This window comes from Agromyces sp. NPDC060279 (assembly GCF_042726785.1).
Lineage (GTDB): Bacteria > Actinomycetota > Actinomycetes > Actinomycetales > Microbacteriaceae > Agromyces.
On the sequence record NZ_JBHXBK010000001.1, the window covers coordinates 942784 to 1024265 of the forward strand.

Here is an 81482-nt window from a genome sequence, read left to right on the forward strand (position 1 = left end):
GCGGACGGCGGTGATCATCGGGCGTCCTCTCTGGCGATCATGGCGAGATACGTCTCCTCGAGGGTCTGGGCGCGAACGACCAGCTCGGTGACGGTCACGTCGGTGCGGGCGAGCAGTTCGCGCACGAAGGGCTCGGCGTCGGCGGCGCTGTGCACCTGCCGGACGCCGTTCTCGCGCCAGCTGATCTCGCTCGCGCCCGGCACGGCGCGGGCGAGCTCGGCGGGGCTGCCGTCGGCGACGATGGCGCCGCGGTCGAGGATCAGGATGCGTCCCGCGATCTTCTCCGCCTCGGCGAGGTCGTGCGTGGTGAGCAGCACCGTCGTGTCGTCGAAGTCGCTGAGCGCGTGGATGAGCTCGTGGAACTCGTGCCGGGCCACGGGGTCGAAGCCCGTGGTCGGCTCGTCGAGGAACAGCAGCTCGGGCCGGCCGATCAGGCCGATCGCGACGTCGAGACGGCGGCGCTGACCGCCCGAGAGGGAGCGGACGAGCGCACCGCGGTGCCCGCCGAGCCCGACGAGGTCGAGGAGTTCGCCGACATCGTGCGGGCGGCGCCCGGTGCTCGCGGCGAAGGGCTCATACAGCGTCGCGAACTGCTCGAGCAGCGGGCCGACCCGCCAGCGCGCGTGGTCGCGCCAGGACTGCAGCACGACCCCGATCCTGGCGCGCCAGGCGTCGCCCGCGGTCTCGGGCGACTCACCGAGCACGCGGACCTGCCCGGCGTCGGGCTGCCGGAAGCCCTCGAGCACCTCGATCGTCGTCGTCTTGCCCGCGCCGTTCGGCCCGAGGAGCGCGACCACCTCGCCGCGATCGAGTCGGAAGTCGATGCCGTCGAGCACGGTGCGCGCGCCGTAGCGCAGGCGCAGCCCGTGCACCTCGACGACGGGAGCGGTGACCATGGGGCATCCTCTCGTCGTTGAATCGCTATCAGATGTAGCACTTATGCTACATCTTTCGCTCGCCGATGCCACCACTGCCCCGAAGCGGCGCCCGCTCGCCACCCCCTTCCGCGACTCCGGCGGCCTCGGAAGACTGGCGGCATGAGCGAGCCAGCACGCCGCCCGCAGGCCCGGGTCGGCATCTCCGGATGGGTGTACCCGGCATGGCGGCGCACGTTCTACCCGAAAGGACTCCGGCAGGTCGACGAGCTCCGCTACGCGGCCGAGCGGATGACCTCGATCGAGATCAACGGCTCGTTCTACGCGCTGCAGCGTCCCGCGAGCTGGCACCGCTGGCGGGACGCGACGCCCGAGGACTTCGTCTTCGCCGTGAAGGGCCCGCGCTTCATCACCCATGTCAAACGGCTCGGCGACGTCGACGCCCCGCTCGCGAACTTCTTCGCCTCCGGCGTGCTCGAACTCGGGTCGAAGCTCGGGCCGCTCCTCTGGCAGCTGCCGCCGACCCTCGCCTACGACGAGGGGCTGCTGACCGCGTTCCTCGAGCGGCTTCCCCGGACGCGTCGGGCCGCAGCGCGGCTCGCCGCCGCGCACGACGAGCGGATGGCGGGACGCCGTGCGTTCACCGTCGAGGAGGATGCCCCGCTCCGGCACGCGATCGAGGTGCGTCATCCGTCCTTCGCCGAGGCCGAGGAGGACTGGGCCGGACTGCTCTCCGGCTTCGGCGTCGCGAGCGTCGTGGCCGACACCGCCGGACGGTACCCCCGCCTCGACCGGACGACGGCCGACTTCGCGTACGCCCGCCTGCACGGCGACGAGCAGCTCTACGTCTCGGGCTACGACGACGCGGCCCTCGACCGCTGGGCGGCGTGGGCCTCGGCCCACCTCACGGCCGGCCGCGACGACTACCTCTACTTCGACAACGACGCGAAGGTGCGCGCCCCGGTCGACGCGATGGCGCTCATCGCCCGGCTGCGCGGGTGAGGCCAGCCTCGGCATCCTGGCGGCACGCGGCGGGCGCTGCAAGACTGCGGACATGACGGATGCCGAGGCAGCCCCCTTCCACCGTGACGAGCCGCACGACCCGCGGGTGCACGAGCGACTGAACTGGCTCCGCGCCGGCGTGCTCGGCGCGAACGACGGCATCATCTCCGTCGCCGCGCTCGTCGTCGGCGTCGCCGCCGCGACGAGCGACAGCGGCCCGATCCTCGTCGCGGGCGTCGCGTCGGTCGTCGCCGGCGCGATCTCGATGGGGCTCGGCGAGTACGTCTCGGTGTCGAGCCAGCGCGACACCGAACACGCGCTCATCGCGAAGGAGCGGTGGGAGCTCGCCGCCATGCCCGAGCAGGAGCTCGCCGAGCTCGCCGGCATCTACCGCGCGAAGGGCCTGAGCGCCGAGACGGCGGACCAGGTGGCCCGGGAGCTCACGGCGCACGATGCGCTCGCCGCGCACCTCGAGGCCGAACTGCACATCGCCGAGGCCGACGTCGTGAACCCCTGGCACGCAGCGGGTGCCTCGGCGCTCTCGTTCCTGGTCGGGGCGGTGCTGCCGATGCTCGCGATCCTGCTACCGCCGCCCGAGTGGCGGATCGCCACGACGTTCGCCGCGGTCGTCGTCGCCCTCGCGATCACCGGCTGGCTGTCGGCTTGGATCGGCGGCTCGCCCCGCGGCCGCGCGGTCCTGCGCGTGGTCGTCGGCGGCGCGCTCGCGCTCGCCGTCACCTGGCTCATCGGCTGGCTCATCGGCGGCGCGGTCTAGTCCTCGCTACGGCCGGCCCGGGTCGTTCGGGGCGATGCTGGGCGTCGCGGTCGTCGGCGGCGGCATGGGCACCGACTCGACGAAGCGCCGCGCGGCGAGCACGGCCACGACGCCGACGGCCGCTCCGACGACGGTCTCGAGCACCCGGTCGCCGAGCAGCCCGATGAGCGGCGCCGGCGACGCCAGGTGCGCCACCGTCAGCGCCATCGGGGTGATGAAGACGAGCGCGGTGCCGTAGTGCCGGCCGACGAGCACCTCCGCGCCGAACTGGCAGATCGCGACGGCCGCCACGAGCAGCCACACCGAGGGTTCGGGCCAGAGCAGCAGCGCGGCGACCGCGACCCCCGCGATCGTGCCGAGCACGCGGTGCACGGCACGCGAGACCGTGTGGGCGGCTCGCGCCGGCGGGATCACCGCGACCGCGCTCACGACCGCCCAGTACGGGTGGCCGGTGCCGAGCGCCAGCGCGATCGCCCCGGCGGCGAGTGCGGCGACGACGTTCTGCGCGACGTTCAACCAGAGCCGCGGATCGGTGTGCCCGCGGCCTCGGATCGGCGTGGTCCGTGGCAGCGGGCGGAACAGCCGCCGCGCGTGCCGGCCGGCGAGCCTGCGCAGCAGCCAGCCCGACATGGCGAGCAGCCAGGCGAACCCGGTCGCCGCCGCCGCGACGCCCCACCGCTGCCACCCGGTGCCGTCGTCGACGGGGAGCGCCGCGCAGACAAGCAGCCCGAAGACCGCGAACAGCGGCGTCGCCGGGGTCACGCCGAGCATGTTGTACGCGACGATGACGGCCGTGACGACGAGCGCGAGCACGGCCGCCTGCACGAGCGGCCCGGCTCCGTTCGCGGCGAGCAGGATGCCGAGCCCGGTCGCCGTGAGCTGCACGACCGCCGCGGTGGTGACCGTGCGGAGCCGGGTGCGGTACGGTTCGCTGCGGCCGAAGATCGCCGTCATGCCGCCGAACGCGGCGTAGGCGGCCCAGTCGATGCGGCCGACCGCCACGAGGATCGCGAGCGGCACCGCGGCGGCGACGGCCGCCCGGAACGCGACCTCGAGGTCGAGCTCCCGGACGGAGCGCCACCAGCCGGCCAACGCGGCGGCCGCGCCGTTCACAGCTTCTCGATGGGGGCGATCTTGATGAGGAGCTTCTTCTGCCCGGCGGTGTCGAAGGCGACGTGCGCGATGCGCTTCGTGCCCTCGCCGGTCACCTGGGTGACCCGCCCCTCGCCGAAGTCGGTGTGGCGGATGCGGTCGCCCGCTTCGAGCGTGAGGTCGCCGTTGTCTCGCACCGTGCCGGTGACCTTGTTCGCCCACTCGGTCTTCGTCGCGGGCGCCCGGGTGACGCTGAAACGGTCGAGGTCGCGCCGCGACTCGAAGCCGCCGCCCCAGCGTTCGGAGCCCCGCCTGGCGTTGAGCGCGCGGGGCTGGGTGCCGCCCCGGCTCGTGGCCATGCCGGGCGACTGCTTCCAGTCGATGAGCTCGTCGGGGATCTCTTGCAGGTACCGGCTCGGCATCGCGACCGCCACCTCGCCGAACTGGGCCCGGCTCATCGCGAGCGAGAGGTAGAGGCGCTTGCGCGCCCGGGTGATGCCGACGTAGAACAGACGCCGCTCCTCGGCGGGGCCGCCGGGCTCGGAGGCGGACATCTGGTGCGGCAGCAGCCCCTCTTCGATGCCGGTGAGGAACACCGCGTGGTACTCGAGGCCCTTCGCGGTGTGCAGGGTCATGAGCGAGACCGTGCCGGACTCGTCGTCGATCTCGTCGGCCGCCGCGACGAGCGAGACCTGGGTGAGGAAGTCGACGAGGGTCGCGCCGGGGTTCTCGCGATCGAAGTCGCGCGTCTGCGCGACGAGCTCGTCGACGTTCTCGGCGCGGGTCTCGTCTTGCGGGTCGCGGCTGTTGCGCAGCGCGTCGAGGAGCCCGGAGCGCTGCACGAGGTGGACGAGCACATCGGACACCTTCGCGGCGCCCTCGTTGGTGCCCGCGTCGAGGCCGGCCTGCGAGGGGACGAGCATCGCCGCGGCCTCGTCGAGCACGTCGGCGAGCGCGGTGATCGCCCCGGTGACCTTCGGCCCGAGGCCGAGCGAGCCCGCGTGCCGCATGGCCTGCCGGAAGCTCAGTTCGTTCTGCTCGGCGTAGTTCGCGATCGCGGTCTCGGTCGCCGGCCCGATGCCCCGCTTCGGCGTGTTCAGGATGCGTCGCAGCGCGAGCTCGTCGAGGGGGTTCGCCACTGCGATGAGGTACGCCATGGCGTCCTTGATCTCGGCGCGCTCGTAGAACTTGGTGCCGCCGACGACGCGGTACGGCAGGGCCGAGCGCACGAAGATCTCTTCCAGCGCTCGGGTCTGCGCGTTGGTGCGGTAGAACACCGCGATGTCGCGGTAGGCGACGCCGTCGCGGTGCAGCGCCTCGATCTCGTCGGCGATGAACTGCGCCTCGTCGTGCGCGGTGTACCCCGTGTAGCCGACGATCTTGTCGCCGTCGCCGTCGGCCGTCCAGAGCTTCTTGTCTTTGCGGTCGAAGTTGTTCGAGATGACGGCGTTCGCGGCGGAGAGGATGTTCTGCGTGGAGCGGTAGTTCTGCTCGAGGAGCACGACCTCCGCCCCCGGGAAGTCGCGCTCGAACTCGGCGATGTTGCGGATGTCGGCCCCGCGGAAGGCGTAGATCGACTGGTCGGAGTCGCCGACGACCGTGAGGGACGCCCCGGGGATGCGTCCGGTGCGGTCGGTGAGCCCGCGCACGAGCACGCCGTGCTGATCGAGCTCGGCGACGATCTCGGGCTCGACGGGACGGGTGAGCTCGTGGATCAGGGCGTACTGCGCGTGGTTGGTGTCTTGGTACTCGTCGACGAGGATGTGCCGGAAGCGCCGCTGGTAGAGCGCGGCGACCTTCGGGAACGCCCGGAACAGGTACACCGTCTCGGCGATCAGGTCGTCGAAGTCGAGGGCGCTTGCCTCGCGGAGCCGGCGGGTGTACTGGCGGAAGATCTCGAGGAACGTGAGCTCCTGCGGATCGTTCGTGTTGACGTTGCGCGCGTACGTCTCGACGTCGGCGAGCTCGTTCTTGAGCTTGGAGATCTTGCCCTGCGCGCCCGCCGGGGTGAAGCCCATGGTGTCGGCGTTCAGCTCTTTGATGATGCGCTTCAGGATGGTGCGCTGGTCGGCCGAGTCGTAGATGGTGAAGGTCGAGCTGAGCCCGAGCGACTCGGCCTCGCGCCGGAGGATGCGCACGCAGGCGGAGTGGAAGGTGGAGATCCACATGCCCTGCGCGCTGTCGCCGAGCAACGCCTGCACGCGCTCGCGCATCTCGGCGGCCGCCTTGTTCGTGAACGTGATCGCGAGGATCTGGCTCGGCCAGGCCTCGCGCGTCTCGATGAGGTGGGCGATGCGGTGCGTGAGCACCCGGGTCTTGCCGGATCCCGCGCCGGCCACGATGAGCAGCGCCGGGCCACGGTACTCGACCGCGGCCTTCTGCTGGGGGTTGAGTCCGTCGGTGAGGCGGCTGCCGGCGCCGTCGCGCACGGGAGCGTCGGCCTCGCGCCAGCCGGCCGGGTCGTCGGGGTCGAGGATCAGCGTCATGTCCCTCCAAGTCTAGGCGGGACCGCCGACACCCGACCCCGCGGGCTCAGGCCGGCGGCTGCGGCGCCGGCGGTTGCTGCGCCGGCGGCTGCTGCCCAGGTGCGGGCGGCGGGGGCGGCGGCTGCTGCCCCGGGACGGGCGGCGGGGGCGGCGTCGGCTGCCCGTACCCCGGCGGCGGAGGCGGCGGGGTCGCCGGCTGCCCGTACCCGGGAGGAGCCGGCGGCGCGGGGTACCCGGGCTGCGCGCCCGGCTGGGCGTACCCCGGCTGGCCGTATCCCGGCTGGCCGTATCCCGGCTGCACCTGCGGCTGGCCGTAGCCCGGCTGGCCGTAGCCGGGCTGCGCGCCCGGCTGCCCGTACCCCGGCTGCACCGGCGGCTGCCCGTAGGCGGGCTGCGCCGGGCGAGGTTCCTTCGGCTCGAACGCGCGCAGGATCAGCGGAATGACCGCGGCGACGACCGCGATGAGCGAGGTGGCGCCCGCGGTGCGCCACCACCAATCGGGCCAGTCGGGCTCGGGGAACGCCGAGGGGATCGACAGCACGAACGCCGTCGCCCACACGAAGATCAGGGTGACGATGCCGGAGATGCGGGTCGCCGGCTTCTTCGCCCGCGCGACGAAGTACAGCCCGTAGAGCTGGGTGAGCAGCAGCGCGAGCCGCAAGAGGATGACGACGGCGAGGAAGCGGCCGATCTGCGCGGCCCAGACGCCCGGGTCGGCGGTGTCGGCCGGCTGCAGCCAGCCGTTCCACACCTTCATCAGGCCGATGGCGACGAGCACCACGTTGACGATGGTCGACGCCGCGAGGTACCAGCGGTTCGGCCCGTCGGAGATCGTGGTGTCGAGCAGCACGGTGCCGGCGAACACCGCGACGAGCAGCATCGTGAGCCACGCCCGACCCGCGACATTGGCCTGGTCGCCGACGATGATGAAGAAGCCGCCGAGCAGGGCCGCAGCCACCAGCATGCCGATGGACAGCCAGAGCGCGACCCTCGCGGTGCGCGAGCGCTGCACCGGTGCGGGGCCTGGAGTTGGGACGGAACCCTGAGCGGGATCGGAACCCGGAGTGGTGCTGGACATCGTTCCTCCTGTCGACGCCGGCCTGTCTGGGATCCCCAGCCTAGCGATACGCGAAGCGCGGGCCGAGGCATCCGCCCGGCCTGTGGACAGTCCCCGCGCTGTGGAGCCCGCGCCTTCAGCCGCGCTCGCCGCGCGCCTCGATGCCGAGGTCGGGCTGGTCGACGAAGATCCCGTCGACCCCGGTGCCGATGACGGCGCGGAACTCCCCCAGCCAGTCGCCCCAGTGCGCGCGCGAGGCGCCGCGGCGGAACGGCGGGGCGAGGAAGCGGTTCTCAGGCCGGAGCGTCCAGGTATAGACGGCGAGGCCCGCGCTGTGCGCGGCGTCCACGAGCTCCGCCCCGTGCAGCGGCCCGCGGCGCTTCGCCGTGCCGACGAGGCGCGACTTCGAGACGCTCACGCCGTCGAAGCGGCCGGCGAGGCGCATCAACCCGGCCTCGGTCACGACCTCGTCGTAGCTCGTCGCGGCCGCGCCGTCGCGGAGCACGAGGTCCCAGGGCGCGCCCGACTCCTCGATGAGGAACACCCGGGCCCCGCGCACGCCGCGATCGCCCAGGCGGTCGAGGATCGTCGGCTCGAAGGACTCGAGGATGAGCCGCCCGTCACCTCTGCCCCATCCGGCCGCCTCGAGCTCGGCGGCGAACAGCTCGTCGAGCGGCAGCCCGAGGCCGGCGAAGTGGCTCGCGTGCTTGAACTCCGCCACGATGCGGAGGAGGCGATCGTCCGCCGCGGCGGCATCCTCCACCAGCTCCAAGAGGTCCCGAAGCCGCAGCAGCGGGAAGCGGCCGTCGAAGCTCGCGCTGGTCTGGCGCAGCGCGCCGAGGCGCTCGGTCGCGCGCAGGGTCGCGAGCTCGGCCCAGGTGAAGTCCTCGGTGAACCACCCCGTGAGGGGGACGCCGTCGACCTCGCGCGTCGTGCGGCGCCCGGCGAACTCGGGCCGGCTCGCGACATCAGTCGTGCCGGAGATCTCGTTCTCGTGGCGCAGTACCAGCACGCCGTCGCGCGTCGCGACGAGATCCGGCTCGACGGCCTCCGCGCCGAGCGCGAAGGCGAGCTCGTAGGCCGCTCGGGTGTGCTCGGGCCGGTAGCCGGAGGCGCCGCGGTGTCCGATGACGAGCGGATGGCCCGCGGTGTCTGCCAGCATGCGCATAGCGTAGCGACGGCATGGCACCAGAGGATGATCTCCGGCCCATTCTCGGCGTCGTCACGGCTGGGCACGGTAGATTCGTAGGAATCCGGTATGCAGCCGCGCCCGGATTCCCCTCCACCCGACGAACGCCGAAAGCAGAGGAACCGTTCATGGCACTCGACAATCCCGCCTTCTCGCGGAACCCCGCATTCTCCCAGCAGGGGGCGGTGGCCGCAGCGCAGGACGTGTCGGCCCAGCAGCTGCAGGAGATGTACGACCGCCCGACCACGCTGCCCGACACCGAGGTCATGACGGTCGAGAACACCATCTCGAAGACCGTCGCCTCGTTCGGTGTGCTGCTCGTCGGCGCCGCCGCGGGCTTCGCCCTCACGCCGACCATGCCCTGGGTGTTCTGGGTCGGCGCCATCGTCGGCTTCGTGCTCGCGATGGTCAACATCTTCAAGCGCGAGCCCTCGCCCGCGCTGATCCTCGCCTACGCCGCCGCGCAGGGCCTCTTCGTCGGCGGCATCTCACTGATCTACGAGACCGAGTACTCGGGCATCATCGCGCAGGCCGTGCTCGGCACCCTCGCCGTCTTCGGCGTCACGCTGGCGCTCTTCGCGAGTGGCAAGGTGCGCGCCTCGAAGAAGGCCACCAAGGTCTTCCTCATCGCGATGGTCGGCTACCTGGTCTTCTCGCTCGTCAACATGATCCTCATCTGGACCGGCGTGAGCACCGACCCCTGGGGCCTCCGCGGCGTCGAGATCGCCGGCATCCCGCTCGGCCTCGTCATCGGCGTGCTCGTCATCCTGATGGCCGCGTACTCGCTCGTGCTCGACTTCGACGCGATCCAGCAGGGCGTGCGCAACCGCGCCCCGAAGAAGTACGGCTGGTCCGGCGCCTTCGGCATCATGGTCACCGTCATCTGGCTCTACCTCGAGATCCTGCGCTTCATCGCGATCGCACGAGACTGACTCGAGCCGCAGCTCGACTGCACGAACGGGTCGCCCTCGGGCGGCCCGTTCGTCGTTTCCCCGGCCCGCAGGTTAGCCCGCCCGCCGCTCAGCCCGCCCGCAGTTCAGCCCCGCGCGCTCGCCTTCGCGAGCAGCACGGCGCGCTCCCTGGCGTTCTGGGCGCGCTCGGCGGCGAGCTCGAACTCGGCCCGCGCCTCCTCCTCGCGGCCGAGCCGCGCGAGCAGCTCGCCGCGCACGCTCGGCAGCAGGTGCGAGAGCGCCAGCCGCGGATCCCCGGCGAGCGCGTCCACGAGTTCGAGGGCGGCCGCCGGCCCATCCGCCATCGACACGGCGACGGCGCGGTTCAAGGCGACCACTGGCGATCCGGACAGCTTCGCGAGCGCGTCGTACGCGGCGACGATCGCCGCCCAGTCGGTGTCCTCGACCGAGGCGGCCCGGTCGTGCTCGAGCGCGATCGCCGCCTGCAGCGCATACGGCCCGCGTCCGCGCCCGATCGTCTCGGCGCGCTCGAGCGCCACGCGGCCGCGGGCGACCGCCCCGCGGTCCCAGCGGGAGCGGTCCTGATCGGCGAGCAGGACCGCGTTGCCCTCGGCATCCGTCCGCGCGGGGAAGCGCGCCGCCGTGAGCTCCATGAGCGCGACGAGGGCCTGCGCCTCGGGCTCGCGGGGCAGCAGCGCCGCGACGATGCGCGCGAGCCGCAGGGCCTCGCGGCTGAGCTCGGGGCGCATCCAGTCCTCGCCGCCGCTCGCGGCGTGCCCCTCGGTGAAGATGAGGTAGAGCACGCCGAGCACCGCGTCGAGGCGGGCCGGCAGCTCCGCCCTGGGCGGCACCTCGAAGGCGACGCCGGCCGCGGCGAGCGTCTTCTTCGCACGCACGACGCGCTGCTGCACGGTGGTGACGGGCACGAGGAACATGCGCGCGACCTCCTCGCTCGTGAGGCCGCCGACGACGCGGAGGGTGAGGGCGACACGCGCCTCGCGGCTCAGCACCGGATGGCAGGCGACGAAGACGAGGCGCAGCACGTCGTCGTCGATCCGGTCGGGGTCGTACGGCGGCGCGTCCGCCTCGGCCGCGCGCTCGGCCTCGAGATCGTGCGCGATCGCGGCGACCCGCTCCTCGTAGCGCTCCCGGCGGCGCCAGCCGTCGATGGCGCGGCGCTTCGCGACCGCGGTGAGCCACGCACCGGGGGTGCGCGGTACCCCCTCGGCGGGCCATTGCTCGAGCGCCTCGGCGAGCGCCTCCTGGGCCAGGTCTTCCGCCTGTGCGAAGTCGCCGACGAAGCGCGTGAGCGCGCCGACGATGCGCGGCGACTCGATGCGCCAGACCGCCGCGACGCGCTCGGCGACCACGGCCGGGTCGGCCGCCGGACCACGCGCGGATGCCTCGCCGGGCGCGCCGGAACGCCGCACCGACTCCTCGTCGATGCGGCGCTCCTCGGTCTCGTCGCTCACGCGGCCGCCCGGCTCAGGCCTGCGCGGCCCGCTGGGCCTGCTCCTCGCGCCAGCCCTCCTCCTTCTGCACCCACTCGTTGTCAGCGGGGAAGTCGGAGGCGTCGGTGACCCGACGCACCTCGAGGAATGCGCCCGGCCCGAGCGGCGCCCGGCTCGCCCACTCGGCGGCCTCGGCCTTCGAGCCCACCTCGATGATCCAGAAGCCGTTGAAGAGCTCCTTGATCTCGCCGTAGGGGCCGTCGGTGACGAGCGGGGTCTCGCCGCTGAAGTCGACGACGAAGCCCTCGCTCGCGTCGGACAGGCCTTCGCCCGCGAGCAGCACGCCGGCCTTCATCATCGACTCGTTGTAGCGCCCCATCGCGGCGATGACCTCGGTGAAGTCCATCTCCTCGTAGGCGGCGACGCCGCGCTCGTCCGCACGCATGATCAGCATGTACTTGGTCATGATTCCGTCTCCTGTTCGGATCGATCGGGGCCGGTTCCGACCCTCTCACTCATGGCGTCGAACGGGAACCGCGCAGATCGACACGAGTGCGAAAAACTCTCCGAGCATCTTCTCGCGGCTCAGCCGAGCGCGTCGACGGCGGTGCGGATGGCGTCGGCGGAGGCGACGAGGCGCGCCTCCTCCTCCGCCGACATCGGCGTCTCGGCGACGACCCGGGCGCCGTGCGCCCCGACCACCGAGGGCAGGGAGAGCGCCACGCCCCGGATGCCGCGCACCCCGTCGAGCACGGTCGACACGGGCAGCACGGCGTGCTCGTCGCGGAGCACGGCTTCGACGATGCGCGCCCCACTGAGCCCGATCGCGAGGTTCGTCGCCCCCTTGCCGCGGATGACCGTGTACGCCGCGTCGCGCACCTCGTGGGCGACGCGGTCGAGCTCCTCGCGCGTGAACGGCTCGCCGCCGCGCCACTCCAGGATCGGCACGGGCCCGATGCGCGCGTTCGACCAGAGCGGGAACTCGGTGTCCCCGTGCTCGCCCACGATGTCGGCGTGCACGCTCGCGGTGCCGACGCCCGCGCGCTCGGCGAGCCGCCAGCGGAGCCTGGAGGTGTCGAGCACCGTGCCGGAGCCGAAGACGCGTTCGGCCGGCAGCCCGGTGCCCCGCTGCGCGACGACCGTCATCACGTCCGCCGGGTTCGTCACGATCACGAACACCGCGTGCGGTGCCCGCTCGAGGAGCGTCGGCATGAGCCGTTCGAGGATGCCGGCGTTCGTCGCGGCGAGCTCCATGCGCGACTGGCCCGGCTGCTGCTTCGCGCCCGCGGTGACGACGACCACGTCGCTGCCCTCGGCGACGGCGGGGTCGGCCCCGCCCGAGACCGCCGAGCCGGTGAACTGCGTGCCGTGCGCGAGGTCGAGCACCTCGGCCTCGACCTTCTCGGCGGCGATGTCGTAGAGCGCCACCTCGGCGGCGCTCTCCCGGATGAGCGCGGCGTACGCGAGGCTCACCCCGACGCTGCCGGCGCCGACGACGGTCAGTTTCGTGCGCGCATTCGCCATGCGGACCATCCTGCCCGGACTGGCCGCGCGCGGCCAGTGCCTGCGCTGCAGCTGCGCCGCCTCCCCGCGACCGCCGGGGACGACGGAGGGCGCGGTCGGCAGACCGCGCCCTCCGGATGCCGGATGCTCCGGCTCACTCCCACTCGATGGTGCCCGGCGGCTTCGACGTGACGTCGAGCACGACACGGTTCACCTCGCGCACCTCGTTGGTGATGCGGTTCGAGATCTTCGCGAGCACGTCGTAGGGCAGCCGCGTCCAGTCGGCCGTCATGGCGTCCTCGCTCGAGACCGGGCGGAGCACGATGGGGTGCCCGTAGGTGCGGCCGTCGCCCTGGACGCCGACCGAGCGCACATCGGCGAGCAGCACGACGGGGCACTGCCAGATCTCCTGGTCGAGGCCGGCACGGCTCAGCTCCTCGCGCGCGATGGCATCGGCCTCGCGGAGCAGATCGAGACGATCACGGGTGACCTCGCCCACGATGCGGATGCCGAGGCCGGGCCCCGGAAAGGGCTGCCGGCCGACGATCGCCTCGGGCAGGCCGAGCTCGCGGCCGATGGCGCGCACCTCGTCCTTGAAGAGGGTGCGCAGCGGCTCGACGAGCTCGAACTGCAGGTCCTCGGGCAGGCCGCCGACGTTGTGGTGGCTCTTGATGTTCGCCGTGCCCGCGCCGCCGCCCGACTCGACGACGTCGGGGTAGAGCGTGCCCTGCACGAGGAACTTGATGGGCGTGCCGTCGGCCGCCGCCTCGGCGAGCAGGTCGCGTTCCGCGGCCTCGAAGGCGCGGATGAACTCGCGCCCGATGATCTTGCGCTTTTCCTCCGGGTCGGTGACCCCGGCGAGGGCGTCGAGGAAGACGTCGGCCGCGTCGACCGTGACGAGGCGCACCCCGGTCGCGGCGACGTAGTCCTGCTGCACCTGCTCGCGCTCGCCCTTGCGGAGCAGACCGTGGTCGACGAAGACCGCGGTGAGCTGCTCGCCCACGGCGCGCTGCACGAGCGCGGTCGACACGGCCGAGTCGACCCCGCCGGAGAGGGCGGAGATGACCCGGGCGTCGCCGACCTGCTCGCGGATGCGCGCGACCTGCTCGGCGATGACGTTGCCCGAGTTCCAGTCGGCCGGGATGCCGGCGGCGCGGTGCAGGAAGTTCTCGATGATGCCCTGACCGAACGGCGTGTGCTTCACCTCGGGGTGCCACTGCACGCCGTACAGCTTGCGCTCGTCGTTCGCGAACGCGGCGACGGGCGTCGACTCGGTGGAGGCGAGCACCTCGAAGCCCTCGGGGGCACGGGCGACCGAGTCGCCGTGGCTCATCCACACGGTCTGCCCGGCGGGCTGGTCCACGAGCAGGGCGTTGCCCTCGGCATCCACGACGTTCGCGTGCGTGGCGCCGTACTCGCGCTGACCGGTCTGCGCGACCTCGCCGCCGAAGTGCTGCGCCATGACCTGGAAGCCGTAGCAGATGCCGAGGGTCGGCACGCCGAGCTCGAGCACCTCGGGGTCGAGCTGCGGGGCGCCCTGCTCGTACACCGAGCTCGGGCCGCCCGAGAGCACGATGCCGATCGGGTTCTTGGCACGCACCTCCTCGGCGGTGACCGTGTGCGGCACGATCTCGGAGTAGACGGATGCCTCGCGCACCCGACGCGCGATGAGCTGCGCGTACTGGGCGCCGAAGTCGACGACGAGGACGGGACGCTGTTCGGTCTCGCTCACTGGGCGGCCTCCACGGGCTGGTTGTCGGAATCTGCGGCCTCGGCCTCGCGGCGGTCGAGGTAGCTGCGGACCTCGCGGCCGATCCTGGCCTCGAGGAAGAAGGAGAGGAACGGCACGATGCCGCCGAGCGCGATGAGGATGAAGCGCGTGAACGGCCAGCGCATGAGGCTCCACAGCCGGAAGTCGCTGAACAGGTACACGACGTAGAACCAGCCGTGCGCGATCAGGATGCCGGTGGAGAGGTTCACCCCGATGCCGGTCGACTCGAGACCGCTCGCCGTCTCGAGCACGGGCTCGAAGCTGAGCACGCCGTTCGGACCGAAGGCGTACAGCTCGAAGTGCCACACGTACTTCAGCAGCATCTCGGCGCAGAGCAGCAGCAGCATCACGCCCGTGATGACCGACGCCACCTGGTAGAACTTCAGCGCCCCGCGGATGCGCGGCAGGTCGGCGAGTTTGGGCTCGAGGGGCATGCCACCAGTCTACGCGGACTGGCTGAGCGCCTCCGCCTCGTCGCGCTCGCGCTCCACGGCGTCGCGGACGAGCCGGTACCAGAGGTAGATCGCGAAGCCCGCGAAGACCACCCATTCGACCGCGTAGAAGACGTTCAGCCAGTTCAGCTCGACCGACTGCTCGGGCGGCGGGGAGTGGATCGCCTCGAGTCCGGGAGCGGCATCCTTCGCCGTGACGTAGCCGAAATACGCCGGCCGGTCGTCGAAATCGGCCCACAGGTTCACGAGCTGCGCCACGGCGACCGTCTTCATCTCGAAGGGGTCGGCGTCGTCGGCGGGCGCGATCGGCGCCTCGCTCGGCAGGAAGCGGCCGACGACGGTGGTGTCCTCCGCGCCGAGGCCGCGCTCGAACTCGGCGAGCGCGCGCTCGGCCGCCTCGCGGTCGGGCGCCCAGCCGAGCGCGACGGGCAGGCCCCCCGGTGCTCCGTCGGTGACCTCGAGGTGGGCGACGACCCAGGTGCCCGCGACGCCGTCGTTCAGGCGGCCGTCGACGAGCACGGTGTCGCCGGGCACGAAGCGGCCGGTGACCTCGACCATCTGCCCGGTCGCGCGCTGCTCGGTGGGCGCGTCGGGGGAAGCCAGCCCGGCGAAGGGCAGCACCTCTTCCGTCGGCCGCACCTCGACCGTCGCCTGCTCGACGGCCCGCTCGACCTGCCACTGCCCGAGCAGGGCGAAGGCGGCGGCGATACCGAGGGCGAGGGCGAGGGCGAGCAGCCACCGCGGGCGCACCATCATGCGCAGCACGGCGCGGCGTGAGTCAGCGGACACGATCACCGAGCCTACCCGGCCGCGGCTGGGGAAGCGGTGGGTGCCCGCCCGGCGCCGACGAGCTCGCCGGCGCCGCGGCGGGCCCGTTCAGTCGACCCGGACGATGTCGGGCGCTTCCAGCCGCACCCGGTCGGCCGAGGCGTCGTCGGGCTGCTCCTGCGAGGCGCGCTCGGCCTCGACCCGCTGCAGGTAGCGCTCGACCTCGAGGGTCTCGCGCGCCTCGTCCCAGCCGAGGACGCCGCCCATGAGCTTCGCCGCGACGGGCGCGGCCGAGACGCCCCGGTCCCACGCCTCGATCGAGATGCGGGTGCGCCGGGCGAGCACGTCGTCGAGGTGCAGGGCGCCCTCGTGCGAGGCGGCGTACACAACCTCGGCGGCGAGGTAGTCGTCGGCTCCCGGCAGCGGCTCGCCGAGCGCGGGGTCGTTGCGGATGAGGTCGAGCAGGTCGTCGGTCATCGTGCCGTAGCGGTTCAGCAGGTGCTCGATGCGCACCTTGTGCACGCCGAAGGCGCGGGCGATCTTGCCGCGCTTGTTCCACGCGGCCTGGTACCCCTCGGCGCCGAGCAGCGCGATGTCCTGCGTCGCCGACGGCGGGATCTTGCCGTCGAGCGCGTCGACGGCCGCGTCGATCGCGTCCTTCGCCATGACCCGGTAGGTGGTCCACTTGCCGCCCGCGATGACGACGAGCCCGGGCACGGTGTGCGCGACGAGGTGCTCGCGGGAGAGTTTCGAGGTCTGGTCGCTCTCGCCCGCGAGGAGCGGGCGGAGGCCCGCGTACACGCCCTCGACGTCCTCCCGGGTGAGCGGCACCCCGAGCACGGCGTTCACGTGCTCGAGCAGGTAGTCGATGTCGGCCGCGGTGGCCGCGGGGTGCGCCTTGTCGAGGTTCCAGTCGGTGTCGGTCGTGCCGATCAGCCAGTGCCGGCCCCACGGGATGACGAAGAGCACGCTCTTCTCGGTGCGGAAGATCATGCCCATCGCGGACTGGATGCGGTCGCGCGGCACGACGAGGTGGATGCCCTTCGAGGCGCGCACCTTGAAGGTGCCGCGCTCCCCCACCATGCGCTGGGTGTCGTCGGTCCACACGCCGGTCGCGTTCACGACCTGCTTCGCGCGGATCTCGAAGTGCTCGTCGGTCTCGAGGTCGTGCGCCTTCACGCCCACGACCCGTTCGCCGACCTTCAGGAAGCCCTCGACGTTGACGCGGCTCGCGACGTGGGCGCCGTAGAAGCTGGCCGTGCGGGCGAGCGAGGCCACGTAGCGCGCGTCGTCGACCTGCGCGTCGTAGTAGGTCAGGCCGCCCACGAGGGCGTCCTTCGAGAGCGAGGGGATGGCCCGCATGACCTGGCGCTTCGACAGGTGCCGGTGGTGCGGGACGCCCGGCGGCCGGCCGCCCGTGTAGCTGAAGATGTCGTAGAGCATCATGCCGGCACCGATGTAGATGCGCTCGAACACCCGCTTCTTCAGCGGGTAGAGGAAGCGCACCGGCTTCACGAGGTGCGGGGCGATGCGCTGCAGCAGGAGGCCCCGCTCGATGAGCGCCTCGCGGACGAGCCGGAAGTCGAGCTGCTCGAGGTAGCGGATGCCGCCGTGCACGAGCTTCGAGGAGCGGCTCGAGGTGCCGCTCGCCCAGTCGCGCGCTTCGAGGAGCCCCGTCGAGAGCCCGCGGGTGACCGCGTCGAGCGCGGAGCCGGTGCCGACGATGCCACCGCCGACGACGAGGACGTCGAGCTCCTTCTCTTTCAGCCGCGCGATCGCCGCCGCGCGCTCCTCCGGGCCGAGCTTGTCCGACCGTGCCACCGACTTGAGCTTCGCCATCGTCGCCTCCCCAGACGTCGTATACCGCGCTGCTTCCACGCTACCCGAGATCGCGCGGCCCGCGGCCGGGAACTCGAATGCGCTCAGCAGCCGTTCAGCCGGCGACGCCGAGGGGGACGGTGCTCAGGCGCCCTGGTACGGCGCGACCACGATCTCGACCCGCTGGAACTCCTTCAGGTCGGAGTAGCCGGTCGTCGCCATCGACTTGCGCAGCGAACCGACGAGGTTCGCGGTGCCCTCGGCGATCGGCGCCGGGCCGTAGAGGATCTCCTCGAGCGGGGCCACCTGGCCGACCTGCACGCGCTTGCCGCGGGGCAGCTTCGGGTGGTGCGCCTCGGCGCCCCAGTGCCAGCCGCCGCCCGGCGCATCGGTCGCCCGCGCGAGCGCGGCGCCCAGCATGACCGCGTCGGCGCCGCACGCGATGGCCTTCACGATGTCGCCGGCGGCCCCGACGCCGCCGTCGGCGATGACGTGCACGTAGCGGCCGCCCGACTCGTCGAGGTAGTCGCGGCGCGCGCCCGCGACATCCGCCACCGCGGTCGCCATGGGCGCGTGGATGCCGAGCGAGGCGCGCGTCGTGGAGGCGGCGCCGCCGCCGAAGCCGACGAGCACGCCCGCCGCGCCCGTGCGCATGAGGTGCAGGGCCGCGGTGTAGGTGGCCGCACCGCCGACGATGACGGGCACGTCGAGTTCGTAGATGAACTTCTTCAGGTTGAGCGGCTCGACGTTCTTCGAGACGTGCTCGGCCGAGACGGTCGTGCCGCGGATGACGAACAGGTCGACGCCGGCCTCGACGACGGTCGAGTGCAGCTCGGCCGTGCGCTGTGGGGACAGCGCGCCGGCGACGGTGACGCCGGCGGCGCGGATCTCGGCGAGGCGTTCGCGCACGAGCGCCGGCTGGATCGGCGCGGCGTACAGCTCCTGCATGCGCGCGGTGGCCTTGTCGGCCGGGAGGCTGCGGATCTCGGCGAGCACGGGCTCGGGGTTCTCGTAGCGGGTCCACAGGCCCTCGAGGTCGAGCACGCCGAGACCGCCGAGCTTGCCCATCATGATGGCCGTCTTCGGCGAGACCACGGAGTCCATCGGCGCCGCGAGGAACGGCAGCTCGAACTGGTACGCGTCGATCGACCAGGAGACGGAGACGTCCTCCGGGTCGCGCGTGCGCCGGCTCGGCACGATGGCGATGTCGTCGAACGCGTAGACACGGCGGCCCCGCTTGGAACGGCCGATCTCGATCTCCTGGCTCACCGTCCCAGCCTACCCGGGCGGCTCAGCGGGCGCGCGCCACGCGGCGCTCGTCCCAGACCGGGGCATCCGTCTCGACGACCTCGCCGTCCTCGCGGAACACGAGGAAGCGGTCGAAGCCGCGCGCGAACCAGCGGTCGTGGGTCACGGCGAGCACCGTGCCGTCGAAGCGCGACAGCGCGTCCTCGAGCGCCTCCGCCGAGACGAGGTCGAGGTTGTCGGTCGGCTCGTCGAGCAGCAGCATCGTCGCCCCGGACAGTTCGAGCAGGAGGATCTGCAGGCGGGCCTGCTGCCCGCCGGACAGGTGCTCGAAGCGCTGCTGCGCCTCCCGGGCGAGGCCGTAGCGGTCGAGCGCCGAGCTCGCCTGCTCGCGAGGCAGGCCCGGCCGCTCCGCGTCGCCGCGGAACAGGATCTCCAACAACGTACGCCCGGTGAACTCCGGGTGCTCGTGGTTCTGCGCGAACCAGCCGGGCACGACCCGGGCCCCGAGCACGGCGCGACCCGAGTGCGGCACCCGGGCGAGGCCCGCCGTCGCCTCCGTCGTGTGGCCCTGCATGGGGTCGGGGTCGCTGCCGCCGCCGGCGAGCAGGCGCAGGAAGTGCGACTTGCCCGAGCCGTTCGAGCCGAGTACGGCGACCCGGTCGCCGTACCAGACCTCGAGGTCGAACGGCCGCATCAGCCCGGTGAGCTCGAGCCCCTCGCAGACGAGCGCGCGCTTGCCGGTGCGCGCGCCGCGCAGCCGCATGTCGACCTCGCGGGCCGGCGGCCGCTCCTCCGGCGGGCCGGCCTCCTCGAACTTGCGGAGCCGGGTGACCGCCGCCTGATACCGCGAGGCCATGCCGTCGTTGTACGTCGCCTTCACCTTGAGCGTCGCCACGAGCTGCTTCAGCGCGGCGTGCTGCTCGTCCCAGCGCCGGCGCAGCTCGTCGAGCCGGGCGAAGCGGGCCTCACGGGCCTCGTGGTAGCCCTCGAAGCCGCCGCCGTGCACCCAGGCGGTGTTGCCGCCGCCGCCGAGCTCGATGGTCACGATGCGGTCGGCGGCCCGGGCGAGCAGCTCGCGGTCGTGCGAGACGAGGAAGACGGTCTTCGGCGTCTCCCGCAGGCGGTCCTCGAGCCAGCGCTTGCCCGGCACGTCGAGCGAGTTGTCCGGCTCGTCGAGCAGCAGCACCTGCTCGGGCCCGCGCAGCAGCGCTTCGAGCGCGAGCCGCTTCTGCTCGCCCCCGGACAGCGTCGCGAGCTCGCGCCAGCGGGCCCGCTCGAAGGGCACGCCGAGCGCGGCGCCGGTGCAGTGGTCCCAGACGACCTCCTGCTCGTAGCCACCGGCCTCCGCGTACTCGGCGAGCGCGGCGGCGTAGCGCATCTGCGCGGCGGTGTCCTCGTGCTCGATGAGGGCGTTCTCGGCGGCCTCGAGCTCGAGCGCGGCCACGCGGATCCGCTCGGGCGCGACCGAGACGAGGAGCCCGGCGACGGTCTCGGCGGCGCCCTCCGCGGTGCGGCCGGTGCCGATGAACTGGTCCATGACGCCGAGGCCGCCCTCGACCCGCACGCTGCCCTCGTCGGCGGCGAGCTCGCCGCGGACGATCCGCAGCAGCGTGGACTTGCCTGCCCCGTTCGCGCCGATGAGCGCCGTCGTGCGGCCCTCGGTGACGCGGAAGGCGAGGTCGGCGAGCAGCGGCCGCCCGTCGGGCAGCGAGTAGGAGACGCCGTTGACGTCGATGAATCCCATGTCGAGACATCCGTTCGCATGCGGCCGCGCCGGACGCTCCGGGGCCGCGCCGCCTCGTGGGCAGCCGATCAGACTAGCGAGCGGGGACGCGATCGGCAAAACGGGGCCCGGGCAGAAAGGATGCCGAGGCCCGCCGTCTGCGGCAAGCTGGAGGCATGCACCGGATCGCCGCTCAGCCCCTCGACGTCCTCCGCACCCGGACGAGCGCGAAGTGGCGGCTCTACCCCGCCGACGTCCTGCCGCTGCCGGTCGCCGAGATGGACTACCCGCTCGCCGAACCGGTCGCGGCGGCGCTGCACGCGGCGGTCGACCGCTCGGACACCGGCTACGCGGCCGGCAGCGGCCCGATCGCCGAGGCCTTCGCGCCGTTCGCCCTCGAGCGCTTCGGCTGGGAGGTCGACCCGGGCCGCGTGACGAGCACGGGCGATGTCGCGATGGGGCTCGTCGAGGTGCTGCGCCAGGTCACGAGCCCCGGGGACGGCGTCGTCGTGACCCCGCCGATCTACCCGCCGTTCTTCGACATCGTGACGGAGGCGTCTGCCACGGTCGTCGAGGTGCCCATGACGGGCGGCATCGACGCCGGCTGGGCGCTCGACCTCGACGGCATCGACCGCGCCTTCGCCGCCGGAGCGAAGGCCATGCTGCTCTGCAACCCGCACAACCCGATCGGCCTCGTGCCGAGCCGCGACGAGCTCGCCGCCCTCGCCGAGATCGCCGCCCGGCACGGCGCCACGATCGTGTCCGACGAGGTGCACGGGCCGCTCTCGCAGCCGGACTCGGTCTACACGCCCTTCCTCACCGTCTCGGATGCCGCCCGAGAGTTCGGCGTGACGGTCACGGCGGGCACGAAGGCGTTCAACCTCGCCGGGCTCAAGGCGGCGATGATCGTGACGGCCTCCGAGCGCGGCGACGCCGTGCGGCGGCGCATGCCGTACGAGGTCGAGTGGCGGATGAGCCAGTTCGGCTCCATCGCGAGCATCGCCGCGTTCCGCGAGGGCGGCTTCTGGCTCGACGGCGTGCTCGCGAGCCTCGACGACAACCGCCGGCTCCTGGCCGAACTGCTCACCGACGAGCTGCCGGGCGTGCGGTACCGGATGCCGCAGGCGAGCTACCTCGCCTGGCTCGACGTCCGCGCGCTCGGCTGGGGCGACGACCCCGCCGCGTACGCGCTCGAGCACGCCAAGGTCGCCCTCGGCGTCGGGCCGCAGTTCGGTGCGACCGCGGGCCGCGGGCACGTGCGGCTGAACTTCGCGTGCACGCCCGAAGTGCTCGCCGAGGCGATCACCCGGCTGGCGGACGCGCGCGAGCGCTGACGGACGGGCCCGTGCAGCTGGCGTCGGCGTTCTGCCGCGGCACGCTTCGCGGCGCTGGCGCGCCGCGAGCGCTCCTGCTGCCGCCGTGCTGAGGGAAGCGCGTCGCGGCTTCGCCGCGCCGCGCTGACCCTCAGCGCGTGTAGTTCGGCGCCTCGACGACGATCTGCACGTCGTGCGGGTGCGACTCCTTGAGCCCGGCCGGCGTGATGCGCACGAAGCGGCCCTTGGTCTTCAGCTCCTCGATCGTGCGCGCGCCGACGTAGAACATCGACTGGCGCAGGCCGCCGATGAGCTGATACGCCACGGCGGACAGCGGGCCGCGGTAGGGCACCTGCCCCTCGATGCCCTCGGGGATCAGCTTGTCGTCGCTCGGCACGTCGGCCTGGAAGTAGCGGTCCTTCGAGTAGGAGGTCTTCTTGCCGCGGGTCTGCAGCGCGCCGAGCGAGCCCATGCCGCGGTAGGTCTTGAACTGCTTGCCGTTCTGGAAGACGAGCTCGCCGGGGCTCTCGGCGGTGCCGGCCAGCAGCGAGCCGAGCATGACGGTGTCGGCGCCGGCGACGAGCGCCTTCGCGATGTCGCCCGAGTACTGCAGGCCGCCGTCGGCGATGAGCGGCACGCCGGCCGGCATGGTCGCCTTCGAGGCCTCGTAGACAGCGGTGATCTGCGGCACGCCGACACCGGCGACGACGCGGGTGGTGCAGATGGAGCCCGGCCCCACGCCGACCTTCACGGCGTCGGCGCCGGCCTCGACGAGCGCCTTCGCGCCCTCGTAGGTCGCGACGTTGCCGCCGATGACATCGATGCCGGCGAAGCTCGGGTCGGCCTTCAGCCGGCGGATGATGTCGAGCACGCCGGCGGACTCGCCGTTGGCGGTGTCGACGACGAGCACGTCGACCCCGGCGTCGCGGAGGGCCTCGGCGCGCTCCCAGGCGTCGCCGAAGAAGCCCATGGCCGCGCCGACGCGCAGACGCCCCTCGGCGTCCTTCGTGGCGTTCGGGTACTGCTCGCTCTTGTCGAAGTCCTTGACGGTGATGAGGCCGGTGAGCCGGCCCTCGTCGTCGATGAGCGGCAGCTTCTCGATCTTGTGCTCGGCGAAGATGGCGAGCGCCTCGTCGGGGTTCATGCCGACGTGGCCGGTGATGAGCGGCATCCGCGTCATCACCTCGGAGACCTTCGTGCTCGGCTTCTCGAAGTCGGAGACGAAGCGCATGTCGCGGTTGGTGACGATGCCGACGAGCTTGCCCGCCTCGTCGACGACCGGCAGGCCGCTCACCCGGTAGGTGCCGCAGAGCGCGTCGACGTCGGCGACCGAGGCGTCGGGCGTCGTCGTCACGGGGTTCGTGACCATGCCGGATTCGCTGCGCTTCACCCGGTCGACCATCTCGGCCTGGTCCTGGATGGAGAGGTTGCGATGCAGGATGCCGATGCCGCCCTGGCGCGCCATCGCGATCGCCATGCGGCTCTCGGTGACGGTGTCCATCGCGGCGGAGAGCAGGGGCGTGGCCACGCTGATCCGTCGGGTGAGCCGCGAGGTCGTGTCGGCCTCGCTCGGGATGACGTCGGTGTGCCCGGGCAGGAGCAGCACGTCGTCGTAGGTGAGTCCCGTGAGTCCGAACGGATCGTTCCTGTCCATGTCTGCCCTTCGCTGCCGCCGCTGGTGTCGCCGCCTGGATCGATGCCGTCCGCGCGGGATGCGCGCGAGGCGGTGCATCAATGTTAAGCGACGGCGGGGCCGCCGAATTCCCACCGGCGCTGCGTATTCGGGCCGCGCCCCGCACGAACGTTGCGCCGGACCCGCCGCTCGGATAACAATCGAGGGCCGTTTGTGTCACGGGCGAAACACCTGGGACATAATCGGCACGTACCGTCGACGACGTCGTCGATGGGAAAGGACCGGTCCCGGAGGTCCACAACGACCTCCGGAACCCCTTGGAGGTGCAGTGGAATCCACGCGAACAGTCCGACGGCATTCCCCAGGGAGATGGCTCGTACTCCTCGCAGTCCTATTGTCCGCACTCACTCTGTCCGGCATCGCAGCGTCCCCTGCGATGGCGGAGGATGGGAGTACGGGCACCGGCTCCGAAGAATACGAGTACTTCTTCCTCGGGAATGTGAAGTACGAGGACGAACCGCTTGAAGGTGTCGAGATCACGGTCGAGGGCGGTGGCTTCAAAGCCAGCGCCGAGACGGATGCCGACGGCAAATGGCGCATCGGCGTGCCCGAGAAGGCCAGCTACAAGGTGACCCTCGACGAGGACACCCTGCCGAAGGGCGTCATCGTCGCGGAGGACGAGGAGAACCCGCGCCAGGCGGAGTTCGGGCTCACCAACACGAAGTCGGTGAACTTCTTCCTCGGCGAGGGCACCAGGCAGACGGCCTCGTTCTTCGACCAGCTGCTGAACCGGCTGGCGAACGGCGTGAACTTCGGTCTGCTGCTCGCCCTCGCGGCGATCGGGCTCTCGCTCATCTACGGCACGACGGGGCTCAGCAACTTCGCGCACTCCGAGATGATCACCTTCGGCGCGCTCATGCTGCTGACCTTCTCGAGCGACCTCGGCTTCCCCGTCTGGATCGCGATCATCATCGCGCTGCTGCTGAGCCTCGGCCTCGGCTGGTCCCTCGACGGGGTGATCTGGAAACCGCTGCGAAAACGAGGGGTCGGCGTCATCCAGCTGATGATCGTGAGCATCGGCCTCTCGCTCGCGATGCGGTACACCTACCAGTTCTTCTACGGCGGAGCGACCAGGCAGCTGCCGGGCGCCTCCCCCGCCGACCTCCAGCTCGGGCCGATCTCGCTCTCGTGGATCGACCTCGTCAGCATGGGCGTCAGCATCGTCGTGCTGCTCGGCGTCGCGTTCCTGCTGATGCGCACGCGGATCGGCAAGGCGACTCGCGCGGTCGCCGACAACGCGAGCCTCGCCGCCACGAGCGGCATCGACGTCGACCGGGTGATCCGGATCGTCTGGGTGCTGGGCGCCGGGCTCGCGGGCCTGAGCGGCATCCTCTGGGCCTACTACCGCCCGGGCGTCAGCTGGGACATGGGCTTCCAGATCCTGCTACTCGTGTTCGCAGCGGTCACCCTGGGCGGGCTCGGCACGGCGTTCGGCGCCCTGATCGGCTCGCTCATCGTGGGCATCTTCGTCGAGCTCTCGACGCTCTGGCTGCCCTCCGACATGAAGTTCGTCAGCGCGCTCGTCGTGCTGATTCTGGTGCTCCTCTTCCGGCCGCAGGGCATCCTCGGCCGACGAGAGCGGATCGGGTAGGAGGCCGACGATGATCGATTGGGGAAGCATCTTCTCGAACGCGGCGGTCGAGCTCATCAGCCCGACCACGGCCGCCTACGCCCTCGCGGCGCTCGGCCTCGCGGTGCACTTCGGCTACACGGGCCTGCTGAACTTCGGCCAGGCCGGCTTCATGGCCATCGGCGCCTACGGCTACGCCATCTCGGTGCTCACCTTCGGGTTCCCGGTTTGGGGCGCCGTGCTCGTCGGCATCGGGGCGTCCATCGTGTTCGCCCTCATCCTCGGCATCCCGACCCTGCGGCTCCGGGCCGACTACCTCGCGATCGTCACGATCGCGGCGGCCGAGATCGTCCGCCTCCTGTTCACGACGAACACCTTCGTCGCGGTGACGGGCTCGGCGAACGGCCTCAGCGAGTACAAGGGCGGCTTCCGGGCGCTGAACCCGCTGAGCTTCGAGGGCAAGGCCGGGTTCGGCCCCTGGATGTTCAGCGCGAACGACTGGTGGAACATCATCGTGGGCTGGAGCGTCGTGATCCTCGCGGTGCTCTTCACCTGGCTCCTCATGCGCAGCCCGTGGGGCCGCGTCATCAAGGGCATCCGGGAGGACGAGGACGCCGTGCGCGCCCTCGGCAAGAACGTCTACTCCTACAAGATGCAGAGTCTCATCATCGGCGGCGTCTTCGGCACCCTCGCCGGCATGATCTTCATCATGCCGCGCGCGGTGATCCCCTCCGCCTACGCGACCTCGCTCACCTTCTTCATCTGGGCGATCCTGCTCCTCGGCGGAGCCGCGACGATCCTGGGCCCCGTGCTCGGCTCGATCGTGTTCTGGGTGCTGCTGTCCTTCTTCTCGGGCTTCGTCGCCCGCGCGGTCGAGGCCGGCTGGTTCCCGATCTCCGAGGTGCAGGCGGGGCAGCTCCGGTTCATCCTCGTCGGCGTCGCGATCATGCTCCTCGTGATCTTCAGACCGCAGGGGCTGCTCGGAAACAAGAAGGAGATGTCCTTTGTCAAGTGAGAGCACTCCCACGTCCCGGCCGGTGAAGTCGACCGGCCTCCACCTCGGCGACGCCGAGCCCGGCTGCCGCAAGGTCGACCCGATCCTCGTCGCCGACGGCGTGACGCGCACCTTCGGCGGCCTCACGGCGGTCGACGTCGCCCACGTCGAGATCCCGCGCGGCGCGATCACGGCCCTCATCGGCCCGAACGGCGCCGGCAAGACCACGTTCTTCAACCTGCTGACGGGCTTCGACAAGCCCGACTCGGGCACGTGGCAGTTCGATGGCCGTTCCCTCGCGCACGTGCCCGCCTACCGGGTGGCGCGCATGGGGCTCATCCGCACCTTCCAGCTGACGAAGTCGCTCGGCCTGCTGAGCGTGCTCGACAACATGAAGCTGGGCGCCAAGGACCAGACGGGCGAGCAGCTGTTCCGCTCGCTGCTGCCGTTCCTCTGGCGCAAGCAGGAGCAGGAGATCGAGGCGAAGGCCGTCGATCTGCTGGCCCGGTTCAAGCTCGACGCGAAGCAGCACGACTACGCGGCGAGCCTCTCCGGCGGGCAGCGCAAGCTCCTCGAGATGGCGCGGGCGCTCATGAGCGACCCGACGCTCGTCATGCTCGACGAGCCGATGGCCGGCGTCAACCCGGCCCTCACCCAGTCCCTCCTCGACCACATCCTCGACCTGAAGACGCAGGGCATGACCGTGCTCTTCGTCGAGCACGACATGCACATGGTCCGGCACATCGCCGACTGGGTCGTCGTGATGGCGGAGGGACGCATCGTGGCGGAGGGCGACCCGCACTCCGTCATGCAGGATCAGGCCGTGATCGACGCCTACCTCGGCGCCCACCACGACACGGACCTCGGCGCGGCGCACACGTCGAACGTCGAAGCAGTGAAGGAGCTCATCGATGACGAACAGTGAACCGGCCGGCGCCACGGCCGTGACCGAGGCCCCCGGCGACGTCGTCGTCGAGGTCGCCGAGGTCACCGCGGGCTACCTGCCCGGCGTGAACATCCTGAACGGCTGCTCGCTCGTCGCGAGGCAGGGCGAGCTCATCGGCATCATCGGTCCGAACGGCGCCGGCAAGTCCACGCTGCTGAAGTCCATCTTCGGCCTCGTGAAGGTGCGCAAGGGCGCCGTGCTGCTGAACGGCGAGGACATCACGAACCTGAAGGCGAACAAGCTCGTCGCCAAGGGCGTCGGCTTCGTGCCGCAGACGAACAACGTGTTCCCCTCGCTCACCATCCAGGAGAACCTGGAGATGGGCCTGTACCAGAAGCCCAAGGGGCTGAAGGAGCGGCTCGAGTTCGTGACCGCGATCTTCCCGGAGATCGGCAAGCGGCTCGGGCAGCGCGCCGGCTCCCTCTCCGGCGGCGAGCGGCAGATGGTCGCGATGAGTCGCGCCCTCATGATGGGGCCGCACGTGCTGCTCCTCGACGAGCCGAGCGCGGGCCTGTCCCCCGTGAAGCAGGACGAGGCGTTCCTGCGGGTCAAGGAGATCAACCGGGCCGGCGTCACGACCATCATGGTGGAGCAGAACGCCCGGCGCTGCCTGCAGATCTGCGACCGCGGCTACGTGCTCGACCAGGGCCGCGACGCCTACGAGGGCACCGGCCGCGAGCTGCTGAACGATCCGAAGGTGATCGGGCTCTACCTCGGCACCCTCGGTCAGGACGACTGAGCGGCCGCCTCAGCGCCGCTGAAAGGGCGGGTGGATGCCTCGGCATCCACCCGCCCTTTGGCGTTCCCCCGGCATGACGAAGGCCCGGGCACGACGAAGGCCCGGGCACGACGAAGGCCCCGGCGAGCGGAACGCTCGCCGGGGCCTTCCACCGCGACTAGTTGATGCGGGTCGAGGTGTTGTCGTCCTGGTACTCGTAGATGCCGATCGTGGCACCCGTCGGGTCACCGTTCTCGTCGAAGGTGATGGGGCCTGAGAGACCGTCGTAATCGATCTGCTCGCCCTTCTCGAGCAGGGCGGCGCCCTGCGCGAAGTCGGTCACCTTCTCGCCGTCGCCGGCGGACCCGGAGATCTGACGGAGGTACTCGGCGATCTTCGTGCCGCTCGTGTCGTTCGCGGCGTAGGCCGCGAGCGCGAACAGCACGATGTTGTCGTACGACTCCGCCGCGTAGGTGAAGTCGGTCAGCGACGGGTCGACCTCGAGGAGACGGTCGGTGAAGTCGCCGAGCGTCCCCAGGTCGAGACCCGGGGTGGTCGCCTTGGCGCCCTTGATCAGCCCGGGGGCGAACACGTCGCTGTAGTCGAGCCGGTTTCCGTCGGTCAGGTAGATCTTGTCGCCCGGGAAGCCGCCGCCGACGAGCTCCGGGATGATGATCTTCGCCTGGTCGAAGGAGATGATCGCGATCGCGTCGGGCGACTGCGCCGTCACGTCGGAGATCTGCGTGGTGAAGTTGGTGTCGCCCGTGTTGTACGAGGACTCCGCGACGACCTCACCGCCCGCGCTCTCGAACGCCTTCTTCGTCGTGTCGGCGAAGCCGGTGCCGTAGGCGTCGTTCTGGAAGATGATGCCGAGGGTGCTGTTGCCGTCCTCGGCGATCAGGTTGCCCAGCACCTCGCCCTGCAGCAGGTCGGAGGGCGCCGTGCGCCAGTAGAGGTCGTTGTCGTCGATCGTCGACAGGTCGAGACCCGTGTTCGACGGCGACATGAGCACCACGCCGGCGCTCGTGACCTGCTCGTAGATGTTGCGCGTCTGCGCCGACGCGGCCGCACCCGAGATGGCCGAGACGCCCTGCGAGAGTAGGTCGGTGACCGAGCCCGTGGCGACGTCGATCGAGGTGTCGCCCTCGTCGCGGAGGATGAGCTCGAGCTGGATGCCGAGGTCGGCCTTGTTGATGTCGTCGACCGCGAGCTTCGCTGCCGCGATCTGGGGCGGGCCGAGGACGGCGAGGCTGCCCGACTGGGGCGCGAGCTGACCGACCTTCAGGGTGAGATCGCGCGGGCCCGACTCGATGGGCAGGGCGTCGCCGGTGTCTGCGGGTTCGTCGGTCGGGGCGGTCGTGCTACCGCCGCCGCTCGTGCAGGCGGAGAGAAGGAGGGCGGCGGCGCCGGCGAGGGCGACCCCCGTCCAGATTCCGCGTGCACCGCGCTTGGCCGTAGCCTTCGCGAATACGCTCATGGTGCTCCTTGGGACTAAGGATTCGGACAGAACGATGCGTCAGATGACGCCGTGGTTTTGACAGTATTGCCCGGCCAACGCGGAAACAAGGGATGCCGGTCACAACCGCGTAACACCGCGTTCATCGTGACCGTCGCGCCCTCGGGACCGGTTTCGGCGCAGCATCCGTGCGCCGCGACGCCCATCGACGCTCGGATCAGACGGGCTCGGCGACGACCTTGCGGGTGGCGCGGGCGTTGCGCACGAGGTCGATCGTCAGCACGATGAGGGCGACCCAGACGAGGGCGAAGCCGATCCAGCGCTCGATCGGCATCGGCTCGCGCAGGATGAGCACGCCGACGAGGAACTGGATGAACGGGGCGAAGTACTGGATGAAGCCGAGGTGGATGAGCGGCAGTCGGCGCGAGGCCGCGGCGAACAGCAGCAGCGGCACGGCGGTCACGGCGCCCGCGCAGGCGAGGAGCACCGTGTGCCACGCGCTCACCGTGCCCATGGTGAGTGCGCCGCTCGCGGCGACCCACCAGAGCAGGCCCGCAGCCACCGGGGCGAGCCAGAGGGTCTCAAGGGTGAGCCCGGACACCGCGTCGACGCGATGCCCGACGCGCTTCTTGATGAGGCCGTAGAAGCCGAAGGAGAAGGCGAGCACCAGCGCGATCCACGGGAACTGCCCGTGCCCGACGGCGAGCACGACGACCGCGACGATGCTGATGCCGACCGCGACCCACTGCATGGTGCTGAGCCGTTCGCGCAGCACGAGCACGCCGAGGAAGACCGTCACGATCGGGTTGATGAAGTAGCCGAGCGCGGCCTCGACGACCTGGCCCGACACCGCGGCGTAGACGTAGGTGAGCCAGTTCACGAAGATGAGCACCCCGGCGGCGCCCATGGTGAAGAGCACCCGGCGGTCGCGCAGCAGCGCCCAGAACGGCCGCCAGCCCCGGGTCACCGCGAGCAGCAGCGCGCAGAAGACGAGGGAGAGCAGGATGCGCCAGGCGACGATCTCGACGGGCCCGCTCGGGGCGAGCGCGATGAAGTAGACGGGCAGGAAGCCCCAGAGCACGTAGGCGGACACGGCGTAGCCGAGCCCGGAACGGCTGAGCGGCGAGGGCCCGCCCGACGGGCGGGCGGCGGATGCGGCGCCGGCCGTCTCGGCTGGGCGGTCGGCGGGGCTGTTCACCGGCTCAGCCTACGCCCGGCCGGCGACGTTCGAGGTTGCCGCGAGCCCCGGGAACGCGGAACGGCCCGGATGCACGAGGCATCCGGGCCGTTGCGAACGATGCTGAAGGTCAGCGGACGACGACCGCGAGGACGTCGCGGGCCGAGAGCACGAGGAACTCGTCGGCGCCGAACTTGACCTCGGTGCCGCCGTACTTCGAGTAGAGCACGCGGTCGCCGACGGCGACGTCGAGCGGCACGCGGTTGCCGTTGTCGTCGATGCGGCCGGGGCCGACGGCGACGACCTCGCCCTCCTGCGGCTTCTCCTTGGCGGTGTCGGGGATGACGAGGCCCGACGCAGTGGTCTGCTCAGCCTCGACCTGCTTGATGACGATGCGATCCTCGAGCGGCTTGATGGAAACCGACACGGTTGACCCCTTTTCTAGATGACGACTTGTCTTGGAAGACTGGGTTAGCAGCCTCGGAACGAGAGTGCTAACTGAAGTCTAGGGTGCATCTGGCACTCGTGCAACGTGAGTGCCAGCGTCGGGTTGGGGGCGCGAGTCGCACGACGATCCGCCGCCTCCGGCGCGTCCGCCCGGCGCGCCGCCCGAATCGTCGTGCAGCTCGCTCCTGGAGCGGGTGTGGGGGGAACCGCGGGTGCTAGCGTGGCCGGGTGGATCGCGCCGAACTCGTGGAACTGCTGTCGCCGGAGGGGCTCCGCCTCCTCGATTCGATCGGTGAGTGGGACGCGAAGGCCGACGTCGTGAAGACCGTCGCGGCACTGCGCAAGCAGGGCCACGCCCCCGCCCTCGTGGCGGCCGTGCTGAGTCAGGCCCGGCTGCGCGCGAAGGGGCGGGCGAAGTTCGGCGAGTTCGCCTCGCGCATGCTCTTCACCGAGCCCGGCCTCGAACAGGCGACGCGGCTGAACGTGGCGGCGCTGCACGCCGGCCGCTTCGCCCGCGCGGGCATCTCGCACGTCGCCGACCTCGGCTGCGGCATCGGCGGCGACGCCCTCGCCCTCGCCGCGATCGACCTCGAGGTCACCGCGGCGGACGCCGACGAGGTGACCGCCGCGATCGCCGCGTACAACCTGACCCCGTTCCCGCAGGCCACCGTGCTGCACGCGCGCGCCGAGGAGGTCGCCCTCGGCGGCATCGGTGGCGCGTGGCTCGACCCGGCGCGCCGGGTCACCTCGGGCGGCAGCACGCGACGGCTGGCGGATGCCTCCGACTACTCCCCGCCCCTCGACTTCGCCTTCGGGCTCGCCGACCGGCTCCCCGTGGGCGTGAAGCTCGGGCCCGGCACCGACCGCGGGGTGATCCCGGCGGGCGCCGAGGCGCAGTGGGTCTCGGTCGACGGCGACGTCGTGGAGCTCGCCGTCTGGCTCGGCGCGCTCGCCCGGCCGGGCGTCGGCCGTGCGGCCCTCGTCATCCGGGGCGGCACCGCGCACGAGCTCACCGCCGCGGCCGACAGCCCCGACGAGCCCGTCGGCGAGCTCGGCGGCTACGTCTACGAGCCGGACGGCAGCGTCATCCGGGCCCGGCTGATCGGCGACCTCGCCCGCTCGCTGGACGCGCGGATGCTCTCCGACGGCATCGCCTACCTGAGCGGCGACCGCCTGGTCGAGACGCCGTTCGCCCGCGCGTTCCGGGTGCTGGAACGGCTGCCCGCCGAGGAGCGGCAGCTGCGCCGCGAGCTCGCAAGCCGCGGCGTCGGCACGCTCGAGATCAAGAAGCGCGGGGTCGACGTGGACCCGGCGGCGCTGCGCACCCGGCTGAAGCTCTCGGGTGCGGCCTCGGCGACGATCATCCTGACGCGCGAGGCCGGTCGGCACGTCGCGCTGCTCGTCGAACGCGCCGACTGAGCCGGGCCGCCGGGCCTCAGCGCGGGAGCGCGCCGAAGACGATCGCGTAGTAGCCGATCCACACGGCCGAGAACACGAGCCCGCCGAGGCCGGTGCCGATGCCCGCGAAGGCGAGCGTGCGACCGTGCTCCTCGCGGCGGAGGCCGAGCACGCCGAAGACGATCGCGGCGAGCGAGACGGGCAGCATCCAGCCCACGAAGAGCGAGGCGATGCCGCCGATCGTGCCGGTGATCACCGAGATCCAGCTGTAGACCCGCCGCTGCGCGTCGTCATCGTCGGCGACGTCGACGTGCTCGACCGGTTCGGGCAGGGGCGGCCGATGCACGAGCAGCAGCTGCCCAGTCGAGAGCGAGCGCAGCTGCCCGGTGTCGACGGGCACCTCGTACTCGCGCTGCTCGATCGCGGTCGGCGGCTCGTCGAGCCGGCGCGGCTCCGCCGCCGGTGCGCCAGCCGCGCCTTCGTCGTCGGGGCGGCGCCGGCGCCCGGTCGCGCCGCCGAGGGCCTCGCGCACGGCGGGCTCGCCGCGGAAGGTCGGCTCGGCCGGCTCGTAGGGCGCGAGCGGCCGCGTGGGGTCGAAGCGCTCGGGGGTCCCGTCGTCCGACGGGTCCCCCGAACGATCGTTCGATTCGGACAGGGCGATTCCGATCAGTACGGGTAGCTACTGGTCGACGCGGCGAGCACGATGAAGAAGATCACGATGCCGATGACCCAGAGCAGGCCGATCGCGATGCCCACGAAGCCGGTGATGAGGCCGGTGAGCCAGAAGCCCTTGGCCGCCGGCTCCTTCTTGCGGCCGAGGAAGCCGAGCACGATGGCCGCGATCGAGAAGAGCGCGCCGAAGCCGTAGAACAGGCTGCCCAGCAGGCCGAGGATGCCGCCGATCATCGAGATGATGCTGAGCGTGGGCGTGGGCGCCGCCGGGGCCGGGGCGTACGCGGCGTAGCCGGGCTGCTGGCCGTAGGGCTGCTGCCCGTAGCCGGGCTGCTGCCCGTAGCCGGGCTGCTGCGCGTACTGCTGCTGGCCGTAGGGCTGCTGCTGGCCGTAGGGCTGCTGGCCGTAGGGCTGCTGCGGCTGGCCGTACGCCGGCGGAGCCGGGGCGGCGGCGGGCGGCTGCGGGGCGCCGTACGCCGGAGCCTCGGGCGCCGGGGCCTCGGGCGCACCGTACGACGGCGGCGTCGGAGCCGCCGGGGGCTCGGGCGCGGCGGGCGTCGCAGGCGGCTCGGGCGAGGCCGGCGGCTCGGGCGCCGAGGGCACCTCGGGGGTGCCGGCGGCGCTCGGCTCGGGCTCGGCCGGGGTCTGCGGGGTGTTCTGGTCGCTCATGTGCGTGCCTCTCGTGTCGCGCGCGGAGCGCGGGACGGCTGGGGTCGGGATCTGCGGCGGCTCAGCCGCTGACGCTGACGTTGGACATCGTGGCGGCGGCCGCCACCACGACGATGACGACGATGATGGCGATGACCGAGAGCGCGACGCCGACGTAGCCGATGATGGTGCCGGCGAGCGCCGCGCCGCGGCCCTCCTCGCCTCGCTGCTTGATCTGGCTGAGCGAGATGTGGCCGCAGATGATGCCGACGATGAAGCCGAACCCGGTGAGCAGACCCGCGAGCGAGGCGACCAGCGACACGACCGCGAGGGTGTTCGTCTTGGCCGGCGCCGGGATGCGCGACTCCTGGTCGACGTAGTTGGGAACGATCGGGTCCTCGGGTGGCGTCGCCGAGGTCGCCATGCCGAAGTCGGCCGACGCCGGCGTGAACGCCGGGTCGGAGTTCTGCCTGGGATCGCTCATCGCTGGCCCTCCTCGTGCTCGGCTGCCCGGTCGCGCCGCTTCAGGCGCAGTTCCCCCCGAGGCATCCGGCCTCTGCGCCAAGCCTAGCGCGGGCCATTCCCCGGCGCGAGGGCGCCAGCGCGCCGCCCGGTCAGGCCTGGATCTCGGTGACCGGCAGCGTCGAGTCGGCGCCGAAGCCGAGCGTCGACGGCTCGTGCCCGCCCATGATGAGCTGCGCGCCGAGCGCCGCGATCATCGCGCCGTTGTCGGTGCAGAGCGAGAGCGGCGGGATGCGCAGCTCGATGCCGGCCGCCGCGGCGCGCTCGGCGGCCAGCTCGCGCAGCCGGGCGTTCGCGATGACGCCGCCGCCGAGCAGCAGGCGCGGGACGCCGAGCTCGCGGCACGCGTCGACGGCCTTCGCGGTCAGCACGTCGACGACGGCCTCGCGGAAGCTCGCCGCGACATCGGCGACCGGCACGGGCTCGCCGGCGGCCTCGCGCTGCTCGACCCAGCGGGCGACCGCGGTCTTGAGGCCCGAGAAGCTGAAGTCGTAGCGGTGGCGCTCGAGGTCCTTCGGCTTCGTCAGGCCGCGGGGGAAGCGGATGGCGGCGGGGTCCCCGCCGACCGCGGCGCGATCGATCTCGGGGCCGCCCGGGTAGGGCAGGCCGAGCAGCCGGGCCACCTTGTCGAAGGCCTCGCCGGCCGCGTCGTCGATGGTCTCGCCGAGCAGCTCCACGTCGGAGACGAGGTCGCGCACGAGCAGCAGCGAGGTGTGCCCGCCCGAGACGAGCAGCGCGATCGTGGGCGTCTCGAGCGGGGCCGCCGTGTCGAGCAGATCGGCGCCGACATGCCCGACGAGGTGGTTCACCGCGTAGATCGGCACGCCCAGCGAGACGGCGAGCGCCTTCGCGGCGCCCACGCCGACCATGAGCGCGCCGGCGAGCCCCGGCCCGCTCGTGACCGCGACCGCGTCGAGCTCGTCGAGGGAGACGGATGCCTCGGCGAGCGCCTGCCGGATCGTCGGCTCGAGCGCTTCGAGGTGCGCCCGCGCGGCGACCTCGGGCACGACGCCGCCGTACCTGGCGTGCTCGTCCATCGAGGAGGCGATCGTGTTCGCGAGCAGCTCGGTGCCGCGGACGATGCCGACGCCGGTCTCGTCGCAGCTCGTCTCGATGCCGAGCACGAGCGGGGCGCTGCGGTTCACGACTGGGCCTCCTCGATCGGGTCGGCGGGCCGGGAATCGGCCGGGCGGGTGACGGGCTCGGGCACCTCGAGGCGCATCAGCACCGCGTCGACGCCGTTCCGGTAGTAGCGGGGCCGCACGCCGAGCTCCGTGAAGCCGAGCGAGGTGTAGAGGCCGCGGGCCACGGGGTTGTCGGCGCGGACCTCGAGGAAAACCTGCACCGCGTCGCGGCGACGCGCCTCGGCGATGAGCGCCTGCATGAGCACGCGGCCCAGGCCGGTGCCCCGATGCGCGGGCTCGACGGCGATCGTCTGGATGTCGCCCTGCCCGCTCCCCCGCGGTGCGAGCAGCCCCGCGTAGCCGTACACGGCGTCGGGCGCGGCATCCGCCTCGGCCTCCCCGTCGACGGCGACCAGGTAGAAGCCGTGCTCGCTCGCGAGCTCGCGGCGCATCGCGTCCTCGGGCCAGGCGTCCTCGGTGAAGGTGTCGCGCTCGAGGCGCATGATCGCGCCGAGATCGCTCGGGCGGGCGCGGCGGAGCAGCACGCTCACGGGGTCACCCGCTTGCCGGCCGACGGCGTGACGTCGGGCTCGCGCAGGTAGATCGCCGTGTCGTCGGCGAGGGGCAGGCGGCGGGCCGCGAAGGCCAGCTCGGCGAGCATGCCGATGCCGCCGGCCGGCACCTCGGCCGCGTCGATCCGCACGCCGTCGAAGGCGGGCACCTCGTCGCGCGGCACGAGCACGGGGCCGGCGGTGCGCACCGGCAGGCCGTCGGCGTCGAGCCCGAGGTACTCGGAGACGGCGAGTTCGCGGCGGCGCGCGTCGGTCACGACCTGCAGGGCGGATGCCCCGCCCGCGCCGAGGTGCGCCCAGGCGACGGCGTCGTGGCTCGGCACGGGAACCAGCGGGCGGCCGATGCCGATCGCGAAGGCGCGTGCGGCGGCGATGCCGACCCGGAGGCCCGTGTACGGGCCGGGCCCCATGCCGACCGCGACGCCGGAGAGCTGCGCGGGGGCGACGCCCGCGGCCGCGAGCGTCTCGGCGATGAGCTCGCCGATGACCTCGGCGTGCCGCATCGCATCGGCGGTGCCGCGCTGGTCGAGCACGCCGCCGTCGCGATCGACCACGGCGACGCTCGTGCCGGCCGAGGTGTCGATGGCGAGGAGCATGCCTCCAGCCTATTCGCCCCGTCCCTCGCGCAACTCAGGAGCGGCCCGATCGGCATCCGCGGAATCCGGGCCCGGGTGCGCCAACTCCTCGCGCGTATCCGCCGGATGTTCCTGAATTCGTTCGAGGAGGGGGCCGCGCAGGGTGAGCGTGCGGGGCTCGTCGGCCTCGAGGTCGAGCTCGGCCGACGGCTCGGCGTCGGCGCCGGTGCGCCGTTCGATGACGACCTCGAGCCAGGCCGGGTGCGACTCGTCGACGAGGCCGGCGGCCCACTCCGCCACGACGACGGAGCCGTCGAAGTCGAGGTCGAGGTCGTCGAGCTCGAGTGCGTCGCTCAGCCGGTACGCGTCGACGTGCACGAGCGGCGCGCCGCCGACGAGGCTCGGGTGGGTGCGGGCGAGCACGAAGGTCGGGCTCTGCACGGGACCGCGGATGCCGAGGCCCTCGCCGATCCCCCGGGTGAGCGTCGTCTTGCCGGCCCCGAGCGGGCCGGTGAGCAGCACGAGGTCGCCCGCGCGCAGCACGGCGCCGAGCCGGCGGCCGAAGGCCTCCATCTGCTCGGTGTCGGCGATCTCGAGCCGCATCACGCGCCGCCGAGGTAGCCGCGCGGGACGCGCGGGCCGATCCGGGTGACGATCTCGTAGCCGATCGTGTCGGCGGCGACGCCCCAGTCGTCGGCCGAGGGGGCACCGGTCGCCGGGTCGCCGAAGAGCACGACCTCGTCGCCGACCTCGACCGCGTCGTCGCCGACGTCGACGAGGAACTGGTCCATCGCGATCCGGCCCACGACGGGGCGGCGGGCGCCCGCCAGCAGCACCTCGCCGCGGCCGGAGGCCTGCCGGGGGATGCCGTCGGCGTAGCCGAGCGGGACGAGCGCGAGCGTGGTCGGGCGTTCCGCGCGCCAGGTGTGCCCGTAGGAGACCCCGTCGCCCGCGGCGATTCGCCGCACCGCGGCGACCCGGCCGCGGAGGGTCATCACCGGCACGAGGCCCAGCTCGGCCGAGCTCGTGCCGTCGGCGAAGGGCGGGATGCCGTAGCAGGCGATGCCGAGCCGGACGAGGTCGTAGCGGGCCTCCGGGCGGGTGAGCGCCCCGGCGGTCGAGGCGATGTGCCGGAGCTCGGGCCGCAGGCCCGCCTCGCCGGCCACGGCGAGCGCGCGCTCGAAGGCGGCGAGCTGGGCGGCGTCGGCCTCGGCGGAGGTGTTCGCGAGGTGGCTGAAGACGCCGCGGATGCGGACGAGGCCCGCCCGTTCGAGCGCGGCGGCCGCGGCGACGGCGCCGGCCCACTCGTCGGGCTGCACGCCGTTGCGGCTGAGGCCCGTGTCGATCTTCAGGTGCACCGCCGCGGGGCGGCCGGCCGCGCGCGCGGCGTCCGCGGCCCGGTGCAGCTGCGCCTCGGCGGAGAGCCCGAGGTCGATGCCGGCCGTGATCGCGGGGCCGAAATCGGCGCCCGGGTCGTGCAGCCAGGCGAGGATGGGCGCGTCGATGCCGGCGGCGCGCAGCTCGAAGGCCTCGCCGAGGTCGGCGGTGCCCAGCCAGGCGGCTCCGCCGGCGAGCGCTGCGCGGGCGACGGGCACCGCGCCGTGGCCGTAGGCGTCGGCCTTCACGACCGCCATCACCGCCGTGCCGCCGAGCCGCTCGGCGAGCGTGCGCACGTTCGCGGTCACGGCGTCGAGGTCGATGAGCGCCTCGCGGAAGGGTCGCTCCGTCATCCGCCCGCTCCCCCGCTCCGTTCGAGCACCACGAAGGCGCTCGCGATGCCCGCGTCGTGGCTCATCGAGAGGTGCAGCGTGTCGATGCCGAGGGCGTCGAGGTGCGCGGCGAGCCCGCCGGTGACCTCGAAGCCCGGGTTGCCGTCGGCATCCTGCACGACCCGCATCTCCTGCCAGCGCAGGACCGCGTGCCCGCCGAGGGCCTTGATGAGCGCCTCCTTCGCCGCGAAGCGCGCGGCGAGCGAGCGCGGCGAGCGGCCACGTTCGCTCTCGGCGAACAGGCGTTCGACGAGGGCCGGGGTGCGACGGATCGACCGCTCGAAGCGGTCGAGATCGACCACGTCGATGCCGATGCCCGCGATCATTCGCGTGCTCCGTCGCTCACACAGCCCCCGTCGTTCATGCGCTCCCGGTCACTCCACCGTCACGGACTTCGCGAGGTTCCGCGGCTGGTCCACGTCGAGGCCCTTGGCCTGCGCGAGCTCCATCGCGAACACCTGCAGCGGCACGACCGCGAGCAGCGGCTCGAAGAGCGGCGCGGCGAGCGGGATGCGGATGACCTCGTCGGCGAAGGGCAGCACGGCCGCGTCGCCGGCCTCGGCGATCGCGATGACGCGGGCGCCGCGAGCGCGGATCTCCTGGATGTTCGAGACGACCTTCGGGTGCAGGCTGTTCGGGTGGCGCGGGCTCGGCACCACGACGAACACCGGCTGACCGGGCTCGATCAGGGCGATCGGCCCGTGCTTCAGCTCGCCGGCGGCGAAGCCCTCGGCGTGGATGTACGCGAGCTCCTTGAGCTTCAGCGCGCCCTCGAGGGCGATCGGGTAGCCGACGTGGCGGCCGAGGAAGAGCACCGAGCGCGTGTCGGCCATCCAGTGCGCGAGCTGCGCGACCTTCTCGGACTCCTCGAGCACCGAGGCGAGCTTCTCGGGCACCGCCTGCAGCTCGTGCAGCTGCACGGCGAGCTCGCCGGCGGTCAGGGTGCCGCGCACGCGCGCGAGGTGCAGGCCGAAGAGGTACAGCGCGGTGATCTGCGCGACGAACGCCTTCGTCGACGCCACGGCGACCTCGGGCCCCGCGTGCGTGTAGACGACCGCGTCGGACTCGCGCGGGATGGTCGCGCCCTGGGTGTTGCAGACCGAGACCGTCTTCGCACCCATCTCGCGGGCGTACTTCACGGCCATCAGCGTGTCCATCGTCTCGCCGGACTGGCTGATCGAGAGGACGAGGGTGTCCTGCTCGATGACCGGCTCGCGGTAGCGGAACTCGTGGCTCAGCTCGACCTCGACGGGCACCCGCGCCCACTGCTCGATCGCGTACTTCGCGACAAGGCCCGCGTAGGAGGCCGTGCCGCAGGCGACGATCGTGATGCGGCGGACGGCCCGCAGCTCCTCGTCGCCGAGCGCCTCGAGCTCGGGGATGACGACCTGCTCGTCGGCGATACGGCCGCGCACGGTGTTCGCGACGGCGTCGGGCTGCTCGGCCACCTCCTTGCGCATGAACGAGGACCAGCCGCCCTTCTCGGCGGCGGACGCGTCCCAGGCGACCTCGAAGGGTTCGACCTCGACCGGTGCACCCTCGAAGTCGGTGACGCGCACCTCGTCGGCGGTGAGCTCGACGATCTGGTCCTGGCCGATCGCGACGGCGCGCTTCGTGAACTCCACGAAGGCGGCGACGTCGGAGCCGAGGAAGTTCTCGCCCTCGCCGAGACCCAGCACGAGCGGCGAGTTGCGGCGCGCGCCGACGACGAGCCCAGGCTCGTCGCGGTGCACGGCGAGGAGCGTGAACGCGCCCTCGAGCCGCTGCACGGTCGCGCGGAACGCGGCGCGCAGGTCGCCGGTGCGGCGCACCTCGCGGCCGAGCAGCACCGCCGCGACCTCGGTGTCGGTCTCGGAGGCGAAGCTGAAGCCCTCGTCGAGCAGTTCCTGCTTCAGCTCGGAGAAGTTCTCGATGATGCCGTTGTGGATGAGCGCGAGCCGGCCCTCGTCGGCGAGGTGCGGGTGCGCGTTCGCGTCGGTGGGGCCGCCGTGCGTGGCCCAGCGGGTGTGCCCGATGCCGGTGCCGCCCGCTTCGAGGGGCTGCTGCTCCAGGGCGTCGGCGAGGACCTTCAGCTTGCCGGCGCGCTTCGCCGTGGCGAGCTCGCCCTCGGCGCCGATGATGGCCACCCCGGCCGAGTCGTAGCCACGGTATTCCAGGCGGCGCAGGCCACCCATGAGGACGTCGACGCTCGAACGGGCGCCCACGTATCCGACGATTCCACACATGCGCACGATCCTAGCGGCGAGATCCTGGACGAGCGCCGCACGGTCGGGCGCCGACCGCGCCCCTCACTAGACTGTGCGGGTGCCGGACCAGCATCACGCCGCGTCGAACGCCCCGCAGCTGTCGCCGTTCATCGAGCTCGACCGCTCCGACTGGGCTGCGCTCGCGCCGTCGATGCCCTCACCGCTCCAGGAGACCGAGCTCGTGCAACTGCGCGGGCTCGGCGAGCCGCTCGACCCCCGCGAGGTCGCCGAGGTGTACCTGCCGCTGTCGCGACTGCTGAACCTCTACGTCGGCGGCACGAAGGCGCTGCACAAGGTGACGAGCGAGTTCCTCCGCGAGCAGTTCGCCCCGACTCCGTTCGTCATCGGCGTGGCCGGCTCGGTCGCGGTCGGCAAGTCGACGATCGCGCGTCTGCTCCGCGAGCTCCTCGCCCGCTGGGAGCACACGCCCCGGGTCGAGCTCGTGACCACCGACGGCTTCCTCTTCCCGAACGCGGAGCTCGAACGGCGCGGGCTGATGGCGCGGAAGGGCTTCCCGGAGTCGTACGACCGGCGCGCCCTGCTGCGCTTCGTGAGCGAGGTGAAGGCCGGCGCCGCCGAAGTGCGCGCCCCGTTCTACTCGCACCTCGCCTACGACATCGTGCCCGACGCGCAGATCACCGTGCGGCGGCCCGACGTGCTCATCGTCGAGGGTTTGAACGTGCTGCAGCCGCCCGGGCCCGGCCATCGCCTCGCCGTGAGCGACCTCTTCGACTTCACGATCTACGTCGACGCGCGCACGAGCGACATCGCCCGCTGGTACGAGGAGCGCTTCCTCAAGCTGCAACGGGGCGCCTTCGCGAACCCGCGATCGTACTTCCACCGCTACGCCGCCCTCTCCGAGGAGGAGGCACGTCAGCGCGCCCGGGAGATCTGGCACGCGATCAACGAGCCGAACCTGCTGCAGAACGTGCGCCCGACCCGCTCCCGGGCCTCGCTCGTGCTGCGCAAGAGCGCCGACCACACCGTGTCGAGCGTCCTGCTGCGCAAGCTCTGAGCGCGGCCCGCACGTCGGAACGCCGAATCGCCCGCCCACTCGGGGAACGGGCGATTCGCGATGCCGGCTCCGGATGCCTCGTCGGCACCCGCACGGTGCGGATCAGCGCGCGAGCTCGACGCTCACGACCTCGGCGAGCGCGGCCGCGTGCCGGTCGGCCTCGGCCTGCTCGGCCGCCTCGACCATGACGCGCACCATGGGCTCGGTGCCGCTCGGGCGCAGCAGCACGCGACCGGAGTCGCCGAGCTCGGCCTCGGCGGCGGCGACCGCCGCGGCGATGCCGGCGCTGTCGTGCAGCGCGTGGTGGTCGACGTCGCGGACGTTCACGAGCACCTGCGGGTACACGCGCATCACCGAGGCGAGCTCCGCGAGCGACTTGCCCGTGCGCGCGACCTCGGCCGCGAGGTGCAGGCCGGTGAGCACGCCGTCGCCGGTGGTCGCGAACTCACTCATGATCACGTGCCCCGACTGCTCGCCGCCGAGGGCGTAGCCGCCGGCCGTGAGCTCCTCGAGGACGTAGCGGTCGCCGACCTTGGTCTCGACGATGCGGATGCCGTGCTCGGCCATCGCGCGCTTCAGGCCCAGGTTCGACATGACGGTCACGACGAGGGTGTCGTCGACGAGCTTGCCGCGCTCCTTCATCGACACCGCGAGGATCGCCATGATGCGGTCGCCGTCGACGATGTTGCCCTCGGCGTCGACGGCGAGGCAGCGGTCGGCGTCGCCGTCGTGCGCGATGCCGAGGTCGGCGCCGTGCTCGACGACGGCGGCCTGCAGGGGCCCGAGGTGCGTCGAGCCGACGCCGTCGTTGATGTTGATGCCGTCGGGGTCGGCGCCGATGACGATCACCTCGGCGCCCGCGTCGCGGAACGTCTCCGGGGAGACGCCGGCGGCGGCGCCGTGGGCGCAGTCGAGCACGACCTTGAGCCCGTCGAGGCGGTGCGGCAGCGTGCCGAGCAGGTGCACGACGTAGCGGTCCTCAGCGTCGGCGAAACGGCGGATGCGGCCGACGCCGTCACCGACGGGGGCGAGCTTCTGCTTGCCGAGATAGCCCTCGATGCGGTCCTCGACCTCGTCGGGGAGCTTCGTGCCGCCGAACGAGAAGAACTTGATGCCGTTGTCGGGGGCCGGGTTGTGCGACGCGGAGATCATCACGCCGAAGTCGGCGTCGATCGAGTCGATAAGGAACGCGGTCGCCGGGGTCGGGATCACGCCCGCGTCGAGGACGTCGACCCCGCTCGAGGCGAGGCCCGCCGCGACGGCGGCGGTGAGGAATTCACCCGAGACGCGAGGGTCGCGTGCGACGACGGCAACGGGACGTCGCCCGGCCGCGCGGTTCTCCTCCGCGTGGCGTCCCTGGGTGAGGACGGCAGCAGCCGCCTGAGCGAGGCCCAGGGCCAGGTCAGCCGTGAGTTCACGGTTGGCCAGGCCCCGGACCCCGTCGGTTCCGAATAGCCGAGGCATGCGGAAAGTCCGGCGAAGCGATTAACGCTTCGAGAACTGCGGAGCCTTGCGCGCCTTCTTGAGACCGGCCTTCTTGCGCTCGATGACGCGGGCGTCGCGCGTGAGGAAGCCGGCCTTCTTCAGGGTCGGGCGGTTGTTCTCGCGGTCGATCTCGTTGAGCGCGCGAGCGATCGCGAGACGCAGCGCGCCGGCCTGGCCCGAGGGGCCGCCGCCGGTGATGCGGGCGATCACGTCGTACGAGCCGTTGAGCTCGAGCACGGTGAAGGGGTCGGTGATGAGCTGCTGGTGGAGCTTGTTCGGGAAGTAGTCCGCGAACTCGCGGCCGTTCACCTTGATGCCGCCGGCACCCGGGACGACGCGCACGCGCGCGATGGCCTGCTTGCGGCGACCGACGGCCGCGCCCGAGACGTTCAGCACGGGGCGGGCGGCGGCGGGGGCCTCAGCCGCGGCGCTCTCGGTCGTGTAGCTCTCGGGAGCCTGGTCGATCTGGTCTGCGATCTTCGCCATGGTGGTAATGAGTCCTTTTCGAGAAGTCGAGGGGGCGCTTACTGCGCGACCTGGGTGAGGGTGTACGGCTTCGGCTGCTGAGCCGCGTGCGGGTGCTCCGGGCCGGCGTAGACCTTCAGCTTCTTGAGCTGGGCCCGACCGAGCGAGTTCTTCGGGAGCATGCCGCGGATCGCCTTCTCGACGGCGCGGACGGGGTTCTTCTCGAGGAGTTCGGCGTACCCGACGGCCTTGAGGCCGCCCGGGTAGCCCGAGTGGCGGTAGGCCTTCTTCTGCTCGAGCTTCTGGCCGGTGAGGGCCACCTTCTCGGCGTTGATGATGATGACGAAGTCGCCGGTGTCGACGTGGTTGGCGAAGATCGCCTTGTGCTTGCCGCGGAGCAGGGCGGCGGAGTGGCTGGCGAGGCGGCCGAGCACGATGTCGGCGGCGTCGATGACGAGCCAGTCGCGCTGGATCTCGCTCTGCTTCGGGGTGTACGTACGCGTCACGGGAGTGCTGCTTTCTGTATCGAGTGAGAGGTTCGTGAATCCCGCTCCGGTGGGGTGTTCGTGCGCGATGCGCGTGAACGCCCCGGTGGAGGGCTCAGCTTCGGATACCCGGGGTCGACCCGAAGGCCAGCGCCGTGGCACCAAAGGGAGAGTTTAGCCGACGACCCCGTCGACCCGCAATTCGCGGCGGGCCCGGGTCTGCTCGGCTCGCGCCGCGAGCTCCTCGTCGGGCGGGTAGCCGACCTCGGTGAGCACGAGCCCCTTCGCCGGCATCACCTTGAACGCGCTCGTGCGCTCGGCCGCGGCGAGGAGCGCCGCGGGATCCGCCGCATCGAGCCGCCCCTCCCCCACGGCCGCGCTCGAGCCGACCAGCGCGCGCACCATCGAGTGGCAGAACGCATCGGCCTGCAGCCGCGCCACGAGCACGCCGTCCGCGTCGCGCGCCCAGCCGAAGGCCTGCAGCGTGCGGATCGTCGTCGCCTCGGGCCGGGGCTTGCAGAAGGCGGCGAAGTCGTGCAGCCCCACGAGCGAGCGCGCCGAGGCATCCATCGCCGCCGCGTCGAGCGTGCGCGGCAGCCAGACCGTGCGGTTGCGCGCGAGCGGGTCCTTCAGCGCGGCGCCGTCGGCGATGCGGTACTCGTAGCGGCGCCACACCGCGGAGAAGCGCGCGTCGAACCCCGCCGGCGCGATGGCCGCGGAGCGCACCACGACGTCCGCCTCGGCCGCGCCCAGGATGCCGGTGAGCCGGCGCAGCAGCACGGCGGCCGGATCCGGGGCATCCGCGGAGTCGGCGTCGCCGCGGCGCGGCTTCGTGACCGCAGCGAGGGCCTCGGGCTCGACGTCGAAGTGGGCGACCTGCCCGAGGGCGTGCACGCCGGCGTCGGTGCGGCCGGCCACGGTCAGCCGCGGCGCGGTGCCGGTGCGGCGGAAGAGGGTGCCGAGAGCCTGCTCGACGACGCCCTGCACGGTGCGCAGTCCCGGCTGCGTGCTCCAGCCGGCGAAGCCGCCGCCGTCGTAGGCGATGCCGAGGCGCAGCCGCACGAGCTCCGTCCGATCCCGCGTGCTCGCCATGTCCTCCAGCTTAGGGCGACCACGCATCCTGCCCCGCCGACGGGCGAGCAGCCGCGCGAGCCGCCTCAGACGACGACGGGCCCCGATGCGCGATGCATCGGGGCCCGTCGAACGGGGTGCTGAGGTTACTTGGCCTCGGCCTCAGCGGTCTCCGCCTGCTCCTCGGCCGGAGCCTCGGTCTCGGCGGTCTCCTCGGCGGGAGCCTCGGTCTCGGCGGCGGCCTCCTCGGCCGGCTCCTCGACCGGGGCGGCCGGGGCCGTCTCGGCGGCGGGCTTCGCCGCGCGCTGCTTCTTCACGACCGGCTCGAGCACGAGCTCGATGACCGCCATGGGCGCGTTGTCGCCCTTGCGGTTGCCGATCTTCGTGATGCGGGTGTAGCCGCCCTCACGGTCGGCGACCTGCGGCGCGATGACCGCGAACAGCTCGTGGACGACCGACTTGTCGCCGATGACGGCGAGCACGCGACGACGGGCGTGCAGGTCGCCCCGCTTCGCGAAGGTGATCAGGCGCTCGGCGAGCGGACGCAGGCGCTTGGCCTTGGTCTCGGTCGTCGTGATCGACTTGTGCGTGAACAGCGCGGCGGCGAGGTTCGCGAGCAGCAGCCGCTCGTGCGCGGGGCCGCCTCCGAGGCGGGGGCCCTTGGTGGGCTTCGGCATGATTCGTTGTCTCCAGTACTTGGGGGGTTAGGGCGGCGCTACCGCTTAGTTCTCGTCGTCGAAGCCCGTGTAGAAGTGGGCGCCGTCGAAGCCGGGAACCGAGTCCTTGAGGGCCAGCCCCATCTCCGTGAGCTTGTCCTTGACCTCGTCGACCGACTTCTGGCCGAAGTTGCGGATGTTCATGAGCTGCGACTCCGACAGGGCGACGAGCTCGGACACCGTGTTGATGCCCTCGCGCTTCAGGCAGTTGTAGCTGCGCACCGAGAGGTCGAGGTCCTCGATCGGGATCGAGAGCTCGCTCGAGAGCACGGCATCGACCGGCGCGGGGCCGATCTCGATGCCCTCGGCCGCGGTGTTCAGCTCGCGGGCGAGACCGAACAGCTCGACCAGCGTGCGGCCGGCCGAGGCGATCGCGTCGCGCGGCGAGATGGCCGGCTTCGACTCGACGTCGACCACGAGGCGGTCGAAGTCGGTGCGCTCGCCGGCACGGGTGGCCTCGACGCGGTAGGTGACCTTCAGCACCGGCGAGTAGATCGAGTCGATCGGGATCTGGCCCGCCTCGCTGTACTCGTTGCGGTTCTGCTGGGCCGACACGTAGCCGCGGCCGCGCTCGATGGTGAGCTCGAGCTCGAACTTCGCCGAGTCGTTCAGGGTCGCGATGACGAGCTCGGGGTTGTGCACCTCGACACCGGCCGGGGCCGAGATGTCGGCGGCGGTGACCTCACCGGCGCCCTGCTTGCGCAGGTAGGCGGTGATGGGCTCGTCGTGCTCGCTGGAGACGACCAGGTTCTTGATGTTGAGGATGATCTCGGTGACATCCTCCTTGACGCCGGGCACGGTCGAGAACTCGTGCAGCACGCCGTCGATGCGGATGCTCGTGACGGCCGCCCCCGGGATCGAGGAGAGGAGGGTGCGACGGAGCGAGTTGCCCAGGGTGTAACCGAAGCCCGGCTCGAGGGGCTCGATCACGAACCGCGAACGGAACTCCGAGATGTTCTCTTCGGTGAGCGTCGGGCGCTGTGCGATCAGCACTGTGGATTCCTTTCGGCAGGGTGTCCGCTATATGACACCGAGCAGTTCTTGAAGGATCTTGAGTTGTGAGAGAACGGCCCGCACCCCGGGCGACGCCACGGGGGCGCCGCCCGGGGGCGGGGACGGAGGGTCAGACGCGACGGCGCTTCGGCGGGCGGCAGCCGTTGTGCGCCTGGGGCGTCACGTCGTTGATGCTGCCGACCTCGAGGCCCGCGGCCTGGAGCGAGCGGATGGCGGTCTCACGACCCGAGCCCGGGCCCTTGACGAAGACGTCGACCTTCTTCATGCCGTGCTCCTGCGCCTGGCGGGCGGCCGACTCGGCGGCCAGCTGCGCGGCGAACGGGGTCGACTTGCGCGAGCCCTTGAAGCCGACGCCACCGGAGGAGGCCCAGCTGATCACGGCACCGTTGGTGTCGGTGATCGAGACGATCGTGTTGTTGAACGTCGACTTGATGTGGGCCTGGCCCACGGCGATGTTCTTCTTTTCCTTCTTGCGCGGCTTGCGAGTAGCCGCCTTGGGTGCTGCCATGTTCGAAATCTCCTAGATCTGGCGACAAGCGGTTACTTGCGGCCGGCCTTCTTCTTGCCGGCGACGGTGCGCTTCGGGCCCTTGCGGGTACGAGCGTTGGTCTTGGTGCGCTGGCCGCGGACCGGAAGGCCGCGACGGTGGCGGAGGCCCTCGTACGAGCCGATCTCGACCTTGCGGCGGATGTCGGCGGCGACCTCGCGGCGAAGGTCACCCTCCACCTTGTAGTTGCCCTCGATGTAGTCGCGCAGCGCGACGAGCTGGTCGTCGCTGAGGTCCTTGACGCGGATGTTGCCGTCGATGCCGGTGTCCGCGAGCGTCTGCAGCGCACGGGTGCGGCCGACGCCGTAGATGTAGGTCAGTGCGATCTCCACGCGCTTCTCGCGCGGGATGTCGACTCCTGCCAGACGTGCCATGGTGGCTTCTCCTGTGAGTGAGTGGAGGTGTGAAGCAGTGCCGGTGCCCGGGCCTCCTCCCGAGGTGTCCCCCGCTCCCGAGTCATCGGGCGGCGGGTTCTGGCACTGCCGTGTTCAGTTGTCGCGGATCCGTGCGCGGCACGGACCGCCGCAGGTCAGCCCTGGCGCTGCTTGTGGCGCGGGTTCGACTTGCAGATGACCATGACGCGGCCGTGGCGGCGGATCACCTTGCAGTGATCGCAGATCGGCTTGACGCTGGGGTTCACCTTCATGAGGGATGTTTCCTTCGATTCGCTGTCCTCGTACCCGCGGGATGCCGCGGGCCGTTACTTTCCGACAGTCTTTACTTGTAGCGGTAGACGATGCGCCCGCGGGTCAGGTCGTAGGGGCTCAGCTCCACGATCACGCGGTCCTCCGGGAGGATGCGGATGTAGTGCTGCCGCATCTTGCCGGAGATGTGGGCCAGGACCTTGTGGCCGTTGGTCAGCTCGACGCGGAACATTGCGTTCGGGAGCGCCTCGATGACCGAGCCCTCGATCTCGATGACACCGTCTTTCTTGGCCATAGCCTCACTATCGCTTGGGGTAAAGGTGGTCGGTCGTGCGATGGTTCCGCGCCTCTGACGCCCTGTCGGCGCATGCCGCAGCGCAGGTGCAGAACACCAAGGATCTACTGTAGACCACTCGCGGGCGAATCGCCAACCGAGCCCCGCACCGCCTCGGCGGCGGCGCTGGCCGCCTGCTTGGCCTCGGCCGCCCCCTCGGCGGCCAGCGCCGCCTCGGCGATGACCCGGGCATCCTCCGGGCGGTAGCGCGCGAGCGAGGCGCGCACGTCGGCGAGCGCCGACGGCGACATCGACAGGCTGGTGGCGCCGAGGCCGACGAGGACGACGGCGAGCAGGGGGTCGGCGGCGGCCTCGCCGCAGATCCCGACGGGCGTCCCCGTGCGCGCTCCCGCGGTGCCGACCTCCGCGATGAGGCGGAGCACGGCCGGATGCCACGGGCTCTGCAGCTCGGCGACGGTGCCCAGCAGCCGGTCGGCCGCCATCGTGTACTGGGTGAGGTCGTTCGTGCCGATCGAGGCGAAGGCGCAGGCCTCCAGCACCCGCTCGGCCAGCAGCGCCGCGGCGGGCACTTCGACCATGACGCCCGCGGTACGGAGGCCGAGCTCTGCGGCCAGGGCGGTGAAGTACCGGGTCTCCTCGACCGTCGCGATCATCGGCGCCATGACCCAGAGCTCGGCGTCGGTCGCGGCGTCGGCGGCGGCGAGCGCCATGAGCTGCTCCCGCAGCACGGGCTCGGAGCGGCGCAGGGCGCGGATGCCGCGGAGCCCGAGCGCGGGATTCTCCTCCTCGGCGTGGTTCAGGAACGCGAGGGGCTTGTCGGCCCCCGCGTCGAGCACCCGCACGACGACCTTCTTGCCGGCGAACGCGTGGAGCAGCTTCGTGTACTGCTCCTGCTGCTCGGCGACGCTCGGCGCCCGGTCGGCGTCCAGGAAGAGGAACTCGGTGCGGAAGAGGCCGACGCCCTCCGCGCCCAGCCGGAGCGCCTCGGCCGCACCCCCGACCGAGCCGAGGTTCGCGAGGAGCGGCACGGGGGTGCCGTCGGCGAGCGCCCCCGGCGTGATCGGGGCCTCCGCGGCGAGCCGGCGGGCCGCGATGCGTTCGTGCGCCTCGGCGAGCTGCGCCTCGCTCGGGGCCACCACGACGACGTCGTGCTCGGCGTCGACGAGCACCTGCTCGCCGTCGACGAGCGCTGCGGCGTCGGCGGCGCCCACGATCGCGACGATGGACTGCTCCCGCGCGAGGATCGCGGTGTGCGAGGTCGGGCCGCCGTCGACGGTGACGAGCGCGAGCACCTGCTCGAGGTCGAGCACCGCGGTATCGGCCGGCGCGAGGTCGCGCGCGACGAGGACGAAGGGATGCCCCGGGTCGGGCACGCCGGGCGCCGGCACGTCGAGCAGGTGCGCGACCACGCGCTGCGAGACGTCGTCGAGGTCGGCCGCCCGCTCGCCGAGATACCCACCCATGCCGGCGAGCAGTTCGCGGAAGGCGGCGAACGCCTCGTACACGGCGCGCTCCGCGGTCTTGTCCTCGGCCAGCCGCTTCACGACGTCGGCGATGAGGCTCGGGTCTCCGGCCATCATGGCCTGCGCCTCGAGGACGTCCTTCGCGGCGCCGCCGGCCCGCGCGCCGCGGCGCTGCAGTTCCTCGGCGACGGCGGCGAGGGAGGCGCGCGCCCGCTCCTCTTCCTGGGAGGCGTCGAGCCCGCTCGCTCGGTCCTCCGGCTCTGGGAGCGACTCGGCCATGCGCACGACGGGCCCGACCGCGACCCCCTGCCCGATGCCGATGCCCTGGATCTCGCGCATGCGGTCCTCCCCCGTCGGTGGCGTCCCTTGCTCCTCGTTCACCATAGCCCGCGGGTGCGCACCGAGGTGGTGCTCGTGCGGCTGGGGTGCCCTGGAAGTGGCGCTATGTCGAAGAAATGTTCGACACTCGAGCTCCGGCTTGGGACGATGGATTCATGCCCGATTCCCAGATCCCGACCCCGGCACTCGCGCTGCTCGGTGCCGCGAGTGCCGCGGTCGTGGCGGCCTGGGGCGGGGCGCTCATGCGACCGTCATCGGTGCCCGAGCGTGACGTGCGGGCGATGAGCGACGATGGCTTGGTGCGGGTGATCGAGGCGGTCGCAGCCCTGTCCCGGGTCGCGGGATCGCTGCAGACCAGGCTCGCCGCCGAACTCGACGATCGCTGCAGCGGCATCACCGGTGACGATCTCGCGAAGACGCGTGGGTGCACCACGCCCGAGCGGTTGATCGCCCAGCTCACCACTGGTCGGTACGTCGACGCGGCACGGTTCGTCGCGGTCGGCCGTGCCACGGCGTCCCGCTCCTCCTTCACCGCCGAGCCGTTGCCGCCGAAACGGCCCGCGCTCGCACGCGCGCTGCACGACGGCGTCCTGGGCATCGACGCGGCCGAGGTCATCCGACGCTTCCTCGACCGCGTCGAGCTGCGGGCCGACCCCGAGGAGCTCGCCGCGTCCGAGGCGTTCCTCGTCGAGCGTGCCCCGGTCGTCGGGGTCGACGGGCTGGGGCTGCTCGTGAAACGCCTCGAAGCACGGCTCGATCCTGATGGCGTCAAGCCCCGCGAAGACGAACTCCGTGCCAGGCGCGGGCTGCGCATCTGGCAAGACCGGGCCGGCATGGTCAACGTGCGCGGCGCGTTCGACCCGGTCAACGGCGCCGTCGTGACCGCCGCGATCGACGCGCTCGTCGGCACCGAACTCCACCGCGCCCGCGACGCCCGGGCCCGCGACGCCCGGGCTCCACGGCCAAGCGAGACGGAGGACGATCAGGCGACCGCGGAGACCCGCACGATCGCCCAACTGAACGCCGACGCGCTCACTGATCTCGCCCGCCACACCCTCGGCTGTGCCGAGGTCCCCACGCTCCGCTCCGTCACGGTCGTGGTCCGTGCCGACGCCGAAGCCCTCGCCGCCGGGCAAGGTGCGGCGTCCATCGACGGCATCGAGCAGCCCGTCTCATTGGAGACCGTGCGAGAACTCATCACCACGGCAGGTGTCTCGCCCATGCTCGTCGGACGGGGCGAGCACCCGCTGCGACTCGGCCACTCGGCGCGGCTCTTCACCCCCGCGCAGAAAGTCGCCCTCGCCGAACGCGACGGCGGCTGCGCCTGGCCCGGATGCCACCGCCCACCGAGCCACACCGAAGCGCACCACATCAGATGGTGGGGCCGTGACACCGGGGCGACCGACCTCGACAACGGCATCCTGCTCTGCAGCCACCACCACCACCGCGTCCACGACGACGGCTGGACCATCCGCATCCACGACGGACACAGCTGGTTCACCCCACCCGCCCACCTCGACCCCGAACAGCGACCAAGACCGGGCAATCGCGCCATGCCGCCTACGCTCAACCGCTATCGGTCGATGCGCGCATCAGCGGTCGCGTGAGGATGGGGCGGAACGGGAAGGTGCGGCGGCCGGGCTCAGGGGATGGGAACCGGCGTCACGCCGAAGGGCGCGAGCCCCGCGGCCCCACCGTCCTCAGCCGTGAGCACCCAGATGCCGTCGGCGTGCACCGCGACGGAGTGCTCGACGTGCGCGGCGTCCGAACCGTCGGCGGTCGTCACGGTCCAGCCGTCGTCGCGCACGAACGTCTCGATCGAGCCCGCGACGATCATCGGCTCGATGGCGACGACGAGGCCGGGCTTGACCGCCGGCCCGCGGCGGTCGACACGGTAGTTGAACACCGGTGGCTCCTCGTGCATGCGCCGGCCGATGCCGTGCCCGACGTAGTCGAGCAGGATGCCGTACTGCCGGCCCGTGCCGCCCGGGGCATCCGCCTCCGCGAGCACCGCGTCCTCGATCGCGCCGCCGACCTCGTTCAAGTGGCGCGCGCTCGCGAGCGTCGCGATGCCCGTCCACAGGCCCAGCTCGGCGACCCGCACGAGCTCGCGGCGGGCCGCGACGACGTCCGGCCGCTCGGGATCGTCGAGCACGAGCGAGAAGGCGGCGTCGCCGTTCCAGCCGTCGACCTCGGCGCCGCCGTCGACGGAGACCAGGTCACCGGGCCGGAACGGCCGATCGCCCGGGATGCCGTGCACCACGTCGTCGTCGACCGAGACGCAGAGCGTATGCCGGTAGCCGGGCTCGAGCTGGAAGTTCGAGCGGCCGCCGCGGTTGAGGATGAGCCGCTCGGCGGCGGCGTCGAGCTCGAGCGGCGTCGCCCCGACGGCGATCAGCGCGCGTGCTTCGGCGAGGGCCGCCGCCGTCACCTCGCCGGCCGCGCGCATTGCGCGGAGCTCGGCCGGCGACTTCAGGATCGAGCGGCGGAACACGGGATCAGGCGAGGGCGCCCGGGTGCACCGGCGCGAGGCCGCGCGCCGCGAGCGACTCGAAGATGCGCGTGGTGACCTCGTCGAGCGAGCCGACGCCGTCGATGCGCACGACGATGCCGCGGGCGCGGTAGACGTCGAGGATCGGCGCGGTCTCGCGCTCGTAGATGGCGAGACGGTTCGCGATGACCTCTTCGGTGTCGTCGGTGCGACCCTGCTCGACGGCGCGCTGGCGCAGCCGGGCGATCGACTCCTCACGCGGCACCTCGAGCTCGATGACGGCGTCGAGCGACTCGCCGCGGGGCTCGAGGAAGGCGTCCAGGTCGGCGACCTGACCGCGGTTGCGCGGATATCCGTCGAGGAGGAACCCCTCGGCCGCATCGGGCTGGGCGAGCCGGTCGGCGACGAGCGCGCTCGTCAGCTCGTCGGGCGCCAGGTCGCCGGCCTCGATGATCGACTGCACCTGCTTGCCGAGCTCGGTGCCGCCCTTCACGTTCGCCCGGAAGATGTCGCCGGTCGCGATCTGCGGCACGTCGAACGCCTCCGCGACGAGCACGCCCTGGGTCCCCTTGCCGGAGCCCTGCGGGCCGACGATGAGGAAGCGGGCGGAGCGGGCGGAGTCGGCGCTGGTCATCGGAGGAGTCCTTCGTAGTGTCGCTGCTGGAGTTGCGCGTCGATCTGCTTGACGGTCTCGAGACCGACGCCGACGATGATCAGGATCGATGCACCGCCGAACGGGAAGTTCTGGTTGGCCCCGACCAGCGCGAAGGCGATGAGCGGGATGAGGGCGATGAGGCCCAGGTAGAGCGAGCCCGGGAACGTGATGCGGGTGAGCACGTAGTCGAGGTACTCGGCCGTCGGACGGCCCGCGCGGATGCCGGGGATGAAGCCGCCGTACTTCTTCATGTTCTCGGAGACCTCGTCCGGGTTGAACGTGATCGCGACGTAGAAGTAGGTGAAGCCCACGATGAGCAGGAAGTACAGCAGCATGTAGAGCGGGTGGTCGCCCTTGGTCAGGTAGTTCGTGATCCACGCGACCCAGGGCTGGATCTCCTCGCCCGCCTTCGGCTGGTTGAACTGCGCGATGAGCGCCGGGAGGTAGAGCAGCGAGGAGGCGAAAATGACGGGCACGACGCCGGCCATGTTCACCTTGATCGGGATGTACGTGTTGTTGCCGCCGTAGGTGCGCCGGCCGACCATGCGCTTCGCGTACTGCACGGGCACGCGGCGCTGCGACTGCTCGACGAAGACGACCGCGACGACGACCACGAGGCCGATCGCGAGGACGATCGCGAAGACGTCCCAGCCGCGCGAGATGCCGATGGCCCAGAGCGAGCCGGGGAAGGTCGAGGCGATCGAGGTGAAGATGAGCAGCGACATGCCGTTGCCGATGCCGCGCTCGGTGATGAGCTCGCCCATCCACATGATGAGGCCGGTACCGGCGGTCATCGTGATGACCATCAGGAGGATCGCGTACCAGGCGTCGTTCGTGATGAGCTGCGAGCAGGAGGGGTCGGCCGAGCCGCTGAACAGCGCGCCCGAGCGGGCGACCGTGATCAGGGTGGTCGACTGCAGCACGCCGAGGGCGATCGTGAGGTACCGGGTGTACTGGGTCAGCTTGCCCTGGCCCGCCTGGCCCTCCTTGTAGAGGGTCTCGAAGTGCGGGATGACGACGCGCAGGAGCTGCACGATGATCGACGCGGTGATGTAGGGCATGATGCCGAGCGCGAAGATCGACAGCTGCAGCAGCGCACCGCCGGAGAAGAGGTTCACGAGCTCGTAGAGGCCCGAGGCGCCCTGGTTCGCCGCGAGGCAGGCCTGGACGTTCGAGAAGTCCACGAACGGCGCGGGGATGAACGAGCCCAGACGGAACAGGGCGATGATGCCCAGGGTGAAGCCGATCTTCCGGCGCAGGTCCGGCGTGCGGAAGATCCGCCCGATCGCGTTGAACACTCGTCCTCCTGTTGCTCCGTCGTGGAGCGTCATACACTGCAGCCGGGCGCGGCGCCCGGATGCGATTCGAGCCTGTCAGGACCCCCGTGAATCATACGCGAGGTCCCGACAGGCTCGAACTTCGATGGTGGATCGGTTACTTGACCGAGCCGCCCGCCGCGACGATCTTCTGCTCGGCCGAGCCGGAGACCTTGTCGACGGAGACGTTCAGCTTCACCTGCAGGTCGCCGTTGCCGAGCACCTTGACGCGCTCGTTCTTGCGGACCACGCCCTTGGCCACGAGGTCGGCGACGGTGACGTCGCCGCCCTTCGGGTAGAGCGCCGCGAGCTTGTCCAGGTTCACAGCCTGGTACTCGACGCGGAACGGGTTCTTGAAGCCGCGGAGCTTCGGCGCACGCATGTGGTACGGAAGCTGGCCGCCCTCGAAGCCGGGGCGCACCGTGTTGCGGGCCTTCGTGCCCTTGGTGCCGCGACCGGCGGTCTTGCCCTTCGAACCCTCACCGCGACCGACGCGGGTCTTGTCCTTCTTGGCGCCGGGAGCCGGACGAAGGTGGTGCACCTTCAGAACCTGCTCGCGAGCCTCGACGACCTCGGCCTTCGGGGCCGCCTTCTTGGCCGGAGCCTTCTTGGCGGGCGCTTTCTCGGCCGGAGCCTTCTCGGCGGCGTCGGCCTTCGCAGCGGCGGCCTTCTTGGCCGGAGCCTTGGCGGCCGGCGCCTTCTCGGCGGCGGCCTTGGCCGGCGCCTTCTTCGCGGGAGCCTTCTTCGGGGTCTCCTCGGCGACGTTCTTCTCGTCAGCCATTAGTCAATCTCCTCAACCTTCACGAGGTGGGCGACCGTCTTGACGTAGCCGCGGTTCTGCGGCGTGTCCTCACGGACGACGGAGTCGCCGATGCGCTTCAGTCCGAGGCTGCGGAGCGTGTCGCGCTGGTACTGCTTCTCGCTCACCTTGGACTTGATCTGGGTCACCTTGAGCTGCTTGGCCATCAGGCACCTGCCTTCGCTGCTGCGGCGGCCTCGGCCGCCTGGGCCTCGGCACGCAGCAGACGGGCGGGCGCGACCTCGTCGTAGTCGAGACCACGACGGGCGGCGACGGCGCGCGGCTCCTCGAGCTGCTTCAGCGACTCGACGGTGGCGTGCACGATGTTGATGGTGTTCGACGAGCCGAGCGACTTCGACAGCACGTCGTGGATGCCGGCGCACTCGAGCACGGCGCGGACCGGACCACCGGCGATGACACCGGTACCGGGCGCGGCCGGACGCAGGAGGACGACACCGGCGGCCGCCTCACCCTGCACGGGGTGGGGGATGGTGCTGCCGACGCGCGGGACGCGGAAGAAGTTCTTCTTCGCCTCCTCGACGCCCTTCGAGATGGCCGTCGGGACCTCGCGCGCCTTGCCGTAGCCGACGCCGACGAGCCCGTTGCCGTCGCCCACGACGACGAGCGCCGTGAAGCTGAAGCGACGGCCGCCCTTGACGACCTTCGACACGCGGTTGATGGTGACGACGCGCTCGAGGAACTGGCTCTTCTCGGCGTCGCGGCCACCGCGGTCGCGACCGCCCTGGCCGCGGTCGCGGCCGCCACGGCGGCCGTCGCGCTCGCGGCGCTCGGGCTGCTGCTCGGTACCGGCAGCGGTCTCGACGGGTGCCTCAGCGGCCACCTCGGTCTCCTTCACAGTGTTCTCACTCACAGGTTCAGCCCTGCCTCTCGCGCTCCATCGGCGATCGCCGCGACACGACCGGCGTACTTGTTGCCGCCGCGGTCGAAGACGACCTCGGCGATACCGGCCTGCTTGGCGCGCTCGGCGACGAGCTCGCCGACCTTCTTGGCCTTGGCGGTCTTGTCACCGTCGAACGCGCGGAGGTCGGCCTCCATGGTCGACGCGGAGGCCACGGTGCGGCCCTGGGCGTCGTCGACGACCTGCACGAACACGTGGCGGGCCGAACGGGTCACGACGAGGCGCGGACGCAGCTCGGTGCCGACGATCTTCTTGCGAAGGCGGGTGTGGCGGCGCGAGCGCGCAGCCGACTTGCTCTTCACGGCCATGGTTACTTACCAGCCTTTCCGGCCTTGCGACGCACGACCTCGCCGGCGTAGCGGATGCCCTTGCCCTTGTACGGCTCGGGCTTCTTGATCTTGCGGATGTTGGCGGCGGTCTCGCCGACGGCCTGCTTCGAGATCCCCGACACGGTGAGCTTGGTGTTGCCCTCGACCGCGAAGGTGATGCCGGCCGGCGCCTCGACGACGACCGGGTGCGAGAAGCCGAGCGCGAACTCGACCGCGCTGCCCTTCTGCGCCACGCGGTAGCCGGTCCCGACGATCTCGAGACCCTTCGAGTAGCCCTCGGTCACGCCGACGATGTCGTTGGCGATGAGCGTGCGGGTGAGGCCGTGGAGCGAACGCGACTCGCGCTCGTCGTCCGGGCGGGTGACGATGACCTGGTTGCCATCGACCTTGGCCTCGATGGGGCTCGCGACGGTGAGCGAGAGCTCGCCCTTCGGGCCCTTGACGGTGACGGCGGAGCCGTCGATCTTCACCTCGACACCGGCGGGGATGTCGATGGGGAGTCGTCCGATTCGTGACATGGACTTACCACACGTAGGCGAGGACTTCCCCACCCACGCCCTTCTTCTCGGCCTGGCGGTCGGTGAGCAGACCGCTGGAAGTGGACAGGATCGCGACGCCCAGGCCACCGAGGACCTTGGGGAGCTCGGTCGACTTCGCGTACACGCGGAGACCGGGCTTGGAGACGCGCTTGATGCCGGCGATCGAGCGCTCGCGGTTCGGGCCGAACTTGAGGTTCAGCGTGAGGGTCTTGCCGACGCGTGCGTCGGTGACCTCGAAGTCCGCGATGTAGCCCTCGTTCTTGAGGATCTCGGCGATGTGGCCCTTCAGCTTGGAGTGGGGCATCGACACCGCGTCGTGGTGGGCGGAGTTGGCGTTCCGCAGACGGGTCAGCATGTCAGCGACCGGGTCGGTCATCGTCATGGCGATGTGTTCCTTACGTTCACCAGGTTTCAGGACCCGGTACACGGGGACTGACCTGTGGTGGTGCGGTTCGCGGTTGCGAACCGTCGAATGCCTGTGCCGGCGCCGCTCCCCTCGACTGGCTCGGGGAGCGGTGCCGGCTCATGCACAAACTCGTAGAGTCTACTACGCGTTCTCGACCTGCTTGAACGGGAAGCCGAGCGCCTTGAGCAGCGCGCGCCCCTCGTCGTCGCTCTTGGCGGTGGTCACCACGGTGATGTCCATGCCGCGAACGCGGTCGATCTTGTCCTGGTCGATCTCGTGGAACACGCTCTGCTCCGTGAGACCGAAGGTGTAATTGCCGTTGCCGTCGAACTGACGGTCGCTCAGGCCGCGGAAGTCGCGGATGCGCGGGAGCGCGAGCGACAGCAGGCGGTCGAGGAACTCCCACATGCGGTCGCCGCGCAGCGTGACGTGCGCGCCGATCTGCTGGCCCTCGCGCAGCTTGAACTGCGCGATGGACTTGCGGGCCTTCGTGACCTGCGGCTTCTGACCGGTGATCTTCGTGAGGTCGGCGATGGCGCCGTCGATGACCTTGCCATCGCGCGCGGCCTCGCCGACACCCATGTTGACGACGATCTTGACGAGACCCGGGACCTGGTGCACGTTCGTGAAGCCGAACTGCTCCTGGAGGCCCTTCGAGATCTCCTCGCGGTACTTCTGCTTCAGGCGGGGCTGGATTTTGCCAGCCGCCACGGCAGTCTCAGTCATCAGAGGTCCTTACCTGACTTCTTGGCGTAACGAACGCGCACGGTCTTGGTGACCCCGTCCTTCGTCACGGTTTCGTTGCGGAAGCCGACGCGGGTCGGCTTCTTGGTCTCGGGGTCGACGATCGCGACGTTCGAGACGTGGATCGGGGCCTCGTGGGTCTCGATGCCGCCGGTCTTCGAGCCGCGCTGGGTCTGACCGACCCGCACGTGCTTCGTGACGTAGTTGACGCCCTCGACGACGACGCGGTTCTGGTCGACCAGCACCTCGATGACCTTGCCCTGCTTGCCGCGGTCTCCGCCGCGGGCCTGGCTGCGGCCGGAGATGACCTGGACCAGGTCGCCCTTCTTGATGTTCGCCATGGTTAGAGCACCTCCGGAGCCAGCGAGATGATCTTCATGAACTTCTTGTCGCGCAGCTCGCGGCCCACCGGGCCGAAGATGCGAGTACCGCGCGGCTCGCCGTCGTTCTTGAGGATCACCGCAGCGTTCTCGTCGAACTTGATGTAGGAGCCGTCGGGACGACGGGTCTCCTTGCGGGTGCGGACGACGACGGCCTTGACCACGTCGCCCTTCTTCACGTTGCCGCCGGGGATCGCGTCCTTGACCGTCGCGACGATGATGTCGCCGAGGCCGGCGTAGCGGCGGCTGGAGCCGCCGAGCACACGGATGGTGAGGAGTTCCTTCGCACCCGTGTTGTCGGCCACCTTGAGCCGGGATTCCTGCTGAATCACTTCAGTCTCCTTCTCGGAAGCAAGCCCAGGGGCTTACTTGGCCTTCTCGACGATCTCGACGAGGCGCCAGCGCTTGGTGGCGCTGAGCGGCCGGGTCTCGGAGATGACGACCAGGTCGCCGATGCCGGCGGTGTTCTGCTCGTCGTGCGCCTTGACCTTCGAGGTGCGGCGCATGACCTTGCCGTACAGCGGGTGCTTCACGCGGTCCTCGACCTCGACGACGATGGTCTTGTCCATCTTGTCGCTGACGACGTAGCCGCGGCGCACCTTGCGGTACGGGCGCTGCTCGGCCGACACGGCGGCCTCGGACTGGGCGACCTCGGCCGTGGCGGCCTTCTTGGTCTCAGCCATGATCAGGCCTCCTTCGTCTCGGCGTCGGCCGCGACATCGGTGGATGCCTCGGCCTTGGCCTTCTTGGTCTTCTTCTCGGCCTTGGCGGGGACCTCGACCGGAGCGGGGGTGGCCCGGATGCCGAGCTCGCGCTCGCGGATCACCGTGTAGATGCGGGCGATGTCGCGCTTGACCGCGCGCAGGCGGCCGTGGCTCTCGAGCTGGCCGGTGGCCGACTGGAAGCGCAGGTTGAACAGCTCTTCCTTGGCCTTCTTCAGCTCGTCGACGAGACGCTCGTCTTCGAAGGTGTCGAGCTCGACGGTCTCGAGCCCCTTGGTTCCGACGGACATTACGCGTCGCCCTCCTCGCGCTTGATGATGCGTGCCTTGAGGGGCAGCTTGTGGATGGCACGGGTCATGGCCTCGCGCGCGAGCTCCTCGGAGACGCCCGAGACCTCGAACAGGACGCGACCCGGCTTGACGTTGGCGACCCACCACTCGGGCGAACCCTTACCGGAACCCATGCGGGTTTCGGCCGGCTTCTTCGTGAGCGGACGGTCCGGGTAGATGTTGATCCACACCTTGCCGCCACGCTTGATGTGACGCGTCATGGCGATACGAGCGGACTCGATCTGACGGTTGGTCACATAGGCGGGGGTGATGGCCTGGATGCCGTACTCACCGAAGCTGACCTTGGTGCCGCCCGTGGCGGCGCCGTCGCGCTTGGGGTGGTGCTGCTTGCGGTACTTGACTCGACGGGGAATCAACATGGTTACGCCTCAACTCCTGCTGCCGCCGGCTCCGCAGCCTTGGGGGCGCGGTCGCGGCGGGGACGGTCGCGGTCGCCGCGCGACGGCTTCTGGGCCGCCTGCTCGCGCGCGAGCTCCTTGTTCGTGATGTCGCCCTTGTAGATCCAGACCTTCACGCCGATGCGGCCGAAGGTGGTCTTGGCCTCGTAGAAGCCGTAGTCGATGTTCGCGCGCAGCGTGTGCAGCGGCACACGACCCTCGCGGTAGAACTCCGAGCGGCTCATCTCGGCGCCGCCGAGACGGCCGGAGACCTGGATCCGGACGCCCTTGGCGCCGGCGCGCTGCGCGCCCTGCAGGCCCTTGCGCATCGCGCGGCGGAATGCCACACGAGCGGAGAGCTGCTCGGCGATGCCCTGCGCGACGAGCTGGGCGTCGGCCTCGGGGTTCTTCACCTCGAGGATGTTGAGCTGGATCTGCTTGCCGGTGAGCTTCTCGAGGTCGGCGCGGATACGCTCGGCCTCGGCGCCGCGGCGGCCGATGACGATACCCGGACGGGCCGTGTGGATGTCCACGCGGACGCGGTCGCGGGTGCGCTCGATCTCGATGCGCGAGACACCCGCGCGGTCGAGCGAGGTGGTCAGCATCTGACGGATGCGGACGTCCTCGGCGAGGTAGTCGGCGTAGCGCTGACCGGGCTTGTTCGAGTCGGAGAACCACCGCGACACGTGGTCGGTGGTGATGCCCAGACGGAAGCCGTACGGGTTGACCTTCTGACCCATTACTTCGTACCCTCCTCGGGCGTGGCGAGCACGACGGTGATGTGGCTCGTTCGCTTGTTGATGCGGAAGGCACGGCCCTGCGCACGCGGCTGGAAACGCTTGAGGGTGGTGCCCTCGTCGACGAATGCGCGCGCGACGTACAGGTCCTGCTCGTCCAGGTAGGTGTTCGTGGCATCGGCCTTGACGCGAGCGTTCGCGATGGCCGAGGCGACGAGCTTGTACACCGGCTCGCTCGCGCTCTGGGGCGCGAACTTCAGGATGGCCAGGGCCTCCTGTGCCTGCTTGCCGCGGATCAGGTTGACGACGCGGCGAGCCTTCATGGGGGTGACGCGGATGTGTCGCACGCGGGCGATCGACTCCACCATTTCTTCCTCCTTCACACCACCGCGACTAGCGGCGGCGGCCCTTCTTGTCGTCCTTCACGTGTCCACGGAAGGTGCGGGTGGGCGCGAACTCGCCGAGCTTGTGACCCACCATGGTCTCGGTGACGAACACCGGGATGTGCTTGCGGCCGTCGTGCACGGCGATCGTGTGCCCGAGCATGGCCGGGATGATCATCGAGCGGCGCGACCACGTCTTGATGACGTTCTTGCTGCCGGCTTCGTTCTGGACGACGACCTTGCGAAGCAGGTGCTCGTCGACGAAGGGGCCCTTCTTAAGACTGCGAGGCATCTTCTCTTACTCCTACTTGCGCTTCTTGCCGACGGTGCGACGACGGACGATGAGCTTGTCGCTTTCCTTGTTGGGGCGACGAGTGCGTCCCTCGGGCTGACCCCACGGGCTGACCGGGTGGCGACCACCGGAGGTCTTGCCCTCACCACCACCGTGCGGGTGGTCGATCGGGTTCATGGCAACACCACGGACGGTCGGGCGGACGCCCTTCCAGCGCTTGCGGCCGGCCTTGCCCCAGTTGATGTTTGACTGCTCGGCGTTGCCGACCTCGCCGATGGTCGCGCGGCAGCGCGCATCGACGTTGCGGATCTCGCCCGAGGGCAGACGCAGCTGGGCGTAGGGGCCGTCCTTCGCGACGAGACGCACCGAGGCGCCCGCCGAACGGGCCATCTTCGCGCCGCCGCCGGGACGGAGCTCGATCGCGTGGACGACGGTACCCGTGGGGATGTTGCGCAGCGGCAGGTTGTTGCCGGGCTTGATGTCAGCCGCGGGGCCCGACTCGATCAGGTCGCCCTGACGGAGCTTCGCCGGCGCCAGGATGTAGCGCTTAGTGCCGTCCGCGAAGTGCAGCAGCGCGATGCGCGCCGTGCGGTTCGGGTCGTACTCGATGTGCGCGACCTTGGCGGGCACGCCGTCCTTGTCGTTGCGACGGAAGTCGATGACGCGGTACTGGCGCTTGTGGCCACCGCCGATGTGGCGGGTGGTGATGCGACCCTGGTTGTTGCGGCCACCGGTCTTGGAGAGCGGGCGCAGCAGCGACTTCTCGGGCGTCGAACGGGTGATCTCGGCGAAGTCCGAGACCGAAGAACCGCGACGACCCGGGGTCGTGGGCTTGTACTTACGAATAGCCATTGTTTTCTACGCTCCTCAGCCGACAGCCGTGAAGATGTCGATGGAACCGGACTTGAGGGTGACGATCGCGCGCTTGGTGTCCTTGCGCTTGCCGATCCCGAACCGGGTGCGACGGGTCTTGCCCTGACGGTTCAGGGTGTTGATCGACGCGACCTGCACGTTGAAGATCTTCTCGATGGCGAGCTTGATCTCGGTCTTGTTCGAGCGGGGGTCCACGATGAACGTGTACTTGCCCTCGTCGATCAGGCCGTAGCTCTTCTCCGAGACGACCGGCGCGATGATGATGTCGCGCGGGTTCTTGTTGAAAGCGGCGGAGCTCATGCGGAGACCTCTTCCTTCTTGGCCTGCTTCGCGGCGATGAACGCCTCGAGCGCGGCCGTGCTGAAGACGATGTCGTCGGAGACGAGCACGTCGTACGCGTTCAGCTGGTCGGCGGCGATCACGTGCACGGCCGGGATGTTGCGGACGGCGCGCTCCGAGAGCTCCTCGCCACGGGCGAGGACGACGAGGAAGTGCTTCGCCGGGGCGATCTTGCCGAGCAGCGCCACGGCGTCCTTCGTCTTGGCCACGTCGCCGGCCGCGAAGCCCTCGACCGCGTGGATGCGGCCGCCGCGGGCGCGGTCGGAGAGCGAGCCGAGCAGGGCGGCCGCGATCATCTTCTTGGGGGTGCGCTGCGAGTAGTCGCGCGGGGTCGGGCCGTGCACGACGCCACCGCCGGTGTGCTCCGGGGCGCGGACCGAGCCCTGGCGCGAACGGCCGGTGCCCTTCTGCTTGAACGGCTTGCGACCCGAACCCGACACCTCGCCGCGGTTCTTGGTCTTGTGCGTGCCCTGACGGGCGGCGGCGCGCTGCGCGACGACGACCTGGTGGATGAGCGGCACGTTGGTCTGCACGTCGAAGAGCTCGGCGGGGAGCTCGACCGTGCCGGTCTTCTTGCCGGTGACGTCGAGGACGTCGATGGTGTTGGCGGTAGCCATGGACTACGCCCCCTTCACAGCGTTACGGACGAACACGAGACGGCCGCGCGCACCGGGGACGGCGCCCTTGACGAGCAGCAGGCCCTTCTCGGCGTCGACGGCGTGCACGCGGAGGTTGAGCACGGTCACGCGCTCGCCACCCATGCGACCGGCCATGCGCATGCCCTTGAAGACACGGCTCGGGGTCGACGAAGCACCGATCGAACCGGGCTTGCGGTGGTTGCGGTGGGCACCGTGCGAAGCGGAGACGCCCTTGAAGTTGTGGCGCTTCATGACACCGGCGAAGCCCTTGCCCTTCGAGGTGCCGACGACGTCGACCAGCTGGCCGGCCTCGAAGGTGCCCTCGACGGTGAGCTCCTGGCCCGCCGCGTACGACGCGGCGTCCGCGGTGCGGATCTCCGTGACGTGACGGCGGGGGGTGACGCCGGCGGCCTGGAAGTGGCCCTGCAGCGGCTGGGTGACCTTGCGCGGGTCGATCTGACCGGCCGCGATCTGCACGGCGGTGTAGCCGTCCTTCTCGGGGGTGCGGATCTGGGTGACCACGTTCGGGTCGATCTGGATGACGGTCACCGGGACGACCTTGTTGTTCTCGTCCCAGACCTGGGTCATGCCGAGCTTGGTGCCGAGCAGACCCTTCACGTTCTTGGTAGCGGTGGACATTTCGAACCTCAGAGCTTGATCTCGATGTTGACGTCGGCCGGGAGGTCGAGACGCATGAGCGAGTCGACGGCCTTGGGCGTCGGGTCGACGATGTCGATCACACGCTTGTGGGTGCGCATCTCGAAGTGCTCGCGGCTGTCCTTGTACTTGTGGGGCGAACGGATGACGCACACCACGTTCTTCTCGGTCGGAAGCGGCACGGGGCCGACGACCGTGGCGCCCGCGCGGGTCACCGTGTCGACGATCTTGCGCGCCGAGGTGTCGATGACCTCGTGGTCATACGACTTCAGTCGAATGCGGATCTTCTGTCCCGCCATGTCGAACTCTCTCTCTGTCAAGGCGTCGTACCCCTTCCGAGGGCATTGGACGCCGCGTGGTTCTTGTCACCACTGTTCTGCTGTCAACGGCCTGATCATCGAGCCTGTCGAAGGCACCCCGCGCGCTGCGAACAGCTGCGATGGCCTCGACACGCTCGACCTCGAGCCACCTCCGCCCGCCCGGACTCGCGCCCGGCCGGAGACACAGGTCGCCCCGGGTCTCGATGATGGAGGTTGTCGTGTCCTGCTGCCTGCGGCCTAGCCTGACGCCGGAGGTCCTCACGGACCCGGGGGCTATGCACTGCCTGGCAGTGATTCGAACGGCACGCAGGGGCGAGCCGTTCGAAATGTTGAACTCAACGAGTTTGCCATATCCGGCGGGTCCGTGCAACCCGGGCGTGTCGCGCCCGGCCGACTCCCAGGAGCCTCCCGGCTGCGCCGGCTCCTCCCCCGGAATCCCGGGCCTCGACGGGGCATGATGGAGGGGAACGACCGACGACGCAGGGAGGCCCCCGATGACCGATCCGACCGTGCAGCCGAGCACGCAGGAAGGGCCGGGCAGCGTCTCGGCGACGCGCCGCTCCTCGCGCCGCTACCTCGGCCGGAACGCGCGCGGCGCGACCGTCGAGATCGGGGCTCCCGAGCTCGAGGGCGCGCACTTCACCCCCGGCGAGCTGCTGAAGCTCGCGCTCGCGGGCTGCGTCGGCCTCTCCGCCGATCGCGTCGCCGCCCGGCGGCTCGGTGACGACTTCGCCCTCACGGTGTGGGCCCACGGCCAGTCGGCGGAGGCATCCAACCGCTACGAGGCGATCGCCGAGGAGCTCGTGCTCGACCTCTCGGCCCTCGAGGAGGCGGAGCGCACCAAGCTCATCGACATCATGGCCCGGGCGATCGAGAAGGCCTGCACCGTCGGGCGCAGCGTCGAGGGCGCGATCGATGTGAGCACCGAGATCGACGGCACCCGAGTCGGCTGAGCGCCCCGCTGCTGAGACGCCGCGGCTCACCGCTGCGGCGCCTCGCAGGCCCGGCCCCGCTCCTCGGCCGCGATCCCGGGCATCGCCACGCCGGCGCCGACGACGACCGCCACCGCGGTGGCGATGCCGCCGAGCACGAGCGTGGGCCGGGCGAGCACCCGCCCGCGCGCCCGCCGGAAGGGATCCTCGATCCAGCGCTTCGACGCCGCCGAGACGGCGAGGGCGAGCACGACGAGCAGCACCATCAGCCACGGCGGGCTCGGCACGCCCGTGAGGTAGGGCGCGAACATGAAGATCGGCCAGTGCCACAGGTACAGGGAGTACGAGACGTCGCCCGTCCACTGCACCGGGCGCCACGCCGCGAGCCGAGCCGGCGACCAGGCCGGCTCCGGCATCCCCGCCCAGATGACGGCGACCGTGCCGAGCACGGGCGCGAGCACCACGACGCCGGGGAACAGCTCCGGCTCGCGGAACACGGCGATCGGCACGAGGATCGCCGCGAGCCCGGCCCACGAGAGCGCGGCCCGCAGGTGCGGGGATGAGCGCCGCGGGACCACCTCGGCGGCCCGGCGACGGGACAGCCAGAGCGCGAGCAGCGCGCCGGCGCCGAACTCCCACGCCCGGGCGAAAGTGCCGAAGTAGGCGAGGTTCGCGTCGGCCGCCGTGAGCAGGATTGAGTGCACGAAGGAGGCGGCCGTCACCGCGCCGAGGAGCACGACCGTCAGCGTGCGACCGGAGCGCCCCAGCTTCATCGCGACCGCGAAGGCGAGGATGACGAGGAGCGGCCAGACGAGGTAGAACTGCTCCTCGACCGAGAGCGACCAGAAGTGCTGCACCGGCGTCGACTCCAGCTCGGCGCGGCGCGGGATCTGCGAGTCGATCGCGAGCTGCCAGTTCTCGAAGTAGAGGGCGCTCGCCACGATGTGCCGGAACCAGCGCCGCCACTCCTCCATCGGCACGACGGCGATTGTGAGCGCCGAGACGGCGACGAGCACGGCGACCGCCGCCGGCAGGATGCGCCGGGCGCGGCGCACGTAGAAGCGCGTGAGCGAGACGCGCCCCTCGACCTCGGCCTCCCGCACGAGCATGCCGGTGATGAGGAAGCCCGACACGACGAAGAACACGTCGACCCCCATGTAGCCGGCAGGGGCGACCGCGGGCCAGCCGTGATGGAGCACCACGACGCCCACCGCGAGGGCGCGGAGCGCCTGGACCTCCGGGCGGATCGCGGATCTCGTGAATGGCGGTACGGGGGAAGCCATCCCTTCCACGGTACGTCGAGCCGCCGGATTCTGGAAGGGTGCGGGCTAGCCGTTCTGCGCGCACTCCACGGAACGCGCTCGGTACCACTCGCCATCGATCAGCACCGTCAGCGATGCGCCGTCGAGCTCGGCGCAGTCAGCGGGGAACCCGATGGGGTCGAGTTGCACGACTGCGGGCAACGGAACGCCGTCGACCGCGACGAGGTCCGCCCACTCCTCCGCGATGACCATCGATGTCGAGACGCCGTCGACGCAGGCCGGCAACTCCTCGCCGACCACGCGGGTGGCCACCTCGACCGTAAGCTCCTGCGCCGCCCGCTCCGCCTCTGCGCATGCCGCCGGCGCCGGCGCCGGTTCCGGCTCTGGTGCGCCGAGCGAACACGCCGCCAGGGGCACCGCGCTGCACGCCAGCACCAGCGTTGCGAGGACGCGAGTGGAGCCGCCGCGTGGCAGTGCGCAGCTCATCCGACGGATGCGCCGGCGTTCCATGCCCGGACTCCGCTCAGCTGCGTGCAGTAGTAGGTGGCGGCGCCCGACGGCGGAACGGACCGTCCTTTGACGATGCCAGTGACGATGACGCCTCCCGCACCGTCGGCGTAGTAGCACGGCCCACCCGAGTCACCCCCGGTCCATCCAGCGCGGTCCCCGACCCCGTCGAGATTGCTGTCGTGATACATGCGCAACTGGTGGCTCGCCGTCACGCCGCCGACGGTGAACGTGAGGTGGGAACCGGTCACGAAGTAGCGACAGGTCTGGGCCGTCGTCCTGCCTGAGACGCAGACCTGCAGTCCGGCGGGACGGCCACCCCAGTATGCGCCGCTAATCGGCAGGCGGTCATTGCTCGCGAGAACTCCACTGAAGACGCTCATGCCGTACTTCTTGCCATGGATGATCTTCCAGTCACCATAAGCCGCCGCGTTCCCCGGGTAGGCAGTGGTGTAGGTGGTTCCGACCACGTTCCCGTCGTTCACGAACGTCGAGCCCAAGCAGTGCCCGGCCGTGAGCAGTTTTCGGCTCCCGTTCACATTGATAGGGACGCCGGCAGAGCAGACGTACGACGAACCGCCATGGTCGTAGCCCAGTTCTGCCCCCATCCAGTACGACTCCGAGTCTGCTCGGCGTGTGGAGTCCTGGCTGCCTCCTTCCGGGGTTAGACGCAGCGAGACGAAGCTCCCCTCCGGCATCGCGGCGAGGGCTGCCAGAAGTGACGCACGAAGCCCCGCCTCAGTCGGCCAGACCTCAGGGTCGTAGCCGATCTCGAGGCCGCCCGTCGTGAGGTCTGGTCCAACGCTGACCAGGCCTCGCGCCACGGTGAAGTCGGCCATGATCTGCGACGAGATGCTCAGGAGATCTGAGAGCGGCGCCACGGATTCCGCGACCGACAACGACTGCGCGGGGTAAGCACGAAGCACACCGTCGACGGATGCGAGCAAGCTCTCTGGCGCCCCGGGTGCGAGGAAGATCACGGCTCCGTCGTACTCCGAGCAAAAGGCGACACCGGTCGCGGCCTCCGGGCTCGAATCGACGAGAGCTTGTAGGGCGTCCGCTGCCTCGAGGAGTTCCCTACTTGGTTCACCGAACCAACGCTGTTGGCCGTTCTCGTCGCGCTGGATGCACTCTGCATTCTCAGCAGAGTCCATTGACGGCCCGACTTCCGCGACTGCGGAGCTCGAGCCGATCGCCGACCCCTCGGTGAGGACCCACGAGGCAGCCAATGCCCCGATGGCTCCGATGACGATCCGTGTGCGCATGGCACCCTCCAGGTTCAGCCCCGGATCGTGCAGCCGACCCTAGCAGGAACGGAACGGCCCGTCGAGACTCACGGGCTGCCGGATTCGGGGAGGGGCCGAGGTCGCATCGTCGCACCCCGCAGGCCGAATCGGACCGGGTCCTCGATCCACCGCTTGGATGCCGCGGCGAGCACGAGCGAGCAGGCGACGAGGAGGACCATCAGCCAGGGCGGGCTCGGCATGCCCGTCGCGTGCGGGACGAACATGAACAGTGGCCAGTGCCACAGGTAGAGCGAATAGGAGTGATCGCCGAGCCGCTGCACCGGCCGCACCCGCGCGATCGCCGAGGGCGCCCAGAGTGTAGCGGGCATGCCCACCCAGATCACGGCCGCCGTGCCGAGCACGGCAGCAGCACGATGAGCCCGGGGAACGACTCCGGTTCCCGGAAGGTCAGGATCGGGCCGATGATCGCCGCGAGGCCGAGCCACGACACTGCGGTGCGCAGGGCCGGCGCAGCCCGCACTGCGTGCGGCGCGAGCACCGCCAGGATCCCGCCCACGCCGAACTCCCAGACACGGGCGAACGTCGAGAAGTAGGCGAGGTTGTGGTCGTGCGTCCACAGCCACACGGAGTGCACGAGCGAGTCCGCCGTCACGAGCCCCAGCACGTGGCCGGGGCCATCTGCTCCCCTCGGCCCCACCGGCGTCCGAGCCTCAGGCTCAGCAGTAGGAGCCGCGGCCAGCCGAGGTAGAACTGCTCCTCGACCGAGAGGGACCAGAAGTGCTGCACCGGCTTGGAGTCGAGCTCGGCGTGCACCGGGTCCTGCGAGTGGAAGAACAGCAGCCAGTTCTCGACGTAGAGCGCGCTCGCGACGAGTTCGCGCATCGACTCCGGCCAGTCGCGCTGCGGTACGAGCAGCACCGTCATGACCGACACGGCGGCGAGCACGAGCGCGGCGGCGGGCATGATGCGGCGGATTCGCCGCAGCGAGAACCCGGCCAGGGAGATCCGGCCGGTGCTCCGGTGCTCGCGCAGGAGCAACCAGGTGATGAGGAAGCCGGAAAGCACGAAGAACACGTCGACGCCCATGTACCCGGCCGGGGCGATCGCGGGCCAGCCGTGATGGAGTACGACGGCGCCGACCGCGAGCGCGCGGAGCGCCTGCACCTCCGGGCGGACGGCCCGCCGCATCCCGCCGGTGCCTGATCCCTCGCCCGTTGGTATCCGAGCGTAGGCGACCGGGTCGATCGAAGCCTCAACAACGCCTGAGTAGCCGGGTCTATTGACATCCAGTGCAACGCTGCGGCGGGACGACGAAAGGGGCCGGGCTCGAAAGCCCGACCCCTCTCAGGTCGCAGTCGCGAAGGTCCTTACTTGAGGATCTTCGTGACGGTGCCGGCGCCAACGGTGCGGCCACCCTCACGGATGGCGAAGCCGAGGCCCTCCTCCATGGCGATCGGCTGGATGAGCTCGACCGTCATGTCGGTGGTGTCGCCGGGCATGACCATCTCGGTGCCCTCGGGCAGCGTGATGACGCCGGTGACGTCGGTGGTGCGGAAGTAGAACTGCGGACGGTAGTTCGCGTAGAACGGGTTGTGACGGCCGCCCTCGTCCTTCGAGAGGATGTAGGCAGTGCCCTCGAAGTTGGTGTGGGGGGTGACCGAGCCCGGCGCCACGACGACCTGGCCGCGCTCGACGTCCTCGCGCTTGGTGCCGCGGAGCAGGAGACCGCAGTTCTCGCCGGCCCAGGCCTCGTCGAGCTGCTTGTGGAACATCTCGATGCCCGTGACGGTGGTCTTCTGCGTCGGGCGGATGCCGACGATCTCGACCTCGGAGTTGATCTTCAGCGTGCCACGCTCGGCGCGGCCCGTGACGACCGTGCCACGACCGGTGATCGTGAAGACGTCCTCGACCGGCATGAGGAACGGCTTGTCCTTGTCGCGCACCGGGTCGGGGATCGACTCGTCGACGGCCTCCATGAGGTCGAGGACCGACTGGACCCACTTCTCGTCGCCCTCGAGCGCCTTCAGGCCCGAGACGCGGACGACCGGAGCGTCGTCGCCGGGGAAGCCCTGCGACGAAAGCAGCTCGCGGACCTCGAGCTCGACGAGCTCCAGGATCTCCTCGTCGTCGACCATGTCGCTCTTGTTGAGCGCCACGAGCAGGTACGGCACGCCGACCTGCTTCGCGAGCAGCACGTGCTCGCGGGTCTGAGCCATCGGGCCGTCGGTCGCCGCGACCACGAGGATCGCGCCGTCCATCTGAGCGGCACCGGTGATCATGTTCTTGATGTAGTCAGCGTGACCCGGGGCGTCGACGTGCGCGTAGTGGCGCTTCGGCGTCTCGTACTCGACGTGCGAGATGTTGATCGTGATGCCGCGCTGGCGCTCCTCGGGAGCCGAGTCGATCGACGCGAAGTCGCGCTGCACGTTGGTGGCCGACGGGTACTTGTCGGCGAGCACCTTCGAGATCGCGGCGGTGAGCGTCGTCTTGCCGTGGTCGACGTGACCGATCGTGCCGATGTTGACGTGCGGCTTGGTCCGCTCGAACTTGGCCTTCGCCACTGTGGTCCTCCTCAGGACATCGTGCAACTTCAACGGGCGCCGGATTGCGCTCGGTGGGTTGCGGGGTTGTGTTGATATGTTACGCGACCCGGGTGGGTCGTGCGGGCAGGGTGCCGAACTCCGCGGAGGAGTTACTCGCCCTTGTTCTTCTGGACGATCTCGTCGGCAACCGCCTTCGGGACCTCCGCATAGCTCTCGAACTCCATCGAGTACACGGCGCGGCCCGAGGTCTTCGACCGCAGGTCACCGATGTATCCGAACATCTCCGAGAGCGGGACGTGCGCACGCACGACCTTCACACCGGCGGCGTCCTCCATGGACTGGATCTGGCCGCGGCGCGAGTTCAGGTCGCCGATGACGTCGCCCATGTACTCCTCGGGAGTACGGACCTCGACGCTCATCAGCGGTTCGAGCAGCACGGGGTTCGCCTTCTTCGCGGCTTCCTTGAAGCCCATCGAACCGGCGATCTTGAACGCCATCTCCGAGGAGTCGACGTCGTGGGCCGCGCCGTCCACGAGGGTGGCCTTCACGCCCACCATCGGGAAGCCGGCGAGGATGCCGTACTGCATCGCGTCTTGGAAGCCGGCGTCGACCGAGGGGATGTACTCGCGCGGGACGCGACCACCGGTGACGGCGTTCACGAACTCGTACGTCTTGTCACCCTCGACCTCGAGCGGCTCCAGCTTGAACTGGATCTTCGCGAACTGGCCCGAGCCACCCGTCTGCTTCTTGTGGGTGTAGTCGTGGCGCTCCACCTCGCGGCGGATCGTCTCGCGGTAGGCCACCTGCGGCTTGCCGACGTTCGCCTCGACCTTGAACTCGCGCTTCATGCGGTCCACGAGGATGTCGAGGTGCAGCTCGCCCATGCCCTTGATGACGGTCTGACCCGTCTCGGGGTTGAGCTCGGTGCGGAAGGTCGGGTCCTCCTCGGCCAGCTTCTGGATGGCCGTGCCGAGCTTCTCCTGGTCGGCCTTGGTCTTCGGCTCAATGGCGACCTCGATGACCGGCTCCGGGAACGTCATCGACTCGAGGACGACCTGGTTGTCCGGGTCGCACAGGGTGTCGCCGGTGGTGGTGTCCTTCAGACCGATGACCGCGTAGATGTTGCCCGCGGTCAGCGAGTCGACCGGGTTCTCCTTGTTGGCGTGCATCTGGAAGATCTTGCCGATGCGCTCCTTCTTGCCCTTGGTCGAGTTCACGACCTGGGCACCCGAGTCGAGGTGACCCGAGTAGACGCGCACGTAGGTGAGGCGGCCGAAGAACGGGTGCACGGCGACCTTGAACGCGAGGGCCGCGAACGGGTCCTTCGCGTCGGGGTGGCGCTCGATGACCTCGTCCTCGTTGCGCGGGTTGCGCCCCTCGATGGCGGGGACGTCGAGCGGCGACGGCAGGTAGTCGATGACCGCGTCGAGCATCGGCTGCACGCCGCGGTTCTTGAACGCCGAGCCGCAGAGCACGGGGTAGATCTCCGAGTTGACGACCATCTTGCGGATGGCGCCCTTGATCTCGGCGACCGTGAGCTCCTCGCCGCCGAAGAACTTCTCGAGCAGCGCGTCGTCGCTCTCGGCGACGGTCTCGAGCAGGACCTGACGGTACTCGTCGGCCTTGTCCTTCAGGTCGGCCGGGATCTCCTGGACCTCGTACTTGGCGCCCATGGTCACGTCGCCCTTGGCGTCGCCGGGCCACACGAGGGCGCGCATCTCGATCAGGTCGACGACGCCGATGAAGTCGTTCTCGGCGCCGATCGGCAGCTGCAGCACGAGCGGCTTGGCACCCAGGCGGCTGACGATGGTGTCGACGGTGAAGTAGAAGTCCGCACCGAGCTTGTCCATCTTGTTGACGAAGCAGATGCGCGGGACGTTGTACTTGTCAGCCTGACGCCACACCGTCTCGGACTGGGGCTCGACGCCCTCCTTGCCGTCGAAGACGGCGACGGCGCCGTCGAGCACGCGGAGCGAGCGCTCGACCTCGACCGTGAAGTCGACGTGGCCGGGGGTGTCGATGATGTTGATCTGGTTCTTGTTCCAGAAGCAGGTGACCGCGGCGGACGTGATGGTGATGCCGCGCTCCTTCTCCTGCTCCATCCAGTCGGTCGTCGAGGCGCCGTCGTGGGTCTCGCCGAGCTTGTGGTTCACGCCCGTGTAGAACAGGATGCGCTCGGTGGTGGTGGTCTTGCCGGCATCGATGTGCGCCATGATGCCGATGTTGCGGACCTTGCTCAGGTCGGTGAGCACGTCTTGTGCCACGGGGGTTCCTCCGGATGGGTGGTGCGGAACGGAAGGTCTGGGGCGGGCGGATGCCTGGTCTGGAGCCCGTCGACAGGCTCAGGGGACCAGCCGGGCATCCGCCCGGCCTACTACCAGCGGTAGTGGGCGAAGGCGCGGTTCGACTCGGCCATCTTGTGGGTGTCCTCGCGGCGCTTGACCGCGGCACCCAGGCCGTTCGAGGCGTCGAGGATCTCGTTGGTGAGACGCTCGGTCATGGTCTTCTCACGACGGGCCTTGGCGTAGCTCGTGAGCCAGCGCAGGGCGAGCGTGTTGGCGCGGTGGGGCTTCACCTCGACGGGGACCTGGTAGGTCGAGCCGCCGACGCGGCGCGACCGCACCTCGAGGGTCGGGCGCACGTTGTCCAGCGCCTTCTTCAGGGTGGCGACCGCGTCCTGACCGGACTTGTTGGCGACGTTCTCGAGCGCCTCGTAGACGATGCGCTGCGCGAGGTCCTTCTTGCCGTCGATCAGGATCTTGTTGACGAGCTGGCTGACGACCGGCGAGCCGTACACCGGGTCGGCGACGACGGGGCGCTTCGGAGCGGGACCCTTGCGAGGCATTACTTCTTCTCCATCTTCGCGCCGTAGCGGCTACGAGCCTGCTTGCGGTTCTTCACGGCCTGCGTGTCGAGCGCGCCGCGGATGATCTTGTAGCGCACGCCGGGGAGGTCCTTCACACGGCCGCCGCGCACGAGCACCATCGAGTGCTCCTGCAGGTTGTGGCCCTCGCCGGGGATGTAGGCGGTGACCTCGGTGCCGTTCGAGAGCTTCACACGGGCGACCTTGCGGAGCGCCGAGTTCGGCTTCTTGGGGGTGGTGGTGTACACACGCGTGCACACGCCGCGCTGCTGGGGGTTGGCCTTCAGGGCGGGAGCCTTGGTCTTGGTGACCTTCGGCGAGCGACCCTTGCGGACCAACTGCTGAATGGTTGGCACTGCTTCTCCTAATTGCTGCTGCACGGTGACAGCGGTGATGGATTTCACATCAGACCCGCCGACGCCGCAGAACTGCGTCGTCTTTCGTGGTGGGTATGCCGTGGGGGTGAACCGCGGATGTCCGCAGGCACCCGAACGTGCACGCGCGAGCGCGCACACCCGATCAATCGTAATGCGGCGTCACGTCGCGGTCAAATGAGGTGCGGCCGGCAGCGCCCGCGTTCGCGCAGGGCGCACGCTCAGGAGCCCGGCCATCCCGGCGCGTCGAGCTCGCGCTCGAGGTCGGCGAGGAGCTCCGCGACCTGCGGCTCCACGAGTCGTTCGACGGCGTTGCCGATGCGGCGTCGGTGCTGGGCGAGCTCCACGCAGATGCGCCGGCCGAGCTGCTTCGCGAAGTCGTCGGCGAGGCGCACCTCCTCGCGGAGCGCCTCCTTCTCCTCAGGGGTGAACGGGCGCGGGGCCGGCTCCGCCGCGGCGGCGGCCGTGTCCGCTTCGAGCCCCGCGAGGGTGAAGAGGAAGGGCTGGTCGGCCACCGGCTCCGGATCGAGCTCGAGGCCCAGGTACTCGGGGTCGAGGCCCTCGCCCGCCCGGTACGGGCGGCGCGCCTTGCGCTCCTCGGCGAGCCGGATCTCGCGGTGCAGCAGCGGGAGGTTCCGCGCCGTGTAGTCGTCGACCGCGTCGTCGATGACCGCCTTCATGCGCATCGAGAACGCGTGCTGCACGGGGTGGGGCACATCCACGTCGAGCCCCGCCGCGGCCAGGATGGGCGAGCCGAAGCACTTCTGGCAGAGCCGCACGCGGGCGCGGTGCGTGCCGGGTCGCCACCGCGGCAGCCATTGCAGCCAGCGGTCGACCTCGGAGCTCACCCGAGCCTCGATCGAACCCTGCACGGGCTTCACGATAGCGCCGCTGCCGCCCGGCCGGGCCGATTCGACGGTCGTTTGGCGCGCCGCAACCGCCCGACCCGGTTACTCCGCGTCGCCCTCCCAGGGCCAGCGCGGCCGCTCCATGCCGCCGCGTCGGCCTCGGGCGACGAGCACCGCGACCGCCGCCGTCAGCGCCGCACACAGCGGGATGAGCAGCCCGAACCAGCCGAGGCCGAGCACGACGGCGAAGCGCAGCCCCTCCCCCGGGTCGCCGGTCGAGGAGACGATGCGGCCGATCGCGGCGACGAGCACGAACGTGAGCCAGGAGCCGAGCGCCGCGAGCACGACGGTCGCGGCCATCCGCTCCGGCCGGCGGAGCCGCAGGCCCAGCACGAGGAGCACGGTCAGCACCGCGGCGCCGACCGCGACCGGGGCCACGAGCACGCCGACGTCACGGTCGCCGACGACCTCGAGGTCGGCGAGCAGGCTCACGAAGCCGAAGCCGCACACCACCAGGGCGAGGTCGAGCGCCGCCGCGAATCCGGCGACCACCCAGGCGTCCCGTGTGCGCTGCTCCATGCCTTCGAGGCTACGCGTCCGCCGGGTCCGCCGCGCCGGGGTTGCGCCGCGGCGAGGCATCCGCTCCGCTCAGCCCTGCTCCCAGCCGGGAAAGCCCGCGCAGCCGTAGGCGAGGCGGATGAAGCCGTCGGTCTTGTCGGTGAGGATCGCGTAGGACTTCGCCGCGTCGCCGCGTTCGACGGCCTCGCGCATCTGCTCGAGGTTGCGCAGCGCCGTGGGGATCCACTCGCGGAGCGCCCCCTCGGGCAGCGCCGCCGGGTCTTCGGCGAGGATGCCGCGCACGACGCCGATGGTGCGCAGCAGCTCGGGCTGGTCCTGCGCCCGGTAGGCGGCGGACATGCTGATCGCGACGAGCTCGGTGACGGGCTGGCGCAGGCGCTCGCAGCGCTCGGCGAGGGCGTCGGCCATCAGTTGCCGCCCGCCGGTCGGTCGAGCTCGAACTTCTCGAGCGGCGTGCGCACGCCGTCGCGAAAGGCGCCGAGCCCCGCCTCGAAGTCGACCGCGGAGCCGACGAAGAGCACCGTCTCGTCCGGGGCGACGTAGATCTTGCCGCCGCCGCGCACGGCGTGCACGAGGCAGACGCCGAGGCCGTCGGGCAGCTCGACGACGTTGAGCTCGGCATCGGGGGCGAGCTTGGCGAAGAGCGCGCGGCCCACGGCGACGAGGCGGTCCGCGCCCGAGGCATCCGCCCCCTCGGCGCCCGCCGTCTGCAGGTGCCGGCGCACCTCGGGCTGGCCGGCGAGCTGCGCGATCACCGCGAGATGCTCGTACAGGCCGGCGCGCTGGAGCCGGGCCGGGTCGGGCGAGCCGCCGAGCGCGAGCAGCGGCACGAAGCCGTAGCACTCCTCGAAGCCGGGCACGCCGTCACGGTCGCGCGCGGCCGGATAGGGCTGCCACTCCCAGGCGACGTCGCGCTGCGCCGGGTCCTCGATCAGAGCGACGAGTTCGTCGAAGCTCGCGCCCTCGAGGAGGTCGATCGCGCCCCAGCGGGACTTGACGACGAGGTACAGGCCGTTCACGTGCACGACGAGGTCGCCGAGGGCGGTGGTGAACAGCACCGTGCTTCCCTCGGGCAGCCCGAAGACGCCCTCGAGCATCTCGGCCGCGCGCGCCGGGTCGACGAAGCGGAAGTAGCCGTCGCCGACGAAGCCGGCGCCCTGAGTGCGCCACAGCTCGGCGACCTCGGCCGGCACGCGGCCCGCGTAGGCGGCGATCGTCTCGTCGGAGATGGGGGCGACCGGGTCGAAGCTCCGGAACCTCGTCATGCGTGCCTTCCTCTGGTCGGCGCGCACCGGTGCGGCGCGCGGGATGCCTCGGGGCGCCTGCCGCGGCGAGAACGCCCGCGGCCGGTCACCTCCGGAAGTCTACCGAGGCATGGCCCGCGGGCCATGGGGAGGGCTCCCCATCGCCGAGGATCGGCACCAGCTCCACCGCGCCCGCCCTGCCCGCCCACCCGCCCGCCTGCCTGCTTGGCTGCCCAGAGGGGGTCACATTCCGACGGGCGGATGGCGGTCGCACGAAGCCCGTGCCGCAGAACGACCCCCTCGGCCGATCAGCCGGCGGCGTCGGGACGGGGAGAAGGGGCGGCGCGCACGTCGCGTCTCAGTCGACCTCGAGCACCGCGGCGAACGGCTGCAGGAGGATCTCTCGCTCCTCGACGGAGAGGCGCTCGCCGAACGCCGCCGCGTGGGCGGCGAACAGCGTGTCCGCGACCGCCGCCGCGAGCGCACCGTCGCCGAACGCCATCAGCGCCGCGGAGCGCGGCTGAAGGCTGTCGCGGACCCGTGTGTCGAGTGCGCTGAACTCGGACGCCGACAGCTTCGCGGCCTTCCGGGCGGCGATCCGACGGGCCGGACCGAGGGCGCGGCCGGCCGATCGCACCTCATCGAACTGCGCCGGGGAGAGCTCCACCACACGTGCGAGGAACGTGTCGAGGGACGCCAGGCCAGGACTCGTCACCGTGTGAGCCTAACGTTCCTTCCGCAGAGCGGTCCTACCCCTCGGAACGTTCGACCCGGTAGCCTCGTGCTTCGACCTGGTCGACGAATGTGCCGAGATCCGGGGCAGCTCGAAGCAGTGCGCCCAGCTCGCCCTCGTTCACAGCCATTCGGAACGTCGCACTCGCAAAGGGATGGGTCACTGGAGCGCTGCCCGGCACGGGCGGCGGCGCGGAGATGCTCACGAGGATCCCCGCCCCCTCCCGGAGTTCGAGCGCGAGCTGATCGCCGTCGTACACGAGATACCCGCGGCGGACGTCCTCCTGGTCGATCACTTGCCCCCTCCCGCTCCGGAGAGCTGGTCACCTCGCGGCGTCAGGGTGCGCTGGCACCACGACGCCGAGCTCGGTGAACGGGGTGAGCAGGATCTCGTACTGCTCGGGCGTGAGCTGCGCGGCCTGCTGGACCGCGCGACCGGCGATCACGATCGCGCTCTTCGCGTCGGCGTGCAGTCCGGCGCGCGCCGCGTTCAGCTCCTCGGCGCGGGGCAGCAGCAGCTCTCGGACGGTGTGCTCGAGTTCGGAGTTCACCGCCGCCGACGGCTTCGCCGCCCGGCTCGCCTCCTTGCCGCCCGCGCGCCGGAGCCGCACCGCACCGTCGAAGGCGCTCGCCAGCTGCTCCGCCGGGAGGGCGCCGGCCTGCGCGAGGAAGCGCTCGGTCGAGGTGTTCAGCATGCGATCGCCTTCGGGTGTCTCGAACCGCGGTTCACTGGGCCGGCGCGTCGATCGGCGACATCCGCCGGATCTTCTCGAAGTTCGGCGTGTGGTACTCCTGGCGCACGGCGCCCGTCGCCTTGTCGACGAAGATCGCGAGGTTGTCGTACCGCGCATAGGGCTCGAGACCGTCGACGAGGAACTCCTTCGCCCCCCAGACGGGCAGGTAGTCGTGCTCGTCCTCGAACCACTCCGGCGCGATGTAGAGCTCTCCCGAGAGCGCGGGCGGGTGCTCGGCGAAGTACTGCTCGAGCAGCCGACGTGCGTCCTGAATGGTCACCATGCTCCCAGTCTCACGCCTTCTCGGAGCCGACGCCAGCCGGCCCGGCCGCGCTCGGCCCATTCGCATCCGCGGCGGGCGGTGGGGTCTTCAGCTCCAGGGAGAACTGCACCGCCCCCGCCCCGAGCCGGTGGTTCTGCACCTGCAGCGCGTGGATCTCCCCCTGCAGCTTCGCCGCCTCGCCCGGAGTGATCGCGGGATCCTGCAGCCGGACGATCCGCTCGGCGATCAGCTCGTCGTTGCGAACCTGCCACCGGGCGTTCGCGACGACCTCGCGGTCGATCATCACCTGCGGACGGTCGGCGGGGCTCGCCGCGTCCTTCCACTCGAGCAGGAGCTGGTACTCCGGCTGGGACCACGGCTTCGACGTCTTGATCACCTCGGCGGTCGGCACCAGATCGTCGACGCGGAACACGGAGAGGTCCTTCCAGGGCGCCTCGGAGGTGCGGTTGAAGTGCATGGTGTCGAGATAGCCGGAGGCGTCGATCTGATTGATCTGGCCGTCGTAGAGCTTGATGCCGTCGGGCTCCTTCACGATCGTGAAGATGTGTCCGCCGCCGGTCTTCCAGTATCCGTTCACGAAGCCGCGACCGCCGACCGGCCAGGACGCGGTCAGCGACTCGAGCGCCTCCATCGGCGTCGAGCCGAGTGCGCCGATCTGCTGGAAGTCCCGTTGCGAGCCGTCGGCCTGCACCCAGTCGGCGGCAATGCTCATCGGGAAGCGGCCCTCGTACGTCGCGGTGACGTTGCCGCTCGCCGGGTCGATGTTGGCTCCCTGCACGGTCGGGCTCGCGATCACGTCGTAGCCGCGGAAGCGCAGCTCGAGCGCGTTCACGACGTAATGGCAGTTGTTCAGGAAGCGCCCCTGGTCGACCGTGTAGCCGAGCCCGTTCACGATATGCACGGCCTGGACACGGGCCTCTGGGCCGGCCAGGTGCGGGAACGCGTCGTCGAGCACCTGGTGGTGGATCGTGTCCGGCACCGTAGGTTCAGGCGTCGACGCGGCGGCGTCGCCGTCCGGGCCTTCGGGCCCACTGGAGTCAGCCGGAGCCGCGGCGTCGTCGGCGGTGCCGTCCGCGCAGGACGGCTCCGGCGCTGCCGCATGCTCGTTGGCGTCGGCGGGCTCGTGCGCGTCGGAAGCCGCCGACTCGCTCGTGCCGCGGCCGGGATCGGTCGCCGTCGGCTCGCCCCGACTCGGCCCGTCCGCGGCGCTCGTGCGGGTGCCGTCGGTGCTTCCCGCCGCTCCGGTACGCGCGGGCGCCGAGGTCGAGCTCGATGCGGAGGAGGTCGACGCCGCGTGGCTCGTGACGGACGGGCTCGCCGCCGTCGCGGCGCTGCTCGGTGCCCCGGTGTGCGGACGAGCGGCGGTGAGCGTCGCCTGCGAGGCTGACGCGCCGGTGTCGACGTGGTGGGCGCCGAGCTCGACGTTCAGCTTGATGTGCGCGTGCAGGGCGGGGTCGATGTCGATCATCGCGTCGGCGACGTCCTGACGGAGGTCGTCGATCCGGTGCTGCCACTGGCTGCCGAGTGAGCTGTTGATGCCGAGGTCGCCCGCTCCGTCGAAGCGGTCGGCGCGGCCACCGGCGACCTGGTCGGGCCCGTGCAGCACCGCGGGGTTGCTGTGCGGGACGCCCGCGGCCTTCAGGGCCGTGATCGCAGCGTTCTGCTCGCTCTTCGCAACACGGTTGTACTGCTCGTAGAAGTCGACGTTGTGCCGCCACTCGGCGATCGTGAGGGCGTTGAGGCCCTGCTGCTGCATGCCGACCTGGCGCTGGTACTCGTCCCAGTCGTGCTTCGCGTCCTGCCGGTTGAAGGCGTCGACCTCGATCGGGTCCTTCAGCGAGTAGGAGCCGTCCTCGTTGCGCACGATGGGCGAGTCCGGCTGCGCGGCGAGCGCGTCGAGCTGCTCGCGGATCTCCGGGGTGAGCTCGGGGATGTCGTAGCCGTTGTAGGTCGTGCCCGGGCCCGCCGAGCCGTCCGAGGGATGGCTCGGATCGACGCGGTCGACGGGCGGGGTCCACTTCGGCCAGCGGCGGCCGTCGCGGTCCGCATCGGTGCCGTCGGTGCTCGAGCCGTCCCCGTCGGTGCCGTCGGGCGCGCTGCCGTCGGGCGCCTGGTGCGTCGTGGGCGAGGCCTCGGCGGGCGAGCTCGTTCCCGGCTCCGGCGCGTTCGGCGCGGTCGGCGCGGTCGCGTTCGGGTTCGCGGCATCCGGCGTCGTCGGGGCCTGGGGCGCGTTCGCGTCGGGCTTCGCGTCAGTCGGCTTCGTGCCGTCCGGGTTCACCACGTCCTCGGGGCGCACCGAGGCATCCCAGTTCGTCGCGTTCGGCTCGTGCGGCGGCCACGGCGAGCGCGTGCCGTTCTGCGCGTCGAGCGACCAGACCGTGTCGCCGTCGAAGTAGGCGTTGAACCAGTGCCCGGCGTCCCCCGCGCGGTCGATGCCGACGACGCAGTGCGAGCCCGGGCCCATCGCCCGCAGCGTCGACTCGATCTGCTCCGGCGTCACGGTGGTCTGCGGGTTGCCCGTGCGGGCCTCCATGTCCGGCGTGCTGAGGGTGCCGGTGGATGCCTCGGCGCTGTCCTTGCCGTTCAGGAAGTCGTTCAGGTTCGCCGAGGTGTTGCCGCAGTTCGTGGCGTAGCCGTTGGCCGGGTCCGAGGGGTCGAAGTTCGGGTTGATCTCGTTCAGCGCCTGGTCGATCTCGTCGATCGAGCGCTCGGAGCTGTTGTTCGACGGGGCCTGGTCCGGCTGCTGGCCGTCCGGCTGCGAGCCGTCGCCGGCCTGGCCGGTGCCGTCGCCCGCCTGGCCGGTGCCGTCCACGCCGTCCGCTGCCGGGGCGTCCGGCTGCGAGCCGTCGACGTCCGTGCTGGCGTCGGGAGCGCCGTGTCCGTTCGAGCCGTCGGCGCTCGGGGCGTCGGGCTTGCCGCCGTTGCCGTTCGGGGAGAAGAGCGAGGGCTTCGAGAAGAGCGAGGGCTTGCCGAGCAGGGTCGCTGCGCCGGCCGCCGCCGCAGCGCCACCGGCGGCCGCGGCCTCTTCGGGGGCGATCCCGTCGGCGTCGCCGTCGATGCCGCCCTCGCCATCGGCGGGTGCGCGGTCGGCGTCGGGCTGCGTGCCGTCCGCGTCGGGCTGGGTGCCGTCGGGCTGGCCGCCGTCCGTGCCGTCGGCGTGCGCCGGAGCGTTGCTGTCGACGGAGCCGGCGTCACCGGGCTTCGCCGTCGCGGCGGAGCCGGCCGCCGCAGCACCAGGCGCGCCGTTGCCCTGGCCGTCACCGGACGAGCCGTCGGTCGCGGGAGCGTCCGCCGCGGGAGCGTCCGCCGCGGGAGCGTCAGCGGTGCCGGGAGTACCGGCGTCCGCCGTGCCGGGCGTGCCCGCATCAGCGGTGCCGGGCGTGCTCGCGTCCGCCGTGCCCGGTGTCGTGGCATCGACACTGCCGGGCGTGCCGGCGTCGACCGTGCTCGGCGTGCCCGCATCCGCGTGACCCGGCGTGCCCGCATCCGCGTGACCCGGCGTGCCCGCATCCGCGTGACCCGGCGTGCCCGCATCCGCGTGACCCGGCGTGCCCGCATCCGCGTGACC

General features: G+C 71.1%; 94 protein-coding genes (1 of these 94 running past the window's edge). 12 read left to right on the top strand and 82 right to left on the bottom strand.

The features are described 5' to 3' along the window. Both ACFWE1_RS04405 and ACFWE1_RS04410 read right to left on the bottom strand, forming a co-directional pair. Positions 1-18: the 5' portion of an ABC transporter permease gene (locus tag ACFWE1_RS04405; RefSeq protein WP_376932303.1), read on the bottom strand. It extends 822 nt beyond the left edge of the window; 18 of the gene's 840 nt are visible here — the first part of the coding sequence; it begins with the start codon at positions 16-18; the stop codon falls past the left edge of the window. After that, complete coding sequence (locus tag ACFWE1_RS04410; protein ID WP_376932304.1) at positions 15-896, bottom strand: ABC transporter ATP-binding protein; 882 nt, start codon at positions 894-896, stop codon at positions 15-17. Before ACFWE1_RS04410 ends, ACFWE1_RS04405 begins: the two co-directional genes overlap by 4 nt. Positions 897-1037: 141 nt before the next feature. Between ACFWE1_RS04410 and ACFWE1_RS04415 the strand changes: the two genes are divergently transcribed. After that, a complete protein-coding gene (locus ACFWE1_RS04415) occupies positions 1038-1877 on the top strand; it encodes a DUF72 domain-containing protein (protein ID WP_376932305.1) in 840 nt (279 codons plus the stop codon). Between the two features lie 52 nt (positions 1878-1929). Then, positions 1930-2652 carry a VIT family protein gene (locus ACFWE1_RS04420; protein ID WP_376932306.1) on the top strand — a complete coding sequence of 241 codons (723 nt, stop codon included), beginning with the start codon at positions 1930-1932 and terminating at the stop codon, positions 2650-2652. 6 nt (positions 2653-2658) lie between these two features. Here the strand turns inward: ACFWE1_RS04420 and ACFWE1_RS04425 are convergent, their stop codons facing one another. From ACFWE1_RS04425 to ACFWE1_RS04440, 4 genes are all read right to left on the bottom strand, one after another. After that, the gene (locus ACFWE1_RS04425; RefSeq protein WP_376932307.1) at positions 2659-3765 is read right to left on the bottom strand and encodes an FUSC family protein; all 1107 of its coding nucleotides are present in this window, start codon (positions 3763-3765) and stop codon (positions 2659-2661) included. Beyond that, positions 3762-6230 carry an ATP-dependent helicase gene (locus ACFWE1_RS04430; RefSeq protein WP_376932308.1) on the bottom strand — a complete coding sequence of 823 codons (2469 nt, stop codon included), beginning with the start codon at positions 6228-6230 and terminating at the stop codon, positions 3762-3764. The genes ACFWE1_RS04425 and ACFWE1_RS04430 overlap by 4 nt, the downstream gene beginning before the upstream one ends. A gap of 46 nt (positions 6231-6276) precedes the next feature. Beyond that, positions 6277-7308 carry a hypothetical protein gene (locus tag ACFWE1_RS04435; protein WP_376932309.1) on the bottom strand — a complete coding sequence of 344 codons (1032 nt, stop codon included), beginning with the start codon at positions 7306-7308 and terminating at the stop codon, positions 6277-6279. A 115-nt stretch (positions 7309-7423) separates the two neighbouring features. Further along, complete coding sequence (locus tag ACFWE1_RS04440; protein WP_376932310.1) at positions 7424-8449, bottom strand: glycerophosphodiester phosphodiesterase family protein; 1026 nt, start codon at positions 8447-8449, stop codon at positions 7424-7426. 155 nt (positions 8450-8604) lie between these two features. Between ACFWE1_RS04440 and ACFWE1_RS04445 the strand changes: the two genes are divergently transcribed. Continuing rightward, the gene (locus ACFWE1_RS04445) at positions 8605-9408 is read left to right on the top strand and encodes a Bax inhibitor-1/YccA family protein (protein WP_376932311.1); all 804 of its coding nucleotides are present in this window, start codon (positions 8605-8607) and stop codon (positions 9406-9408) included. A 104-nt stretch (positions 9409-9512) separates the two neighbouring features. On the opposite strand, the gene ACFWE1_RS04450 is transcribed toward ACFWE1_RS04445, so the two are convergent. The 9 genes from ACFWE1_RS04450 to ACFWE1_RS04490 form a co-directional block, all read right to left on the bottom strand. Further along, positions 9513-10757: an RNA polymerase sigma factor gene (locus tag ACFWE1_RS04450; RefSeq protein WP_376933062.1), complete on the bottom strand. Its 1245-nt coding sequence runs from the start codon at positions 10755-10757 to the stop codon at positions 9513-9515. Positions 10758-10872: 115 nt separating this feature from the next. Beyond that, complete coding sequence (locus ACFWE1_RS04455) at positions 10873-11304, bottom strand: YciI family protein (protein ID WP_229781496.1); 432 nt, start codon at positions 11302-11304, stop codon at positions 10873-10875. Between the two features lie 119 nt (positions 11305-11423). Continuing rightward, a complete protein-coding gene (locus ACFWE1_RS04460) occupies positions 11424-12362 on the bottom strand; it encodes an L-lactate dehydrogenase (RefSeq protein WP_376932312.1) in 939 nt (312 codons plus the stop codon). 133 nt (positions 12363-12495) lie between these two features. Beyond that, positions 12496-14073 carry a glutamine-hydrolyzing GMP synthase gene (guaA, locus tag ACFWE1_RS04465; protein WP_376932313.1) on the bottom strand — a complete coding sequence of 526 codons (1578 nt, stop codon included), beginning with the start codon at positions 14071-14073 and terminating at the stop codon, positions 12496-12498. Continuing rightward, positions 14070-14546, bottom strand: a complete 477-nt coding sequence (locus ACFWE1_RS04470; protein WP_376932314.1) for a DUF3817 domain-containing protein — start codon at positions 14544-14546, stop codon at positions 14070-14072. Before ACFWE1_RS04470 ends, guaA begins: the two co-directional genes overlap by 4 nt. 9 nt (positions 14547-14555) lie before the next feature. Then, positions 14556-15353 carry an SURF1 family protein gene (locus ACFWE1_RS04475; protein ID WP_376932315.1) on the bottom strand — a complete coding sequence of 266 codons (798 nt, stop codon included), beginning with the start codon at positions 15351-15353 and terminating at the stop codon, positions 14556-14558. A gap of 87 nt (positions 15354-15440) precedes the next feature. Beyond that, complete coding sequence (locus ACFWE1_RS04480) at positions 15441-17171, bottom strand: glycerol-3-phosphate dehydrogenase/oxidase (protein ID WP_376932316.1); 1731 nt, start codon at positions 17169-17171, stop codon at positions 15441-15443. Between the two features lie 123 nt (positions 17172-17294). Next, on the bottom strand, positions 17295-18419 hold the full coding sequence (locus ACFWE1_RS04485) for a GuaB3 family IMP dehydrogenase-related protein (protein ID WP_376932317.1): 1125 nt from the start codon (positions 18417-18419) through the stop codon (positions 17295-17297). 22 nt (positions 18420-18441) lie between these two features. After that, positions 18442-20142 carry an ABC-F family ATP-binding cassette domain-containing protein gene (locus ACFWE1_RS04490; protein ID WP_376932318.1) on the bottom strand — a complete coding sequence of 567 codons (1701 nt, stop codon included), beginning with the start codon at positions 20140-20142 and terminating at the stop codon, positions 18442-18444. Between the two features lie 155 nt (positions 20143-20297). Here ACFWE1_RS04490 and ACFWE1_RS04495 point away from each other — a divergent pair, with 155 nt between their 5' ends. Continuing rightward, a complete protein-coding gene (locus ACFWE1_RS04495; RefSeq protein ID WP_376932319.1) occupies positions 20298-21455 on the top strand; it encodes a MalY/PatB family protein in 1158 nt (385 codons plus the stop codon). A gap of 130 nt (positions 21456-21585) precedes the next feature. On the opposite strand, the gene guaB is transcribed toward ACFWE1_RS04495, so the two are convergent. After that, on the bottom strand, positions 21586-23088 hold the full coding sequence (gene guaB / locus ACFWE1_RS04500; protein ID WP_376932320.1) for an IMP dehydrogenase: 1503 nt from the start codon (positions 23086-23088) through the stop codon (positions 21586-21588). Positions 23089-23503: 415 nt separating this feature from the next. Between guaB and ACFWE1_RS04505 the strand changes: the two genes are divergently transcribed. From ACFWE1_RS04505 to ACFWE1_RS04520, 4 genes are read left to right on the top strand one after another with little or no spacing between them, the layout of a single operon-like run. Beyond that, positions 23504-24718 (top strand): branched-chain amino acid ABC transporter permease, encoded by a 1215-nt coding sequence (locus ACFWE1_RS04505; RefSeq protein ID WP_376932321.1) that lies wholly within the window; start codon positions 23504-23506, stop codon positions 24716-24718. 13 nt (positions 24719-24731) lie between these two features. After that, positions 24732-25712, top strand: coding sequence for a branched-chain amino acid ABC transporter permease (locus ACFWE1_RS04510; protein WP_376933063.1), 981 nt, complete (start codon positions 24732-24734; stop codon positions 25710-25712). Further along, the gene (locus ACFWE1_RS04515) at positions 25702-26616 is read left to right on the top strand and encodes an ABC transporter ATP-binding protein (protein WP_376932322.1); all 915 of its coding nucleotides are present in this window, start codon (positions 25702-25704) and stop codon (positions 26614-26616) included. The genes ACFWE1_RS04510 and ACFWE1_RS04515 overlap by 11 nt, the downstream gene beginning before the upstream one ends. Then, positions 26603-27376, top strand: a complete 774-nt coding sequence (locus ACFWE1_RS04520) for an ABC transporter ATP-binding protein (RefSeq protein WP_376932323.1) — start codon at positions 26603-26605, stop codon at positions 27374-27376. Before ACFWE1_RS04515 ends, ACFWE1_RS04520 begins: the two co-directional genes overlap by 14 nt. 157 nt (positions 27377-27533) lie before the next feature. Here the strand turns inward: ACFWE1_RS04520 and ACFWE1_RS04525 are convergent, their stop codons facing one another. From ACFWE1_RS04525 to groES, 3 genes are all read right to left on the bottom strand, one after another. Then, complete coding sequence (locus ACFWE1_RS04525) at positions 27534-28832, bottom strand: ABC transporter substrate-binding protein (protein ID WP_376932324.1); 1299 nt, start codon at positions 28830-28832, stop codon at positions 27534-27536. A gap of 196 nt (positions 28833-29028) precedes the next feature. Beyond that, positions 29029-30009: an EamA family transporter RarD gene (rarD, locus tag ACFWE1_RS04530; RefSeq protein ID WP_376932325.1), complete on the bottom strand. Its 981-nt coding sequence runs from the start codon at positions 30007-30009 to the stop codon at positions 29029-29031. 109 nt (positions 30010-30118) lie between these two features. Continuing rightward, entirely contained in the window at positions 30119-30415 is a 297-nt protein-coding gene (groES, locus tag ACFWE1_RS04535) for a co-chaperone GroES (RefSeq protein ID WP_017203655.1), read from the bottom strand. 248 nt (positions 30416-30663) lie between these two features. Between groES and ACFWE1_RS04540 the strand changes: the two genes are divergently transcribed. After that, positions 30664-31854: an SAM-dependent methyltransferase gene (locus ACFWE1_RS04540; RefSeq protein ID WP_376932326.1), complete on the top strand. Its 1191-nt coding sequence runs from the start codon at positions 30664-30666 to the stop codon at positions 31852-31854. A 16-nt stretch (positions 31855-31870) separates the two neighbouring features. On the opposite strand, the gene ACFWE1_RS04545 is transcribed toward ACFWE1_RS04540, so the two are convergent. The 10 genes from ACFWE1_RS04545 to glmS all read right to left on the bottom strand — a co-directional run bounded on the left by ACFWE1_RS04545 (position 31871) and on the right by glmS (position 39940). Further along, positions 31871-32365: a hypothetical protein gene (locus tag ACFWE1_RS04545; RefSeq protein WP_376932327.1), complete on the bottom strand. Its 495-nt coding sequence runs from the start codon at positions 32363-32365 to the stop codon at positions 31871-31873. 134 nt (positions 32366-32499) lie between these two features. Then, positions 32500-33174, bottom strand: a complete 675-nt coding sequence (locus ACFWE1_RS04550) for a hypothetical protein (protein WP_376932328.1) — start codon at positions 33172-33174, stop codon at positions 32500-32502. Positions 33175-33235: 61 nt separating this feature from the next. Continuing rightward, complete coding sequence (locus tag ACFWE1_RS04555) at positions 33236-33637, bottom strand: DUF4190 domain-containing protein (RefSeq protein ID WP_376932329.1); 402 nt, start codon at positions 33635-33637, stop codon at positions 33236-33238. A 130-nt stretch (positions 33638-33767) separates the two neighbouring features. Further along, the gene (gene tsaD / locus ACFWE1_RS04560; protein ID WP_376932330.1) at positions 33768-34820 is read right to left on the bottom strand and encodes a tRNA (adenosine(37)-N6)-threonylcarbamoyltransferase complex transferase subunit TsaD; all 1053 of its coding nucleotides are present in this window, start codon (positions 34818-34820) and stop codon (positions 33768-33770) included. After that, a complete protein-coding gene (gene rimI / locus ACFWE1_RS04565) occupies positions 34817-35350 on the bottom strand; it encodes a ribosomal protein S18-alanine N-acetyltransferase (RefSeq protein ID WP_376932331.1) in 534 nt (177 codons plus the stop codon). The genes tsaD and rimI overlap by 4 nt, the downstream gene beginning before the upstream one ends. Beyond that, positions 35347-35967 (bottom strand): tRNA (adenosine(37)-N6)-threonylcarbamoyltransferase complex dimerization subunit type 1 TsaB, encoded by a 621-nt coding sequence (gene tsaB / locus ACFWE1_RS04570; protein ID WP_376932332.1) that lies wholly within the window; start codon positions 35965-35967, stop codon positions 35347-35349. The genes rimI and tsaB overlap by 4 nt, the downstream gene beginning before the upstream one ends. 9 nt (positions 35968-35976) lie before the next feature. Further along, the gene (gene tsaE / locus ACFWE1_RS04575) at positions 35977-36549 is read right to left on the bottom strand and encodes a tRNA (adenosine(37)-N6)-threonylcarbamoyltransferase complex ATPase subunit type 1 TsaE (RefSeq protein WP_376932333.1); all 573 of its coding nucleotides are present in this window, start codon (positions 36547-36549) and stop codon (positions 35977-35979) included. Continuing rightward, a complete protein-coding gene (gene alr, locus ACFWE1_RS04580) occupies positions 36549-37676 on the bottom strand; it encodes an alanine racemase (RefSeq protein WP_376932334.1) in 1128 nt (375 codons plus the stop codon). Before alr ends, tsaE begins: the two co-directional genes overlap by 1 nt. Beyond that, positions 37673-38041: a holo-ACP synthase gene (locus ACFWE1_RS04585; RefSeq protein ID WP_376932335.1), complete on the bottom strand. Its 369-nt coding sequence runs from the start codon at positions 38039-38041 to the stop codon at positions 37673-37675. Before ACFWE1_RS04585 ends, alr begins: the two co-directional genes overlap by 4 nt. 48 nt (positions 38042-38089) lie before the next feature. Continuing rightward, positions 38090-39940, bottom strand: coding sequence for a glutamine--fructose-6-phosphate transaminase (isomerizing) (glmS, locus tag ACFWE1_RS04590; RefSeq protein ID WP_376932336.1), 1851 nt, complete (start codon positions 39938-39940; stop codon positions 38090-38092). Positions 39941-40019: 79 nt separating this feature from the next. Here glmS and coaA point away from each other — a divergent pair, with 79 nt between their 5' ends. After that, a complete protein-coding gene (coaA, locus tag ACFWE1_RS04595; RefSeq protein ID WP_376932337.1) occupies positions 40020-40976 on the top strand; it encodes a type I pantothenate kinase in 957 nt (318 codons plus the stop codon). A gap of 102 nt (positions 40977-41078) precedes the next feature. Here coaA and glmM read toward each other — a convergent pair whose 3' ends face one another. From glmM to ptsP, 11 genes are all read right to left on the bottom strand, one after another. Beyond that, a complete protein-coding gene (glmM, locus tag ACFWE1_RS04600) occupies positions 41079-42440 on the bottom strand; it encodes a phosphoglucosamine mutase (protein WP_376932338.1) in 1362 nt (453 codons plus the stop codon). 21 nt (positions 42441-42461) lie between these two features. Beyond that, complete coding sequence (gene rpsI, locus ACFWE1_RS04605) at positions 42462-42947, bottom strand: 30S ribosomal protein S9 (RefSeq protein ID WP_189083736.1); 486 nt, start codon at positions 42945-42947, stop codon at positions 42462-42464. A 38-nt stretch (positions 42948-42985) separates the two neighbouring features. Then, positions 42986-43432, bottom strand: coding sequence for a 50S ribosomal protein L13 (gene rplM / locus ACFWE1_RS04610; protein WP_189083735.1), 447 nt, complete (start codon positions 43430-43432; stop codon positions 42986-42988). A 153-nt stretch (positions 43433-43585) separates the two neighbouring features. Beyond that, positions 43586-44503, bottom strand: coding sequence for a tRNA pseudouridine synthase A (locus ACFWE1_RS04615; RefSeq protein ID WP_376932339.1), 918 nt, complete (start codon positions 44501-44503; stop codon positions 43586-43588). A 125-nt stretch (positions 44504-44628) separates the two neighbouring features. Then, positions 44629-45159, bottom strand: a complete 531-nt coding sequence (gene rplQ, locus ACFWE1_RS04620; RefSeq protein WP_376932340.1) for a 50S ribosomal protein L17 — start codon at positions 45157-45159, stop codon at positions 44629-44631. 45 nt (positions 45160-45204) lie between these two features. Beyond that, entirely contained in the window at positions 45205-46191 is a 987-nt protein-coding gene (locus tag ACFWE1_RS04625; RefSeq protein WP_189083732.1) for a DNA-directed RNA polymerase subunit alpha, read from the bottom strand. A 130-nt stretch (positions 46192-46321) separates the two neighbouring features. Continuing rightward, entirely contained in the window at positions 46322-46720 is a 399-nt protein-coding gene (gene rpsK, locus ACFWE1_RS04630; RefSeq protein ID WP_022889749.1) for a 30S ribosomal protein S11, read from the bottom strand. 32 nt (positions 46721-46752) lie between these two features. Continuing rightward, positions 46753-47133 (bottom strand): 30S ribosomal protein S13, encoded by a 381-nt coding sequence (gene rpsM, locus ACFWE1_RS04635; protein ID WP_243567479.1) that lies wholly within the window; start codon positions 47131-47133, stop codon positions 46753-46755. 155 nt (positions 47134-47288) lie between these two features. Continuing rightward, positions 47289-47405 (bottom strand): 50S ribosomal protein L36, encoded by a 117-nt coding sequence (rpmJ, locus tag ACFWE1_RS04640; protein ID WP_005050492.1) that lies wholly within the window; start codon positions 47403-47405, stop codon positions 47289-47291. 71 nt (positions 47406-47476) lie between these two features. Further along, positions 47477-47698 carry a translation initiation factor IF-1 gene (gene infA / locus ACFWE1_RS04645; RefSeq protein WP_011186713.1) on the bottom strand — a complete coding sequence of 74 codons (222 nt, stop codon included), beginning with the start codon at positions 47696-47698 and terminating at the stop codon, positions 47477-47479. 104 nt (positions 47699-47802) lie between these two features. Further along, positions 47803-49500: a phosphoenolpyruvate--protein phosphotransferase gene (gene ptsP / locus ACFWE1_RS04650; RefSeq protein ID WP_376932341.1), complete on the bottom strand. Its 1698-nt coding sequence runs from the start codon at positions 49498-49500 to the stop codon at positions 47803-47805. Positions 49501-49655: 155 nt separating this feature from the next. Between ptsP and ACFWE1_RS04655 the strand changes: the two genes are divergently transcribed. Continuing rightward, entirely contained in the window at positions 49656-51107 is a 1452-nt protein-coding gene (locus ACFWE1_RS04655; protein WP_376932342.1) for a DUF222 domain-containing protein, read from the top strand. Positions 51108-51142: 35 nt separating this feature from the next. Here ACFWE1_RS04655 and map read toward each other — a convergent pair whose 3' ends face one another. The 23 genes from map to rpsJ all read right to left on the bottom strand — a co-directional run bounded on the left by map (position 51143) and on the right by rpsJ (position 63745). Then, positions 51143-51994: a type I methionyl aminopeptidase gene (map, locus tag ACFWE1_RS04660; RefSeq protein ID WP_376932343.1), complete on the bottom strand. Its 852-nt coding sequence runs from the start codon at positions 51992-51994 to the stop codon at positions 51143-51145. A gap of 4 nt (positions 51995-51998) precedes the next feature. After that, positions 51999-52625 (bottom strand): adenylate kinase, encoded by a 627-nt coding sequence (locus ACFWE1_RS04665; RefSeq protein ID WP_376932344.1) that lies wholly within the window; start codon positions 52623-52625, stop codon positions 51999-52001. Then, entirely contained in the window at positions 52622-53944 is a 1323-nt protein-coding gene (secY, locus tag ACFWE1_RS04670; protein WP_243567476.1) for a preprotein translocase subunit SecY, read from the bottom strand. Before secY ends, ACFWE1_RS04665 begins: the two co-directional genes overlap by 4 nt. A gap of 136 nt (positions 53945-54080) precedes the next feature. Further along, entirely contained in the window at positions 54081-54743 is a 663-nt protein-coding gene (rplO, locus tag ACFWE1_RS04675; RefSeq protein WP_376932345.1) for a 50S ribosomal protein L15, read from the bottom strand. Then, complete coding sequence (gene rpmD, locus ACFWE1_RS04680; protein WP_067948559.1) at positions 54743-54928, bottom strand: 50S ribosomal protein L30; 186 nt, start codon at positions 54926-54928, stop codon at positions 54743-54745. Before rpmD ends, rplO begins: the two co-directional genes overlap by 1 nt. Next, positions 54928-55632: a 30S ribosomal protein S5 gene (gene rpsE / locus ACFWE1_RS04685; RefSeq protein ID WP_376932346.1), complete on the bottom strand. Its 705-nt coding sequence runs from the start codon at positions 55630-55632 to the stop codon at positions 54928-54930. Before rpsE ends, rpmD begins: the two co-directional genes overlap by 1 nt. Continuing rightward, positions 55629-55988 carry a 50S ribosomal protein L18 gene (gene rplR, locus ACFWE1_RS04690; RefSeq protein WP_243567474.1) on the bottom strand — a complete coding sequence of 120 codons (360 nt, stop codon included), beginning with the start codon at positions 55986-55988 and terminating at the stop codon, positions 55629-55631. The genes rpsE and rplR overlap by 4 nt, the downstream gene beginning before the upstream one ends. Before the next feature lie 2 nt (positions 55989-55990). Beyond that, positions 55991-56527, bottom strand: coding sequence for a 50S ribosomal protein L6 (gene rplF, locus ACFWE1_RS04695; protein WP_376932347.1), 537 nt, complete (start codon positions 56525-56527; stop codon positions 55991-55993). A 4-nt stretch (positions 56528-56531) separates the two neighbouring features. After that, entirely contained in the window at positions 56532-56930 is a 399-nt protein-coding gene (rpsH, locus tag ACFWE1_RS04700; protein WP_189083723.1) for a 30S ribosomal protein S8, read from the bottom strand. Positions 56931-57095: 165 nt separating this feature from the next. Beyond that, entirely contained in the window at positions 57096-57680 is a 585-nt protein-coding gene (gene rplE, locus ACFWE1_RS04705; protein WP_376932348.1) for a 50S ribosomal protein L5, read from the bottom strand. After that, on the bottom strand, positions 57680-58039 hold the full coding sequence (gene rplX, locus ACFWE1_RS04710; RefSeq protein ID WP_189083721.1) for a 50S ribosomal protein L24: 360 nt from the start codon (positions 58037-58039) through the stop codon (positions 57680-57682). Before rplX ends, rplE begins: the two co-directional genes overlap by 1 nt. A 2-nt stretch (positions 58040-58041) precedes the next feature. After that, on the bottom strand, positions 58042-58410 hold the full coding sequence (gene rplN, locus ACFWE1_RS04715) for a 50S ribosomal protein L14 (protein ID WP_243567470.1): 369 nt from the start codon (positions 58408-58410) through the stop codon (positions 58042-58044). Positions 58411-58443: 33 nt separating this feature from the next. Then, entirely contained in the window at positions 58444-58761 is a 318-nt protein-coding gene (gene rpsQ / locus ACFWE1_RS04720) for a 30S ribosomal protein S17 (RefSeq protein WP_376932349.1), read from the bottom strand. 2 nt (positions 58762-58763) lie between these two features. Further along, positions 58764-59090: a 50S ribosomal protein L29 gene (rpmC, locus tag ACFWE1_RS04725; protein WP_376932350.1), complete on the bottom strand. Its 327-nt coding sequence runs from the start codon at positions 59088-59090 to the stop codon at positions 58764-58766. Next, a complete protein-coding gene (gene rplP / locus ACFWE1_RS04730) occupies positions 59090-59509 on the bottom strand; it encodes a 50S ribosomal protein L16 (RefSeq protein WP_189083717.1) in 420 nt (139 codons plus the stop codon). Before rplP ends, rpmC begins: the two co-directional genes overlap by 1 nt. Positions 59510-59511: 2 nt before the next feature. Continuing rightward, complete coding sequence (gene rpsC / locus ACFWE1_RS04735; RefSeq protein ID WP_189083716.1) at positions 59512-60267, bottom strand: 30S ribosomal protein S3; 756 nt, start codon at positions 60265-60267, stop codon at positions 59512-59514. Next, entirely contained in the window at positions 60267-60632 is a 366-nt protein-coding gene (gene rplV, locus ACFWE1_RS04740; protein WP_189083715.1) for a 50S ribosomal protein L22, read from the bottom strand. The genes rpsC and rplV overlap by 1 nt, the downstream gene beginning before the upstream one ends. Before the next feature lie 25 nt (positions 60633-60657). After that, positions 60658-60939, bottom strand: coding sequence for a 30S ribosomal protein S19 (gene rpsS, locus ACFWE1_RS04745; RefSeq protein WP_022889728.1), 282 nt, complete (start codon positions 60937-60939; stop codon positions 60658-60660). A gap of 12 nt (positions 60940-60951) precedes the next feature. Then, entirely contained in the window at positions 60952-61791 is an 840-nt protein-coding gene (gene rplB / locus ACFWE1_RS04750; protein ID WP_251201556.1) for a 50S ribosomal protein L2, read from the bottom strand. 15 nt (positions 61792-61806) lie between these two features. Continuing rightward, the gene (rplW, locus tag ACFWE1_RS04755) at positions 61807-62112 is read right to left on the bottom strand and encodes a 50S ribosomal protein L23 (RefSeq protein WP_189083713.1); all 306 of its coding nucleotides are present in this window, start codon (positions 62110-62112) and stop codon (positions 61807-61809) included. Beyond that, positions 62109-62768 (bottom strand): 50S ribosomal protein L4, encoded by a 660-nt coding sequence (rplD, locus tag ACFWE1_RS04760; RefSeq protein ID WP_376932351.1) that lies wholly within the window; start codon positions 62766-62768, stop codon positions 62109-62111. The genes rplW and rplD overlap by 4 nt, the downstream gene beginning before the upstream one ends. A gap of 3 nt (positions 62769-62771) precedes the next feature. Then, positions 62772-63428, bottom strand: a complete 657-nt coding sequence (gene rplC / locus ACFWE1_RS04765; RefSeq protein WP_376932352.1) for a 50S ribosomal protein L3 — start codon at positions 63426-63428, stop codon at positions 62772-62774. An 8-nt stretch (positions 63429-63436) separates the two neighbouring features. Further along, positions 63437-63745: a 30S ribosomal protein S10 gene (gene rpsJ / locus ACFWE1_RS04770; protein WP_087135818.1), complete on the bottom strand. Its 309-nt coding sequence runs from the start codon at positions 63743-63745 to the stop codon at positions 63437-63439. A gap of 515 nt (positions 63746-64260) precedes the next feature. Here rpsJ and ACFWE1_RS04775 point away from each other — a divergent pair. After that, positions 64261-64719 carry an OsmC family protein gene (locus tag ACFWE1_RS04775; RefSeq protein WP_376932353.1) on the top strand — a complete coding sequence of 153 codons (459 nt, stop codon included), beginning with the start codon at positions 64261-64263 and terminating at the stop codon, positions 64717-64719. 26 nt (positions 64720-64745) lie between these two features. Here ACFWE1_RS04775 and ACFWE1_RS04780 read toward each other — a convergent pair whose 3' ends face one another. The 19 genes from ACFWE1_RS04780 to ACFWE1_RS04870 form a co-directional block, all read right to left on the bottom strand. Continuing rightward, the gene (locus tag ACFWE1_RS04780; RefSeq protein WP_376932354.1) at positions 64746-65981 is read right to left on the bottom strand and encodes an acyltransferase family protein; all 1236 of its coding nucleotides are present in this window, start codon (positions 65979-65981) and stop codon (positions 64746-64748) included. A 45-nt stretch (positions 65982-66026) separates the two neighbouring features. Next, positions 66027-66470: a hypothetical protein gene (locus tag ACFWE1_RS04785; protein ID WP_376932355.1), complete on the bottom strand. Its 444-nt coding sequence runs from the start codon at positions 66468-66470 to the stop codon at positions 66027-66029. After that, positions 66443-67732, bottom strand: a complete 1290-nt coding sequence (locus ACFWE1_RS04790; RefSeq protein WP_376932356.1) for a hypothetical protein — start codon at positions 67730-67732, stop codon at positions 66443-66445. Before ACFWE1_RS04790 ends, ACFWE1_RS04785 begins: the two co-directional genes overlap by 28 nt. 68 nt (positions 67733-67800) lie before the next feature. After that, a complete protein-coding gene (locus ACFWE1_RS04795) occupies positions 67801-68115 on the bottom strand; it encodes an acyltransferase family protein (RefSeq protein WP_376932357.1) in 315 nt (104 codons plus the stop codon). Beyond that, positions 68094-68378 (bottom strand): hypothetical protein, encoded by a 285-nt coding sequence (locus tag ACFWE1_RS04800; protein WP_376932358.1) that lies wholly within the window; start codon positions 68376-68378, stop codon positions 68094-68096. The genes ACFWE1_RS04795 and ACFWE1_RS04800 overlap by 22 nt, the downstream gene beginning before the upstream one ends. Continuing rightward, positions 68363-68902: an acyltransferase family protein gene (locus ACFWE1_RS04805; RefSeq protein WP_376932359.1), complete on the bottom strand. Its 540-nt coding sequence runs from the start codon at positions 68900-68902 to the stop codon at positions 68363-68365. The genes ACFWE1_RS04800 and ACFWE1_RS04805 overlap by 16 nt, the downstream gene beginning before the upstream one ends. Before the next feature lie 179 nt (positions 68903-69081). Further along, complete coding sequence (gene tuf, locus ACFWE1_RS04810) at positions 69082-70275, bottom strand: elongation factor Tu (RefSeq protein ID WP_376932360.1); 1194 nt, start codon at positions 70273-70275, stop codon at positions 69082-69084. 131 nt (positions 70276-70406) lie between these two features. Continuing rightward, positions 70407-72521, bottom strand: coding sequence for an elongation factor G (gene fusA / locus ACFWE1_RS04815; RefSeq protein WP_376932361.1), 2115 nt, complete (start codon positions 72519-72521; stop codon positions 70407-70409). A 110-nt stretch (positions 72522-72631) separates the two neighbouring features. Continuing rightward, entirely contained in the window at positions 72632-73102 is a 471-nt protein-coding gene (rpsG, locus tag ACFWE1_RS04820) for a 30S ribosomal protein S7 (protein ID WP_092668506.1), read from the bottom strand. Beyond that, a complete protein-coding gene (gene rpsL / locus ACFWE1_RS04825) occupies positions 73102-73476 on the bottom strand; it encodes a 30S ribosomal protein S12 (RefSeq protein WP_022889720.1) in 375 nt (124 codons plus the stop codon). The genes rpsG and rpsL overlap by 1 nt, the downstream gene beginning before the upstream one ends. Before the next feature lie 239 nt (positions 73477-73715). Next, on the bottom strand, positions 73716-74366 hold the full coding sequence (locus ACFWE1_RS04830) for a spermidine/putrescine ABC transporter substrate-binding protein (protein ID WP_376932362.1): 651 nt from the start codon (positions 74364-74366) through the stop codon (positions 73716-73718). 78 nt (positions 74367-74444) lie between these two features. Beyond that, on the bottom strand, positions 74445-74921 hold the full coding sequence (locus tag ACFWE1_RS04835; RefSeq protein WP_376932363.1) for a DUF6121 family protein: 477 nt from the start codon (positions 74919-74921) through the stop codon (positions 74445-74447). 69 nt (positions 74922-74990) lie between these two features. After that, positions 74991-75329, bottom strand: a complete 339-nt coding sequence (locus ACFWE1_RS04840; RefSeq protein ID WP_376932364.1) for a hypothetical protein — start codon at positions 75327-75329, stop codon at positions 74991-74993. Beyond that, a complete protein-coding gene (locus tag ACFWE1_RS04845; RefSeq protein WP_376932365.1) occupies positions 75329-76186 on the bottom strand; it encodes a T6SS immunity protein Tdi1 domain-containing protein in 858 nt (285 codons plus the stop codon). The genes ACFWE1_RS04840 and ACFWE1_RS04845 overlap by 1 nt, the downstream gene beginning before the upstream one ends. 337 nt (positions 76187-76523) lie before the next feature. Continuing rightward, the gene (locus ACFWE1_RS04850) at positions 76524-76880 is read right to left on the bottom strand and encodes a hypothetical protein (protein ID WP_376932366.1); all 357 of its coding nucleotides are present in this window, start codon (positions 76878-76880) and stop codon (positions 76524-76526) included. A 34-nt stretch (positions 76881-76914) separates the two neighbouring features. Further along, positions 76915-77193 (bottom strand): hypothetical protein, encoded by a 279-nt coding sequence (locus tag ACFWE1_RS04855; RefSeq protein WP_376932367.1) that lies wholly within the window; start codon positions 77191-77193, stop codon positions 76915-76917. A 27-nt stretch (positions 77194-77220) separates the two neighbouring features. Beyond that, positions 77221-77592, bottom strand: coding sequence for a hypothetical protein (locus tag ACFWE1_RS04860; protein ID WP_376932368.1), 372 nt, complete (start codon positions 77590-77592; stop codon positions 77221-77223). Positions 77593-77623: 31 nt separating this feature from the next. Further along, the gene (locus tag ACFWE1_RS04865) at positions 77624-77914 is read right to left on the bottom strand and encodes a hypothetical protein (RefSeq protein WP_376932369.1); all 291 of its coding nucleotides are present in this window, start codon (positions 77912-77914) and stop codon (positions 77624-77626) included. A 10-nt stretch (positions 77915-77924) separates the two neighbouring features. Next, positions 77925-81482: polymorphic toxin type 15 domain-containing protein (locus tag ACFWE1_RS04870; RefSeq protein WP_376932370.1), on the bottom strand; the 3558-nt coding region annotated here is incomplete at its 5' end.

Bases quoted from the DNA above. Each gene is read 5' to 3' on its own strand.
- ACFWE1_RS04410 (WP_376932304.1), bottom strand. From the start codon at position 896: ATGGTCACCGCTCCCGTCGTCGAGGTGCACGGGCTGCGCCTGCGCTAC.
- ACFWE1_RS04415 (WP_376932305.1), top strand. From the start codon at position 1,038: ATGAGCGAGCCAGCACGCCGCCCGCAGGCCCGGGTCGGCATCTCCGGA.
- ACFWE1_RS04420 (WP_376932306.1), top strand. From the start codon at position 1,930: ATGACGGATGCCGAGGCAGCCCCCTTCCACCGTGACGAGCCGCACGAC.
- ACFWE1_RS04430 (WP_376932308.1), bottom strand. From the start codon at position 6,230: ATGACGCTGATCCTCGACCCCGACGACCCGGCCGGCTGGCGCGAGGCC.
- ACFWE1_RS04435 (WP_376932309.1), bottom strand. From the start codon at position 7,308: ATGTCCAGCACCACTCCGGGTTCCGATCCCGCTCAGGGTTCCGTCCCA.
- ACFWE1_RS04440 (WP_376932310.1), bottom strand. From the start codon at position 8,449: ATGCTGGCAGACACCGCGGGCCATCCGCTCGTCATCGGACACCGCGGC.
- ACFWE1_RS04445 (WP_376932311.1), top strand. From the start codon at position 8,605: ATGGCACTCGACAATCCCGCCTTCTCGCGGAACCCCGCATTCTCCCAG.
- ACFWE1_RS04455 (WP_229781496.1), bottom strand. From the start codon at position 11,304: ATGACCAAGTACATGCTGATCATGCGTGCGGACGAGCGCGGCGTCGCC.
- ACFWE1_RS04460 (WP_376932312.1), bottom strand. From the start codon at position 12,362: ATGGCGAATGCGCGCACGAAACTGACCGTCGTCGGCGCCGGCAGCGTC.
- ACFWE1_RS04470 (WP_376932314.1), bottom strand. From the start codon at position 14,546: ATGCCCCTCGAGCCCAAACTCGCCGACCTGCCGCGCATCCGCGGGGCG.
- ACFWE1_RS04480 (WP_376932316.1), bottom strand. From the start codon at position 17,171: ATGGCGAAGCTCAAGTCGGTGGCACGGTCGGACAAGCTCGGCCCGGAG.
- ACFWE1_RS04490 (WP_376932318.1), bottom strand. From the start codon at position 20,142: ATGGGATTCATCGACGTCAACGGCGTCTCCTACTCGCTGCCCGACGGG.
- ACFWE1_RS04495 (WP_376932319.1), top strand. From the start codon at position 20,298: ATGCACCGGATCGCCGCTCAGCCCCTCGACGTCCTCCGCACCCGGACG.
- guaB (WP_376932320.1), bottom strand. From the start codon at position 23,088: ATGGACAGGAACGATCCGTTCGGACTCACGGGACTCACCTACGACGAC.
- ACFWE1_RS04505 (WP_376932321.1), top strand. From the start codon at position 23,504: ATGGCGGAGGATGGGAGTACGGGCACCGGCTCCGAAGAATACGAGTAC.
- ACFWE1_RS04520 (WP_376932323.1), top strand. From the start codon at position 26,603: ATGACGAACAGTGAACCGGCCGGCGCCACGGCCGTGACCGAGGCCCCC.
- ACFWE1_RS04525 (WP_376932324.1), bottom strand. From the start codon at position 28,832: ATGAGCGTATTCGCGAAGGCTACGGCCAAGCGCGGTGCACGCGGAATC.
- ACFWE1_RS04550 (WP_376932328.1), bottom strand. From the start codon at position 33,174: ATGAGCGACCAGAACACCCCGCAGACCCCGGCCGAGCCCGAGCCGAGC.
- ACFWE1_RS04555 (WP_376932329.1), bottom strand. From the start codon at position 33,637: ATGAGCGATCCCAGGCAGAACTCCGACCCGGCGTTCACGCCGGCGTCG.
- tsaB (WP_376932332.1), bottom strand. From the start codon at position 35,967: ATGCTCCTCGCCATCGACACCTCGGCCGGCACGAGCGTCGCCGTGGTC.
- tsaE (WP_376932333.1), bottom strand. From the start codon at position 36,549: ATGCGGCTCGAGATCGCCGACACCGAGCAGATGGAGGCCTTCGGCCGC.
- alr (WP_376932334.1), bottom strand. From the start codon at position 37,676: ATGACGGAGCGACCCTTCCGCGAGGCGCTCATCGACCTCGACGCCGTG.
- ACFWE1_RS04585 (WP_376932335.1), bottom strand. From the start codon at position 38,041: ATGATCGCGGGCATCGGCATCGACGTGGTCGATCTCGACCGCTTCGAG.
- glmS (WP_376932336.1), bottom strand. From the start codon at position 39,940: ATGTGTGGAATCGTCGGATACGTGGGCGCCCGTTCGAGCGTCGACGTC.
- glmM (WP_376932338.1), bottom strand. From the start codon at position 42,440: ATGCCTCGGCTATTCGGAACCGACGGGGTCCGGGGCCTGGCCAACCGT.
- rpsI (WP_189083736.1), bottom strand. From the start codon at position 42,947: ATGGCGAAGATCGCAGACCAGATCGACCAGGCTCCCGAGAGCTACACG.
- ACFWE1_RS04615 (WP_376932339.1), bottom strand. From the start codon at position 44,503: ATGGCGAGCACGCGGGATCGGACGGAGCTCGTGCGGCTGCGCCTCGGC.
- rplQ (WP_376932340.1), bottom strand. From the start codon at position 45,159: ATGCCGAAGCCCACCAAGGGCCCCCGCCTCGGAGGCGGCCCCGCGCAC.
- rpsK (WP_022889749.1), bottom strand. From the start codon at position 46,720: ATGGCAGCACCCAAGGCGGCTACTCGCAAGCCGCGCAAGAAGGAAAAG.
- rpsM (WP_243567479.1), bottom strand. From the start codon at position 47,133: ATGGCACGTCTGGCAGGAGTCGACATCCCGCGCGAGAAGCGCGTGGAG.
- rpmJ (WP_005050492.1), bottom strand. From the start codon at position 47,405: ATGAAGGTGAACCCCAGCGTCAAGCCGATCTGCGATCACTGCAAGGTG.
- infA (WP_011186713.1), bottom strand. From the start codon at position 47,698: ATGGCCAAGAAAGACGGTGTCATCGAGATCGAGGGCTCGGTCATCGAG.
- ptsP (WP_376932341.1), bottom strand. From the start codon at position 49,500: ATGCGCGAGATCCAGGGCATCGGCATCGGGCAGGGGGTCGCGGTCGGG.
- ACFWE1_RS04655 (WP_376932342.1), top strand. From the start codon at position 49,656: ATGCCCGATTCCCAGATCCCGACCCCGGCACTCGCGCTGCTCGGTGCC.
- ACFWE1_RS04665 (WP_376932344.1), bottom strand. From the start codon at position 52,625: ATGACCAGCGCCGACTCCGCCCGCTCCGCCCGCTTCCTCATCGTCGGC.
- rplO (WP_376932345.1), bottom strand. From the start codon at position 54,743: ATGGCTGACGAGAAGAACGTCGCCGAGGAGACCCCGAAGAAGGCTCCC.
- rpmD (WP_067948559.1), bottom strand. From the start codon at position 54,928: ATGGCCAAGCAGCTCAAGGTGACCCAGATCAAGTCCAAGGTGAGCGAG.
- rplR (WP_243567474.1), bottom strand. From the start codon at position 55,988: ATGGCCGTGAAGAGCAAGTCGGCTGCGCGCTCGCGCCGCCACACCCGC.
- rplF (WP_376932347.1), bottom strand. From the start codon at position 56,527: ATGTCACGAATCGGACGACTCCCCATCGACATCCCCGCCGGTGTCGAG.
- rpsH (WP_189083723.1), bottom strand. From the start codon at position 56,930: ATGACGATGACCGACCCGGTCGCTGACATGCTGACCCGTCTGCGGAAC.
- rplE (WP_376932348.1), bottom strand. From the start codon at position 57,680: ATGACTGAGACTGCCGTGGCGGCTGGCAAAATCCAGCCCCGCCTGAAG.
- rplX (WP_189083721.1), bottom strand. From the start codon at position 58,039: ATGGCGAACATCAAGAAGGGCGACCTGGTCCAGGTCATCTCCGGCCGC.
- rpsQ (WP_376932349.1), bottom strand. From the start codon at position 58,761: ATGGCTGAGACCAAGAAGGCCGCCACGGCCGAGGTCGCCCAGTCCGAG.
- rpmC (WP_376932350.1), bottom strand. From the start codon at position 59,090: ATGTCCGTCGGAACCAAGGGGCTCGAGACCGTCGAGCTCGACACCTTC.
- rplP (WP_189083717.1), bottom strand. From the start codon at position 59,509: ATGTTGATTCCCCGTCGAGTCAAGTACCGCAAGCAGCACCACCCCAAG.
- rpsC (WP_189083716.1), bottom strand. From the start codon at position 60,267: ATGGGTCAGAAGGTCAACCCGTACGGCTTCCGTCTGGGCATCACCACC.
- rplV (WP_189083715.1), bottom strand. From the start codon at position 60,632: ATGGTGGAGTCGATCGCCCGCGTGCGACACATCCGCGTCACCCCCATG.
- rpsS (WP_022889728.1), bottom strand. From the start codon at position 60,939: ATGCCTCGCAGTCTTAAGAAGGGCCCCTTCGTCGACGAGCACCTGCTT.
- rplB (WP_251201556.1), bottom strand. From the start codon at position 61,791: ATGGCTATTCGTAAGTACAAGCCCACGACCCCGGGTCGTCGCGGTTCT.
- rplW (WP_189083713.1), bottom strand. From the start codon at position 62,112: ATGAGCTCCGCCGCTTTCAACAAGAACCCGCGCGACATCATCATCGCG.
- rplD (WP_376932351.1), bottom strand. From the start codon at position 62,768: ATGGCTACCGCCAACACCATCGACGTCCTCGACGTCACCGGCAAGAAG.
- rplC (WP_376932352.1), bottom strand. From the start codon at position 63,428: ATGTCCACCGCTACCAAGAACGTGAAGGGTCTGCTCGGCACCAAGCTC.
- rpsJ (WP_087135818.1), bottom strand. From the start codon at position 63,745: ATGGCGGGACAGAAGATCCGCATTCGACTGAAGTCGTATGACCACGAG.
- ACFWE1_RS04775 (WP_376932353.1), top strand. From the start codon at position 64,261: ATGACCGATCCGACCGTGCAGCCGAGCACGCAGGAAGGGCCGGGCAGC.
- ACFWE1_RS04780 (WP_376932354.1), bottom strand. From the start codon at position 65,981: ATGGCTTCCCCCGTACCGCCATTCACGAGATCCGCGATCCGCCCGGAG.
- ACFWE1_RS04785 (WP_376932355.1), bottom strand. From the start codon at position 66,470: ATGGAACGCCGGCGCATCCGTCGGATGAGCTGCGCACTGCCACGCGGC.
- ACFWE1_RS04790 (WP_376932356.1), bottom strand. From the start codon at position 67,732: ATGCGCACACGGATCGTCATCGGAGCCATCGGGGCATTGGCTGCCTCG.
- ACFWE1_RS04805 (WP_376932359.1), bottom strand. From the start codon at position 68,902: ATGCGGCGGGCCGTCCGCCCGGAGGTGCAGGCGCTCCGCGCGCTCGCG.
- rpsG (WP_092668506.1), bottom strand. From the start codon at position 73,102: ATGCCTCGCAAGGGTCCCGCTCCGAAGCGCCCCGTCGTCGCCGACCCG.
- ACFWE1_RS04835 (WP_376932363.1), bottom strand. From the start codon at position 74,921: ATGGAGCAGCGCACACGGGACGCCTGGGTGGTCGCCGGATTCGCGGCG.
- ACFWE1_RS04840 (WP_376932364.1), bottom strand. From the start codon at position 75,329: ATGGCCGACGCCCTCGCCGAGCGCTGCGAGCGCCTGCGCCAGCCCGTC.
- ACFWE1_RS04845 (WP_376932365.1), bottom strand. From the start codon at position 76,186: ATGACGAGGTTCCGGAGCTTCGACCCGGTCGCCCCCATCTCCGACGAG.
- ACFWE1_RS04860 (WP_376932368.1), bottom strand. From the start codon at position 77,592: ATGCTGAACACCTCGACCGAGCGCTTCCTCGCGCAGGCCGGCGCCCTC.
- ACFWE1_RS04865 (WP_376932369.1), bottom strand. From the start codon at position 77,914: ATGGTGACCATTCAGGACGCACGTCGGCTGCTCGAGCAGTACTTCGCC.